The 115,343-nt window shown below is 64.7% G+C and carries 22 protein-coding genes and 2 pseudogenes (2 of these 24 running past the window's edge); 17 read left to right on the top strand and 7 right to left on the bottom strand.

Features of this window, described 5'->3' with window-relative positions; translation table 11 throughout:
• Nucleotides 1-212: the start of a hypothetical protein gene (locus OH799_RS00580; protein ID WP_406274141.1), read on the bottom strand. It extends 4,138 nt beyond the left edge of the window; the window shows 212 of its 4,350 coding nt (coding positions 1-212); its start codon is at nucleotides 210-212; the stop codon falls past the left edge of the window.
• A gap of 426 nt (nucleotides 213-638) precedes the next feature.
• Between OH799_RS00580 and OH799_RS00575 the strand changes: the two genes are divergently transcribed.
• The 4 genes from OH799_RS00575 to OH799_RS00560 all read left to right on the top strand — a co-directional run bounded on the left by OH799_RS00575 (nucleotide 639) and on the right by OH799_RS00560 (nucleotide 4,085).
• Nucleotides 639-1,085, top strand: a complete 447-nt coding sequence (locus tag OH799_RS00575) for a hypothetical protein (protein ID WP_406274138.1) — start codon at nucleotides 639-641, stop codon at nucleotides 1,083-1,085.
• A 507-nt stretch (nucleotides 1,086-1,592) separates the two neighbouring features.
• Nucleotides 1,593-2,126, top strand: a complete 534-nt coding sequence (locus tag OH799_RS00570; RefSeq protein ID WP_406274135.1) for an SMI1/KNR4 family protein — start codon at nucleotides 1,593-1,595, stop codon at nucleotides 2,124-2,126.
• 27 nt (nucleotides 2,127-2,153) lie between these two features.
• Nucleotides 2,154-2,291: a hypothetical protein gene (locus tag OH799_RS00565; RefSeq protein ID WP_406274133.1), complete on the top strand. Its 138-nt coding sequence runs from the start codon at nucleotides 2,154-2,156 to the stop codon at nucleotides 2,289-2,291.
• 177 nt (nucleotides 2,292-2,468) lie between these two features.
• Nucleotides 2,469-4,085 (top strand): hypothetical protein, encoded by a 1,617-nt coding sequence (locus OH799_RS00560; protein ID WP_406274130.1) that lies wholly within the window; start codon nucleotides 2,469-2,471, stop codon nucleotides 4,083-4,085.
• A gap of 89 nt (nucleotides 4,086-4,174) precedes the next feature.
• On the opposite strand, the gene OH799_RS00555 is transcribed toward OH799_RS00560, so the two are convergent.
• The 5 genes from OH799_RS00555 to OH799_RS00535 form a co-directional block, all read right to left on the bottom strand.
• Nucleotides 4,175-5,437, bottom strand: coding sequence for an MFS transporter (locus OH799_RS00555; RefSeq protein WP_406274127.1), 1,263 nt, complete (start codon nucleotides 5,435-5,437; stop codon nucleotides 4,175-4,177).
• A gap of 8 nt (nucleotides 5,438-5,445) precedes the next feature.
• Nucleotides 5,446-6,759, bottom strand: coding sequence for an MFS transporter (locus OH799_RS00550; RefSeq protein WP_406274124.1), 1,314 nt, complete (start codon nucleotides 6,757-6,759; stop codon nucleotides 5,446-5,448).
• A gap of 77 nt (nucleotides 6,760-6,836) precedes the next feature.
• A complete protein-coding gene (locus OH799_RS00545; RefSeq protein ID WP_406274121.1) occupies nucleotides 6,837-8,075 on the bottom strand; it encodes a YcaO-like family protein in 1,239 nt (412 codons plus the stop codon).
• Between the two features lie 113 nt (nucleotides 8,076-8,188).
• Complete coding sequence (locus tag OH799_RS00540) at nucleotides 8,189-8,317, bottom strand: hypothetical protein (RefSeq protein ID WP_406274119.1); 129 nt, start codon at nucleotides 8,315-8,317, stop codon at nucleotides 8,189-8,191.
• A gap of 312 nt (nucleotides 8,318-8,629) precedes the next feature.
• Entirely contained in the window at nucleotides 8,630-8,920 is a 291-nt protein-coding gene (locus OH799_RS00535; RefSeq protein ID WP_406274116.1) for a hypothetical protein, read from the bottom strand.
• 412 nt (nucleotides 8,921-9,332) lie between these two features.
• Between OH799_RS00535 and OH799_RS00530 the strand changes: the two genes are divergently transcribed.
• The 13 genes and pseudogenes from OH799_RS00530 to OH799_RS00470 all read left to right on the top strand — a co-directional run bounded on the left by OH799_RS00530 (nucleotide 9,333) and on the right by OH799_RS00470 (nucleotide 20,057).
• On the top strand, nucleotides 9,333-9,902 hold the full coding sequence (locus tag OH799_RS00530; RefSeq protein ID WP_406274113.1) for a hypothetical protein: 570 nt from the start codon (nucleotides 9,333-9,335) through the stop codon (nucleotides 9,900-9,902).
• Between the two features lie 102 nt (nucleotides 9,903-10,004).
• A pseudogene (locus tag OH799_RS00525) lies at nucleotides 10,005-10,581 on the top strand (helix-turn-helix domain-containing protein); the annotation flags it as partial.
• A 141-nt stretch (nucleotides 10,582-10,722) separates the two neighbouring features.
• A pseudogene (locus OH799_RS00520) lies at nucleotides 10,723-10,890 on the top strand (IS1380 family transposase); the annotation flags it as partial.
• A 344-nt stretch (nucleotides 10,891-11,234) separates the two neighbouring features.
• Nucleotides 11,235-12,266, top strand: coding sequence for a Rieske 2Fe-2S domain-containing protein (locus OH799_RS00515; protein WP_406274109.1), 1,032 nt, complete (start codon nucleotides 11,235-11,237; stop codon nucleotides 12,264-12,266).
• Complete coding sequence (locus OH799_RS00510; RefSeq protein ID WP_406274106.1) at nucleotides 12,263-13,672, top strand: cytochrome P450; 1,410 nt, start codon at nucleotides 12,263-12,265, stop codon at nucleotides 13,670-13,672. The genes OH799_RS00515 and OH799_RS00510 overlap by 4 nt, the downstream gene beginning before the upstream one ends.
• A 27-nt stretch (nucleotides 13,673-13,699) precedes the next feature.
• On the top strand, nucleotides 13,700-14,128 hold the full coding sequence (locus OH799_RS00505) for an SRPBCC family protein (protein WP_406274103.1): 429 nt from the start codon (nucleotides 13,700-13,702) through the stop codon (nucleotides 14,126-14,128).
• Nucleotides 14,129-14,212: 84 nt separating this feature from the next.
• Nucleotides 14,213-15,382, top strand: coding sequence for a cytochrome P450 (locus OH799_RS00500; protein WP_406274100.1), 1,170 nt, complete (start codon nucleotides 14,213-14,215; stop codon nucleotides 15,380-15,382).
• Nucleotides 15,370-16,671, top strand: a complete 1,302-nt coding sequence (locus OH799_RS00495) for a DUF4241 domain-containing protein (protein WP_406274097.1) — start codon at nucleotides 15,370-15,372, stop codon at nucleotides 16,669-16,671. Before OH799_RS00500 ends, OH799_RS00495 begins: the two co-directional genes overlap by 13 nt.
• 125 nt (nucleotides 16,672-16,796) lie before the next feature.
• Nucleotides 16,797-17,348, top strand: a complete 552-nt coding sequence (locus OH799_RS00490) for a hypothetical protein (RefSeq protein WP_406274094.1) — start codon at nucleotides 16,797-16,799, stop codon at nucleotides 17,346-17,348.
• A gap of 158 nt (nucleotides 17,349-17,506) precedes the next feature.
• Nucleotides 17,507-18,796: a hypothetical protein gene (locus OH799_RS00485; protein ID WP_406274091.1), complete on the top strand. Its 1,290-nt coding sequence runs from the start codon at nucleotides 17,507-17,509 to the stop codon at nucleotides 18,794-18,796.
• Nucleotides 18,797-19,034: 238 nt separating this feature from the next.
• Nucleotides 19,035-19,298, top strand: a complete 264-nt coding sequence (locus OH799_RS00480) for a type II toxin-antitoxin system Phd/YefM family antitoxin (protein ID WP_327115756.1) — start codon at nucleotides 19,035-19,037, stop codon at nucleotides 19,296-19,298.
• Nucleotides 19,298-19,567 (top strand): Txe/YoeB family addiction module toxin, encoded by a 270-nt coding sequence (locus tag OH799_RS00475; protein WP_406274087.1) that lies wholly within the window; start codon nucleotides 19,298-19,300, stop codon nucleotides 19,565-19,567. Before OH799_RS00480 ends, OH799_RS00475 begins: the two co-directional genes overlap by 1 nt.
• Nucleotides 19,568-19,814: 247 nt before the next feature.
• Nucleotides 19,815-20,057: a type II toxin-antitoxin system Phd/YefM family antitoxin gene (locus OH799_RS00470; protein WP_406274084.1), complete on the top strand. Its 243-nt coding sequence runs from the start codon at nucleotides 19,815-19,817 to the stop codon at nucleotides 20,055-20,057.
• Nucleotides 20,058-20,080: 23 nt separating this feature from the next.
• Here OH799_RS00470 and OH799_RS00465 read toward each other — a convergent pair whose 3' ends face one another.
• A protein-coding gene (locus OH799_RS00465) for an ElyC/SanA/YdcF family protein (protein WP_406274080.1) crosses the window boundary here: on the bottom strand, nucleotides 20,081-115,343 show its 3' portion. It continues 17,033 nt past the right edge of the window; 95,263 of the gene's 112,296 nt are visible here — the last part of the coding sequence; its start codon lies off the right edge, out of view; it ends in the stop codon at nucleotides 20,081-20,083.

The raw sequence follows: 115,343 nt of genomic DNA, 5'->3' as shown, positions 1-115,343 counted from the left end.
GGCTCGAATGCGGCGGTATCTATGACTATTGCCGCCGCTCGCGCCACCAGCAGATGGTCCGCCCAGAGATCCAGCGCGGCAACCAGATCCGAGACCACAGTGGTGTCCGCATCCCGCGACACCTCCCACACCGCATCAGCCACCAGCAGGCGCAGCTCGTCGGCGAATTCTTCGGGCGACTGGGGAAAGCCCGCCGCCGGGACAGCAACCACAGGTTGCCTCAACGTCTGGTCGAAGGCACGCCAGCGCCTCGATCCGCTCGGCGGCGCTCGTCGCAGCGGTGCTCAGTGCGCGGAGCCCGCCGACGCAACCCAGCCAAACCTGACCTCTTCACCCGATGCATTGTGCCAAGAGACGCACTCGACGGGTCGGTCGTGGACGGTGAAATATCGACTGCCACAGGAATTTACCTGTAGCTGACATTTGTCACCCTGATATTCGAGTACGGTGCGCTGCTGCAGATCCGGCGAGAATCGCGCCAGCCGCGCGGCATGCCGGCCCGCTCCGAGGTTGATCGCCGACGGCTCAACCGATCGTAAAATCGACCTTCGGTGAGTGCGTGGTCAGACCGGATCGGCAATGATCTCTTCGGATCTGATCAAAGCGATGAAGAATGAGGTAGTTTCGTGCGAAACACTGTGCGGCGCACCGCAGCCGCGACGGCCGCAGTGGCGGGAATGGTTCTGGCCGGAGGGATGCTCGCGATCACCACCCCAGCCGTGGCTCATGCCGAGGACTGTGTGGAGAAGGCGGAAAACAAGCCTGCGGGTCACCTGGTCTCGCCGATCAACGACGGCTGGTTCGAGACGACCGCCGCGTGCGGTGGCAGCATCAAGGTAAATTCTTTGTCGAAGAGCGCCGCGAATGCCAAGGTTCAGGTGTGTTATCGGGACGACAACTCCGGTGACAAGAAACTGCGCCCCGGCAGCAAGTGCGGGGAATTCACGACGCTCGAGAAGGACAAATGGCTCACGGTGGCGGAAGGCGTCAAACCGGGCACTAAGTACCGCTTCGAAGTCAGAAGTGTCAACAACAATGACGATTCCGTGCGTAACGCCGATGCCCCGTACTTGCGTAAGGGCTAACGACCAAGGGCCGCGGCTGACCGAGGTAGCACGCAACTACGCTTCCATGGCCGGGTGGCAACACCGGGCCATGGAAGCGTGATCCGCTCACGGGTTTTCAGGTTGAAGGCGGCGGGCCATTACGACGTATGGTGCAACTGGCCGCACGCCACCTACTCATCGACCTCGACCGACTATGACATCATCGATGAACCACCGCGTCAGCCGCGGTCTCGAAGACAGGCGGTCCGCTCCCGCTGTCATGACGTCACCCACGCCGATGATCTTCTGGTGGCGGACCGGCTTCCATCACGGAAATTGCGGATGGACACAGGGCAGTTCGGGGAACTTGCTCATCATCTCGGGAGCTGAGATCACCTCACTCACCCCGGACTCATGCGCGGCGCTGATCGGCACGGAACTCTACAGTGGCGAAACACGGTCTACCGCATACTATTTACAGAATGTTGAGTTTCGCGCACCGAATACACCGGCCGCGTCGACGTTCGCTGTGGAAGACTCACTCCCGTGAATTCCCAGCTTTCCTGGCCCGATCTACTCGGCCTGGCAATCAAAGCGAAACTCAGACTGCACACGTTGTCACCCGAGACCTGCTGGGACACCCTGCCCGAGCCCAAGAATTCCGAGGAGCATATTCAACAGTTCGAAGCCGAACGGCGGGAACCGATTCCCAAAGCCCACCGCAACTTCCTGTTGCATGCCGACGGGTGGCAGGGTTTCTACTTCACGATGGATCTGTTCGGGCTGTCGGAGCTACGTGGCGAAGGGAACGGGCGTGCCGCCGCCGAACTGCTCCGTCACCATGCCGACCAGCAGCGCTTCGAGCACTCCTCGATCACGGCGGACAACATCTATCCGGTCGCTGCGGGCCGCGGGGAAGAGCTCGTTGTCACGGTGCGAAGCGGAGCGCACGCGGGCCGGGTGATCTGGTTGGATGAAGGCATCGAGCGCACCTCGTACCCCAACTTCAAAGAGTTCTTCGCAGGCGTCCTCGCCCTGAACCAGAACCGCATAGAAGACCTCCAGCGCCGAGGCGCATGACCGACTGCTCCGCCAACGGGAAACCGGATGGTGGCCAAAGCTTTTCGCTTGGAGTCGCGCGAGGTGGTGGCCCGAGGCGTCACCGACCGGATCTCGGCCCTCGAATGCCCCCGCGACATCACCCCGGCTGCCCCCGCCGATACCGCCGGAACGGAGGTCGCCTGAAACTTTCCGATCCACAGGATTTGACAAGATCTCGAGCTTGCCTGATTCGAGCTTCTTCACGACGAATCCGGCATGATTCGATATTTGACTGTTCGTTGAGCTCTGCTGTGAGCCTGAAACGTACTTGTACCGGTAGCCTTTGCCGAGTTCGATCATCGCCTCGTAAGGAGACCAACCGTGCCCAGACCATTGTCGCGTCGTGATCTCCTCAAGATCGGCAGTGGCGCGATGGTCGCGGGCGCTGTGCTGCCCTTGGTTCGCAGTACGGTCGCACCTGATCTCGCTCACGCGGCCGGATGGCACTCGCAGCTTGTGTACCCGGATGCCAACGGTCGGCTCGTCTACAAAGAGGATCCGCGGGGCAAGACGATTCCCGACTTCAGCTGGGCCGGGTACCGCAATGCTGAAGTGCCGCTGCCTTCCGTGCCGGTCGTCAAGGAGATCGGCCCGATCAGCGGTGACAACACCGCTCACATTCAGGCCGCTCTCGACGATGTCGGCGCGATGCCGCTGGGCGCCAACGGTTTTCGGGGTGCGCTCCGCCTCGCGGCGGGCCATTACAAGGTCGCTGGCACAATCGTAATGCAGCACGACGGGGTCGTACTGCGTGGAGCCGGTCAATGGGACGACGACTCAACGAACACGGTGATCACCGGGACTGGTGGAGGCTCGGCCACCGAGGTCCTACGGGTGGGCGGCCCGGACGGCAACTGGAGGTCGAAGGTGCCCGGCACCGAAACCGGCATCACGTCCAGTCTCGTCAAGGCGGGGGAGAACCGGATGACCCTGGCATCGACGGCCAACCTGAAGGTCGGTGACAACATCATCATCGACCATCCCCACACTCAGGAGTGGACCGACGCGATCAAGGGTGGGGGCGTGATCAAGGATGCGCCTTGGAAACCGAATACCAAGCCCATTATGTACAACAGGTACGTCAAGGAGATCGTCGGCAATGACATTGTCATCTGCGCCCCCGTCTTCAATAACCTCCGGAGGTCTCAGTCGCAATGCTCCGTCTGGGTGTGGAACCGGAAGGGGTTGGTCCGCAATGTCGGAGTGGAGAATCTTCGTATCGACATGGGCGATCCATCGGAGTTCAGCGAGGACCATCCGCAGAACTGCGTCCACATCAACTGGACCGAGGACGCATGGGTCAAGGACGCCACACTGCTGCACTTCTCGAGGGCGGCGGTTGCAGTAACGCACAGTTCGCGAGTCACCGTCCAGGGCGTTCGGGCTCGCGAACCGCGCTCAGTGGTCGAAGGCAGGAAGCGATACAGTTTCAGCGCGAATATCTACGCCCAGCAGGTCCTTTTCCGCGACGTGGAGGCCAATAAGGCCCGGCATGCCTTCATTGCTGCCGGAATGAGTACGTGCTCGGGCAACGTGTGGCTCAATGGGACCAGCGAGGATGGCCTCAACGAGTCCGGCGGCCATAACGGATGGAGCCAGGGGCTGCTGTACGACAATGTGAAGGAACTGCGCAGCCGGAACAAGTGGGATTGGGTTCTATCTCTGCACAATCGAGGCGACAAGGGCAATGGCGAAGGCCATGGTTGGTCCTCGGTGCACAGTGTGGCGTGGAATTGCACGGTAGACAATGGCAAAAAGGTGTGTGTACAGGCTCCGCCGACCTCACAGAACTTCGCGATCGGCACAACGGGCGCAGTCACCGGCGAGAACTGGTACACCGGCTCTGAGGCCGGGTATGAGGAAGGGACCAATAGGCCCGGTCTGGTACCCGGCTCCCTATACGAGGCACAACTCGCCGATCGGCTTCGAAACACGTAGCCGAAGAATACGGTGTCGGCCACGCACGGCCGATGAACGCCACAATCCGCGTCGCCGGTCGCGCCGCAACCGGTGTATGTGGTGATTTGTCAGGCCGCGGCGGGAATGGTGCGCAGTGCGCGAATCGGTGACAGCAGGACGGGCACCACGGCCAGGGTGCCTCCCGCCGCCGCCAGCCACAGCACACCGCGCAGTCCGATCGGCCCGGCCAGTACCCCACCGAGAGCGGCGCCGAGCGCGATGGCACCATAATTCACGACACGAAAGGTCGCCGTCATCCGGCCGAGCACCTGGGGTTCGGTCACCGACTGACGGAGGCTGACCTGATTGATATTGGCCACGGCTACACCCGCTCCCACCAGCGCGAGACCGGTGGCTAGCACCGGTAAAGCCATCGGCCCGGCAGGTGCCACCGCCAGAATCGACAGAGCGGCACCGGCCAGGAGTACTCCACCCACTATGACCCGCCCGACCCCGGCGCGGTTCGTCACCCGGCGGTTGAGCAGCGAGCCGGCGAGCATCCCCGCGTTGCCGGCACCGAGCACAATGCCCAGAGCCACCGGCGACACATGCAGCTCACGAATGCAGTGCAGCACCAGCACCGCCTGGCACATGCCGAAGAACCCGAACGAATTCCCTACACCGGTCGCCAACAGCAGCGGCCGCAACAGCGGATCGGCGAAGACAGCCCGCAATCCGGTCACGATCTCGGCGATCATCCCGGAATCGGTGTTCCGCGGCGGTAGCGGATCCGGGTGGCGGATCAGTAGCAGTGCCAGTGCCGAGAATACGTAGCTCACCGCATCGGCCACTATCGCGAACGGTGCGGTGATCCACTGTACGAGTATGCCGCCGATACCGGGTCCAGTCAGATCACCCGCCGTGCGCGACAACTGCAGTTTCGTATTTCCCTCGATCAGGCGCCGGGCGCCGACCAGCGTCGGAAGATATGCCTGCGAGGCCAGGTCGAAGAATACGCTCATCATCCCGACGACAATGGCGGCGGGAAACAGCAACCACACGTGCAGCACACCGGTCGCCGCGGCGATCGGCACTGTCAGGAGGACACCGAAGCGCACCATATCGGCAACGATCATCACCCGCCTACGCCGGAGCCGGTCCACCCATACACCCGCCGGCAGGCCGATGATCAGGTACGGGGCATAGTGCGCGGCAGCGAGCAGACCCACCTGAAACGCCGATGTGCCGAGCAGCCCGATGGCGGTCAAAGGAAGCGCCAGTTCGGTGATTCGGGTGCCGACGACGCTGATCGTCTGGGCACCCCACAGTTTCCGGAAATCGGGATGCCGGCGCAGCACACCGGACGGCGAGGGGGCAGTAGCGGTACTCATCTGCTGGATCACAGGCCTGCCGCCCCCGGCACGGCCGGTGCCGGCACGACTGCCTGCGGTAGGTCGCGCTGTCCGACGAAGGCGCCGGTCAACAGGATGCTCCCGGCGGACGCGACCAGGCCGAGCATGACCCACAGCGCGGCTCTCGTACCCAGCCAAGTACCGAGCATCGCACCGGCCAGCGCGCCGGCCGGGGCTGTCCCGGTCAGCAGGACCCGGGTCGTCGCGGTTACCCTGCCGAGCATTCCAGCCGGGGCATACGACTGCCGGAAGCTAGCGACGACGACGTTGCTCATCGCGACGCCGGTTATGCACACCAGCATGCCGATGACATAGAACACCACTCCGACCCCGGGTGACGTGAGCGGCACCAGCAGAACGGGAGGGCTCAGGACCAATCCGCAAAGGAGAAGGCTACGGGCCGTTCCGAAACCGGCGGCAATACGCCTGGCCAGCAGTGCACCGAGAATGGCGCCGACTCCCCCGGTGGTGAGCAGGAGTCCGGCCAGACCGGGCCCCACACCCACCTCGCGAACGAGGAACAGCATGATCAGCGCGTCATATCCGGCCAGCCCGAAATTCGACACTGTGGTCCAACCGGTGATGGGTCGGAGATACGGATCCTTTGCGACGAACCCGATACCCTCGGCAATGCTCCGCCGCAGCGGCTGCCGGGGCTCACTCGGCGAAGGACGTACCCGGCTGTCCGATCGCCGACCACGTGCATCGCGAACGCGCACCAGGCAGGCGACCGATACCAGAAAGCTCGCCGCATTGGCCAGCAATGCGGTTGCCGCGCCGATGGCCTGGGCGAGTAGGCCGCCCAGGCCGATGCCGGCCAGGTGAGCAACACTCTCGCTGCCACGGAGCTTCGCATTTCCTTCCATCAGGTCGGCGGCGTCCACCACCGCCGGGACCATGACCTGATAGGCGGTATCGAAGAACACGGCGGCCGTTCCCGAGAGGAATGCGACCGCGAGAACATGCTCGATGGTCAGCAGGTCCAGCCAGGCCGCCACGGGGACGCTGGCAAAACATGCCGAAGCGACCAGGTCCGTGACAACCATGACCTTTCCGGAAGGCAGCCGGTCGATCCAGACCCCCACCGGAAGCCCGATGAGCAGCCACGGCAGGTATCTGAGTACCGCAAGCAGGCCCACCTGGAAGGGCGTCGCGTCCAACACCGTCACCGCCAGCAGTGACATGACCACAACAGCCAGTGAGTTTCCGATCTGGTTGACCGATTCGCCGAACCAGAACAGCCGGAAGTCGTGCTGACGCCATAGTGCTCCGAGGCGACTCCCGGACCCGCGCGACCACATATGCCACCGACCTCTCCACACCCATCAGCCGTCCTGCGCCGGATCCGCGCCGTTCGGCGCGAAGAATCGGCAGCGAGCTACCGGCCGTCGCCGGCGAGCGCGGGCAATGTGTGGATTCCCCTGCCGGTCGGCAACACCGGAACACCGGTACGGCTGAGAAAGAAGGTCTCCAAGCCCGGAACGAGTACGGTGACGACCGGGACTGCCGATTCCACGGAGTTCCACCGCAGGTAATAGCCTGACAGGCCAGCCTTGCCCAGAGCGTGAGTCACGGTCTCGAGCTGGGACTCCACCGACACTGGTGGCGGATCCCACCATCCCGACGGCCGATGCGGTACCGGTTGGCTCTTCCCCGAAAGATGGGTGCCATCGAGCGTCATGCAGCGCTCGAGCACAGGCCAGGATTCGAGACGGGCAAGTTTGCGGCGCAGCTGAGCCAGGCGTTCGGGCTGCTCGGAATGAGTCACATGAGTCTGGAGAAGTTCGCCCAGTGCACGTTCGACCGCGTAACCGGGTGTCGTGGATGCGCCCGCACCGCCGGACACCACGTAGGTGGAACGCGACGGCAGTGCGCAGTAGGACGGCACCCCGATATCCGTCGTGATCTCACAGATCAGTGGGGAGGATCCCATGGCGTGCTCGATCTGTTCGCACATCTGCCGAAGGTCGTGCGGAAGGTCGACCGGGTCGACGGTCCGGGCAACCGAATCCGCGGAGGTACACCAGTCCAGGAGGGACAGCGAAAAGGCGTCGCCTTCGATGACCTCCAGCAGCGCGTGCAGCAGCGCCTCCGGCTCCGACACACCCGCAGCCGTACCGAAATTCGTCGCATAGCGCAAATACGAGTGATAACCGACGTCTTCGCCGGGTACGGGATACTGCAAAAACCAGGGGAATCGTGCGAATGCCGGATACCACAGTGCATCGGTGCCCGTATGAATCGGATCGAACCGCAAACAAGCGATCCGCGCATCCGGGAATTCGGCGGCAAGCCGAGGAATGAGGGCGTCTCCACGTAGTGCGGGCTGATCCGCTATTTGCTTCGCCGGAATCAACCGCATCCTATCGGCATTACCCCGTAACGCGTCGAATCCGGACTTGTGGCAGAAGTTCTCCCAGGCCTCGAATAGTGCACTGGCGTGGGCCTGCGGTCCGGCTCCGCGCCCCGAAGCATCGGCCACCACGCTGCGCTCCCGGGTGCGGAGCAGGCATCGAACGACACTTGTCCGCGTTTCGGACCGGGTGATCAGCTGTACCGAAAGAGCTTCGCGATCCAACTCCTCGCGCAGTACACCGACTGCGCTTTCCGGCGCCATATGGCGAGTGTTCAATACCCGCAACGGTCCACTCCCTCCGTCGATCCCGACGAGAATCGGCCACCGGATGGTGCTCGGGCGGGTTACACCGCCCGAGCACCATGCGATGGATATCAGCGATCGGCTGTCACGAAACCGAAAGCGCGGTCAAGGCTTGCCGCCTCGTCTGCCGAAATTTGAAACTCTTCCAGCGGCAGACCTTCTTTGTCCTTGGGGCCGTGGTTCTCGGGACCGGATGCCATGTTCCACTCCTTATGCTTGTACCGACCAGAATCACCTGCTACTGATCACGAAAGTGACCGTAAATAGATTGTGATTTTATTCTTCAACCGTCAAGGGCCGAGCGGCACGGAACAGCCGATTTTACGAAGATTTGAGAGGGTGGATTCACGGTGCGTCCCAATAATCCCGAGTCAGAAAATACGCCGCAACCCCATCCGCATCCACGAAACGGCCTTGTCGCGCGGGGGAGGAACTGTACAGGTTAACCACAGCTACCGGCTCAGCGTAGGCCGGGCAGTTGCCACGGGCGCAGGGTCCCGGCAAAGTCGGTTTCAGCAGGTGAGCAGCAGTTCGGCGGGCCGGTGGAAGTCGCGGGCGTGGTGGCGGAGTGCGGCGGCGATGCTGGTGTGACCGGCGTCCGACAGCGCGCTTTTCGTCGCAGCGGACTCCGGATCCTGCGCCACGACCGTGCCACTCTGAAGGCGAGTACCGAGATACTCGCTGTCGGATTCGAATTCGTCGCGGTCGGTGACGCGTGTGCCGCCCCGGTGGTAGATCGGGAACAGATGGTAGGTGGAGGTGACACAGCGCTGCCGACCGTCCGCACCGGTCAGGTACAGCACACTGGTCTCGTCCCGATCGATATCGTCGGAGTCCGCCAGTCGGCGCCATTGTGTTCGGCCTGGCCAGGTGCCGGATTGTCGTTTATGGCCGGACGCGGCTCCCCGCCACCAGCGCCGGTGGCCTCACGAATAGATCGTGCAGCCTCCTGGTCGTCTGCTGGTCTGTCGGCTTGTGTCCGACCGGTGTCGCCCGCGGCGGGTGGTGTTCGGCGGCATTCTGAGTGATCACGTGGGGGTAGCGGTCCGGCGTTGGGGGTGAGGACGGGCGGGGTTGCGGCAGGGTGGGCATGGTGGTGCTGGTGGCGGGGCGGCGTGGTGATCACGATGGTGGCCAGGTTCGAGTAGACGGCCCTCCCGCTGTCTCTTTGGCGGGAGCGCTGCGGGAGGGCCGTGGTTCGCGCTCGGAGGCGCTGTGGTCACCGTAGAAGCTGATGCGGATCGAGTCGAGCGCCGGTTGGCGGCGCGGGAGCTGGCGTGCCCGGGGTGTGGTGGTGTGCTGGCCGGGTGGGGGCGGGCGCGCCCGCGCCGATTGCGGAGTCCGGTAGGGCCGGTGCTGGTGTCCCCACGCCGGTCGCGGTGTCGCGGTTGCGGGGCCACGCATGTGTTGTTGCCGGTCTTCGCGCTGGTCAGGCGGGCGGACACGGCGGCGGTGATCGTGGCGGCGTTGGCGGCGAAAGCTGCGCAGGTCAGCGGGTTCCGCGCGATCGCGGCAGGGCTGGGTCGGCCGGCGGAAACGGTGCGTGGCTGGCTGCGGTGTTTCGCCGGGCGGGCGGAGGCGGTGCGGGCGCAGTTCACGGTCTGGCTGGCGGCGTTGGATCCGGATCCGGTGCTGCCCGGCCCCGCCGGTTCGGGGTTCGCCGATGCGATGACCGTGATCGCGGCTGTCGCCGAGGCGATCCGGCGCCGGTTCGGGTTGTCGCAGGCGCCGCTGTCGGAGGTGGTGGTCACGGTCACCGGCGGCCGGCTGCTGGCACCGGGCTGACCGGAGGCGGGGGTGCAACACGAGCCGACCCTGCCGCGGTGAGTGCAACAGCCGGAATCGTTTGTCGCTGTCTGTGTTTGACGACAGCGAAGGAGATGACCGGTGGCAGTTGGTGACGACGAGGCGAGAGTGCGGGCCGAGCGAGCGCGGGCGATCGGGTTGTTCCGGTATCAGTTGATCCGCGAGGCCGCTGATACGGCGCATTCGCCGAAACAGCGGGGAAAGTTGGTGCGCGAGATCGCATCCGCCGAGCACACCGATCCGTTCGGGCGGCGGGTCCGTATCTCGCGGCAGACTCTGGATCGGTGGATCAGGGATTGGCGCACAGGTGGTTTCGACGCGCTGGTGCCCAGCCCGCGCCAGTCCACGCCGCGGACCCCGGCGCAGGTGCTGGAGCTGGCCGTCGCGCTGGGGCGGGAGAACCCGGCCCGCACCGCCGCAGGAATCCAACGAATCCTGCGCGCCCAGCTCGGTTGGGCGCCGGACGAGCGCACCCTGCAACGGTATTTCAACCGTCTCGGCCTCGGCGCCACCACTTCGCCGGCAGCAGCGACGGTGTTCGGGCGGTTCGAAGCCGAGCATCCGAACGACCTACGGACCGGGGATGCGTTGCACGGCATCAGAATTGACGGCCGCAAAACCTATCTGTTCGCTTTCCTCGACGACCACTCCCGCGCGCTGGTTCGACGATCGACGGGCACAGGCGCGAACTACGGCAGCGCTGATCGAGAACGACGATCGACCGTGATCGTTCGGGGATGGGAGTTGAAGGACAGAATTCGTGCCTTGACCCCCAGGTTGTCGGGGCAGCCGACTCAACCACCCCGGCGCCCGGCTGCGGGTTCACCGACCACGACAGGCAGCGGCTGACCGCGTTCGTCACCAACACCACTCGCGGCAACTGCCCGACCTGGAACTACGTCACCGCCGCCGCGCCCGCTGCGAGGACCGCATCAGAAACGCGAAAGACACTGGGCTGGCCGAGCTCAATAGAGTGTTAAATAATTCGGAATTACCCACCGCCCGGTATCGAACCGTGGCGTGCGGATTTAAGATTCACGCAATCGGCGATATCGGCTTCAAAGCGTTGGTCGACCACATGTATTCACAAATATCCCAGAATTCACAAAGGAGAGCCGGAACGGCGTCCCGAATCGAGCAACCCGCAAGGACGAGGATGCGACGGTTACCGTCCGCACCCAAAACTACCACATCCACAACTCGTCGGTCACGAGTCGAACATCATGCGGCCCAAGCAATTCCGAAACGCCGCGACAAATCACATTCACGTAGGACACGGTCTATTCAGCACGGCACGAGAGTGAGGTCGCAATGGTGTCCAGTCACGCCCTTGTCGGTGAACGAGATATTTTTGTGGCCAAAGGGATTGCGGGCCGGGAGATGCATGATACTCCACCGCCGTATCCATACGGCTGGTTCGCCGTGGCATTTTCCCGCGAACTGACCCCGGGTGGGCTGTTGACCCGGCGGTTCATGAATCGGGACATCGTCGTTTATCGCACCCGCTCCGGCACGGCGCGGGCCATCGAAGCCTATTGCCCACATCTCGGGGCACATTTCGGGCACGGTGGCAGTGTTCAGGACGAAGAGTTGCGTTGCCCCTTCCACGGATTTCGATACTCCGTCGCGGGCCGATGCACCTATTCGCCCTACGGAACTCCGCCGCCAGCGGCCCGACTGGGCATGCTCGAGCTCCGTGAGGTCTGTGGTGTGCTGATGGTCTGGCACGGTCCGCCGGATCAGCAGGTGTGGGAGATCGAGCCGCCGACAGAGGAGTTGGGCTGGCGGACCATGCGAACGAAGAAGCTTCGGTTTCACAGCCACCCGCAGGAGGTTACCGAAAACAGTGTCGACTCAGGGCATTTCGGCGTGCTGCACGGATTCGACGGCGTGCGGACCATCGACCCGATCATCGTGGACGGACCGCGGTTGCGGGCGCGGTATGCCTTCACTCGACCGCTCCCACTGACGGGAGGCATCAGCACGGAGATCTACGTCCGTGTCGACGGGTTGGGCTTCTCCATTGTGGAACTGGAAGCCGCAGGGTGGGCGATCCGCCAACTCGTGCTCTCCACACCGATCGGCGAACGCGAGGTAGCGGTGCACGTGGGCACGACAGTGCGATCCCGAGGCAGGACCGCCTCGAGTCGGGCCGCGTGGATGCCGGTGGAGGCAGTCCTCGAACGGATAGCGCTCCGGATCGTCGTCACTGAACTCCGTCGAGATCAGGAGATCTGGGATCACAAGATGTATCTGGACCGACCGGCCATTGCCGCAGGGGACGGCCCTATCGCCAAATATCGCGCGTGGACACGGCAGTTCTACCCGAGGAAAGAGTCATGATGAGTATTGGAAAACGGGTGGGAACGGCGGCGTTCGCGGCCACTGGCGCGGCAGCTGTGGGCTACTGGCGTTGGCATCGACGCCCCACGGTGACGCCGCCGGGAACGGTGGCTGCGCCGCTGGCGTGGGCAGGCGCCGACAATATTCCCATTGTCGGCGTAATAACACGGTTGAAGTCCGTGATCACCGATCCCATCGGTCTGGTGGTGCGCAACCGGGCGGAGTACGGTGACGTCTTCACCCTGCGCGTCCCCAGCATCTACGACTTCACGTTCCTCCTCGACGGTGAGCACTACCAGCGGGTGCTGAATCTGCCCACCGATCACGCGGGCGTCGGACAGGTGCTGCACAGAGTGCCGACCGTCGGTTACTGGTTCCCGCGCGAAGACTCGGGACCGGAATCGCTGCAGCAGCTCATTCTCGCCGGTCGGCGTCTGATGGCGGAAAACCTGCCCGCCGAACGGGTGAGCCGGATCGCGGCCGATGTTCCCGGCATTGTCAAACGGCATACCGTCGACTGGTCGACAACGGTCGATCTGGCCGACGTGGTTCACCCCATCGTGTACGAAGCGACGGGGCGATATTTCCTCGGAGACGAGATCTGGGACGCGCTAGGCACCCGCCTTACGACCTACTACCGCAATATCGCCGATGGTATCGACATCCCGCGCACTACGATGTCGATCACGCCGTACCACTATCTGATGCCGGAGTACCGTTCCACACGTAAGCTCTACCGAACGCTGCGCGACGAGCTGCCCGCGTTCGATAACGCCGACTCACCGCTGCTGCGTGCCATCGACGCAGCGCTTTTCGACGGCGCGCCGCTTTCGACGGCGGACAGGCTGTGGATGGTCATGTACGTGTTGTGGAACGCGACCGCCTACCCCGGCACCTACACATTCTGGACGCTGATCGATGTGCTGACGCAGCCGGGGACGCTCGCCCGGTTACAGTCGTTCGACGATCAACCGGCGAGACTCGATTTCCTGGGCCGCTGTCTGGTCGAATCGGTACGGATGCATCCCGTCTCGTCGTTGATCCGCTACCTGGACCGGCCATACGAATTCGAACGTGACGGCAAGACCTATCACATCCCCGCCGGCCAAGCGATCGGCGTATTTCCCGGCACGCTCAACCGAGATCCGGACCGGATTCCGGGCGACGCCGACCGATACGACCCCGATCGCTATCTGCGCGAGCCCACGCCCAAGACTGCCACGTTCGGGCGGGGACCGTTCGGATGTGTCGCGCAGCGGTTCAGCGAAACGGTCACTGCCACCGTCATCGACGAACTGCTCACGCAGTACCAGATCCAACTATCGGGCCCCGTGCCCACCCGCCGGGAGCGGGTGCATCAAACCTATCCGGGAAGTCCGATGCCCGCCCGGTGCACACCCCGCTGATACATCGTCGATGCGGAGAGGATTCCGATGCGAGAAGTGGAAACACATATCGACATAGCGGCACCGACGCAACGAGTATGGGATGTCCTGACCGACTTCGCCGCCTACCCGGAATGGAATCCGTTCTTCATCGCGGTGGACGGGCGGGCACACCCAGGCGAGAAGCTGGCACTGCATACGAAGTTCTCCCGGCGGTTCAGCCCTCGGGTATCCACCGTGACGGTCCGAACGGTCGATCCGCCGTGCCGCCTCCGGTGGGGCGGCGGTCTCGCGATACCCCGACTCGCGGACGGAGAACATGGCTTCCACCTCGACGCGACCGACGGCGGGACACGGATGCGGCACTACGGCCGGTTCAGCGGTCTGCTGATCCCGATGGCAGGGATGCTCATCAGTGCACTGGAACAGCGGTGCCACGAACTCAACTCGGCTCTCCGAACGAGAGTCGAGGGGTGAACGGCTCGGACCACTGCCCGATAGGTTGACATCGACCATCCCGATCACCGGAATCCGAGTGGCGAGGGACCACGACTCGAGCGATTGCGGGATGCCGTCGAGCATTTCGTCGAGGCAGCGTGGACCCCTGCGCTCTTCCTCGCATCCAGTGTCCTTGCACCACAACGAATCCGCCGCTACTTCGACCGCCGTAGCGCCGCCGATGACTCCGGACCGCTGACCGCCGTCGCGAATCGTGTTCTCCCGCAGCGTCGGCTCGCCAGGCATCGCACCGAGATAGGACGGGCGGTGTACGAGGAGATCGCGGTAAATCGGGGCAACTCCGAGACGCCCGGCGAGGACATACTGGCCATGCTGATGTCAGCCCGTGACGAGACCGGAGCCGGGCTGAGCGATCAGGCACTCCACGACGAAATCCTGACATTGCTGGTCGCCGGGCACGAGACCACGGCAACCACACTGGCCTGGGGATTGCATCACCTGATGGAGACACCGGCGGTAGGTCAACGGCTACACCGAGAACTGGAAGCCGCGTTTCCCGACGGCATGGTCGCACCCGAACGTGTCCGTGATCTCGAGTACCTGCAGGCGGTCGTGAACGAGATCCTGCGGATCACCCCCATCGCGGTGGCGGTGCCCCGGCGCTTGATCCGGCCCGCGCAGATCGCTGGATACGACCTACCGGCCGGCACCCTGGTCGCGGCAAGCATCTATCTGGCACACCGGAGCGAGCGAAACTGGGAATACCCCGATGACTTCGTTCCCGAGCGCTTCCTCACCGGCCGCACCTCTCCTTTCGCCTTCCTGCCGTTCGGTGGGGACCCCCGGCGCTGCGTAGGCGCGGCATTCGCGCACTATCAGATCGCCGTCATGTTGGCCCAGCTATGGCTGCACTGGCGCCTCGAGCCGGTAGCCGGATTCCGGGTGCGGCCCTACATGCGCGGTGTCACCGTGGCCCCATCTCCCCGCATGCCCGCACTCACCCACCGTCGTAGGGCTCCACTTTCACGCCACCGAGGGCAAAGTCGGCCTTCGTGTTTCGAAGATCGAAGCCGAGCAGACATAGGGATGTCGTCGGTATCCGGATCGAGTCCCCCAGATCAGGCGCAGCGGCTGGCTCGGCATCAGCGGGGCCCCTTCGAGTTGCAGAGCGCGGCAAAGCCAGTCCTGCTGGAGGGAGCGCTTCTCAGGGCTGGGAGTCGATCCGGCGCGACTACTGTGGTGGCGGGCACGATGTGGCGATGGCGGAACTGAGTGCCGATGCAGCCTGGAACTACGTGTACTGCCAGGGATGGAATCGAGATCTGCAAAGGTTCGTCGGTCTGTTGGATTCCGATACCGCGTGCGCGAGAAATGAAGCCGGCGAACAGTATTCGGTAACACTGCTGCGTGGTGGTGTGCCTCGTGTCGTGATCGATATCGCCTGGTCCGCCCATTATCTGGGGGTATGGACGCTCGATGAGGCACTGCGGCGGGATTCCCATGTCGATTACCGCCGGCTTCGCGCTGAGCAGCTTTTCCCTGTCCGCGAACGGGTCTGGCGTTACGCGGAGGGTCAGCGGGACGGGGATGATGATGTCTGGGAGCAGGAGGTGTCCCGAAAGGCGAATGGTTGGATGTCGACGTCGAAGAGGCCGCGTGGACGTCTAGGAGGGAGTAGCCGGACTGCCGGCCAGGAGGATGACACCGATATCTGGCGGGAGGTTCCCGTGTTCGGGGACTGGAGGTGGGCGTTGCCCGACAAGGAGGCTGGCCCGGTGGGCACTGCTGCCGAGCACACCGGAGAGTATGAAGCTGTGTCGGCGGGCAGCCCGTGGCGCCCGCCGACGCCGTACCGAAATCTCTATCTCGACGATTTGATGCTGGAGGGCGCGACCGTTCTGATGGAGGGGGCCCAGCCCAGGGTCGTGGCCCACCGGTTGCGGGGCATGGTCGACATGCCTACCGGGCAGGTGATTACGTGTGAACCCAGATGGTTGGATTACAGCGAACCATTCACCGACACAATCGAACCCGGCCGGTACGAGGTCCACGATGTCCTCCTGACCGATCCGGATAGCGAAAGCGACTGGTGGCCGCGGGCAGGATTTCTGCTACGGGTGTCCGAGGCCCCGGTGGTGTCCTGGGAGATGGCACTGCGCGCCGGCGAAGATCCCCGGACGCTGAGCGACGGTGATTTCTACGGATTCAGCGGAAGTCAGGGGTGCTTTGTCGATGCGGAACCCTTACGAACAGCAGACCATCAGATCAACGCCGACCGGGGCAGGGAGCAGTCATACGCTCTCCGGAAGTGGGCAAGGATGGCGAAACGCGGTGAGCTACACGAGCATCCACACTCTCAGTGGAGCGACGCCCTAGAACGCGGTCTGGACGATCGGGACGGTATCCGCCTACCCGGCACGAATTTCAATATGATCGCCTACAACTGCTACTACCCCGATGGCAGCTATCCGACCTGGATCGGTCGCGCCACCGACGGTGCGATCGTCTGCTTCCTGACCGACATGCGGACTACGCACCCGGTGATCGCAACTGACCATTGATGATCCGGAGGAGCGCTGCGTGCAAGCCGCCTCGGCGCGGATCGCCCCGCCCCGCACCGACACGTGATCACGCACCCGCCGATACGACACATCGGTTATACCGTGCTCGTAGGCGAAGGAGACGAATGAGCGACCTCGACGATATCCGCGATATCCTGGGAATCCAGCCATACCGCGGTGCGCCGACCGACTGGGAAGCTGCCAGCCAGGCCCTGGGAGCGAGCATCCCCGGCGATTTCCGGGCGTTGGTCAATGCGTTGGGTCCGGGCCTGATCGGCAATGACACGATCCTTTTGCAGCCGTACGCGACTGACGAGAACTACGATCAGGTGCTGATCCACCAGGAGCGCATGCGCGGACTGGAGACCATCTGGGAAGCGGAAACCCACAGTCCTGCCGTATTCCGGACCAAACCCACGGTATTCGACGAACCCGGCGTTCGCCCCGTCCTGTGGGCCTACTCCGGCCTGGGCTTCTATCTCTACTGGGTCGCCAGGCCCGATACCGACCCCGCGTCGTGGCAGATCGCGTTCGAATCCGCCAGCGGCGGAGACTGGGAATTCCACCCGGGTACGGCGACGAGCTTCCTGCTGCGTCTGCTGCGCGGCCAGGAGCCCAGCAGATACCTGGATTATCTGCAGCACCCCGAACAGCATTCCTTCACTCCTGCCAGGTGAAAGCGGTCCCGAGCGTCCGGGGCCGGAGCGCGCCTGCCGGTCTTCGGTGATGTCCGCTATGCCAGCTATGCAGAGAGCACCTAAGACGGTCAGCGCCTGATTCGGCTGTACAGCCGGATTTGGTGCCGTAGCCCGCCAGAGCCGAAGAAGAACCCCGAATGTGGGGATACTTCTTCGCGTCACGCCTCGAGTCGCTCCGCAAGGTGGGCATCCCACTGGACCACTCCGCTGATTCGCTACGCCGGTTCGAGGAGTTGCTGCTCGACGCCGGTCCAGATCCAGAGCTGGATGCAGCGGTGGCCGGCTATCTCGGCGAGACCCTGCGCCTTGTCGGTGGTGGTAAGTGGTCGGGCACAACGGTTGAGATGGTTGGCGGTCCGGGTCTGGTCAGCGTGGCGACGATCGACCTGGTGTTGCTGGCTCGCCGGATGCGGGACGGGGTGACATTCACCCGGGTGTATTCGGCGTGGGAGCGTCGCGCAGGCGAGCTGCGGACGAGAAGCCGAGACTGGCGTCCGGTGAGGTCACAGGCCCCCCGCCCGGTCCCCGCACCAGCGGTTGTGCAGACCTGGTGTGCCGAGCGCGAGCGCGAGTTCCCGGACTGGGTCGCGCGTTACGGCGCGGGCCGCACCTGGGACTTCTCCCGAGAATCACTGGAGGCACTGACGTCGGTCATCTTCGACGTCACCCCGACACGCGGGGAACTGTTCAGTCCGGACAATGCCACATTCCTCGCGGGTGCCTTGTGGTACTTCGGTGAAGTCCTGCGCCGCGTCAGACCGTCATACTGGCGCTACATCCAGTACCTCGAAAAACCTCAACCGGACGACCCGCTCCAGTGCATTGAGATCGCCATCCTCGACTCGTACGACAGCATGCAGAGCATCGTCTATCTCCGTCCCCGCGTGAAGCCCGCCTTCTTCTTCGATCTGATGCTCGGTCAGAACGACCGCGACCGACTGAACAGCATTTACCGCAGCTGGGTGAACGGCACCCGAGCGGACCGGGCGAAGAAGGCCATGGACCGGCGAGAACGCAAGAAGTCCCGGCGCAAGCAGTCCGATGCCGACTACCTTGCCTCCTGGTTGTCCGATCGCGAACGCGGCTTTCCCGATTGGATCGCCCGATTCGGCGTGGGTCACACCTGGGACTTCTCGCCCGAATCACTCGACACGCTGGAGGTTCTCATTCTCGAGGTGACCCCGTTGCCGGAGCAGTTGCTCGAGGACAAGGCCCATGCGGACTTCCTCGACGGCGCGGCCTGGTACTGCGGTGAGGTCTTCCGGCAGGTCCGTCCGTTGCAATGGCAGTACGCCCGGAAGGCAGGCATCGACTGCTACCTGGTATCGGCGTCCGGCGGTCCCGGCTACCGAGCACCGGTCGATACCCTCGCCGAGATCTATCTGCACTACGACCGTGGAGCGCTTCGTCGCATCCTCGGCCGATGAAGGCTTGGTAGCATCCTGATCCCGGCACTGTTCCACTTCCAGCTGAATGGGCCCGCCTGGCCCGAAAGCCAGCTTGGGAGAACTACGTGTTCGCCGACGCCGTGGTTGTCGTGCTGCTGAACCGAAAGACGATGCTCAGCCGCGACGAGGCGGTCACGGAGGTGCTGATGCCGGGCAAACGAGCAGCTCCTCGAAGTATTGTCGTACCATAACTTGTACGACTTGATAGGATGCGCTCATGGCCAAAGCCCTACCTATATCGAACGTGCGCCAGAACCTGTTCGGCTTGGTCCAGCAGGTCAATGATGACCACGACACCGTGACAGTCGTGTCCAAGACCGGTGAGAACGCGGTCCTGGTAGCGGAGAGCGACTGGAATTCGTTGATGGAAACTCTCTACGTGCTGCGCACCCATGGCGGTGTCACCTTGCTCCAATCCGCCGAGGACGCCCGATCCGGACGAACCGAAGCCCATGAGTTGATCGATCCAGACGCCGACTGATGACGGACCGCAAACTCACCTTCACCGCGCAAGGCGGGAAGTCCTACAAGGCATGGCTCACCACGAATCGCGACGTGCTCAAAGGCGCGAACAAGATGATCGACGCAGCACTTCATGATCCGTTCACGGGCATCGGCAAGCCCGAGCCGCTGAAGCACCAACTGGCCGGACACTGGTCACGCCGCATCAGCCAAGAGCATCGGTTGATCTATCTGGTCACCGACACCGAAATCGTTGTGGTGCAGGTGGGGTCACATTACGAGGATTGAGCCCGCACGTCGATCCGGGTCGGCACGGTGGACTGCCGAACCGAAGTCTGCGGCCAGGGCCAGGAGAATCCACCACCAAGGCTCCGAATGCGCGGGTCATTGGCCTGGCTCGATGACCAGACCGTCGAAACCCTGTACCTGTCGGCGGTCACCGTCGGCGAGATCCGCTACAGCATCGCGACCATGCCCGCTGGACGACGGCGCATCGCAGACGGCATGATCGCCGCCACGGCGGTCGCCGTGGGCTTTGCGGTCGCAACCCGCGTGGTACCTCGCCCGGTACGTAGACGAGGCCCACGGCGGCGAAGAAGCCATCATCCTCCGCGACGGGAAACCGATAGCAGCCTTGGTCCCGCTCGAAATGGTCGAGGCATTCGACAAAGCCGAAGACGAATTGCTCGCCCGCGAAGCAATTCGGCGACTCGACGAAAGAAGTGAACGCGTCACAATGGCCCGAGTGATAGCGGACATCTTCGGGGAAAAGCAGTAAATGAAGTATCCGGTTCGACTGCTCTACGGCCGACGCACTCCCGGCGCGAGCGCACCGATCGGCATGGCCATGACCTCCGGCGGCATATCACCGACAGCTATACCTTCGTCGGCCATCACCCCGGATACCGCCCACGCGCGTTCCTCACCCGGTATGAATCGGACAATCGGCACCCCGCCGGGCTCGTGGTCCTCCATGAGTCGCAATTTGAGCTCAAATCCCTTGGTGTCCTTCGGATCCCACTGGCGAAGCGCTCCATGCTCGATCGGAAGACCGTGCACCAGTCTCAGTCTCGTCAGTATCCGCTCGTAGGTGGATGGATCGTCGATGGGGGTCATGTCCGGGGGCAGCAGCAGCTCGTAGAGGTCGGTGTCGGGTCCGACGGGTTCGTTCTCCCCCTCCAGACGCACAACCTGGTGTTCGTCGATGGTCAGATCCGGTCTCGCGCATGCGGCACGCCACTCGCTCATGCGCCGTTCGTAACGCGTGAACAACCTGTTCCGAGCGGCCGGGTCGGTGGGGAGCGCCGACGGCAGCATCGGTTCACCAGCCAGGACGAGGCCGATCAAACTCGGCCGACGGCCGAGTGCGACATCCTCGTTCGAGGACGACTTGTCTTTGACACTCTGTGGTTTCGGCCGGGTGCGCCCGAATCGCAGCTGCCCGGTTGCCCACGGGTTCATCGGCCGAATGCCGATGACGACGCCCTCGAGGTCGGCGGCACGCTGGAGGTCCCGCGCCAATTCCCAGGTCACGCCGTAATAACATTCGAGCTCCGCCGCATTGAGCGCACCCAGGGGATAGTCGTAGTCCACCTGCGACCGCCAGTGCACCGCCATCGTCCGCAGGTCCGCCGCGGGGGGAAGGTCGGTCACCGCCGTAGGGATCAGTTGCTCGAGCTCCGGCCATGCGGTGCCCGTGACCATCCCATGGTCTTGGATTTCTTCCAAAAGACGCACGGCGTCGGCGATCTCATCCTCTGTAGGCGGCGTGAGATCTTCTGGAAGCCCCGTCTGACGCAGCGTTGCCGCGAACTCGTCAGGATCGATCTCCAGCAACGGTTCCAGCACCTCGGGCAGCAGCGGCTGCCGCAACCCCATCTGGACGAAATCGGCCCATTGCGCGTATCGAGGCTCCGCACCGTCGTCGGCCGGAATGAACGGCACATAGGGAAAGGTGGGCGTCCGCTGGTCAGCACCCATGTTCATCGACATCCCGCCGCAGACCCGTGTGAGACAGAACAGCACGAACATCTGCTGTCGATATACAGGATCGAGGAAGCGCGCCAGGGGCGCTGGATCGGTCATTTCGCCAGCCAACAGCTTGGGCGGAAGTGCACCGGCGGGCAGCTCGGTGAGCACTCCCCACGCCGCATACTCTGACAAATAGTACGGCGTCGCAACGGGTGTCACACCATAGCCGAGCAGATTGCAGTCCACTCGATGCATGCCGATATCCCGCATCGCCAGGGGCGCGAACCTCGGCGGCGGCTCCTCGCCGCGAGCGGCGAGCCGGGTGAACAGGTAGGGCTTGCCAGGATTGTGCGCGAACCACATGATCCGATGCGCGACCCTGCGGCCGGTATGGAGCCAGGCGAAGTCGATCGGCTCACCGCGGTGCAGGGCCCGTTCGCCCGTCGTCATCGGCTGAGCCGACAGCTCTTCGCCTCTGCGCTCCGACTCGGGCCGCCAATTCACAAACAGCCGGTCCATCTGAACCATGGCACGGTGATGCAGGTCCCGGATCTCCTCGGTCTCCAGTTCCCACTCCTGCGCTAATTCTCGAGGAAGACGGTTGGCGAACAGCCACTCGACCAGGAAATCGACTGCCTCCTGGTCGATTTCATCGAGTTCGAGCAGACCCTCTCGCCACTTTCCCGTGCGATCGTAGGCATTTCGGCAGACTTCGTCCCACGCAGTTCGTTCGTCCACCGACGGAGTGCTGCCGCCGGTGAGTTCGGTGAAAAGGTGGACGAACGGGTTGTTCCACACCGAGCCTTCCTCGATCGCGGACCGGATAGTCGCCTCCGACTCGGCGTCGCGGGCTGCCCCAAATACCAGCAATTCCAGCATCATTCGCAGATCCGCCGGATAGTCGCGCAGGACGACACGAATCGGGTCCGGGCCGACTTGATCGATCAGTGCCGCGACAACATGCTCCGCGAACCTCGCATTCACGGTCAGGGCGGCGCTCGACGGAAGGTAGGTAAACACGGTCGAGGCGAAGGACAGGGGGGACGTATCCGCGTCCCCGGCTAGGAATGCCTGGAATCGCTCCCGATCTTCCTCCGGCATCAACTCGGCGACCAGTAAGACTGCGTCGGGGTCTCGAGTATAGGCATCTCGCAGCGCGGCGTGGCCGGCACCACCGTTCGGGCCATAGAAGTCGATGATTACCCTCCGCATCGTCTCCAACGCGTTACGCAGCGGAACTGCGATCCGGACCAACGCAGTCCTGAGTGCCTCGACTGCCTGATCTCGTTCGGAGACACCGTCGTTCTGCTGCTCGCCGTCCGAACGAGTGCCTGTCTCGGAATCCCCTCGAGACGGAGGATGTCCGGAGAACAGCCGGGCAGGCCGACCGAAGGCCCGCGGCGGCGCGATCCCCAGTAGCGCATCCGGGCTCCTGCCGGTCGGCTGGTTTGTCGTATCCGTAGGGCTACTCCCCGCGAACAAGAGATAGGCGCGGCTGGTCAGGCCCGTATCGGTCAGTGTGGGAAGGTCACCGAGGGAGCGTGCTTCCTCGGGCCGGGGGCTGCGTTCGCGACGCGGCGGCTGGCCCGGACGGAAAACCGTCATCCGAGTCTGCTTGCTGAGCACTTGACGTTTGACTGCTGCCTCCGGCGGGGTCCGAGCCAGCCACCCTGCGGTCGCACCGTGCTGGAACAGACCCATTTCGTTCAGGATCAGCATCACCGCGTCGTAGTCGACAGGGTCGAGTTCGCGCCCGAGCCCGTCGAGGACCTTGAATTCAGCCCCGTCGATGTCCGAGCAGACCGGCAACCATTCCCCGTCGTCGTTGCACATATAAAGTACGTTGCCCGGGCCGATCACTACGTCGGCCGGTACCGGCGGCGGAGAGTCGAGCCACATGACGTATTCGCCGCGACGGACCTCGGCGCGTTTCTCCAACGCCGACCACTGCTCCGGTGTCACGTACGGCCGCAACCACATCGGTAGCCGCGGCAGGTATATGCCCAGCTTTCCGAGATGCTGTCTATCAGCGCCCAGTATCCAGTCCAGCCGATCCAGTGTTTTCATGTACAGCCCGGCCGGTTTCGGAATGCACTTCCCCTCGGCACGCAATCGCGCGGCATCCGGATTGGCATCCCAAACGGCCAGCTGATAGCTCCCGAGGCGGTCGAGCCAGTTCTGGATCTTTTCCTGTTCCTCGACCGCGATACCGTATTTGGTTTCGAGATCGGCGGGTGTCACCGGTCCCACGTAGTCGTGGTCGCGCGGGTCGAAGAATGCGTCCAGTACACGGCGAATCTCTTCGAATTCGCTGGGCGACCGCTCGGCGTTTTCGGTGGATTCGTCTCCGCCCGAGTCCGTTTCCGGATCGGGGCGGACCACCAGCACAGAACCCCGCACTGGGAACGGCCAGCGACGGGCGGTGACGTCGGGACCGATCAGAACCTCTGAACGCGGCATCGGTGCACATTCGGACACCGGATGGGTCAGTTCGCCCGCGTCGTCCGCCACGATCGCCGCCAGCCACTCGACCCGGGGCAACTGGTCCGGTCGATAAGAACGCATCCGCATCGCACTCTTGGCGGAGCTGATGCGGATATTGTCACCAGCAACGGTCATGCACACCAAATGGCCGACGCCGTGCGCATCTTGTCCGAGCAGCAAAGCAGACGGTGAGCCCCACGGATTTCTCCGACGATCCGAATGTGCCAGCTCCAGCAGGTGTTCGATCACGCTCTCGTAGGAATCGAACGGACGCAGGCGCCCGCCCACCACCTCCTCCAGTTCCTCCTCATCGGCGCCGGTCATTCCGATTTCTCGTTCGAATCGCAATTCGCGGCCGATCAACGCCCCGAACTGATACACGGCCATAGGCACCAGATAGTTGGGCGGAAAGACTTCCGCTACGCCGTCCGATCCAGGCAGCCGGGACACCTCGACAAACGAAACCTCTTCTGTACCTGTTGGTTCAACGCCGACCCCAGGGTAGCGGTCTCCGACGATGCGTGAGATGGTCGCCTGCGAGGGTTTGAGGATCCGCAAGTCGTCGTCAGAGAATCCGAAGGGATCTCTCGAACGGCCTACACCCGAAATGAGATATACGTCGTCGGATCTACGGAAGGCCAGCCGGGCCGCCGGCCCCGCGTCGATGAGGATCGCCTTCTCACACACCGCACTGTTCGCTGTGTCCAGGCGCCGCAGCGCCGCGTGCACGACCGCGGCACCGGCCCCCCAACCCAACCAGTAGTTCTTCGGCATTGTCGCCGGATCGGCACTGGTGGCGCGAATTGCCATGATTTCGTCGACATATCGAATCAATCCGGTGGCCAACCGACTACGCGGATTGATCGAACCGCGGTGGCGGTTGTCGACCAGTAGGACGGCAGCAGCGGTCGGGTCCGACTCGAGTGGAAGAAGTCTGCCAGTCGGCAGAGCGGTCAGCACAGTCGCCTCGATATGCCGTCGCATATCGTGCACACCCGAGGCCAAATGCAGGAAGGTGGCGGCGTTCGGCGGAAGGTACCACGTCAGCGATTGCGCAAAGAGACTTCCGACGAGCACCACCATTAGATCGCCGTGGTCATCAGAAAGGTACGAGACCAGACCTGCTGGCGCCGGCAGCCGCCCGGAATCACTGCTGGCATTCCAGCGCAGCGAATAGATCGCTGATTGCAGATCCGATTTACGCGCCAGCAGCTCCACTTGAATGATCGAGGAGCGCTCTTGTACCTCGAGATATTGCGCGTGCACCTCGGCATACTTTCGACACAGCTGCCTGAAATTCACGTCGTACCGTACAGAAATCGGAACACCCGGCAGATTGCCGATCAAGGTCGGATACCTCTCGATCATCACCGCCTGTCCGGCGTCTCCGAGTTGTTCCCACCACCGTTCCACGATCCGCACTGTCTCGGCGGAGGTCGGTACGGCTTCGAGAGCACCCGGAGCTGTTTCGATCAGGCCGTGTACCCAGTCACGGTCGGGAAGCAGAACCAGCAACTGCTCGAGCAATGGTTCGGGATCACGGGAGCTCGGCAGTGGGTTGCTCGGCGCACCGCCGGTACCAGGCCCACGCCGCGGAGGCCGATTATCTGGGCGCGGTACCGCGCCCATATTCCCCAAACGACTCAGATCCGGTGGGCCCTCCATACGATGATGGGGGTCCCGATACCGCGGGCCAGTGCCCTGCCCTTCACCACGGGCAATCAGGCCATCCACTACGCCGGTGTCGACCCCATCGATCTCGTCGGCGGCGGCCACCGTCGCATCCTCGTTGCCCAGTTCTCCGTCTACTGGACTAGAGGGGCCGATCAGCGAGATCGGACGGATCGGGCCGGGGCCGAACAACTCCGCCGGGAGCTCGGCCGAATCGTCCGGATTCCAGCACATTTCCCACCACATCGTCACTGCCCGCGGTTGCTGGACCCACACGTCGTACGGCATCGGCTCCGCCGCGCCTGGTTCAGTGATCGTGACTTCGGGACCGTTTCCTAGGTCCGCGACCGTCATAACGTACGGCTCGGTCGCGACCCCGTACCGATCGATCGGCCCGTTGTGCTGGCCGAGCAGCAGCGTCGTGGCACCGATCGCACTGTCTCGCAAGTTCTCGGCCGCAGCCCACGGACCGAGGACATGCCTCGCACGATTACGCCCACGCGTCTCCAACTCGCCCAGCGACATCACCGGACCGGCACCGGCAAGATCAATGGACGCCCCCGGGTGACGCTGTGCGACAAGAGAAAGCGCCGCGCCAACACCACCCGCACCCGATTTCGGCGCGGCGGCGACACCCGACACACCAGGAATCCGATAGGGCACCGGAGCCGCCGCCGGCAATTCCATAGCCCATCGGCTCATCTCCTCGCGCAACGACTGTGGATTCGCGGTGACCAATCCGATGAGTTGGCCGCCCGACCAGCATTCCCGGTCAGGATCGTCATCATTCGATTGCCGAAGGGTGACTAGCTGGCCGTTGGGCGAGAGAAGTTCCTTGATGCGCGCCGAGTATTCGCGGTCCGAACTGCCAAGTCGGTAGCGGTGCTCGAAACTCTCGAGGATGCCGACCGTCCTTTTCACCAGAAGCCTCATCTCCAACCGCGGTGGATTGTCAGTCCGCGGGATCGGTTTCTTCGCCTCTCGTCTGTAGTCCGTGCCCTCGGTCAAGACGAAGTGCCCTACGAATGCACCACCCCAACCGAAAGTCAGCGCCCACGCGCTCATCCGCGCCAATGCCTCGACGTCGTCGGCCGTACCGATTTCGACGGCGACACCGTCGACGCCGAGGCGCATCGCGGCGAGGAATTTGTCCTGGATGGCGCGGGTCCAGGGGCCCGGCCTTCCCAGGTCGACGATGATCTCGAGCCGAGACACCGGATCGCGGTCACGCTTGGCCAGATCATCGGCCCGATGGTGCATTCGGCCGCCAGGCCGGACCGGGATGGCCTCGATTACGCCGGGCCGAGCCCGGATCCTCGGTGGCACCACGGTGGCCGGAACGTCGGTGGTCGGGTGCATGACGATGCGGCCCTGATCATTCTCCAGCAGATAGTGGTCACCGACCTCGTCACCGGGCACACCCGTCGTCACCACCGCCGCCGCGGAATGCCCTTGACTTTCGAGCCAGCATGCGAGTTCGTCGAGCGACGAATAACTCCGGGCCCGCCCCGTCGTCCGCTTCTCCGATTCGGCGGTAACCAGCTCGAACTTGCCGCGCTCGCGTAGGTCCGACTGCAACGAAGAATCGCCCGTCAGATCGCCCAGCAGCCACAACGCTGATGACCCTGACTCAACCCAGGCGCGGATTGCCCGGCCGAAGCGCTGCTGCCTACGGCGCCACTCCGGCCGGCGTCCGGACGCTTCCACCCGCTCCGCAGTGGGGTTTCCGATCAGGACCCCATACATGCCGGCGACCGCGGCTCGATGTAGTTCTCGCACGGCGGTGGCGTCGAGCCCACGAGCACGGCCGATCTCGCACGGCAACTGGCCGTCGATCAGCCACTGCTGGAGGAACTCCGCCTGTCTGGGAGCGATCTCGGCGAGCCGAGCCAGCGCGTCATCCCATCGGGCACCGGACCAAGGCCCAGATCTCGAATTCCAGGCGCAAGAAACGACTTCGATCCAGGCTGAACGTTCCCGCGGCTCTGGATAAGCCCCACCGGACAATTCAGTGTATAGACGGTGAATACCGATATACGCCAACGACTTCACCGAAATGATGTCCTCTTTGACGATCCCCTTCGACCATGGCGGCTGGTCGTCGAAACGACGTCGCGCAATCGCCTTGCCCAAGGCTGATCGAATCCCCTGCGGGTAGTGTGCGTAGATTTCCTGGAAGGCGTCGGTACCGATCGCGCGCATGACGTGAGCAAGCGCGGCCGGCCACTTGCGCCACTGCACAGCGATCCGGCTACCGGGTTGCGCCCACAGCGCGGCGACCAACCCTGGCTTGATCTGCCCTGAACGGTCTGGCACCCATAGCGGCGCGAGTAGATCCTCGGTATGCAGGTCGAACAGCACAGGGTTAGCGGCACGCGCGGCCTGAAGCGCGGCATACAGTTCGTCCGGTGCTGAGCTTCCATCCACACCGAAGTCGGTAAGGAACCGACGCACCCATCGGGCCGCCGCACGCTGCCCGACGACGATCCGCTCGAGTGCGGACACGTTCGCCTCCCCGGGGATCGGATCTATAGCGAGAACGACCTCTGGATAGAGCGCCGCCACCGCATCTCGCTGCGCCTCGGGCAGTACCGCCCACCGCCGCGCCAAAGCCTCCGCGTCGACCAGCGCCGTGTGGGACTCGGATCGATGCCACAGCGCGGAGACGAGCGAATCCCAATCCTCGACGTGGTCCCGATCCGGATCGGCGATACCGGTCCCCAACATGGCCGTCAAGGCCATCGCGGCCTGCTCGTGCAACGCGAGCGCCTCGGGCAACCTGGCCGCCAGTTCAGGTTGGACGTCCGCCGCGAGCTCTTCCACCGCGGCCACCGAAATGCCCATGCCGAGGGCGATTTCAGCAAGCGACTCCCCATCGCCGAAGCGCAGGTGCGCATACCGCCTCAGGAAGTCGTTATCGATACCCGAGAACACGACCTGCAATGCTCGCCGATCGGCCCGTGCGATCCTCGCCTCATCACCCGCCAGTTGGCCGGTCGGCCACGGAGCCAGCAGCCTCACCAGTTCGAGCAGCACGGTGCGCCGCAGATCCGGGCTCGGGTCGAACGATTCCACGACCTCCTGATCCGCTCGCGGCCTCCAGCCGAATATTCGATCGACTACGCGGAGCTGGTCGGCATCCAATGCTCCGAGAGCGACTTTCACCACATCCGGGAAGGCATCCACGAGCACCTGTGCTTGTGGGAGGGATTCCGTGCCGCTGTCCTCGGACAGATACTGCGCCAGAATCAGATCCCGAAATCGCTCGGCACTGAACGTACCCGGTGCCGGGTGCGCGGCCTCTGCGCCGGCCCCAGCCTGCCGCTCAGAACTGTGCTGCTGCCATTGCGTCCACCGGTACGCGCATCGAAATCGCAGTTGGGACCACATGTTTGCCCACTGTGTCTCGGACATCCAAGATGGCTGGAATGGACGCTCCGGCAGGGACGGTTGGAAGATCCTCGCCAGGCCGAGGTCGGCTGGATCAGCCCCGAGCAGAACATCCAGCATGGTGACCGTATCGCGACGCTCCTCGTCGACGAACTCGGATTCGCGCTCGGTGGTGGTGAGCACATCGACCACGAATTGGTCCAACATCTCGACGTGACCGCCGCGACCTTCCGGCGGCGCGCTCTCCGGCACTACGGAGTCGGTGAAATGTTCGACAAAGAAACGGACAGCTTCGTTTTCGAGGCCGTCGACGAGCTGAATCGGCACCTCAAACCAGCTCGCGGTCTGCTCGATCGAGAATCGGTAGCGCATTCGCAGCAGCAGGATCTCTCGGAGAATCGGCTTGTCCGTGAAATTCTCGAGCACGTCTCGCAGTCGTTGCTCGCCGGCCTGGTAAACCGCACGCACCAGCGGGTGTTCGGATTCGACGCGAAGGGTGGTGGCGTATCGGACCGCGACCTGGCGCCGGAAGTTTCGCCAACCGAAATAATCTCGCAGTCGGCGGACGGCGTGACTGCTCAGCCATTGGCCGAATTCCCGCGGCTGCATGGCCGAGATTTCGCGACGGCAGTTCTCGCGGATCTCCGCGAGCAACTCACGCCGGATCTGCTCGCTGTCCGACTGCCCCGGACCGAATTCAGCATTGAGACGGCGATACACATATTCGTACACCTGCGTTTCGACGCCTGCCCACAATTGTTCGAACGCCCGTTCATCGCCCTGCGCCGCCGAGGCGGCCAGCTCCGTCTCCCGGGTGTCCCCGCTGCCGAACCGGGTAGCCCATTCGTCCGCCAGTACGGCGTCTTCCAGGCCGGGGTCCGGCGCCACATCCCTGGATACCGGATCGAGCCTTGTAGCTCCCTGATCAGCGGCTACGGCCATGACATGGTCGGCCAATTCCAGGACGGCCTCATACACGAGCCGTTCCGCCCGCGCATCGGGAATTCCCAGGTAATCAGCGATATTCGCGGATCGCGCCCTGGACAGCAGCAGATCCAGGGCACCGGGATACAGCGAGTTGAGAGCCAGGGACCGGGACCGGGTTGAGCAACGCCGTACCGCCGATTTCCACTGCGCCAAGGTCAGCCGCCGGGCCCAGCGCACCCGCGGATCGGCCGCGCCCAGGCGCACGAAGTCGGTGAGGAATTCGGCGAGCGCGGTACGGCACAGCCAGAAGTCCTGGTACTCGGCCAGCAGATCCTCGGTCAGGGTGTCCATCCAGACCGAATCGCCTAGCAGCGCCGAATTTTGAGCAACCTCGGCGTGTGCCCGCGCGGTGATCAGCCGAACAATGTCATCCACGGTGTCCCTGGCGCTCTCGCGGACTGGATCAGTGTCGGGCCACATATCGAGCCAATCCTCGACGACAGTGGTGACTCGACTGCGGACCATGCGCCCGAAGCGGATCCACGCATAGCGCAGGACTGGGTCCGTATCGGCCCTGGCGGAAACATCACCGTCGGCCTCAGTCGTCGACTCCTGCGGCGGGTGTTGCGCCGCTTCGAGTCCGCGCCGCCGGGCAAGTGCATCGGCCGCCGGCCCTTTCCGGCCCCGATTCGAAATGCCGGGGTGCACCGAGAACCTCGGTATACCGTCGTGGTCGGATTCCACAACCAGCGAACGCCACGTCCACGCTGACGGCGGCAGGCCACGCACCCCGCACAGTGGCTCACCCGACGCGATCCGCATGAGGTGCTCGCCCCCGTCGTGGCGGAACTTTTGCGCCAGTGCCCGTTGCTCATGACTGCGGGCGTCCCAGTCTCTGATGCCTCCATGCTGGATCAGGCCACGTTCGGCAAGGAAGTTCAGGCAGTGCGCCAACAGAGCCGGGTCCTCGATATCTGCACCCCCGCGGAAGAACAGCCCGTACAGGTCCGCGTCGAGACGCTGTTGTCTGAGCGTTCCGTCCTGGCCGATAACGAAGACCTCACCACGTTGCCCCAGCCGTAGGTCCGTGCGCGCCAAAGCATCCCGCCGGTCTCGCACCCGTTCTTCCCGACGGCGGCGCAGGATTTTGTAGTATTCCGATTCCGGCGCCAAACCCTCGGGTATCGGGCCGGCTTCGTAACAGAACACCTTGCCGAGGTCGGCACGTGTCAGGTCGGGGCACAGCAGCAGGTCGAGGTAGTCCAGGCTCTTGTATTTGACATCGCGTTGCTTGGGGTAGCCCGTTCCTTCCCGCAGCGCCGCGGATCCGGCCGCGTTCATCGGGCACAGCCAAGCTTCGATCGGCTGCCCGATGCTTCGCGACAGCTCCGCCAAGGCCAGTTTCCATTGCTGTCGCAATTCTCCTGGGATGCCGTAGCACTCGTCGGCGACGGTCTCGGTCAGCAGCCCGAGCGGGCGCACCGGGCGCACCACACGATCGATGATCCGCTCGAGCCTCGCGACATTCCCGCCGCCTGGCGCCAGCGGAAGGGGGAGCCTGCGGAGGAATTCCGGCCACGCCTCCGTAGTGATCATGCCGTCGCGAAGCACCGCGTCCAAACGCTCGACGGCGAGTTCGATGGCGGACCGTTCGACGGATTCGCCGTCATCGGTCCGGATCGCTGCCAATCGGGCCGCCAGTTCAGCCCGCATGGCACGCCCCGCCCGCAGCGTGCCGGCATCCATCGGTCGGCCGATCGCATCAGCGACGAAATCCGATCGCACCTGGGGAACGGAATCCAGCGGGAACTCCGCAGGCGGCAGGCACAAACCTCGACCGTCCGGGCCGATCAGCAGTCCGGCGACGAAATCACCCAGGGCTCTGGCATTGCAGTACTCGACCGGGAAGTCCGACACATCGCGGTCGTCGAGACGCTCTGGCATTTCGGTGAGCGCGCCCCATCCGTCCTCCGAAAACCACAGGGTGCTGATGGGAAGACCGGTGTATTGCTCGACGCGTTCAGCAAGATATTCGTGAATCCATGAGTAGCCGACGTCACGAACGGCCAGAAACAATTCGGGACCACCTTCATGCGACGGCCAGGTAGCCGCGGCCGAACGGAATACGCAGGTGGTCTCGTCGGCGAAATGATAGAGCTTCCCGTGGGGGTCCGGCCCAGCACCGCCTTCGGTCGATCGGTCCAGCATCGGGCCGAATTCCGGCAACCCTTTGTCGTGGATTTCTTGCTCCCTGCGGCTCAGCGCGTAACACGGCGCGAGCTGCTCGGATCGGGCCCGCACGACCGTGATCGAGGGCACCCCGTCGAATGGCACGCTGGACCAGCCTTCCGGCGGCCGTGGCGCGGTCGCGAGCTCGGGCTGCGCACCGGCGACGAAGTGAACCGTCCGCCGCGTGTCGCCACGGTTGTACGGATTGCATGCCGCACCCGTCGCACCGCTGGCCAGCACGCCCGCATGCGACAGATCCGCGAACACGCGCTGCATCTGCTTCTGGTCGCGAATCGGTGTTCCGTCCGGTCGCGTCAACCCGACCAGTTCCGGGCTTCGAGTGACGGGTCGTCGACGCCCCTGCGCGTCGATGCCGTGCAAGATGAAGTGCTCGTCGAAATCCAGGGATTGGTTGTGCTCATCCAGGTAGCCGTGTTGATAGCGCAACCACTCCCGCCTGCGGTACTCGAATCGCTCGTAGAGCAGGGGCAAGATCTGTGATCGCTGTTCCAGGTTCAATCCATCGGGAAGGGCGGGTTCCCGCGGTTCGAATATTCCGACCAGACCCAGCTTCCACCACGGTGCACCCAGCAGGCAGTCGAGGATACCGATTTCCTCGATATCGATGCCGGTGGACAGGGGATGGACTTGTTGAGAGCCGAACCATTCGCTGCTCCCGAGCGTCCATACACTCCCTATACCGTGGTTTTCCATGACCTGCTGGATGGTGCTCTGGTGTTCGGGCGGGAAGCCGAGCAGTTCCAGCCGCTCGGCGGTGGCCGTCGTCGGCTCGGCGGCGCTGTCGACCTGGCGCTGTTGCAGAAACATCAAGACCGCGTCGAGTTCATTGAGCTCGGCACCATCTAGAGCATCGCTGATCAGATCGGTCTCGACCGGCGGCGCGGAGCTCGCATCGGCCAGCAATGTGTGCATCCGCACTATGGCCTCGTCCAGGATCCGACGCACCTCGACCACGTCCAGCTCGGATCGCGCGGCGATCTCCCGATACAGCAGGTGACCGACCACCCATTGCTCGAGCAGACGCGCGTGCACCGGATGAGTGTCGGCGAGCTTTCTCGAGGCGACCGCCCACGGACCCGGCCACCACACCGGTCCCTGCAGGATGTCGACCCACATCTCGCGCCGCGGCGGCGACGGCATCGCCCCACCGGACAGCTCGAGGAACAGCCCGGTGATCGCGTCCCGCCGGGCCTCCCACAACTCTGTGTCGTGGAACATCTCGGTCGCCGACTCCGAGTCGGGAGCGTACGGGGATAGAACCCGATTCTCGATCCATTGTCGCGCCGACTCCGGATAATGCTCGTACGCCCGCCGGAACGTATCGAATCCCACCCGTTGCGCGACCCTGCGCAAAGCCAGCTCCTGTCCGGCCGGCTCGAGCATCGGCATCCATGAGGCCATCCGAAAGGCCAGCAGGTGCGCGCCCGCGCCCTCCGACCAGCCCGCCCGGTCCTGATCCACCAGCCGCATCACGCTCTCCCGGACATCGATGTCGAAATGCGCGATCGCCAGCTCGAACGCTTCCGGGTCCGCACGATGGGCCTCGACCAGGATGGCCGCCCGCACCGACGTGTCATCGGCCAAACCGAGTTCGCCGTTCTGCCACAGGCGGCTTTGCAGCCAGTGCACCGCGGCACGCTGCTGGGCGACCGCGCGTTCGAGTTCCGCTCCGAGTAGTTCGAGCACGCCGGCACGATCCGGGGCATCATCGGGACTCCCGGACACGGCTGCCCCCGACCCCATGCGCGTGATCGGAAAGTCCCTGCGCGGCTGGGCATTCGACATTTCACCGTCGACCACGGCCAGCTCAGGTGCGCCGTCGTCCAGGTACACCATCCCGCCGAGTCGCCCTACGTCGGGCCAGCGCGTCCGGCTGTCGTAGCGATATTCGTAGACGCCCCCGCCGAGATCCCGTGCGTCGTCGGGCAGTTCGTCGGGGTTGTCGGTCCACTCGTGAACCCACACCACGCGGTCGGGCCCCTCTCCTTCCGCGTAGAACGACCAACCGTGACCTTCCTGCTCGTCGGCCCGCACCGCCCCTGGCCGTCCGGCCACCACGTTCACGAGCCCGCCGTGCTTCATCACCCATTCGGCGACCGCGTCGAAATCATCGAATCCGTCCCGATGCCATTCCGCACCGAAAACATTCGGCAGCCAGCCGGAATAGTGCCCGTTCAGCCCGATCGGGGATTGGAACAGCAGCCATGGTTTCAGGCCGAGCCACTTGGTGCGATACGCGGTGAAGCGTGCCATTTCCTCGATGCAACCGGGGGGCAGACTCTCCAACGCCGCCTCGATCCGCCTTGCCCCGGGCCCGAGCGCCAGGTAGTCACGGGTCGTGAGCGCGGGTTCTTCCAGTGTCGGCAGGTCACCGACCGAGCGCGCTCGGTCGGGGCGCAGATGTTTCCGCAGCGGTGGCTGCTGCGGCCGGAATACGGTCACCCACGGGTTCTTGTAACGCAGTACGTGCTCTTTCAGCCCGGCTTCGGCGGCAGATCGGGTGCGCCACTGGGTGTCCATTCCGTGTTGGACGATGCCCCGGTCCGCGAGCACCATCAGGATGAAGTCGTAGCGGATCGGATATTCGATCGGGACGAACTCCAATTCGTCTGTCCCACTGGATATTTCGACCCTCTCGCCAATACCCGCCCCATCGATGTCGGCGACGATCACGCACAACTCGCCGTCGTCGTTCCCCATGTGGAACACACCATCCGGGCCGATCAGCACGTCCACCGGGACCGGCGGCGGCGCGGCCTGCCACATGACCCATTCCTCCAGCCGCTTCTCGGCGCGTTTGGTCAACTCCTGCCACTCACCCGGCGTGACCTCGCGTTCGAGCCACTCAGGCAGGCGCGGTTCGTAGATGCCGACCTTGCCGAGATGTTGTTTGTCAGCGCCGAGTATCCAGTCCAGCGCGTCGAGGCTGCTCACGTGCAGCCACGCTGGTTTCGGCAGCACGCCTCCGCCGTCGCGCAGCGGCCCCGCATAGGGATTGGCGTCCCGGAAGGCCAGTTCGACACCGAACGCATCGGCGACCTCCTGAATCGTCTGCTGCTCGGCGCGGGTGAACCCGAGCAGTGCTTCGATTTCGGCCGGGTGCAGCGGGCCGGGCATAGGCAGGTCGCGGCGTCTGGCGCGCATCCGCAATCTGTGTCGGATCTCGGCCGAGTCCGCCGGTGTGCGTTCGGAACCGAAGGACACGAGATCATCGGGTTCGCCCTCGCCGCGAGGAAGGAGCAGCGCCACGGTCCCGATCGCCGGTGGCAGGGGTTCCAATCCGGACGCCGGTCCGAGGAGGATGTCGCCCGCAAACCTCGAGGGATATTCCGCGGTAGGGCACAACTTCTTTCCGGTCGAGTCGGCGAGTATCGCGAAGACGGGCCCACTCTCGATGCCCTCGCTCCATACCAGAGGCCGGTTCGCGAACCCGGTCTCTGGTCGGCGGACCAGCACGTCGTTGCCCTGGACGGTCATGATCAACGGAAAGCGCCGCGCCGGCAGCGCCACCAGAGCCGTCGCCTTGTCGCCCAGATCCCGCAATTCCCAGGCCAGCTGGTTCAGGGAGCTGAACTGCTGGAATCGGGCGCCGACAGCTTTTTCCAGTTCCGCCCCCGGCATGGCGGTCAACCCGATTGTCCGGTCGAGCCGCAGATCCTCCCCGATGCTGATCCCGAATAGATGAACCGCCGTCGGCAACAAGTAGTTCGGCGGTATCAGCGACTGTCCGGACTTCAAATCCAGGATGGGAACACGACCGAGACTTTCCGACTGGCGGAACTGAGTCGACGCGGCGATTACCGGCAGCGTCCTACCAACCAATGCGGCATTGAACGATCCGGCAGGAAGTTCGTCCGAGACCACCTCCGCGTAGCGGCCCGCGGCGATTCGCGCGAAATTCACCTGCGCCGGTTTCAGCACGGAGCGCGCCGCGTCGAGGTAACCGAAGAACGGATCCGCCTCCTCCAGGATGGGATCACCGTACGGTGTCATGGCCAGATAGACATCATCGGAAGCGCACCGCGGCATCGGTGTGGGTTCTATGAAAACTGTCTTCTCGTAGTACCCGCCGCCGGCCTGATCGAGGTGCCGACGCGCGAACTCCACACTCAAAGCCCGGAATCTCCTGCCGAAAAGATAGTTCTTCGGTTCCGTGAACTCTTTGTCGAACTGCCTCGTGTGCCGCCGAGCTGCGGTCAAGGCAACGACATCACCGGCGAGAATCTCACCTGCGGTTGTGTGCCCACGCTTGCCGCCGAAACCGAGTGGGTCGCGGTTGTCGAGCGACACAATGGTGGCCGCGGTCAAATCCGAACTCAACGGGATCGGCCTACCATCAGGCAGCGCCATCCGTATGGTTGCTTCGGTGTGCTCGGCCGCGCCGACCAGAGAACTCACCAGCCCGCCGCTGCCCGCGATGTTGGGCAACATCCAGGTCAGCGAACGAGCGTTCGGATTACCGACAATGACAGCCACCTTGTCCCTGTCTTCGCCCGGAATGTAATTCAGCACATGTACCGGCATGGGCATTACCAGGCCGGCGCGTCGCGCCCATTGGGTGAACTCTTCGATGATGTAGAGTATTTCGTCGAGCTCACACAGCCTGCTCCACTGCCGCTTTCGCGCCCGACCGGAGCGTGGTCGTTTCCCGTCGGGGAACAGCCGCAGCAGCGCATCACGCTCGCGCCGCATCGCGGTCAGGTTGGTGTCGTGCCGGATCGGGATCGGCACACCGGGCAGATTGCCAATGATCTCCGGATGTTCCTCGGCCACCACCGCTTGCTCGGTCGCGGTCAGGCCGAACCACCATCGCACGACCACTGCCGCCACGGTTTCGGCATGTGACACGACACCATCGCCTGGCGCCTTCACCACATCGGACAGGTCAGTGCCCTCCGGCAACGCCGCGACCAACCGATCCAGCAGATCCGCTGGCGGTGTATCCGCCGGGTCCGGGCTACTGAACTCGGCAGCATTCGCCCCTTCCTCCGAATCATGTTCTTCTCGTTCATGATTTGGGTCTTCATCCGATCCACCGCTGGTGTTGAACAACATCGGAGGTGGCAGACGCAGTGCCATGCTGAGCGACTCGGCCTCCCGTGGTCCAATCGTCCCCGCCCGCAGTGCGGCCCCGATTCCCCGCTCCGGACCGACTTCGCTGGTTTCGCTGGCTACGGTCTCGGATCGGTGCACAGCCCCGGCACGCCGGATCACTTCCTCGAGAACCGTCTCCAGTTCCACCGCGGTCCGATCCCAAGTCCGGCCCGCGACAACTCCTGCCGCCTTCTCGTCCAGGGCGATTTCGTGCCGCTCACGCTCGAGCCCCGTGCGGTGATCACCCGCGACCATCTTCAGCGTCTCGTAGTCCTCGTGCTTGAAATGTACAAAGGGGCAGCCGAATGCGGCTGCGGCCGCGGCCGACGCCTCGCCGAGTTCGTTCGAATGACCGAGGACGACGTCGAACTCGTCGTCGGTCGACAAGGCGGCCTGTGCCGCTGACAACCGCGCCGCTACGGAACTGTCCGGCTCGTGGGATGGCAGACCCACCACTCGCACCCCGCTGGGATCGATCAACACACCACCAGGGACCTCCGCAGCCACGACAACGGTCACCTCGTGTCCCCGTTCTGCCAGGGTGCGGAGCAGGTTGGTGTTCAACGACCGGACGCCGCCGGAGGCGAAATCCAAGGCGATCGCGAACGCGAGGATCTTGCGTGAGTTCTCGGTGACACCGGTGCCAGCGCCTTGCACAAAAGAGGCCGGATTATCCGGCCCCTTTCCATCCTCGACGCGCTGAGCGTCGGGAGATGGATCGGGGGGCGGGTCTAACTGGTGATCTTGCGGGGCGGCGGGTGTTCTTCCGATCGCCACAGGGCCGTTATGTCGCGCGTCAGCGGCGCCATCCGATAACGAGTCGGCAGCGTCGGTGTTGCTACTGCTGCTGTCGACTTCGTCGTCGTCATTGTCGGTCGATGGATCGTCATCGAGCACGAAGAAGGGCGGATCCCACGGCGGTTCGGTGGCTGGGCGCGGTGTCAGCCCGGTGGCTGGTCCGCGATCCGTGGTGTTGGGTTCTCCGGCATCTGGACTCGGTGGTGGCGACGCACTGTCCGCTGGGTCGCCGCCGCCGCGCAGGAGATAGGCCATGCTGTCGACAGCTTTGGACAGATAGCGCTGGACCGACTCCTTCGTCCACGCGGGTTCAGCGCCGACGATCGTACTGACCGTTGCGCCTTCGAGATACCGCCGGCGGAACACCTGCTGTTCGTTGGGGAGAAGACGTTCGGTCAGCGTCTCCACCGCACCGCGCTGCTTGCGCAGATGCCAGTTGACGATCGCTTGTGTGGTTCGATCCTCCGATGGTTCACCGCAGACGAGAACTCGGGCCATGCGACGCAAGCCGCGCCAGAACACGGCCGCAGCCGTATACAAACTCAGCTCGGCATCGTTTGCGACTTCCGCGATGGAACCACGAGACCGGTATAACCACGCGGTGAAGGCGTCCGACTCGTCGGGCGTCAACTCGTCGAGGGCGAGGTGGAACGCTTCTGTATCCTGCATTCGCCGCATCAGAGCACGGGTATCGACCAGGTCATCCAGCGACCGAGCAGCAGACCGGACGTGATCTATCTCGGAGATCACATCGACCGTATCGTCCAGGGCAGCTGCCGGACCGGATTCCAGACCATCATTATTCGAGGGGCGCGGAGCGACGATAGGGAGGGCCTCGACAACTTTTCGCATCGTACGATACACCAATGCCAGCGCAATGCTGTGTTCGACCCCAAGGTTATGAACTAACGTTTCGATCGACCTTGCATTGGTATCCATCAGCCATTCCAGAACGTCACGTTCATACGCATGCAGGGATGTTTCCCACACTGTTCGGATCGCTGCGGAATGACTCAACCGCAACACGGCAACGAGGTCGTACGTGTCCGGTTCGAAGAGGTGCCCCTGGTCTATGAATCGCTTGACCATGGTGCGAGTAGCGCGTTCGATTGAGTTCCTGACCACTTTCTCGGTGGTGCCGTATTTTTCGGCAATTTTCGCCATCGACTTGTGTTTGAGAAAATGCTCCCCGAGGTAACGCCGGGGTTCAGGACGGATAGACAGGAGTACGCGTTCGAACAGCCCGCGTTCGCGATAATCACCCGCCACTCCACGTATGAGACGCATCCACCCGTCCGCCCGGAAGAAATTCTGAGATGTCAACAAATCGATCAGCTGACGCACAGACTGTAATGCGTCACCACCCGCAACGCGTATTGCGCTTTGTGAGCGGACGGTTCGCAAGATCGCGCGAGCATTTTCACGGTCGGATCTGTGACCTACTTGGCCGATTGCCCGATCCATAACAAGCGGAAGGCGGTCATGCACGGCCACCAGCAGCGCCCATGCCTCGACATCTGGGGAGAATTGCTCAGTATCAGCGGAGATCGGGTCCTCTACGTCGGAAATCGAAGCCGCGCGGGTAATTTCTTCGATAAATTGCGCCCTGGCAGCATCGAGCAGTCGTCCGATGCGAGTTCGGTCCGCTTTCGAAGCCTCCCCTTGATTGAGATCGCGGGCGATATCACCGATAGTCCGCTGGTGTATAACTTTCTGCCCCAAGGTATTTCGGTGCCGTTCCGGGAGGATTTGCAGGCTCGCCTCGAACACCGGTGCGCTGATCCTTTTCGCCACAGCGGTGAGCACGGCAAATTCGGCGTGACGCCTATGTGCCGTGTCGTTCCGGCTTGGCGGAAGACTGCGCAACTCATCGAGAATGTTCTCGACGCGGCGGATTATCGTCGCTTCGGAGACGTTCGTTTCAGCGACCAATGCGGCGATAGACAGATTCGGCCGCATCATAAGTTTGCGGTCATGGTCGCTCAGATGACCGAGGACGAGTTCGAAGCCCTCTGGGTCATCGTCACGTAACTTCCCCAATTCCAACAAATAGACATCATAGGACGCATCCTCGAGTTCAGGCAGGGCGAGGAGCGCCGCTACCCGCTCGCAAGCTCGTTGCTGGTGCGCCGTGACATCCACGAACGCGGCAGCCGCGATGCTCAATGCCTCCTCGAGCGGAGGAACCTCGGCCTCGACCAATACGGAATCGGGAGTCGCTATCTCGTCATCTGGAACCGGATAGAACATATCTGGGTCGTCCGCAACAGCTTCGGTGATCTCGGTAATCAGACCCGGCAAAGCGGTCTGGTCGATCCGGAACGCCTGTGCGAGGTTGATTCCGAGAGCAGACGCCGCCACTCGGCGTTCCATCCCCTCGACAAAACGAGCGCGTAGGTAGGACTGAGCCTTACGATCGGCAGCGATCATGCCGATCACACTCTGCAAGTGCTCCTCGGTAACGTCGAGCAACTGAGCCCGCAAGCCAGAGTGTGGATCGTCGTCATAGTCCAAGAAGGCCGTTGCCTCTTCACGGAATTGAACGAGGCCGAGGTAAGCCGATGTCCTTTCCTGGGCGATCTTGAACAACCACCGTCCCACCGGATCACCCGTTGGCCGTGTAGCGAACTCTTGGTCCGCGAGATCGAGGACTTCCGTCGTCAACCTATCCGCGGTGTCCTCGTCACCTACACGCGAACTCACAAACTCCAGCACTGCGCTTTCGAAACGCTCCCGTGGCAGGCACGGCGCAACGGCATCGCCAGGATCGGCCGTTCGCTCGGAGTCGCCGGTGCGTGACGGCATCGGCACGCCAGCGGGTGTGGGATCCTCCGGCTTACCCGCCAAGGTGAAATGTACGTTCGGCGGCACGATTCGACCGATGGGATGCGCTCCTGGATGCGCACGGATATTCGGTTCGTAGTCCTTCCATACCCGCTCGCGGCGCGCAGCCGAGCGGAGTACCGGCACGAGGCCATGGACTGGGTTGTACCAGTTCCGACCTCGAGCGACCATCACCGCCCGGAATGCCAGTGCACAAGATTGGTAGTAGTCGTATCTGTGGACGAGATCTACGAACTTGTCGAGCCATCCCTCGCTGTTCACCGGCCCGTCGAACTTCTGGTGTACCACGAACATTCGTGCGAGTTCGCTGACTGCCACAAAATCGACTCCGGCGCCGCTGCTGTCGACGACAAGCACCACCTTTCCGGCGTCGAGGGCTTCGATGGCGACGAGACCGTAGCCTTCAGCGGAGCCGACCAGCACCACGACATCCGCCTCGTCTTTGTCATCGGCGAGTTCCGCGGCCTCAACGGTGTGCTCGCGCGCCTCGACCTCGCAGTCCGGACCGGCTTTGTCGGCAAGAAGGTTCTGCATCTGCTCCTTCTCGTCCGCCGGAACACCACGGACGATGAGCTTGAACTTCCGGCCTGTCCCCCGGAATCGTTCGGCGAGCTCTCCGACGATCTCGGCCAGTTCCTCCGCGCCCTTCTGTTTGTCGCCGGTGCGACCGAACAGCAGAATCGTGAAGGGATGATCGTCGGCCCGCTCTGCGGGCGGCGGCGGTTCCGGTAGCACCAGGCCCGGATCCATCTGGTAGACAACGGCGTCGCTTCCGGCTTTGCCGCGCATCCGCACCGAATCTTCGAAGATAACCGGACCGATCGCGACCACCACATCCGCTACGCCGACCAAGTCCTGCACCATCCGATCGTTGAGGAGTCCCTCCTCGGGAGCCTCCCTGACCCGGCCCAACGGCTCGGGAACGAAATGCGTGAAGACCACCAGTTTCGCTGCGGCACAATGCCTGTCGCGGAAATCACGGGCCTGGAATCCGGTCAGACGGTCGTGTCCGATCACGATATCGGCATCGAGCGGCAGATCCTCTTTCCAGTCTGACCGCAGCTGCTTGTACTCTTTCAGGCTCGCATCCGGCTGCCGCGGGCCGATCAGGGTCACATTCTCTGGGAAGTCGAACCCGGACACCTCATGCCCGACCCGCACGATCACCTGATGCCCGTCCGCCGCGAGCTGCTCGGCCACAATCCTGTTGATCGAGGTGAGCCCGCCCTTGTTCGGATCCCACTCCGGGGCGAACATCACGATTTTCAAGGGTCTTTCGGGGTCGAGCACACCGGCCAGTCCGCCTGGGGCCTCGTTCGATCCGTTACTCAGTTCCGCCGCCCGGGCAAACTCTTCGTCGTATGAGTCGGCCGAATCGGCCTGGCCGGGCACGTTCAATCGCAGGGACGGCGCTTTTGGCACTGCCGTTTCGGTGGTCGGCGGCAGCGGGTTCGGCGTGTCGCCTGCCTCACGATCGTCATCGCTCGACTGGTCGCGACGTATGGGGGCAAACTGACCGAAATCGTCGTGAGCCCGGCTGCGCCCTGCTCTTCGATTCCGAACTTTGTTGAGCGCGTTGCGAATATCCTCAGGAACTCCCAGCGCCGAACTCAGTAGTTCGCTGTCCAGACTGGAGCCCGCAACGGCTTCCACCAGATCTTCCCGAGCTGCCGAACTGAGTCCGGCGAACCATTCGTCCAGTGTGACCGCCCGTTCGTGGGCCTGGACCGGGTCGTCTGAATGCATCAGTGTCCGCCGACCACCGGGAACGTCGTCCCAGAGCGACAGCCAGGCCGCGAGTATCTCGAACGATTCGACCATCCGGGAATTGAGAGTCGGCAGGGTATACCCGAGTTCTTCGGCAATTTCGACGACGGTTTTGCCGTCACCGCGGAATCGCAACCGCAGTATTGCGGCTTGGTGTGGCCCGATGTGATTGTCGATGTAATGCCATATCGTGTCGGATTCGTCTGTCAATGCCCGAAGCACCCGGGCCTCATCCGCCCTGGACGCGCGAACGTCGGCACCGGCGGCCAACCGGGCAACCTCGCGCATGCCCCGCTGCACCATGTCCGCGAGTCTGTTCTCGAAGGATTCCGACCCATCCGCAATCTCCGCCAAGGTTCGGCCATTACTTCCCAGCACGTCGATGAGAAGATCGCGCTGCCGGGGAGTCAACCCTGTCACCGGTCCTGTTCCTGTCTGCTGATACTCCTGTACAGCGGTGACCGAGGCTTCGTAATTCGCGAGTACGCCATCCATTTTGCGTACCGCTTTGTTCCACATGGTCGCGGCGGGGCGAGTCCTGTCGCCCAGCTGTGCCGCCACAGCGCTGATCGCCACAGCCCTGCCGATTGTCAATTCGAGATATTGCCGGTGCCGCGGCCGCAACAGCGCGAGGCATCTCTCGAACGGCTTCGCTGTATCGTCCCGAGCGTCGGTGACACGTTCCAGCACCTGCTCGAAAGGCTCGTCCGCACCGGTGTCGCGCTGCGGCGACGGGCCGCCACCCGAGCTCGACGACTTCCGAGAATGATGATCTTCAGTCTCGGCCTCGGCAGACCGGCGCGCAGCTATCACCTCGGAATTGCTCTGTGCACTGCTCGGCTTTCCAGGATGCTTCCCGCTCCTGCGCGGGATCTGCCGACGCGGACTCTTGCCAGCACCGCCGCCGAAAGTGACCGATGAACCCATGCCCATCTTGAGGGAACCGTGATCGGCATCCGGCGGGGCAGTGCCATACGCGCCCATGGGCGCCCACACCACCTTCCCTGTCCACCGCCCCGGCCCTGTCATCTGCTGAACCACCTGCTTGACCAGATTCGACAAGGCATCATCGGGCCCGGCGGCCCAGGAACTGTGCGGAGCGTCGGCCGGTTCCGGAGCGTCCGAGGCATCCACGACGTCGGGTGGTGCGGCCGCATCACCAGATTCCCAACCTGTCCAGGTCTCTTGGAGCAGGTATCGCCGACCGACGATGGCACCGCCGGAACGCAGCGGCCGCTGCTCGATACGCTCGGCAAGCGATGCCGGTGCGAGTCCGGCAATGACCTCCGAGCCGTCGCGAACCCGCGACGGTGCGTCGGCCCGTCCGTCGTCGATGATCAATGTGAAGCCGGATTCGTCGACGTCGAACCAGATCGTGCCGCTGCGATCTCCCGCACTGATCGTGGTCACCAGACGACGCATCACCTTGATGACGTCCTCGGTCCGTTCCGTCGGCCAGTCACGAGTGCGGGACCGGATTTCTTCCTCGGCCTCCGTCGTCGCGTCACCAGGTCCGAAGTTGATCTGGACCGGATACCCGAGCGTGGCATCCCAGCTCTGCATGCCATTGGACAGTGGGCCGCTACCACCATAGGACACAACAAGTTTCACCTCATTGCTGCCAGTAGCCGCGTCGATCGGATTGATTTTCAAGCGGAAACCGTCATCGAGCAGGCGGAGGAGGGTACGACTCTTTCGGCCGAGGAAGTGGTCGCCGTCCTGCGTGGTGGTGATCGCGGCGACCGACACAACGAGCGGGCGGGTGTCCTCGTCGGGCGCGACGGTCATCTGCACCTGTATATCGCGGTCCGAGAGATCTTCGACCAGCTGCCGGACCGCCCAGGCCGCTGGATTGCGCGATTCGATGTGCTCCCCGGCCTCCAAGAGCTGTAGGCCTCGCTCGACGAATTCGGCCCAATGCTGGCTCCCCACAGTGCTATCCGCGGTAACCGAGAGCTGGCCGTTGCCCTCGACGCGCACGGTCAGGACATTGCCGTCAGCATCTGCGATGTCCAGCTCGAGTACCGAATTGCCGACATCCACCGTGGACTTGAACGAGGGTAGGCGCGCGGACTGCAATGCATCCACGACCAGCGCCATCACGTCATCCGCCCGGCTGCCCAGCCGGAACTGCCGCATCTGATCGGACAGCAGCCCGGGAGCGGAGTCGATATCACCGCCCGCCTCGATGACAATGTGTGGTCCAGGAAGCACGGCAGCGGTAGTCGGCCGCACCGGGGCTGGGTAGGCCACTGTGCCTTCGGCGCGTCCACCGAGCATCTGCGCGAATTCGGTGCGCACGTGGTCGCGCACCGAATCCGGTGTGGCCCCCGCCGTCAGTTCCGCGGCCGAGAGCTTCACCCATCCGGCCGTGGCACTCCGGCCGCCATCAACGACACCCAAGCGCCTGGCAGTGCCGATCCAAATGCCCGCCACATCGATGTCGTGCTCCGATTCCAGCTCCTCGATCGCCTCGATCGCCCACCCGACCGCGCCGGAGTCGCAGCCGTCGAATCCGAGGATCCGCCGCTTCCGGCCGCCGCCCGCCCCATCGCCCGGCTGAGTCAGGGCGCTTCCCGACCCGACTCGCCACGGGCCACGCATGTACTGCCCCAAGCCATCGCCTGCCATCGGCGCGCCCGAGCCGGACCCATTCCAGTCGTCCCAGCCCGCATCACCCTTGCGCATAGCCTGATCAGCGGTAAATCGGGTGCCGCCAGGTGCCCACACCCACACCTCGCCGTCGACAATCCGTACCTCACCACGGCGAACCACTGGTTCGCCCGCGCTGTTGAGCATCCGGAACTCGACAGTCATTCCACGCTCGCCGATGAGTTCACGCCACTGCGGGCCGGACCGCACGATATTGATCAGGCGGCGACTGAGGTCCGCTTCCGAACTGGCATCACCACCGTCGAATGCCAACAGCCGCAAACCATTTCGCTCAGCCGTCGCGAGATTCACCCCTCGCCCGACGACAGTTTGCTGATCCGGCTGCCCCGTATCGCCTGCTTGTGCACTCGCCTCGATCCGCGAGTCCATGGCCCGCAGTTCACGAATCTGCCGGGCGCGCCGACCAGTGACAGGACCCTCGTGGGCTGCGTCCAGTTCCTCGGGCAGTACACCGAGACGGCGCGCATTCGCCGCCACTTGCGCCCGGATGGACTGTATTTCGCGAGCAGCGATTTCCCGCAGATCAGGTGTGGCGTCGTCCGCTTCGACTGCCCGGTTGATTCGATCGATCCTGCGCAGACCCGTAAGCACGGATTCCAGCCGCGCTGCGGTGCCCTGCGATTCCGCTGCTGTCGCGAGCCCCTGCGGGGTGCCGACGAGCGCTTCCCTGGCCCGTCCTACGCCATCGGACACCGTTGTGGCGGTAGCACTTCCCGCCGCGGATTCGGGCAGATCCAATCCGAACTCGAGAAGTACGGCGCGCAGGATATCCGGATGATCGGTGACAATGCCCGCCACACCGAGGATGATCAGCTCCCGCATCCGCTCGGGGTCGTCGACCGTCCACGTGGAAACCTTGATGCCCGCGGCCCGCGCTTGCGCCATGAAGGCTGCGTCGATCTGTGATTTGTGAGCCGAGATTACGTCCGCGCCAGCTTCTTTCGCGGCCAAGGGCAAGTTGTCGATGTCGGCTTGCGCATCGTCGATCCAGCGGCGCGTGTCTTCCGGTGTGCGCTGCTCGGTCAGGGCGACCAGGGCCTCGGGCAGGTTCCCGGTGCGTCCGGCGAGGAGTTCCTTGGCGATCCTTACTCCACGCCAGTCGAAGTCGAGGAGCCGGTACCGTCGATCACGCGGTGCGAACGTGTCCATGATCTTGCCGAGAAGATCGCGCACCTCGGCATCGGACCACGGCCGCTTCCGATCAGCGGCCTCGGGTCCTGATACGACGCGCGGATTGGTCTTCGCCTCGATCAGGAAAGTGCCCTGCCAGCCGAGCTGATCCGCGAGGTCGAGCAATTCGGTCAAGGTCGGGATGGGCGCCAAGCCCACCGGACGCTGGTCGGCATGCGCCGGATTCACCATGGCGGCGTTGATGTCACGGATTTCGGCCAGGGTCATCTCGCTGATCCGCCGGCCGACGTACTCCTCCGGCACCGTGCCGGTCTGCAGCACCTCATCGTGGTAGATCACCAGCTCACCATCGGCTGACACCTGGATATCCAGCTCGATCGAATGCACGCCCAGCAACATGGCCCGCGCGAACGCCGGCAGCACGCCTTCCCGCCACAGACCCCGAGCCGCCCGATGTCCCTGGGATTCCACCAGCAGCGGCGTTTCCGTGTTGCCCCACCACCCCGCCGGATTCGACAAAATGTAGTCGACCGCCTGGTTGCCGTAGTACACGGGCTGATACTCGTTCTCGACACCGCGCGCACCGATACCCTGCGCGGCCTCGGTGCCCACGGCACCGCGACCCTGCACGACATCGGTGCGCGCGGCGCGCACCAGCCCAACCAATCCCGCGGCGTGTGCGGCGACCTGGTGCACACGGGTAAGCAGGTGCGCGGCAGGCGAATCCGGCGGAACGAGATTCGCCAGTTCCGCGGCCCGGGACTGCCAGTCGACGTCGGCCGCCGAATCGCCTGCGACAGCGGCGATCTGCGCCGTCATTGCCCTGGCGTCGCGAATCTCCACAGCCAGTCGCCGCAGATTCGCCAACCACGCTGAAGCGCGATCTCTGTGGTCCCGGTGCGACTCCTGTGCCGCCAGTTCGTCCGCGACGTAGGCGTACAGCCTGGCCAGCTCCTCGGGCAGCCACGCAATGAACGGCGTCAGATCTTCGAGCAACCATTCGGTGAGCTTTCCGTCGCTGAGACCGAAGTGCCCCACCAGCGCATATCTCTCGGCCACCTTCGCCTGCGCCCGAGTGATGATGTCGTCGACGACCGCATCCGCCGCCGACCCGGTACCAGCAACCTCAGCGACGAGCTGACGTACCTCGTCCTCGAACACCCGCGGGAATATGGCGCCCAACCGGGCGAACGCCGTTCGGACATCTTGTGGCACACCATGTTCGAAGGCATTGTTCGAGGACTCGATCACCCCCCACACCGCACGCACGATCGCCAACACGTTGTCGATCGGATCAGGCGTCCGGTCGAAGTCCGCACGCAGCGCATCGGCCACCGGCACCTGCTCGTCGCGGAGGAACTCCCACAGACTCACCAGGTCGGCCACCACCAGGCCCCGGTCGACCCAGCCATCCATCGTCGGCAACCATTGCGCGAGATACGCCGCGGCGCCGAGCCCGCCGGTCGCCATATCTCTGGCCATCGACGGATCGCCCGGACCTGAACCACCCCGACCCGGTTCACCGTCTGTGGTGGGCAGGCTGTCGCCGCCGGAATCGGTCGGTTCGAAATTCCAATACCAGTAGCTCTCGGCCTCGGCGTGAAGTAGGGCCCGCTCGGGAGAGTCCGGATCGTCGAGAGCTTTCCGCGCAATCCATTCACTGGCCTCCTCTGGCGTCCAATCACCTTGGCGGACTTGTTGATAGGCCGCACGCTCCCCATACCTATCGGCCGGAGGTATGAAGCGACTCGGTTCGAAGTCGAAGATGTCGATGGCGTTCGACATACCGTTCCGGGTGCTCGCAGCGAGGATCTCGTCCTGTGTCTCAGCCGCGCCGAAACCAGGTGCGCCTACCATCTTCTCGAGCCGGAACAGCACCTCGTTCTCCACCCAGAGGTTCATGTTCGCCACCTCGTCGCCGTCCGGCGGCGCTGGTTCCGGATCCGGGTCGGAATCCTCAGCGAGACCAACCTGCAGGGCGAGCACGTAAACGAACTGCCGCACATCCACATCCATCAGCAACGGTTCGAAGATGTACATCCTCTTCTCGTCGTGATTAGGCAAGAACTGCCGTTCCGATCTGGCCTCGATCCGCCAGCCCTTCTTCAGGAGAACGAGTAACCGCTTCGACAGGCTTGGCGACATCGCGATCACCTCGTCGAAAACCTCGCCGAAACCCGTCTCCACCCGCTCTTCCGGCTCGCCGCCGATGAGGTCATCGGTCAGGTCCTCCACGGCATCGGATCGGGAAGCCAAATCGGCTGCACCGATACCCGCCGCGGCCAGACCGGTCCACAGAATCGTCCGACGCGGCAAACGCTTTTTCGAGGGCGGGAGTCCGTTCTGATCGTCGTCGAACGACTCGAGCGCCTTCCGCCGTTCGGTCGCCTTGAGCTTGTCGATCGTTTCGCCGAGCTCCGTCGACTCATCACCATTGCGCGCGTCCGCATCCCGATGCCCGGACACCGCGTGGGCTCTGTCAGGATCATCGGTGGTTTCGGGCGAATCGGCGGCAATCTGAGTAACGACCAGCTCAAAGGGAACCTGCGCCGGAGCCGAGGCCGCTTCACCACGAGCAAGGGTCTCCGCGACGCCGTTGACGATCGATTCGCGGCCGAAACCCTCCAGCCCATACCCGGAATTGAGCAACCAGCGCTCGTACCCGGCATCGAATACCTGCTCGGCTCCGTCACCGCGCTCGTCATTCCGCTGACTGGCGTTGCGCAGCACCGCCCCGTACAGATCCCGATAGCGGCCATAGAGTTCCTGCCGCACGTCCTCCAGGTCCGGTGCTGCACGATCAACCAGTTCAGCAGCGACCTTTTCCGCTACGAGAGTTTCCAACGGATGCCGCAGCGCCCATGCGCCTTTCGAGGATCGGCGCGCGAGATCCGCGACCTGGTTCCGCCATGTGACGGCATCAGCTGTGGCCCGCCGGTCCACGGTGATGACGATGGAGTCGTCCTGCCAGGAGACGTCCATGCAGGCACCGGGTGGCAGGTCGGCGACACCAACCTCACCAACCTCGATACCGGTGGCGGCAACACGTTCGGCAACGCACGACACCGAGGCGGTGATGTCCGCCGAAACACCGGCGGCGTCGAGGGCGGTCACATCGATCACGTCTCGTCGTTCCGTCGCGTGCTGACGAGCCTGAATCGTGTCCTCGAGGTGGCGGACATCGGCTACCGCGGCGAGATATCGATCGCCGATGGCATCCAGCGCGGCGACATATGCCTGATGCCGACCGACCAGGGCACCGGGTAGCTCATCGCCGTTTCGAACGTATCCGAGAAGTGCGAGACGGTCTTTGGTGAACCGATCACCGAAGTCGTGCGGAACCGGTTGGCCGACCAAGGTTTCCAGCGCGGACTCAACGGTCGAAGCGAACTCGTCCGGGTCTGTTGACTCGACGGGTGCTCCCAGCTCGTAGAGCAGATCGCGCAGGACGATCGCGAGACCGTCACGCCGGGCCAGGGCCTCCAGGTACGCACCCTCGATCCCCCAGGCAGCGGGCTTGCCGGTGTGCTTGCCGATACGGTCGACCGCCGCCCCGACAGCGTCGTAATGGCCCTGGATGTCACCGAGAACATGTAGTTGACCAATTTCTCGCTGAGTTGCCCCGCCGACCAGGGCAGGCAGCGTCGATGCCGCCGAGCCGCCGCCCGTCAAACCCACGAGAATGACTCCCAGTTCATTACGCCACGCGAGTGCGGCTACGTATGCCGTGACCGACTCGGCATCCTCCTGCGTTACTTCCTCCTGGTCCGGCGGAAGAGGGCTACCGGCATATGCCTCCGCAGCTGGGACTTCCTCTCGGCGGTGCCGCTGATTCAGCCGGTCCAGCTCCCATGCCACAACGGCACCAGCAGCGGCCGTGGGCAGGGACTTTATGAGCTGCCAGGCCCGAACCCGAGGCCACATCTTCTCCAGGCTACGAATTGTGTTCACACGATAGTGATTATCTGGGTTGGCTCGGAATTTGGCGACAATTCGCTGCCGAGCGCGCTCACGGTCACGGTGCTGAAGGAATTCCTCATAGGCTTCCTTTGCCCCCGCCAAGAATTCCGATGACGGAGGAACTGAACTGAACGCTTTGGACTCCACCAACTCGAACATAACCTGTAATGCAACTAGTTCTGCCTCTGCCTCGCGCTCGTATGCGGCAGTCAGCTCCCGCTCGATCCACTCCTCTTTCGACATTCTAAATTCAAGGTCCCGTAGTTCAAATTCGGGATCCCCCGCATGTCCGAGTTCATGGGCTAGGACATGAATCAAACTCTCCAGATTGCCCCTGAGGGCACGATCGATCAATATCCGTTTACCCATGAACAGGGGCCCGATACCTTGTGGAAGAATCGCAATTCCGCGAGGGTCAGTGCCCCCGAGAACCTTCAGCTCATCGGCCGATACGTACTCGAAGCTCCAGTTATTGTCCAGAGCGAACTGAACCTTATCAGCCAGAGTTATCGAGCGGTCAAGGAATTCCGCCACGTCGTCGAGGGGATTCGGCTCCGGTGTGTCATAGGCCGAACTACCGTCCACTGGCTTTCCATCCGCCCCGGTTGCCAGCCGTGCGGCGGCCAGGAGTCCCAGACGCAGGATCTGATTCCTCGTGAATCCAGGCTTCTGTGCGGTGCCTTCCTGCTGATCGAACAATTCCCGTCCGTGCTCGGCGAGAGCACCACTACGCCCAGCGCCCGCACCCAGATACGACAACCAGCCGAACAGCGAAACGGGAGCTTTCCCAGACGACGCCCTACTGTCACGTGGTCCGCTCGATCTCGGCTGCTCCGGTGTTTCGGTATCTCGACTTGGCTCGTGTTCCGCCGTGCCATCCGATCCACCTGGCCGCGACCGTCGATCGAAAGGTGCCCCGCCACCGCGGTGTGAATCGTTGGAACCGACCCCTGGTGCCGCCCTACGCCGCTGCTCCCACGGCTTACGGCGCCGCAGCGAATCATCGGACAACGGGTGGTTCATCCGCCCCGTGCCCTCGGCATCGCGCCACACCCCATCGGTATCGAGCAGCAACACCATTCCACCGAAAATCCTCGCCACACGCGACTCGACCAAGGTCTTCACGCCGTCCGCGTCGACTTCCCACAACCACACCGGTGACTCACGCTTGCCGACAGCTTCGACCACACTTGGCGACGACAAAGCCTCGAATGCCGCAGCGCGCCGGCTCTCCGCACTGCTGCCGGACGGCACCAGCACGACCAGTCCTTGCTGCTGAAGCAGCTCAGCAAGGTCCTTGACCGCAAGTTTGAGCCGGGATCTGAAGGTTCCTATCGTGCCTCCGACGGCCTTAAGGGATTTCTTGAGCGATTTGTCTTCCACATACCGCTTCTGGAACGCCGACTGCTCGACGTCGGGCAGTTGCCCCACAAGCTCTTCGACCAGTTTCGGTTTGCGACGCATCGCCCAGTTGACGATCCGCTGATCGATCCGGGTGGGCGGGCACTCACCACCGGACAAGTCGTCGACTACCAGATGGAATGCATTCCAGAACAGCGGCGATATCGCCTCTTCACTCAGATCGGTCGCCCGAGCGGTAGCGGCCTCCGAGTTGCCCGCTGGATCGAGATACCGCACTCTGAAAACATCTGCCTCATCCGGTGTGAGCAGATCCAGCGCACATTCGAACCGCTCCGTATCGTTGTGCCGAACTTCCTCGAAAAGACGCTCGGCATCGATCAATTCGACAATTTGCTTGGCACCTTTTCGCCGGTTCATCTCCACTGTCTTACGCAGCATCCCGGTCGACTGCGTTATTTCTGCGTCCGAGTTGCCCTCCACCGCCAGGAACGCCAATGCTGCGACCTTCGCGATGGACGGGCTGAGCAGCCTAATCGCTCTCTGCACGGCCGCTTTACCCTCGGGATCCTCCACCAGCGCAAGGACCCTGTCGCCGTCGCTGGCGGCCGTGACGTCGTTGGCCGAATCCAGGTGACCGGCCAATTCCGTCACTGTATCGACGCTGCGGTTTGGCGTTTCCTCGGGTCGATCCGACGTCGAATCTTCCTGGGGCTCTTCGTGCGCCGTAACGTTGTCCGCAGAGCCGTCGCCACCGCCCGGTAGGTCAAGCGGCGGGCCGGATGCGATGTCGTCCGCCTCGCTCACCTCAACGTTGCCGAGCAGTTTGACGACCACTCGTTCGACGGCGTCGAGTTCCATCTCCGCGACAGTCTCGTCCGGCAACCCCATCGCGTCGCCGACCGCGGTGGGCGACAACCCCTCCCAGCACCGCCGCCGCAAGCAATGCTCCAACTGGGGCTCGTCCTTGTACAACGTCCCGATCGCCGCATCCAGGTCCGCGTCGGAGGCGTTGATCAGCGAATCCCGCACCTCCGGCGACACCTCGCCGGCATTGCGCAGGGCGGCATTGCGCAGGATCTGCATCATCCCGCGGCGCAGGCGCACGTGAAGGGCCATCTGCACCAGACTCGCCTCGACCGCGGCGGCGTCGCCGTCAGGCAGCGCGGCCATGCCACGCTCCAGCCGCGTGAACACTTCCGCAGTGACGACACCCGCCGCCTCGTCACTCGCGACGGTTGGCCGCACCGCGCGGAACACCGCGTCGGCGTGCGCCTGCTGGAGCGGCATCTGACGGCCTGGGAGGTCTCCGGACGGGACCTGATCGGCGACCACCTCCCGCGGCATGGCCGGGTCGTCGGCGGACCGCCTGGACCAGTCGTAACGGGCGTCGACTTCGGCAATAACCTGCCGGAGTCGTTCCTCGCCGCCAACCCGATCCAACAGGTGCCCGAAGGTGGCGATGATGTCTTCCGGCGCGGTCCGGAAGTCAGTATTCCGTCCCTGATAGAAACCGTAACGCTCGATCAGGTGGCCACCGAGCTCCGAGAGCTCGATCGTCGCGCCGGTCTCCTGATTCGTCACCGTGTAATCGCTGGCGCCGAATACCCCGTCACGGAACGGCGATTCTTGTGCTACACCCATTGATCCACGGCCCTTGACCGTGTAGGCGTGCCCCCCGGGTCCGATATAACTGCGCACACCAAAAGTACCCGACAAGTCGATGTTCATCCGAATGGCCTCACCGATTTCCGCATGAGTGAGCCCGAGCGCGAGTACGAGATCGTTGTCCCGGCACAAGGTTTCGATCAACCCCTCGTCAGCTTTCAAAAAGCCGTACTGCGAGCCGATGAACTCGCCGGCGGACTCCCCGGCCGGTTCGATTTCGAGTAGCCGCATCCACCGCTCGAGATCCTCGATCGCAAACCCGTTGAGTTCGGTGAGACGCCGGATCAACTCGGTGGGGTTCTGGCCGGCGACAACGAATCCGGTCCGCTCCCTACAGATGGGAGCTGGCTCCACACCGATATCAGCGGGGGTTACCGCACGCACTCCCCGACCTTCAGTGGGTCTGCCCGAACCACGGAGTTTGTACTCCAGCCAGCCGTTGGTGAGCTGCAATACAGGCGTGGAGCCGTCTTGCAGAGTGCCGACACCAAGAATTCGCGACTGCGCGATCATTTCGTCCAGGCGGTCTTCGGCTACCGGACCGTAGAAATTGATCGTTTCATACGGTCCGATCACGGCGGTCACTTCGACATCGCCGGATGTCAGACGCAGGACATTGTCGGCGATGAGCTGGAATCCCGAGTCCAGGAGCTGCTGTTCGAGTGGGACCTCGGCGAACTCGAGCTGGTCGAGCCCCGCCGTGGATTCTGCGGAAAGCGGGCCCCCGGACACACGTCCCCGGCGCGACAAGTCAGTTTGCACATCAACATTCGCGCCGCTCTGGCCACTGAAGATACGGGACCGAACCCGCAGCTCGGGTCCGCGCACTTCGACAGCGACCGCTATGACAGGATCCTTGTCACAGCGGACCTCAGCAGAGCGATCGCGGTGCAGGACGAGCCGGCCGTCCCGTATTTCGATAAGGAAGCCGCCACCGCGATAGAGGTTGTCGCCCAACCTATTGATCCCGGGTAGATGGGGAAGGATAACCAACGGCACCACATCGTTGAGCAGCCACTCACCGGGCTGGCGGTCGCGCAGGCTGTCAATTTCTGCCTCTACCCGCGCGAAGACCTCGGCGATCGCCTCATCGGCTGCCGGGCCCTCGCCGAGTTCTGCCTGCACCAGACGCGTCACCTCGGCCTCGTACAGCTCACGGAAGGCGGCCAGCCGTTCCGCGCGGGACGGCGGGACGGGTGCGGGCTCCACAACGCTGTCGAGCTCATCGGTGATCTGCTCGGAGTTCTGGGGATCGCCGGGTTCATCAGTGGCAGAATCTGTTTCCGCAGCGATGGCGGCCGCGTCCGGAGCGATCTCATCGATGACTGCGGGTGTCAGATCGCGCAGCAGCCATTCGACGACAGTCCCATCACACAGGCTGTCGATGCCCGCCTGTCCATCCCGCGCGTAGACAGCAGCCAGCTCCGCTTCCGCACGCGTGATGACTTCTTCCACAACCCTTTCGGCTACCGGCCCCTGACCGTAGGCCGTCTCGGCGAGTTTGCGCACCTCGACGTGATACAGCCTCGGGAACACGGTGCGGAGCAAGTCGAACGCGGCCTGGATATCGGGCGGAATGTCTTGTTCGAGAAGGACTCCCGCAGCGGAGTAGTCGATCAGTCCCTTCAATTCGAGCAGGATCGCCACCATGGTCGAATCCAGATCGGCGGCGACGTCGCCGTCCGTGCGCATCCCGTAACGAAGGAAAACCTCTACCGGGACATCGACCGCGGCCACGCCGACCTGGACGGTGTGGTCGTTGTCGTGCGCCCATTTCTCCACTGTCTCCTTGGCACGCCGGAGATGCTGCGGCACGGTGGAGATGATGACTCTTCTGGGTTTGCGGCCGAGCTCGTTCTCCAGATATGTCATGGCGAACTCGATGTTCTCTCGGGTATTCGAGGCCTCCCGCTCGCGGATGATCCGGTTCGGATTCATACCCGTCTGTCGTGCGACCACACTGTTCCGGTCCGCCTCGGACACACTGTCACCCGGTCGCGCGAAACCGGTGAACACCTTGGGGACATCGTGCAATTCGCTCTTCTGCAGCTTCTCGCGAAGTTTGTTCGTGAACACGGCCGGTGTCGACTCGTCGGCATTTCCCAAATGCAGGACGGCATCGGGATGGAGAACGGGCGGCAATTCCCAATTCCCAGCGAAACGGAGGAAATCCCATATCTTCTGTAGCGCCTGCTTCGCTTGCTCGACATCAACCCGGCCCAATGCTGCCAGCCACGCGTCGAGCTCCGCCATCGCGAAATCCGGGCTCGGCTTCGTATCGTTGGGGCCTGTAGCGTTCTCGGTCGCAAGGAGCGGTTCCGCACTACTGTTGCCGAAACCCCGAATCGTATAGTGCGGTCCCAGTTCGCTGAGTGTGCCGTGATTTTCGTCGAGCCCCAGTTCACCCTCCAGAACGGCGATCGGCGTTTCCGGCGAACCATCAGGACGGTCGATGCGGTATGTGACGCGGGAAATATCCGATGTCCAGGCGGGCAACCCATCGCGGTCATAGTCGGTTTCGTAGCGGCGCAGGTCTACCGGCCGACCCACCATCATCCGCGCGATGTCGGTGTCGCTGATGTTGAGCGGCTCGAGCAGCTTGATCCTGCCACGGTTGGTCTTGCGGATTTCGATGATGTGGGTTCCGACAACCCACTCGCCCTTGTCGTTTCGCTCGACCAGGTCTACCGCGACCTCCATACGCGCGCCCGGCGGCTGTTCCCGACGGAACGCTTCAATGAGGTCAGCGAGCCCATCCCGGCCGTAATAGACCGTCGACGCCCAGTTCCCGCCGTCCTGATGGACATAGCTTTGGCCGTCGTAGCCCGCCAATGTCGGTGGAATCGCGCCGATCGCGAGGGGTAGAGGTGAGCGGGCTCGCCTGATCAGCAGCATCCGCCAGGCGCAATCGTCGCCGGTCGGCCTTTCCGCTGTGTGCGCCGGATCGGTCAACCAGGCCCGGATCCTATCGAGGACGCTGCGGAAGTTGTCTGTGCTGCCATCGATTTCGGTCGAACCGCGACTCCTGGTCGGCTTGCTGACCGAAGTGTCGGCGTGCGGCGAGCGCACCGTGCCCACCGCCCGCTCGGTCGCCCACGCCATCTTCCCGACCAGGAATCCAAGGCCCTCCACCGCCCTGGCGCCGAAATAGGGTGCGGCAGAATTATTCACGACTCCATCAACAGATATCGGCGGGTTCGGCGGGCGTTCCCCGAGTTCCGACTCGTGGGATGGAAGCACATCGATATACGGGATGCCGAGGACATCGATGTCCGGATGCGGTGCGTCGCCGCCGGACAATCCGCGGGGAACTTCGACACCTCCGACCACGATCTCGGCTCGGCACCGATCGGGTGCCTCGATTGACAGCTCGGAGTCGTTACGCAGCATGCGCGGGATGTACCGGGCTACGTACACTGGCGGCACCGGGACTCGGGTCATCCCGAGGTGCCGCAGTGACCGCTTATGGCCTTCGAACCAATTCTGGGCCGCCTCGTACACCGACCGCTGAGTGTCCATCAGCTGGATTTGCGCCCGCTTCAGGTTGTCCAGCGACCACAGGTCTTCCGCGCTGAGCCGTTCAGCGGGAATCGACTCCAGATCGGCCCGGTCCAAGGCCATGGCCCGCAGGTTGGCGCGGTGCCGTGCCTGCAAAGGGATGTCCGGATCCGGTGATACCGCAACGTATTCGGGGAATGCCTGCAGCATCGTGTGCTGGGTGTAGGACAGGCCGGTGGCGAGGATGTCTTCCCCGTCCGCCAGCTCCGACCACCAGCCATTGCGCTCATCTCGAATCAGATCCCTGGGCCGCAATTCCCTGCGTCGCAGCGCTCGGTGCGCATGATCGATGTCTCCCTTGTTGATCGGCAGCTGTTCGGCGCCGCCGAACAGCTTGCGGATCTCCTCGAGCAGTAGATCGTGGATTGCCCATGCCAGTGGCGATGCCTCCGAGCCACGCTTGCGGACCTCGGCATCTGCTTCTGCCACGACTTCGAAGAAGTCGAATCCATACCCTTCGCTAGGTTCGACTTCCTGTTCGAGTGCGGCGATTCCGTGCTCGTCGAGGACGCGTTGACCGAGCTGGCGGCGTACCCGGGCGAGCCGCTCGAGGCTCGACGGCGACCGGCCTTCCGTCTCGATATAGGTGCGGTCGATTGCGGCGACCAGTCCGACATTTACCTGCTCTGCCACCATCCAGTGCAGTGCATGCGCGAATTCGTGGGCAGCAGTCTGCCCCGCCGGCTGGATCAAGTGGGCGGCGTTCGAGTATCCCGTGTCGAATTCCCGCGCACGCCGATGCCGCCAGTCGGCGATGTCCGAGTCGAAGTCCTTCCCGATACCGATCCAGCGGGTGGAACCGCAACCATGCCTACCTCCCTTCGAAAGGTGGAAAGCATCGCCATATCCGTTGCGCAGATCGGGGGTGAACCGCAATTCCCAGAGCGTTATTTCGGGATGCAGCAGCAAGGCCGGATCACAGGTGGATGCCACCTCACGGATGACGGCCGGATCCGCCGCATCGCCGCCGACCACTTCCAGCCGGTGCGCATCCCGGAACCACGCGGCAATTTCCACTCCGGAACCGAAGACGAGTGCGTCACCAGTCACCGTCCCGGAATCGGTGCCGCGAGTTCCGATCACCACACGGCCACCGCCACTGCCGCCGCCGTCCAGCGAGTCGTAGTCGACGAGGTACACCGGAGGTATCGCGTCGGCGGGGGCGGACTGCGCCATCATCTCCGCAACAGCCAACTGCCGCAGCGTCTCCGTCAGCTCCGCGGGCCTTTCTCGCGAACCCAGCATCGCCAGATCCCACTCCGTGGCCCTGCGGTTGCGCGCGTCGACCGCGGTCAATGAGGGTTCGCCGCTGTCGTCCGGTTGTGGTGCGAGCGGGTCTTGGGTCTCTGTCTGCTGGTCCGGAACATCCACGGCCGCAGCGTCTTCCGTGGTTGCTACCGGTCCGGCCACGAACAGCGGCCCGGCGGAGGTAAAGCGGTGATCGAGGCCGGGTATCCGCACACCCGGCTCCGTCCCGGCTTCCACCACCGCGACCGCCTGCCCCGACGACGCACCGGGGTCGAAAGCAAGCACGTCCAAAGGCCCGTCCCCGAGGTCACCGTCACGGCGGTCGCGTTCGTGCTGTGCGAGCAGCTCCGCATAGAGCTCTCCTGGTGCGGCGGCGCCGGCGGCCTCGTCGAGTTCCGCTCCGTCGTGGATGTCGGCCGGGTCGAAGATCCGCACCGACCCACCCACATTGCGCAGCAGCACCACATGCTCGCCGACGTCCACGACCGCGAGCCGTCCTTCCCGTCCGCCGAGCCATTCGATGAGCGCGCTGCCGGATTCGAAACGCGCCCAGGAGGTTTCGAGCGATTTCGCCAGGTCGGTTCCGGCTAGGAATACTCTGAAGTCTTCAGGCAGGGGCGGCGAGACATTCCCGGCCAGAGTGGAGACGACACCCCACACCGCCAGACCACATCGCTGCGGCGCCCACATCACCTGGTCCAGCCATGCCTGGTCGGCATCGCTCAGCGGGGGCGGACGGTAGCGGGCGGGGGCGGACGCCGACGGCACCGCGGCGGTCACTCGACGCGCCAATCCTTCCCGGTCCCATTCGATCAGCGTGGCGTTGTCGTGCGTCATGAAGTCGGTGATCCGCGTGGCGCCGGCCGCCTGCTGTCCGGCCGCCTTTTGCAGCTTGACCTGGAACTTGCGGGTCGCGATTACGTCGAGGTGGCTGTTGTTCGCGATCCGGTGCGCAGCTGTATCGGAGCGCAGGATACCGGGACCGAGACGCATAATCGATACCCGCCGTGGCGATCCCGTCACGGACCGATCCATGTGCGAAGCGGCGACCGCGGCCAGTGCGGATGAGGCCCCGTTCAGGTCCCCATCGACCAGATAGCTGTCCAGCTCCTCGGCGTTCTCTCGGTAGCCGAGCTGGAATTCCGCGTAACCGGAGTCGACATCGACCTTCCCCAGATACACCGGAACGCCGTGCGCGCGACCCCACTGCTTGGCATCGGCCCAGGCCTGCAGTATCGCCGTCAGCTGACTCAGCCGCCGCTCGTCGAGCAGCGGCTCACTCTGCAATCGGCGGATCTCACGCAGGACCAGGTATCGGTTCGCCAGATCGCACCACTCACTGGTGACGCCCGGCAACCAGGCAACCAGTTCCGGCTTGAACCAGGTCCACAGCCATTTGTCGCGCCACTCGAGTTCATGCCACGCTTTCGCGAAACCGGCTGTCTCCCAGTGCTGTCGACGCAGCGCGTCCGCGATCCGGGTGGGATCCACCAGCTCATCAGGTGCGCGCCAGCCCGGTCTCGCCGAATCGAGGAAGCGGATGGCGATCTCATCCGCTCGCTCTGCCCCATGGCGGTTTTCGCGCAATGACCGGTGGATCCAGCGCGCGGCCCCGCCCTGCGGCTGCGTGACATCGACGCCGGTCAGCCGCTGCCACGTGTTCCCGGCGGTTTCCCGTTCGTCGGGTTCGGGGGGCAGCTCACGCTGGAATCCGATCCGCGCCCCGTCCGCAAGATCCTGGGAAAGTTCGCCGTCCTGGCCGTCGGTCACCGGCACCTCACCCGCACGCGGCCGGGAGGCGATCAATACGGTCGGACCCTCAGTGTCGTCTCGTCCAGCGAGCAGGTCCTCGAGATCGAACTGCCGCAGCGGCCCTTCGGCTGTGCGGATGATCGCCGATACTCGCTCGTCGAGGGCAGGGGCTTCGCGCGGCCACTGCTCCTGCGGGTAGGGACGCCCATACATCCGCAAGATCTCCTGGAACGCGAGATGCGGGTTGGGAGCGTTGAGCGCCCGGTAGAAGTCGAACGGGTGCACATCGGCTGGGTTCAACCGTGTCAGCACACCGCTTCCGTCGTTGTGTAGCAACACGGTTGATGCGGTCGTCGCGCCCGCCGGCTGGGTAGCCACCACCGCCGTCGAGCCGGGATTGTCGGTGAGCCACGCTGCGAGCTCGGCCACAGTAGCGAATTCGGGCTGCGCACCCGATTCCGTTCGCGCTCCGATGCGTTGCCAGGCGCCTCCGAGCATCGCGGCCAGATCCACGCTCTCGGTTCCGTCCGGAAGGTCACCGGACCGATCGTCGACCGACATCCCTGGTGTCCGGCCATCCACCACCAGGCCAGCAACTATCCCCTGGACGAGCGGACCGTCGATGCGCGGGAATCCGAGCAGCTCCTGTTCCCATCGCCTATCGGGCGGCGCCGGCTGCCGCTGTGGCAACGCCGCAGCCGTGACAGGCTCATCGAGATAGCGCACCAGATCGTTGACGTCATGGTGCAGCGGTGACAGTCCTGCGTCCGACGCTGTCTCATACGACGGCAGCTGGGCGCCGAGATCCAAACTGGCGTAATACTCACGCCCACTCTGTATATCGACGTCGCGGCTCCGGGCGACAGTCAGCGCCACGACGCCGGGGATGAAGCGCACCACTGCCGTCCGCCGCCGTGGTGATCCACCGTCGGCATCTGCGCATTGCCGACCGGCATGCTCCTGAACAGCTCGCATCACACCAACCGGCATCAATGTCGCCGGAGTCCCGGTAACCCTGTGGATGTCGATCAACTCGGCGGTGTCCAGATCGTGGCCGATCGCGAACTCCGCGAAACCACTCACCGGATCCCAGTGCAGCAGATACGCCATTTGCTCGCCCGGCTGGTCCGCCAGCCAGGCGTCGACCTCAGCGAGCGTCGCCGACAAGGAACGCAGCTGTAGCAACTCCTTGCCGACCGCTGCGAGATCGTGCGCGATCGATTCCCTGTCCCTGACGTGGTCGAGGTCGAGGTCGACATCAAGTGCCGCCGCAAGGTTCTGCGTGGACGGACGTGCGGATTCGTCCTCGAGTTTCAGGTCTCGCCACTTTCGGGCTAGTTCACGCATTCGGCTGTCGAGCGCTGCCCGGTCCATCTTGTTGCGCCAGGACGCCGGAATACCGTACAGATGGTCGCCCTGGGGCCGCGGGAACGTCATAGCCATCTGTGTGGAGCCGCTCAGGGTGCGCCACGCGTCGTGGAATCTTTGCACTCCGGGAAAGCGTGCCCGTACGTCGCGGGCAGCACCGTCGAATAGTGTCTGCGCACTTCGTGATTCCGCACGACTGGCCCACGGCTGAGCCATCGCGTCGAAGGGCTCGTCCTGCCAGCGTCCAAGTGCCGATTCCGCTATCTCGCAGGTGTTCCATTCACCAGCGGCATCGGTCACCACAATGCGGGTGACGAGACCTCTGTCGTCATGGATGGTATCCGCCGTCACCGTGACCGGACCGCGACCAAGTGCGCGCGCCACCATGACGCTCACCACCTGCTGCGCGGCAGGAACCTCGACCGGATCGTCGAACCCGTTGTCTCGCAGCCACTCACCCACCACGGCCGCCGCCTGCTCAACCGCCGACCGGACATCGTCGTCGGCGCCGAACGTACCGATGACCACGGCCGAAGCGACATCGCTCATTCGCACGGCGCAGTCGACAACCACCGCCTCCGCCTCGGCGGCCTCCTCCGATGCTGTGCGAGCGGCGGACATGATGTCCTCGTCCGCATCATCGCCCGCGGGCGCAACCTCGGCCGTCTCGGCATCAGAGACCCTTCGCCACGCCTGATCCCGTGCGGCGACGGCGTCGGCACGGTGGACAAGTGCGCTCGCGAACTCTGCAGCCGCTACCGATAGTGGCGTATCGACGGCACCTTCCCGCGCGGCATGCATATCGATGAGATGTGCCTCGGCCACAGCAACAGCGAGCTGGTCGAAGGTGTCGCTGTCCACATCGTTGGATGCGTTGCCATCACCAGAGGAATTCGCCTGGCGCAACTGCGCGGGCGAGTACACACATGCCCGCACCGCGCCACTGAAGTCGGAAGCCATACCGGACAACAGTTTCTCGACATACTCGACGCGTCCGACCGCAGTCAGATACTCCGACGCGCCGTGGATGAACTCGTCCAGTTCTCGCGCGCGCTGTTGGTCATCATCAGTCAGACTGGACTCGAATTGATCCTGGTCCTCCAGCACCGACAACTCCGCCTCGGCCGCTTCGCACAGGCTGCGCACCTCCTCGGCCGCCATCGACCCCGACCTCGACCGAACCTCGCGGTAGATCGCAACCCACGCGCTGTTACGCGCGGCAACTTCGGACGCATACAGCAGTGCCAGCTGTGGGCCGAGGTTGGCCGCCCACTCGCCGGCAGCCATTTCGGTTTCGGAATCGGATGCGGTACCGAGCATTTCGCGCGCACGCCCAGCGTGATATCCGGCCTGCCACGCCGCGACTCGCAACCGGGCCCCCAGAGTGACCAGCTCATCGCACAGGTCCGGCTCTTCCCGATGCGCAGTCGCGATCAACTCATGTATCCGCTCGGCGAACCACCCCGACTGCGTCGGCGTCGACGGTTGCGCGGCCACCGCACGAATCTGCCTCTCCAACTCACGACGCTCGGAGAGCGCTTGCGCGTAGGTACGCAGCGTCCCGTCATCCGAGAGCGGACCAGCTTCAGCGCACAGTTCGCCGAACAGCTCGGCCTCGGTAGCTGCAAATCGGTACCACAGTGCCGTCGTCGCCAGGTGGTCGAAGCCAGCCTGTTCTTCCGGCCTCAGATCACCCATGGTGGGGTCGATCGATAGCTCTCTGATCCGACCAATCGTCCGGTTGATCCGCTCGGGGGCCAGGTCAGCAGCCGACACCCACAGCCCCATCTCCGCCACGGCGTCCCTGACCTGATCGGCGTCCACAGCGCACCGCACATCCGCCGACCACATCACCGAAAGCACCTGCACCGGAACCGATCCCGCGGCCAGTGTGCGCACACGCTCGGACAGCGCGGCCAGCGCGGCGATGCGCTCCGCGTAGAAGGCGATGTCCATCGCCGCTGCCCGATCCTGACGAACCAGTTCCGACAGGTTCAAGTGCGCCAAGCTACCCAGTTCGATGGGCGTCGCCCGGGCTACGGCCGCATCGCACCGCACGTGGCGAAGGTTGTCGAAGAGCCCGGCATCCACTCCGCTCTCGAAGATCTGAGCGCGCACGGCGTTCCGCTTGTCCATGGCGGTGTCGCGACTACGGATCGCCTCGTCGTGTGCCTCCGCGATATCCGCAAGCAACGACTCAGGACCGTCCAGCCGCCTTCGAGCAGCATCGCCGGAAGTCGCCGGTCGATGATCGGGGTCGGCTCCCCTCTCCTCGCCAGCAGCCTCACGACGGCCATCCGGGCCGTGATGGCCGTTGCCGTCCGGCCCGCGCATCGGAGTGCCTCGACCGGCTTTACCCGCGCCGAACCACGTTCCCAGCCGCTGCCCTCGTGCCGCGCCAGCGACCGTGCGCTGATCCGTCAGCCCGGGGATCTCCTGGCCGTCGCGGTAACGCACCCCACCCGAGCCGAGCATCAGGATCGTGTCACCCTCGACGAGCACCTGGACGGTGGCCGTGCGGTAGCGAGGCTTGCCGGCCGCTACCCACTGCAACTCGACCGGCAGGCCATCTTCGACCGCCGCGAGCAACTCGGGATTCGCCCGCATCGCTGTCGTCAGCATCCCGACGAGATCCGCCTCGGAGTCCGCGGACATTCCGACGACCACCACACGCTGCTCGGACTCGATCCCGATCCGGGCGTCGGCAAATCGGATCTCGGTGTCGGACAACGCCATCAAGCCCGCGAGGCGTTCCTCGAGGCGGCGAAGTTCCAGCCGGGCGGCATGCAAGGCGATCGTCCGCTGCAGCGGGTCGAGCGATTCAGAACCGTTATGCCAATCCAGCAGCGCCTCAGTCGAATCCGCACCTATCGCCGCAGCGGCACGGCCCAGCGCGGCGATGTCACCATCGGCCATCGCCACCAAGGCGGCGAGCTGCCGCCGCAGTGCCACACGCTGTTCCGGTGCCCTCGGCCCAGACAAGGATTTGAACGAGGCGACCAAGTCGTGCAACTGCCGCGCAATCTCCGGCTCGATCGCGTCATCGAGATCACGCAGACCGTCACGAGTCTTGGCAACCGCTGCCGCCATCCGCTCTCGCAGCGCCGACAACTCCGCCGAATCGCGATCCACATCCTGGTGCGGCGCGACAGGGTCTCCCGCTTGCGCGGCCGCTACCAATTCCCACTCGTGTGGATCCACACGGGCATGGGCGATGCTGTCGGCCAATGCCTTGACCGCCTCGGACTCGATTTCGCGCACCCGCTCCACGGTCATGTCCAGCGCCGCCGACGTCCGCCACGCATTGCGCAGATTCCAGAACCGCTGCACCAGTACGCGCAGCATGTCCTGGCCGTTCGGAAGCTCGGCCAGCGCCTCCATCCCCGCCAGCACCTGCGCGTTGGTCGCCTTGGACAGCGCCGCGAGATACGGGCTGCCAACCTGCCGCAACGCGTGGACCATCAACACCCGAGCCTCGCCGGGAACCTCGGACAGCGCCGAACTCCCGTCCTCGATGTCGGGCCATGCGTAGTCCGGGGCGGTCCGCGCATAGTCCGGTATCCCCATGAGGGCGTACGGCTGGCTGTCGGGTGGTAGCGGCGCATGGGGAGGTCGGCCGGTCGAATCCGCATCGGTGCCCGCGTTGTGTACCGTGCCCTCGGCATCGCGCCACTGTCCATCTTCGTCGAGCAGTAATGCCATCGGACCGGACCTCAGCGCCGTGTGTCTCTCAACATACAAAGCCGTACGGTCGACTCCTTTGCCATGGATCTTCCACAACTCCACCGGCATCGGTTGTTCTCCGGCGGCCGCGGCCACCTCCGGCGACGACAGCACGTCGAAAACCGCCGCACGACGAGCTGCCTTGTCGTTGCTGTGAGCAACCAGCAGACAAATCTTGCGCTGCCCATCCTTAGTAGTAACGAATCCCGCTCGCGGGGAGAAGAACTCCACGTTTGCGAATTCCGCCCGGTTTGTGGCCCGCTTCAATTGGAACCCGAGGAACGGGTCCTCTTTCCAGGCGCTGGCCGAGTAGCAGAACCCGGCGACGCTGGCAGGAGCCAGCAAGCGCATCGCGGGTCCGATCGGATTCACGACGATCACCGACTCTTTGCTGTCTGTCCGGCTCCCATCGCCAACCTTGGCCAGGTCCTTGCCGACCGACTCCATGTCGGCCAACACCATGTCGACCCCCTCCTCGCGGCGGGCCTCGAGCTGATGCGACCGGCTCCCATCGCCGACCTCGGCCAGGTCCTTGCCGACCGACTCCATGTCAACCAACACCATGTTGACCCGCGCCTTCCTGCGGGCCGCGAGCTTGTGCAATTTGCTGTTGCGCAGGTCAGTAGCCAACCGCACGTCGGGGGCGAACTTGCGGGCCTGCTTTGCCGTGGCGGCGTCGGAGATCACCAAATGGGGGCGGCTGCCACTCCCTGACCGCCGCAAGACCGCGAGCACCATACGCAGCCCTGCCAGGTCGAGATTTCGAGGGACGGCGAGCAGCTCCATATCTTGCAGTTCGGCCATGCGTAGCGCGTGCGCCAAAGGTAATGCCGCGGTATCGACGAAGGCTGTTCCGACGCCGAAGGGTTCCATGCCCGCAAGCACCGGAATACCGTCCACCACTGAGACATCCACCACGATGGTGGATGCACCGGATTCCAGGCCACGGACAAATTCCGCAACCATGTCCTCAGCGGAACCCGAAGGCCAGGTCTCATACATCACCTCCTGAGGTGTCGCCGGCTCCACGGTGCGCGGCCCATGGACGGGAATCGGCCTGTCGGGCAACAGTTCCGGGTACCGCGTCTGCACATCCAGCCGCAACGCCATCATGCGGGCCGCGTCCTCAGGACGATCGGCGCGCACGCGCACGCGCCAGCCGTCATCGCGCACTAGGTCGGCGGTGACATCGGTGCTGTCCACCGACAAACTTGGCCAGACCTCGGACATCCCGAATTCTGGAATCGCGCCGCCGCGCGGCACCACCAGCACCGCGTCCAACCTGCCGTCCGACTCGAAGCGCATCCGCTTCAGTACATCCAAGTCTCCGCTCGCCCAACTGCACCTCACGTCCGTCATCCGACCGCGGAGATCCTTGGTGAATTTCTTCAGCTGATCTTCGGTCAGACCGTCAGTCACTACCTCCAGCATGATTTCTCCGCCCCAGCTGGAATCGCCGATCACAGAGAGTGCCTCGGTCAGCGTGAAGCAACCGACCATGCGCAGATCGGACAGGGTCTTGTTCGCTGTCGCGGTGAGAGATTCGGGAACGACAACGACCTCCCGGTCCGTCGTAGCAATGGACTCGCTGTCCCCGGGCCAGCCGACGCGCAGCTGCACTGTGGCGACGTCCTCGCGCAGCACTCGACGCAGACCTTCGATTCCAGCACTGTCGCCGACCGCGGTCACCGACACCGGGTGGGATTTCGGCTGTTGGTCCGCCGTAATCGGAGCCGGCTCGATCGCCGAAGGCTGCCAGTGTTCGTGTCCGGTAGTGAGCTGTTTCATCCGGTCCGGCGCGGACGTCGTAATACCACCAACACCTATGGCTTTCAACTCGAGTCCGGTGTCCAGGCTGTCGACGCGGTCGGCGATCACGGTGATCCCATATTTGCGGGCGCGACGAACGAAATCCGCGGTCACATCGCCGGCAGGAATCGTCCAGGTAGTGATTCCGTGCTTTCGCGCGAAACGCATCGAAGAGGCACCCCTGTCAATGGGTCCCATGCCGACCAAGGAGTGCACCTTATCGTCCTTGGACACCAGACGGGCGGCATCTCGGTCACGGTCCCATTCGAAGCGGGCGGCGATCCCGTTGCGGGCCAGAATCGCTTCGGCGGCCAGTACGCCGTTGCGTGCACTCGGTATCTCTCGATACGGCTCGTCACGGAACCGCAACGACACACCGACCGGCCAGCCGACGAGTCGGCGGGCGAACTCGTCGAGCGGCATCATCCCGCGCATTCGGGCCTGCTCATAGTCCGCCGGCTGGTCCCAGCTCCGACCGACCGGGAACACCATCGGCACACCGCGGAACCACATCAGCTCGGCGTGGATCACGTTCGCGCCGCTCCGCAGCGCGCGATCAACACCGTCCGGGCTCGCCTCGCCCAGTCGTGTCTGCACCTCGAAGTCCGGCCACGATGTCCGGACGGGGCGGCGGCGCCGCTCGAGGTGTGCGGTCGGATGGCTGTTCACCACTCGAACGGCCGCATCGGGCTCGGTCGAAACAATGCCATCGACACCGAGGTCCAAGGCACGCGCGATGTCCGTGGCCCCGCTGGCGCTGGCGATCACCGGGACGTCCTGTCGTCGCAGCGCATTCCACAGCAGTCGACCGTCGATTGTCTTTGTCTGATCCTCCGGGATCAGGAAAGCGTGCCGCGAATCCGGCGCGATCTGTCTGACGGCATCCAGCACCGTCCAGTCGTCGGCGACGAACTCGGCGATCGGCGCGATCCCATCCGTCGCCAGCACGCAAGCGCCGACCAGGCCCTGGGCGCGTTCGATATCGATCCCGGCCTCGGCGACAATGCGGACCGACAGTGCCACGCCGCAGTCAGCGGCATGCTGGGCGACCTCTGTCAGTGTGGTGTCGGTGCCGGCCAGACACATCTGGTCGCCGTCTTTGTCCAACGTCACGTCGACCTGCACTACTCGCGGCCCGCTGCGGGTTATCGCGTCCGTCCAAGGACCTGTGCCGACCAGCCCACGGACCGTCAGCGGCTCGGCAGCGGTGTCCAGGCCCTCGAGTTCGCCTTGCGCGATCGTCGACTCGATCACCGCCGGCGCCAGATCCCCGAGCAGCCACTGCTCGATCCCCAGCTCGAGCAGACTGTCGAGAGTGCCTTGCGCCCGGTAGGTTTCGGCCACCAGCTGTTCGGCCTTCGCGAGCACCTTCTCCACGACAGCCTCCGCGATCGGCCAAGGACCGAACGCGGCCTCGGCCAGCTCCCGCACCTCCACGTGGTAAAGCCGCGGGAACGCCGTGGCGAGCAGGTGGAAGGCCTCGCGCACCTCGTCAGGGACGTTCTGATCGGCGATGACCTGTTTGTTCGGGAGGTCGATCGCTCCCTTCATCTCGAACAGAATGGCGAGCAGGGTTTCGTTCAGAACGGGAGTGGTCTCGGTCGGATCATCGGTAACGGGGCCGTAATCCCGCATCCCGTAGGCGAGGTAGGTTTCGACGGGCACATCGATCGCGGCCACGGAGAGGTGAATCTCGTAGTCGATCTCACCATTCCGCCGCTTGTCCGCGACCCATTTCTCGGCCAATGCCTTGGTGCGACGCAGGTGGTGCGGGTTGGAGAGGAACCGGACGGAGGTGGGATACCTGCCGTCGACCTTCAATTTCTCCATGGAGAAGTCGATGTTCTCCCACGTGGTCGATGCTTCCGACTCCTCGATGATCCGCAGCTCGGACTGTGCGTCGTAGGCCGCCAGCTCCTCGCTGATGATGGTCGATTCGGCTGCAGCCGATTCCGGGCCTCGATGACCGGACACAACGACAGGCTTACCTCGGAGATCGGGATTGTCGACATAGTGATTCCAGAACACTGCTGCGATCGATCGCGCAGTAGCGGGGTTCCCGAGCACGATGGTCGCCTCGGGGGCGGGCTGGTTACTCAAGCCGGACGCCGAAACCCGGTCGGCGGAAAGGAATTCCCACACCTTCCGCAGACCGGTCAGCGCTGCGCCGCTGTCGAGCCGACGCAGGTCCGCGAACCAGGCTTCCAGTTCGGCCAGGACGGATGCCGGGACCGGCGCATCAGGGGCCGGGTCACCGGGTACGGCGACGGAGTTGGATTCCGCACCCTCGGCACTCGGCTCCGGCTTCGGATTCGGCCGCCGGATGGGGTGCCGTCTGCCTCGGAGTGGCTGCTTCCAGGATGGCCGCCTCGATGTTCCGAAACCCTCATCCCCCGGGAGATGATCCGCACCGAACGACCTGCCGCGTTCCGCCTGGGATGTCGCGTCATCCAGCTGCTCCTGCAACCGCTGCAAAGCGGCCCGCAGCTGCTCGGGTGTCCGGGTGTCCTGCTCCCACAGGCGCGGCGGATTCTTGAGGAACTTCTGCGCACCACCCATGTCGGTGCGGCCGGCGGACCGGCGGGTGCCGATCAATTCGACGAACTTCTCGGGATCGTTCATTGCCGTACGAATACGCACAAGGGCTTGCTGGACGACCGTCAGGAACATGTACTCCATGGCTGCGAGAACGAGTTCCGGCCTGGTCTCGGCCACACTCCCAGGGCGCAACTCGGGAGTGCTGCCCGGGTAGGTGAGTACACCGGACTTGTACAGATAGCCGAGTTCTTTGTTGATCGCTTCCACGGGAACCATCTGTTCCCGCAACACCTCAGCCAGATATACCGCGGAAGCGGCGTTGTTGTTCCGCACTCGGGCCAGTTTGTCGCGACTGTAGACGGCGAGATCCAGGCCCTCACAAGTGCCTTCGCCGAATTGATCGCGAATCATCACCTTGCCGCCGGGGTAGCCGGCCCAGAAACTTCCGTCCTCCTCGTCCCAGACCTCGAGCTGGTTGTCCGGGTAGGTGGCTACCTGACGGAGGTAGTCGACGAACGCGTTGATGTCGACTTCGCCCTCGTCGACGATCAGGATGTGCGGGGCTGCGATGCCGTGGCGGCGCGCCTCGAGTTCCCAGCGAACCACGCTCTCCATCGCGGCCCGGGTGTAGGTGCGCTTGTAGGTGCGGGTGCCGTCCTCGTTGTTGACCACCTCGACCTTCGCCACCAAGAAGGGCTTCTTGCCCAGCTTTTCGCGGATTTCCTTGATATGGGGGTTCTCGTCTTCGACACTTTCGTGAATCCGGTCCAGCAGCATGATCACGTGCGCCCGCCCACCGAGCACCTGGTACTTCAGCGCGTCCAGGACCATACCCAGCAGCTCGTCCAGCGTGGTGTCCTTGATGAACGCGGTAACGGTGGGCTGGCCGTCCGGGCCGACGGCCAGTCGGCCCGCCTTGGCGGTGTACGGGCCGAAGAACTCGATCTCGGGGAACGGACCACCGAGCACATGGTTGAGCAGAAGCTCGTAGATCGCCTCCTCGGAGACGTCGAATCCGTTCTCCCGCAACCAGGTGGCGAGGTCGGTGGACAGCATCGGGTTGGCACGGAACCAGTCGGCGAGGTCCGGAAGCATCGCCCGCAGCTCGGCCTCGGCCGCGGCCCGCAGTGCTGCGACGCGGTCCTCGGTGTCCGTGAGGGTCGACCAGGCATCAGCTTCGACCTCGGGCTTCTTGGCTGTCGCCCAGGCCCGCGTCCATTCCTTCAGGTCCGCGTTCGTCACCGCGGTCACCAACGCCATGTCGGCGGCGTCGACGGCGTCGGTGATCATTGCCTCGAGGTCGGCGTGCACGACGATCGGCTTGCGTCGTAGCAGACCGTCCAAGTGTTCCGCGGCCGAGTCCGCACCAACGAGGTGAATGTCCACGATCTCATCGGAAACCAGCTGATCACGCAGCTGTGTCGCGAAATATTCCACGAACCGGTCGTGGGCCGCCGTCTGTGCCGCGCTCATCAGGTCGGCGCGATTGGCCTTGGATCCGAAGAACAGTTGTGGATCGACCTCGGGCCCGCGCGGATTCTGCGTCGCCCGCTCGCGGATCTCGGCGACCAGTCGTGCCCGCTGCTCCGGATCGATCAGCTCGTCCAGCAGCGCCTTCTTCAGCGCCGTGCGGCCCTTCTTGTTCCCGAAGATTCCCGTGATCCGCTGACGGGCCTGGATCCGGTGGTCGTCCGGGCCGTCGGCATAGGGATTGGGCGTGTTCAGATTCTTGACCTGGGTGGGTCGCTCGGCCTGCGAACGCGTCAGGTAGCGGACGACCTTGTCCAGTTCGTTGTCGTTGTCGTTGTCGTTCAGGACCGTGAGATTCCATTCCTCGCCATCCGGGGTCGCCTCCTGCACCCGGGTCAGCAGGGCTTCCATGGCAGGGTCGAGCCCATCCGGGTCTGCCGCCTCAGCTTCCGGCTCGGGTCCCGCGTCGGTCGCGGGTTCGGTGTCCACCGCGGCCGCGGTCTGCTCGGCGAGCGCGTTGTTCACGGCGCGGACTAGGTCCTCATAGCGCTCGCGCATCTGCGCGACGCGCTTCTCGGCGACCAGCCGCGCCACGATCGCACGGCCCTGATCGTTGAGGACCGCCGCCGCGGGACCGGAGAGCAGCTGCTGCGGATCCTCGATGCCGGTTGCATCCACCAGCGCATCGATGTCGCTGTCATCGCGGAAGTCGTAGGTGACGGCCGCCTCGTCCATGAGGACGTTGATCCGACCCCACGCGACATTCATCCGGTCCTCGCGCTCGTCCGCAGCGGCACGCTGGACGAAAACCCAGATCCCTTCGGTGAATGCGTCGGCATCGCGGCCGTCTTCCATGGCACGATCACGAGCGTCTTCAGCGGCCTCGGCCCGCTGAACGGCGGCCGCGCGTTGTGCGTCGGCGCGGTCCCGTTCCGCACGCTCTTCGCGGATCGCCTCGGCGATCGCGATCAAACGATCCTCGTCCGCGGTGCGCGGACTCAGCTGCATCTCGGCAAGTTCCAGTTGGGCTTTCGTTGCCGCGAGGTCCTCGTGGAGATACTCGAGCAGGGAGTTCGCCGGCTCCTGGTAGGGCTCGTCACGCGCGGTGCTTCGTCCCGACCACGTCACATCGATCCGGCGCTGGTGGGTGTTCGGGTCGAGCGTCAGCTCGGCGGTGGCCGTTCCGCCGTCGCGCAGCAGCTTCGACAACTCCTCGAACCGCTTGACCGGGCTCAGCGGGTCGGCAAGATGCTGATCGTCGGGCCAGCCGGCCATCCACCCGTTCGCCAGCTGACCGCGCGCGGCCTCCCTCACGTCGTCGGCGTCCAGGTCAGCGGGCTTGGACCACTCGGCTTTCCACCCGTGGCCACCGCCCAGCGACGTCAGTGTGTGCCAGCTCTGCGCGCCGCCGAACTCGATGCGCAGCTGGGTACCCGGCTCGACCACCACACGAAGGTGCGGGTGCACCCGCAGCGCCTCGGTCACCCACTCCGACAACCAACCGGCCATCCGCGGCGGGATGCTGCCGTTCTCGGCGATCACGAGATTCTCCACCAGCGCGGCAAGATCACCGACGCCGTCGCCTGCACTGGCAGTGAACTCGATACGTGTCCCGGAACCTGGCTCGGCAACCACCCGAACGTGCGGGTGCACCCGCAGCGCCTCGGCCACCCAGCCCCCCACTTCGGGCGCTGCGCCGCGCTGATCGGCGCTCACAAGACTTTCCACCAGCGCGGCAAGATCACCGACGCCGTCCCCTGCCGAACCGTCGAAGTCGATACGCCCGTCCGCGTGGAACTCGAACCGCAGCGACTCTTCGCCCGCGACCTCGGTGTCACGAATCGTGGTCGATCCGGTTCGGCCGTCCACCTCCAGCCACATCGGCTTCGACCAACCGTTGGCCAGTGCCGTGCGCACCCAGCGCGAGGCGAACTTACTGCGCCTGCTGTCGGTCAGGCTCGCGATGACCGTCGCCCACAGATGTGCCTGTTCGGCGGGCGTGGCGGTGTCGCCCGACTCGACCCGCAACGATCCCGGCGCGTGCGTCTGCCACCGCATCCGCAACCGGAGGGTGCCGTCGCGGTCCCGTACCTCGACGTCGATCTCACCGCCGCCGACCGGCGTGACCTCGACCTGGGAGTCGAACCGCAACGCGGCATCGATCACCTTCAGCGGTGTGCCCAGCAACGGGTTGCCGTCCTGCGTGAACCGGCCGCCACCGGATTGCGCCCTGGTGATCCGGCGCATCTCTTCCTTGATCGCCTCGCGCAGTTGCCACCTGGCCGTCTTTTCCACCGTGTGGTCGAGCAGGGCTTCGTCTCTGGTCAATTTCGTGTACGACCACAAACCCTTTTCTGCCTCGAGGTGGGCCTTGCCGGCCTGGACGTAGTCCACAGACGCGGCGAGCAGTTCCGTGACCAGCTGGTGTCGGCGTGCCAGCTCCGCAGCGACCGTCGCGTCGGACTCGGGTTCCCCCGCCCTGCGCTCGTGGTACAGCAGTTCCTCGTCGAGCTGGGCCAGCAGTCGGCGCAGTTCACCAGTTGCCCAGGGACCGGGCTCCGCCGGAATGCGGTCGTAGCGACTTCCGCCGAGCAGCTCGTGGAGTAGCTCTGAGTATTCCGCACTCGCACTCGCCTCTGACGCGGCTGCCCCACGGAAGTCGGCATGCAGCCGTTGCACGTTCTCGCGCAACCTTTCAATCGCGCGCGCTCGCACGGAATCTCCGGCCGCCTCGGCGGCAGCCTGCGCGAGTTGCAGAGCATGATCGGCCAACGGGGTCGAATCGATTTCGCCGTCGGCGTCCGGCTGCGCCGGTGTGGGAGCCGCGCCACCCGGGCCCGTCGGTGCCGCTCCGTCGTCAGCCGGCCCACCGTCGCGCCCCCACGAACCCATGTCCGCATCACCAGGCACAGCCGGACCACGCATCGGACGGTATCGGCCCTTATTCGGCCGCCCGTACGGTGACAATCCGCCGCGGTGCGGACCGACACCCGGTACAAGCACATCACCGGGACCGCGCCACAGTCCCTGAGAATCCCTACGACTGGCCGTACCCGCAGGTTCGGCGGACAGTCCGGTTTTCGCGTCTTGCGTTTTCGCCAATTGGGACCCGGCAGCGACCGCCCCGGCCTGCCGGCGGACGAGTGCGAGCAATCCTTTTTGCTCGAACTCCTGCACCATCGCCGGGCTGTATTTGGTCTCCTTCGCCGTCTCACCGACGGTCATGCCTTCGAGGTGACGCAGGCGCACCACGTTCTGCTCCTCGGCGGGCAGCGTCCGGAGCAGTTTGCGGATCGTCGGCAGCCCCAGGCCACCGGCGGGGCCAGCCGGGCGAGTCAGCGTTCGGTTGTCGTTCTCCGACCGATCCGCTACCTCGGCAGGCGGCCGCCGCATTTCGAACCACGCCGTGTCTCCGTCCGGCCGCGACTCGACACCCCAAGTCGTGGTTGCCGGGTCGAGGGTCCCCGCCCAGGTCTGGTTCGTCATGATCTCCGCGGACAAGGCGCCAGGGCTCGCCAGTTCGATCCGAACACCATCGTCGAGCACGGTGACGGTGAACCGCCGGTCGGCGACCGTGCCCGGTTCCACCATTTCCAAGAGACGCTGGGTGGCGACGGAGGCGGCCTCGATCTGGGCTGCACTGAGTCCGGGGGCGGCACTCAGTCTTTCGGCAACGTTGGCCAGGACCGCCGCCCGCGCCCAGATAGGCCACCGCTGGCCCTGGACGAGCACCTCGTACGGCGCCGACGACGCCGGATCAGCGATCAGGCCTGAATCGATCACCTCTGCGATCGCCTTCGAGGTTTCCCGTTCGAGCGCGGCATAAGTCCGGTTTCCGATACCCAGCACCGAGGCGGTTTCCACCGCGGTCCGCCCCTTCAGGTAACGGTGAGTGGCAATGAGTTTCCGTACCGTCGACAGTTCGGGCAGGCGGTTGATGGCGGCGAGACTCAACCCCGCGATCGCAGTCATGTCATGGTTGTTGCGCACCAATCGTTTCCGTAGCTCGGCTCGTGCTTGGCCGACTTGACCCGCTTGGTGCGCGCGGACACCGTAGAGTCCCCGGATCTTCAGCAGATCCGCTATCTCGCCCCCTGCCCGATCCGCGATCGCGATCACCGGAAGATCCCCAGCCGCCCGCACGAGTGTGGCGACCGAATCCGTCGTCGCCCTATCGACGACCAGCAGCGTGGCACCAGACTCGCGCACTCGAGCCAGGATTTCGACCTCGCTCGCCCCTTCGCTGACGCGCACAACGAGACCGCGAGCAAGATTCGGCGCCAGTGCGGCGGCGGCCTCGATGACGCGAGGGTCGTCACTCTCAAACCGAATCTTCAACACATGCCGGTCCACCACGGCCAGCACCGATTTCACCATCTCGGTCGCGCCGCCGGGCTCGGCCGAGACACCCACGACCAGCGTGGCGCCACTGCCTGCCAATGCCCTCGCCGCACGCTCCAGCGACGACAGCGCGGACGGACCGGCCTCCACAACATATTCGGCGGGCTGCGACTCGCTCTCCAACGCCTCGGCATTCAGCCGAAGTGATTCGATCGGCCCGGCGACCGCGGCGGGAGCGGACGCGACCCGTGACGGCAGGAACGCCACCGCCGCTTCGACTACCCGCTCAGGATTCATGGTCTCGAAACCCGACACACCCATCGCCATCAACCGGCGGATCTCGGCCGCATCCGGTTCGGTCTCGAACCGCACCTGCACTGGAAGTCCCTCGGCCGCAAACAGTATCGACGGGGACGGCTCGTGGGTCACCGACAGCGCGGACACCCCGGCCGCGCTGGCAGTGGCCACAGCATCCTCGTCGGCCTCCGGCCCGAACATCGCGATCAGGTCGACTCCGTCCGGAGCGTTCCTCCATACCCGCGCATCGAGACTCGACACCTGATAGCGCACACCGGAATCCGACACCGCGTCCCCGACCGCGCCGAGGAACTCGGCGATCTCACCATCCGGCCAGGAGCCTTCGGTATCGAGACGCACATCCAGCACCACCGGATACGTTGCGCCCGCCACCTGTGCGGCCACCTCCGACAGCAGCGTCACCTCGACACCGTCGGCCCTCAGTTCGTCGAGCGATTTGCCACGCACCCACTCTGCGACGGACGTGGCATCAGGCACGCCAGCCGGCGCATACACCGAAACCACCTGCCCATCGGAGGTGATCACTACCGGCACACGCACTTTCGCCGCTCCCGAGGCGAGGGCACCCTGCAAACCTTCGGCACCGCGGTCCGCCAGCGCCATGACGTCGTAGCGACCCGCTCGAATCGAAATGTCCTGCGCGACAGGGCCGATGAGCTGGACGCTCGCACTAGGCGCATCAGCGGGGCCGCCTTCGATCGGCACATCAGAGTAGGAACGTGGCCCCCGGGTCTCATCCGCGCCACCGACACTGAAAGACCCACGCACCGGGATCAGTTCGTCGACGGCGAGCAAGGCGCGGATCTGACGGATCCGTGGATCCGTCACCGCGTCGATGTCAGAGTGCAGTTGCTCCGGCGCGGTCACTCCGAGGGCCGCCATGTCCGCGTCCAGCTGGTCGCGAACACCGGCGATCGCGGTCTCCCGTTCGGTATAGGCCAAATGGTAGGCACCGACGTAATCGTCCGGCAGGAACCGCTGATCGGTCACGTCATGCGCCTCGTGGTCGACAGCAGGCACGGGATCGGCTTGTCCGAGAAGAACTCCGGAGTCATCGATGACTCGCTGATCGGCACGTCCGGCCAACATATCTCGGTATGCCTCCGACAGGAGAATCTCGCCGCTCGGGAATTCCGCGAAATCATCGACCGTGGCGCGGGTGGTCTGTGTGTCGAATAATGCATCGATTTCGCGCTCGAGCCGGGCTATTTCTCGCAAGCCAGCGGACACGTAATCGAACACCTCGCTGTTCTCGGCCACCAGTGCCGCACGGAACCTGTGCAGCCGAGTCACCGAACCACCGGAAGTGCCGGTGCCGTCGGCGGATTCGACGAGGGCGTCACCGAGCAGGTCGAGGAACTCGGTGCTCACGCCGGTCCGCTCCAGCGCGGTTCGCAGTGTCTGTGCGGCGGTGCCGGAATCCGGCAATTCCAGGGCGAGCCGGCACAGCTCAAGGGCGCACAGGCGGATCGCTCCGAGGAACGGGCCGGGTTCAGCCAGGCGGTCGAGCATGGCACCGAACGTCTCGATGGTGGCCTGGACGGGGTAGGCGAACAGGCTGTCCGTCGTGTTGACTCCGCCCAGCAATCGCCGCACGGCGAATATCTCTGCGGCGGTGGGGGTCAGGACCCCGAACCTCATATCCTCCAGCAGGCCCTGAGCGCGGTAGATCGCTGCCAGGTGGTCGCGGAGAATCTTCTGCTCCGCTTCCGGACGAGCATCGATCTTCTCGAGCGCCTCATCGTGGAACCTGGCGGCCGGTCCCAGCCGAACCGTCTCCGAACCGACTTCCCAGTATCGGACAGCTCCCGCATAACGAGGGACGGTCTGTGCATCGTCCCCGGCCGCAAGAGCGACAGCTTCCGGGGAGCCGCTGAGCCGCACCGGCGCATGCGGACGGAATTTCGCGCTGAGGCGGTCATGGATCTCAAGAATCTCGGGCGGTATCGGTCGGCCGGCAATATGTCCCTTGCTCGGGCTTTCGACCAGCAGCCGTACTTCGTTCAGCAGCACCACATCGATATCGCGAGGATCCGGATTGTCGGATGGGCCGCTCGGCAATCCGTGGTGCAGGAATTCCTCGACTGAAACGTCTTCGGACACCACGGCGATCTGCCCGAGCTGCGGATACCGCATCTTCAGCGTCGCCGCCACGCGAGGGCCGTGCGGTGGCCGCGTGAACAGCAGGAAATTCATGCCCGCCAGGTCGTCGACACCGTTCAGCTCGGGATGCCGCTCGATGAGCATCTGCATGGCGTTGTCGACATTCTGGAGGGTGTTCTCGGCGCTCGGCTCCACAAGAATCAGGTGTGCGGGATGGCCCTGTGCCTTCACGAAGAACTCGGCCGTGGCGGCTTCGCCATCCCGGCCGGAGACAACCAACCAAGTATCGGAAAGTCCTTGTTCGACAAGGAACTTCCCGGCATTGGTCGACAGACGCTTCGGCCGCCGGTGTCCGGCCAACAGTCCAAACTTGTACTCGCGCTGCGGATCGTATGCTCGATCCGGATCGAACCACGGCGAGGTCCGATCGTTTCGCAGATAAGCCCACAGCGTCTTGAAATCGGCCATCGCCTGGTCCACCTCGGATGGCGGGTACTGCGCCACCAGCCAATTCACAAACCAGCCCGCATCGGATGTCACCCCTCGCTGACCACGACGATCGGGCCGGTGGCCTGGGTCATCGGGGCCTCGGCGCGGAGGCTCGCCGTCCGGGGGCCACACGCTCCCGAGGCCAGGGGCGCCGGATGGCCCCGGCGGCGCCTCGTCCACGACCGGCTGTTCGATCGCACCAGCAACATTCGGATGCCCGGCCGGATTCTCTCGCAACATCCGCCCGTGCCGTGCGACCAACTCTCGAGTAGCGGCGTAACGGAGGGCCATGAACTCGTCACTGTCTACCCGTAGTCCGATCGCAGTCGCGACCGCCTTCAAGGACTTGGTGGTCAACAGCGCGTTCAGGTAGTCGCCTGTCGCCTTGTCGAGCTGGGGCTCCTCGACCAGCAATTCCGAGGCATCGCCGCTGCGGAGTATCGCAAGAATCGCACTCGGCGGCTCAGGAATCCCGTCGCGATCGAGCAGGTTCTCCGCGTCGAGCAGCTTGTGCACCATGAATTCGATGGCTTCCGACGCATGCCGCAGCGGCTTCTTCAGGACGAACGTAGCTTGCCCAGCTGGCGTTCCTTCGGATATCAGTCGCAGCACCCCCTGGTACTCCGGCGGGACCTTCGCGAAGGCGGCACTGTAGCTACCATCGTCGCGCGCAAACGCCCGTGCGACCGCCTCCTGCCGGTACTTCCCGGACTTGGGCACCCCCTTACTGGACAGGAGATTGGCCAGTTCGCGAGCAACCTGCTTGGGTAACCGACTGCTGGGTTGACTCAGCCCCTTGCGCTCGCCCAGCCACGCCAGCACCAACGTCCGATCCGCGTCCGAAACCCAGAACAGCGCCGGCCGCAGTACCTCGGGCAGCACGTCGGCCACCATCGCGACGAGATCGGCTGCCGCATCGTCCACCGATTCCGGACCGGATGCCGGATCATGTCCCGCGCCAGCTGCCAGTATCCCAAGACCGGTCCCGGGCAACGGATTCGAAGGATCGAAGACGGTGTCAGAGGTGGGGGCGAGGTAGTCGCCGCCGTAATGGTCCGCCTCCGTCCCGCTGTACCGGTCCTCCCAGAGTTGTTCGAGGAACTCGCGGAGGCGAGAAACCAACTGGCTGTCGGCAAGCATGTTCGCCTTGATCTGCTCGACGGCCTGCTCCCAGGCGATCACACCGTCCTGGACCTTGACGATGAGGTCGCGTTCGCCGAAGTCATCGGCGGTGCAGTCGTAGACCTCCTGGGTATAGCTGCCGATGTCGGTACCGTCGTGCTGGTCGATCTCCCACCACACATGCGCGGCCGACAGCAGCGGCTCGGCATGCGGATCCAGTGTCCGATCGATTTCTCGGTCGATCCAGTCGTCTGCCGCCATTCCCGGACTGGGCTCCAACGGCGCGACCTGTATGTCGGTTCCGGTGCGTGCCTGGATGACCAGGCGCGCGAGTTCCCACACCACGCGGCCGGGGTCGTCCAGGAGGTCGGCACCGACGGTGATGTGCTTGCTTTCATGGACGACGCTTGTCTGGGTCCCGTAGCCGACCAGTACTTCCCAGCCGTCCAGGTTCATCAGACCGTCGCGGAATGCGGGAGCCTTGCAGATCAGGTCGAAAACGACATCACCCAAGGCGTGCAGCCGATCCCACATTGCCTCGTAGCGAGGAACATTCTCGTGGTAGCCGCTGTATTTCGCGGGATTGTGGTGCATGTACGCAGCGATCTCAGCGCGTCCTTGCTCCCACGTGATCTTGCCCTGGCGGACGCGGTCATAGGTGTGCTGTTCGAATGCGTAGATGCGCCGCGCGGTTCCGGTGACTGCCCCGTCGGGATCGACGTCGGCGCCAGTGGCATGCGGGTCGGCGCCGATATCGGTGCCGCCGTTGCTTTGAACCTCGTACTGGCCCTGTGCAGCACCAAGATTCGCCTCGGCCTCGTGCGCGAAGACTTTACGCTGCACCCATTCGTCACGGGTTTCGCCCGGCAACACATGGTCCGGTCCGATGGGCTTCTCGACCGTATGCATGATCTCGTGGAAGAGTGTCCAGGCACTGCGACCGTCCAGTCCGCGCAGGACGGTATTGAGCGCAACTCGTTTGTCGCCGAAGCTACAGTATCCCCACTTGCCCTCCATGTCGGCCTCGTAGTGGAACTCGTAGCCGTCCGCCAACGCTTGCTCGTAGCGCGCTTTCATGCTCTGGGACAGCTCCAGCAGCGCCCGCACATCGTCGGGGAGTCGGAAGGCGGCCTGCTCCGCGGTGACCATTCCGGGTGCCGCCGAATCCGCAGAGAGCAGTGGGGCCGCAACAGTTCCCACCACGGACGCAATCCCGGCCGCCGTCAGGAACTGTTTGCGGGTCAACGGAGTGGCGAATCCTCGAGGCATCGCCGATTGAGCAACAGACAGCTCACCGACCCGACGAGCAAGTTCGGACAGAACTCGCAATTCGCGTTCGAGGTAAGGCTCGGGTTCAACTCCACCGTCGGTTGGGTGTCCGGCGTACATGGCCGCCACCACTTCACGGTCTACATTGTCCGGCCCGAACTGCACATGCAGGAATTGCTGGTCGGGCTGCGTCAACTGACCACTTGCGGCTTCGATCAGCTCGGCATCGGTCCCCGACAGGATCCGATAAGTCTCATCGGACGCATCGATCCCGTGGTCATCACGCAATACATCGAGCATCTGCCGCAGATCGAAGAGGCCGACAGGCCGGTTGATTTCGGGGTCGTCGAGATTTGCGCCGATCTCTGGATCAGGCGGCAACTCCGGGCCGATCCCCTGGCCCGCGATCAGCAGTTCGTCGGTCAGCGGCAAACCATCGTTGGTACCGGGAACCCGGTCCCTGTCGATCCGCGTGACGGCCGCGCCGTCCCGGACAACCGTCGCCCACGTCCGCTTCGGCGCCCCGCGCGAACCGTCACCGAACCACCCGCCGGGAATATGCTCGATCGGCTCCCAGCGCCCATTGATCCGTTCCCACGCCACGACAACCCCGCCGAGCTTCGCGACCGCGTAGGCGTGACAATCCGCCCCGGGCATCCCGGAGTGGAGGTCGACGACAATCGCCACATCACCCTCGTCGAGAGCGTTCGCGATCCTGTCGTGCGCGTTCAAGCCATCGTGCGACACGAATTCTTCGAGTTCTGCCGCAGGGTTGTTCTTTTGCAATCGGGCAAGGGTCTGCGATACCGATTCCGCCGCCAACGCCGACTGCGGGTTCCGAGAGGCATCGACCGCGCCGGGATGTATTGCGTTGGCGACCGCACAGGTGTTCTGGACGCAGGATCCCGGCAAATCGTCTGTCGACTCGTCCAATGCCTGCCACTGCCCGGTGCCGTCGCCCGGTGCGGAGACATCATGGTCGTCGGGGGTCGCTTCGAGATGTTCCAACGCCCAGCGGTATTGCCGTGCGGCGATCTCGTGGTCGGCGATCCTCGCATCACTCTTGGCAGCCGCGATCTTCGCCGCAACGTCCGCGGGTACCTCAGCGCCGAATACCGAAAGCGCCGGTGGCGCAACCGCGCTCGGATGATTTTCGTTCAGCCAATCGACTATTCGCTTCTCGGGGATGGTGCTCGTGCGCTGGGCAAGTGACATCGTGCGGCGCTGGCCCGGAGTGAGTGTGGCGTAGGCCTGAACGAAGAGGGTGTCGGAACGGCGGCGCACCTTCTCTGTGACCTGCTGCGCGGTCGGCTGATACATCGCGTAACCCGACAGCAGATCTGCCACCCGCAGAATTACGTCGCGCCCAACTTGATACTTACCGTTTTTTTGTTTTGCCAGCTCGTCCAGATCGAATTCACCAATCAACCACCGTTCGAATGCACTGGACTGCTCGCCGCCTAGCACCTCGGCGATGTCCGTCAACCGCTGCAGACCGAGCCCATGCGCCTCGGCGAGCAACTCCTTCGCCGCTTCCATTCTCACCTGAGCCTTCGCTGGTCCGCTGACCTTCGGCGCCGGCTCTACAGGACCACGGGTCGGGCGGTCGGGCGGCTGCAGGTGGGGGCCACCCATCGTCCTCGGTGGATCGTGCCGCGGATCATTGGCACGCAAACCACTGGGCGGATTGCCAACCCGGCCTTCGTCGACCTGCTGAGAGAACGGGCGAGGACCCGGATCCGACGGTGCTGCAACAGATGCTTCCGAGCGCCCCTCTGTTTTCGAGTCCTTCGCGGGGTCCCGACCGAACCAGCCGTTGCCCAACCTCCCCATGATCGAATACGAGTTGCGCCGGTCTGGCCCACCGGCAATGCGCGCCAGCGAATGCCGAACCTCCCGGACCGCGGCCTCGTCGTCTATCTGCGCGCCATCGCCCTTATACCAGGTGTCATCGATTCTGACCAGCACCGTACCGCCGTCGGTCAACAGCTCACCGATCCGAACCGCCGCGCCGGAATCCGCACCGGCCGCACGGAACTCTATCGGCACACCGGGCACCTGAGTGTTGGCACCGGTCATCCGCGCGTTGTGCACCTTGCGCAGCAGTGCATCCTGCACGCTGCCCAGCCCCGACTGCTTGCCCGGCAATCTCTCCCGCAACGCCGCCACCATGGTCCGTACCAGTTCGGCGGCGTCCACCGAACCCGGATCCACACCAAGGGGGTCGAGCACGATCACCCGGGTACCGGCGTCACCGGTATCCACCTGCACACCCAGATCGTCGGGCAGGTTCCGTCGCGATGTCGGCCGAGCCTCGAACACCGTCCAGGGGTGCCGGATCGAGCCGTCGGCGTTGAGTTCGACCTTGGTAGCGATGTCGGCGACAGGACTCAAATGCAGCTCCGAGTATTGGCGCAGCGTACGGACGCTGGACCTCGGTGCGATCGCGTCGACAACTAATCCAGCAGCATGCAGCACGGCGACGGCCCTCCGGGCCGCTGACCCCCGAGCCGAATTACCGGACAAGAACATCAGTGCCATTGTTGGATCGGCATGGACGGCGGCGCGGAAGTGATCGTTCGCTGCGAGCAGCAATCCGTATGTCCACCCGTCGACCAGCAATTGCCGCGTCCGGCCCGGCGCGTACTCGACGGTTATCACGAACCGGCCCGCCATCATCTTGGCCCTGGCATAGAAGAACCGCCGACCGGCCAACGGTGCCCGCAGCGGAACACCATAGGACGGACCCTCTCGGGCCGCCCACCTGTTGAACCGAGACTGCCAATCCTCCGGGTAGATGGGCAGGTAAGCGATGCGGTCCTGCCGTATGTGCTCCGCGGCCCACCGCTCGTATTCCTTGGTACTTTCGTTGAAGACGGAATCCACCCCGGTGATCTGCCCGTCGGCGTCCATCGTGGGACGGCTGACGACCTGGCCGGGCTCGAAGTGGTACGGACCCCCGAGCGTGGCCGGATCAATCCCCATGGGCACCGGATCAGTCCCCATGAGCAGGGGAGGATTGCCGGTGAGGTACCAGTCCTCGATGATCGCGCGAATCTCGGTGGGGACGTCGGGGACGCTGACAAAGGTCGCGGCCGGCGCGGCAGGTTCCGACAGTTGACAGTCGAACCACACCCGCCTGGCGTCGCGGTGGAGGTCGGCATCGGCATGGTAGGCGCCGCGACGCAGCAACTCACCGATCGCCGGGTCGAACCGCTCACGGGAGGGGTGGATGGTGGTGACGACCCGCACGGTCGGCGCCCCGTGGACTTCGTGCAGCCACACTTCGATGGTGCCCGGGTGCGGTGTCAGCAGATCCGATATGTACAAACGGTCCAGCAGTTTCGCGAGCAGATCGGCAGCGTCGTCGACGCGGCTGTCGTCGACCCTGTCCGGAAGCAGGCTGCCGAGACCGGCGCGGAACCAGGCCCGGGCTTCCTCCACACTCGCCCATCCCTTGAACCCGGCGGGTATGTCGATTCGGCGTGCCTGAACAACTCGATCCTCGTCATCGAGCGGCTCGATGACGGGGTGGGCGGTCGACGTATCGCCCGCAGCGCGGGAATCGGCCTCGTCCCGGAATTCGCCTATCAGATCGAGGAATTCGTCCGCGGCCGTGCGGTTTCGATTCAGCCGCGAGGGCTCCTCGGTCCCGGTCGCATGGTCACGGATCTGATTGAACCCCTCCATAATCTGGTCGAACCACATGGCGCGGCCCCGCCGGGCGAAGGCGGGCCGCAACGATGACTCGAGCCTGTCCGCGAGGGCATCCCTGGGTACACCGTATCGTTGACGTCGGCCGGGTCGAGGATGACGAGCTGTCCGCCTTCGTTTCGCACCACCACCGCCTTCCCTGAACGCCTCCGTATCCTCCATCAACGCATCGACCAGCCGATCCAACAATTTGGAAGGCGCGTGGACCGGGCGATCAGATTCGCGCGGCAGCAGACGCCAGGCCTCCAGTAACTCACGCAGCAGTCCGGAATACCTCTCCCCCGACTCGATATAGACGACGAGGGAACCGCCCCGCACCACACGCGGCACCGACAACCCGATCGTCCGGCCCAGCAGTGATGCGAGTTCAATCGCGTCGGCACTATCGATACTGTCGCAAACCTCGCGCACCACCATCGAACGATCGGCGAAGGCGAACACACCGCTGCGATAATCGTTCAACAATCTCGGCTTTACGCCGGCCTGCTTCTTCAACGTCGCAATACGCTCCAACCGCTTTGTGGCAGTGGAGGATTCACCGTCGTCGCTGATCGGATTTCGGTCGACTTGGATACCCCCGGATGATCCGAACGCGGTGCCGAATTCCATACGCCGCGCGCCACCTGGCACCGCCACCGCCTCACCATCCATGGTGAGTGCGACGATCCCAGTCAGCGTCGGGGCAACACCCGGTACGGATTCCGGCTGATCATCCTTCCGGTACGGCTGCCATTCATCCGACACGTTCGGATCGAAAATGAATACCTTGTCGGAGGTTTCACCATCCGCCAGCCCCAATACGCTGGGATCGTTGGTAAGCCACACAATGTGCCCACCCACCAGGCCATCGTGGTACTTCTTTCCCACCGCCACGAGCGCCCGCTCCGTCACACCCTCCAGACCCGCAGCCACCGTCTGCAGCGACTGCACCGGCTGCAGCGGATGGCCGGCGATCTCCTCGAACCTTTCCTGCGACACGGCCCACCCCGCCAAGCCGTTCCCACCGACATCCTCCGGGGCATCCTGCATCACCTCGAACCGAGGGTTACCAGTAACACGGAAAGCCTCCGCGAATCCCCGTACCGCACAATCATTCTGATGCGCGGACGAATGGGTCGGCGACGGAAGCCGGTCAGATGTGCCATCCCCCGCATTCGGGACCGGCCCCGTCGGCAACCGCACCGGCAGACCAGTCCGCCCGTAGAGCTGGGCAATCTCAGGGTTGTACACGCCCAAACCGGATGCCACATCCTGAGGGGTCGACGGCCCAGCATGGACAGTCCCCTCCGGGATGAGCTGCCGTTCGATGGCTGCGTGGCGTCCAAGCGCATCCCCCCACGGACCCGCATCAGGCCACTGCCTAATTCCCACCACCCCTAGGTCCACCCCGACACCACCGTCGATCGGGGGCACGGGGAGACCCTCGCTGTCGTAGGCCAATATCGCTGTCTGTTGCGCCGTGTCCCGCTGCCCCGGCTGATACCGCCGCCATTCCGAACCGGAGTCGGCCAAGTCGACCATCCACACCTCGCCAGGGGTGTTGCGGAGGCCGTCTTGCCAGAGGTGCTGGATACGCCGGAGCCACGTAGTCAGGTCAGCGCGCTGGGTTCGGTCCATCGCGACAACGGCCATAGCCCTGCGGATGTCGTTGGTCATCAACCACATTCGGGTGCCGGACGGATACTTCTCGACGCCGACCGCGAAGGTGGTCTCGTCCAAATGCGCCAACCGGGCGGCGACCACATCGAGTGAGCCGACGGGCTCGAAGGGTCCGCCGGCGGCGGTCTCGAGCTCCTGCTGCGAGCACTCCGCCACTCCGAGAGGCAGACCGGCGCCTATCGCAGGGTTGCCGGTGACCGCGCGCAGCATCGCGAACCCGCGTCCGATCTGGCCTGCTCCGATCTGGCCTGCTCCGGGCTTCGGAACGACACCGTCACCAGCCTCGGGTCGACGGTCGGCGGCCAGCACCTTGCGCCATAGGCGCGAGAGCTTTTTGCGTCGCCTCAGCCAGACTGGCTGCGCGTCATAGAGATCGGCTGCGGAGTAGTTCCGATGCCAGTGGTACCAATGGAACCACGGATCCTCCCACGCCGAATCCCCCGGCTCACCAGGACGGCCGACGGAATCATGAGGCAACGGGAATTCCCAGGTATAGGACTGCCCGCGGCCGGTTACGGATACTTTCACCAGATCGCCGTCCGGCAGCCCGCGCACCGTCGCCTCGACCGTAGCGTCACCGTCCTGCAACACGCTTGCCAGCGCCAACAGCAGACGGCATCCGGCGTCGACAACCTGGTTGTCCGGGAGGCGCCGCAGCAGCCGATCCGCCAGCTGGCGAAGCGAGAAGTTCACCGCCTCGTCGTCGCCTCGTCGCACGTCCCACATCACGCTCAAGTCGGTGCCTGATACACGCAGCTTCAACCATCGGTCGCCGTCGGCGACCACATCAACCTGCAAATGGGGGCGACCGACGACCTTGTCCACCCACCCCTTTGCCACGGCTTTTCCGATAAGACGCCGGTTGTACAGTCCGTCGCCGATGATCGGCGTCAGCATCGGATCTGCACGGTCGAATCCCTTGTCCTTCAGCCACGCGCTGAGGTCCCCATCCGGCTCTACGGAGTCGAAATGCCGCACGCTGGGATTGGGGGGCGGCGGCTCGAGCCCGGCCACGATCTGCGCGCCCTCTGTCGCCTTCTCCCGCTTGCGATGCACCGCGCTATACGACTCGGGGAACACCTCGTCCCAGTCGATGGTTCCGTCGTCGTTGTAACAGTAGCCCGGGAACTGGACGCTCTCCCACGCGTCGTACCCGTCATCGGTGCCGTGAATCTGACGGTAGCGACCGCGCAACATCTGCTTCGCAAGTTTGAAGGCCTCCCGCCTACTGCGCTTGGTGGGCCATTTCCGAAAGAACTGTAAATGGCCGAACTCGTGAAAATTGACCGCGTCATATGGCAGTTCCGCCGGGCCCTCGATGTTCCCGAGGGCCACCGCCATCGCAATTGTGCGCCGAAACAGTCCCGGCTTGGTCACACACCACTTGTTCCACACGATGATGTACCGGCGTGCGGAACGCAGCTCGAGTTCGATCGCATTGGCAAACGACCAAGTCGGGACAGCTTCTTTGTAACGCCCGACGTGGAGGGACTCGCCGGCGACGAAACCTGTGTCGAAATCCGCGACGAGGATCTCATCCACCTCGCGCTGTGGTCCGCTGTCAACGTTCTCACCGGATGTCCTGAGTATCTCGCCGACAGTCTCGGCGGAAATATGCCGATCGCCGAGTCCGGACACTCGGATTCCCCGCGCGGCCCTGAATTCCCCGATCGCCGACATCTTGGCCTCGTGCTCGGAGTCCCCGATGAAAGCCTCGGCGCGTCCGCCTCCGACGTGGGCCTCACGCTCCACTGTCGCGCACAGCCGCAGCTTGTCGGACGTCGCGATCACGCCATCTGTCTTCGCGGCGGCAAACGACTCCGCGACGGCTTGACGAGTCTTAAGGCGCTGCTGTGGGTCGTAGCCGTGCGGGCTGAATCGGCTTGCCAACCAGGTGTACCACTGGTCTCGGTCCACAGGCCCGTCAGACCCGATCACACCGCAGTAGTGTTCGAACAGCTCAACTTCCACCGCCTCGCTGGCGCGCATTCCACCGGTGACGTCCAGCGCAAAGCTGAACAGATAGGCCGCGACATAGTGCGCCGACCGGCTGGCGCCTGCTCCCCGTTCCGAGACCGCACTGTCGAGAAAATCGCGGTCCATAAGAAGCCGTTCGTTCACTACCAGACATTCCATGCGCGCGGCGTCGTCGCCGACCTGGTCCTCCGACTCGGCGAGGTGGTTCCCTTCGAAAGGCGCTGCGCGCAGTGCCGGCACCGTGACATGCGGGTTTTCGACAAGCAGCTGGTCCAGCCGGACGGCGAACGGCCGGACCAGGTCGACATCGAACCGGGCGTCGTCGAAGTAGGACTCGTCCACCTGCAGCCCGCGTCGTTGCGCCAACGCCGCCATGACATCCCGCGCTGTCTCACACTGTGCAGCCCAGTGGGGGTTGCTATCTTGGCCTGTCGAGGACACCTCGGCGGGATCCCCTGCCAACTGCCGCACGCGCTCGTCCGCCTGCGCGAGCAGCTGAGCGAAACGACCGGAAGCGATGGCGTCCAACGCCTTCGGCTCGGCACTGGAAGGTTCCGGATCGCTGGTCTCTGGTGTCGCTGCCTTCGCTTCGATCGTGGGCAGCACCGCCTTCAGCAGCAACCGCCACCACCGCTGGCCCCGGGGCAGCGTCCGCACGGGTTCGGACACCGGAATTCCGTCCCGGTCATACCAGTTCGCTCCAACGCGCACCCGCACGACATCGCCGTCCATCTCCACCGTCATCGCAACGACCGTGCCGTCGCGGAGCCGGCCGGTGATCGACTCACCGGTCCGCACCGCGGCGCGCGCGGCGTTCCCGGCCGGCGGCTGCGACGCCAGGGCCTGGCACAATGCCACCGCCAGGCCCGGCTCGGATTTGGCCGCGACCTCCACTTCGCCGGCCTCGTTCTGGCTCACTGCCGGAGCGGTGAGCTGTCGCCGGTATTCGGCGACCACGTCCAGGAATTCGCTCGCCATCGTCGGTTCGCCGGGAGCGGACTCGTCGTCCACATGCGACAGCAAGTTCTCCGTGCCGGTGGCGCCGACGCGCAGCCGGTCGAGCTGGGCCATCATCTGGTTGAACCAGGGCAGTCGGTCGCGGCGTTCGAACTCCGGCTTCAGCGCCTCCAGCCGGGTCGCGAGGAAGGCGATGTCGGCTGCGGTCAGCCCGTTGTTGTCGACGAAGACGCCCGATTCCAGGGTGTAACTGCGCTCGAACAGGCCGATCTTGCGGTGTTTGGCGAAGCTGTGGTCGAGATCGATTCTGGTGAGGGGATCGACCAACCAGTTGCCGCTGTTCTGGTCGCCATTGTCGACGAGCACATCCAGCAGTCCCAGCAACCTTCCCGCTCGAGAGTGCAGAATTTCGGCAAGTTCCGCTTCGGTCAAATCCGGCAACGCGATGCGGGCCGTCACCCCTTCGACGTACTCGAAGTACATCGTGTCGCCGACGCGCAGTCCCTTCGGCACCGGCGCGCCGAACGCCGATCCGACCATTCTGGCCAATTCCTCGGCGTCGGCCTCCTTCCGCAGGAAATAGCGTTTCTCAACAACTTTCGAGCCGTCCGCTAAGGTCAGGGCCTTAACACCGCTCGACAGCTGCTCCTGATAGGTGTCGGCCCGCAGCCCTGCGATCCGTTCCGCGATGGACGGCTCGGAGCCGTTCTCGCCGCGGTTCACGTCCGGGTCTGCGGGACGCTCAGCCGTGTTCGGGTTACCCAGTCCAGGGGGGCTATCGGGCACATCGGGTTCGGCGTCCGGGCCAGTCGCCCCATCGAACGAACCAGTGTCCTCCGGGTCGGCGGGGTCGGCGGCCCAGCCTATGCGGTTGGTCGGGCGCACGACGAGGTCCGCGGAGCCGTGCCAAGGAGTGATGTCGTCGGCGTCGAAGGTTGTCTCGACTTCGGCCTCGGTGTCGCTGGCGGTGCGCAGCGGCGCGGCCTGGCTGTAGGTGGCGGGTTCCGATTCCGTGAACGACGACGGACTTGCGGTGGGTTCGGTCGACTCGAGTGCCCGAAGAAGGTAGTTGTCCTCGTCCGCAATGGGATCTTCCTCGGCGCCACCCGCCTTCGCAGGTTGTCGCTGAGCGAACCACAACACTCCAGCTGTGTTGTCAGGGGTGTGGCCGACACGCCTGAAGTCGTCGATAGCCTGGTCCACAAGCTTGTCGGCAACGACAACGAGGTCATCGGAGTTACCCCGCACGATGGCCTCTCGGATGCGCATCGCCGTCCGGTCGCTCAGCCCGTCACTGCCCACCAGCACATACCCGGATACGGTAAGCACCTCGTCGAACATATGGCTACGGTCGCCGGCAACCGGGATCTCTCCGTCCCCGATCCATCGCTCGAGTTTCCCGTTGCCTCCGCGGTGGTCCTTGGTGAGCCGCTCAGCAGGACCGGTCTCGGGCACGAATTCCACAAAGCTGTCGCCGATCCCACCTCCTACCAGGCGCTTGCCGTCGGATATGGCCAGGACGAGCGTCGTCGCAGGCTGACTCTCTTCGGAGCGGTCGTCATACAGCAGCTCGTTGAATGTCATGATGGCCCGCTGCGCATCCGCGATGCCGTCTTCTGCCGCTGAGTACGGCGAGGTTTCGTTGGTCAACGCCGCGACCACACTTTCGCGGGTAATCCCGGCGGCGAGCTGGGCGACGACATGGGTGCCCTCCGAGGCACCGAGCCCGTCACACACGATGCCGACAGTCATCACTGTGCCCCCGATTGTCGGCTGGGCGGCTGCCAGTGCGTCGTGGTTGTAGTAGCGGCCACTGGGATCGGTGACGGTGGTTATCGATCCCACCCGGCCGATCTGACGGCCCGCCGAAATATCCGGCGCGAGTGCCACATTCAGGTAGTCGCGCATCGCGCGCTTCAGTCGCGGCAGCGGATCGGGCGCACCCTCCGTGTCGGTCGGCTCAGCGGAGCGCCCTGCTGCGATCTGCGGGCTCCGCATTACTCCTGCCAGGTATGACAGTGTCTCGGCGGGCATGCCGAGCCAGTGCTGTATCAGGAGTCGTTCCGGATCCACGCCCTCCACCAGAGCGGTCGCGGCCCGCAGCTCGGCTTCCGCAAGGCTCAGCGGGTCGGTGTCGTCACCGCTGGAGGCATCCAGCCTCGCAGTCGTGTCGACCTCGTACTCTCCCAACGGCCGGATGACATCGCCGACAGGTATCAACGTGACGGTTGCCTGGCTACCGGCGCGCCGCACCACCAGTTTCGACCCGTAAAGCACACCGGTCGGGCTTTCCTCCAGCCCAAACAACGTCATCCGCAGCTTCCCGCGGTCGTACTCGCTCAGGCCCACCACCGCGGGATCACCGAGTAGCCGGTCCGCCAGTGAGATCGCATCAGGATTGTCATCCAAGTCCAGCGACACAGTCATCTGTGTAATCCGCTGTCCCGATTCGGTGGTGACATCAATGTGAGGCTGGCCGCCGAACGCGCCCGTCGCCCCCTCCACCGCGATCTCCACTCTCGCGGCCTCGTCTGCGGAGAGCAGTTCTCGTCCGGTGAACCACGAGGCGGCAGAATCGCTCGCCACCTCGTCACCCGATATGCGCTCGGCACTGTCATCTCCGCCCGGAAGCGCATTATCCGCGTGGCCAGCGGCGGGCGGCTGGAACGCACGTCCACCGTCCTCCGGGCGATGCCCGCGTCCATCGTGGCTGCGCCGATAGGGGTACGGGCCGTACAGGTCACCCGCCCGCGGTCGACGTGGGGTATCGGCGGAGCCGATGTCCGACAACGGGATTCGCTTCGTGTAGCGCCAACCGCCGTCGACTTCGCTGACATCCGCGCCGTCGCGCAGCACCCGTGGCCGTGGTTCGGCCGTACCGGCCTCGTCGACCTGTATCACCAACGCCGGCTCGTCAGTGGTTTCGTCCACCGACAGCACGACAGTCAGCTCATCACGGGCATCGAAAGAGTCGAGCATGCGAAGCACTCGCCGAGCGGCACCTTGGATTTCGGCCTGCTCGGTTCCACGTGGCAATGCCTTGGCAAGGTAGTCGCGCATACGCTTCGCCGTGGGCATCGTGCCGGCATCGCGTACGAACTCGACACTCTGGGCCCGACGCTTGACGAGCGCTGCAATCGCGGCCATCTTGTCATCCAGTTCCGCGTCTGCGTCAACCACCTGGATGGCCTCAGTGACCTCTTCGCACTTCTGCTCGCACTCGAGGTCAAGGCGCTCAAAGGATTCCGCCGCGGCAAGTAGCTCCGTGGGCGCTGCGTCCTGCTCGGACAGCGCCCGCACATCTGGCCGCGACTGCGGGGCGGCACTCCAATTTCCATCCGATGTTTCGAGATGTTCGTCGTACCTGGCGCGAGCCTGGTCGCGACGGGTACGCGCATCGGTCAGGTCGGCCTCGAGGCGGCGGAGGGCGTACACGCGCTTCAGCAGACGACGGGACTCCTGCTCACCTTGGTACAGCACGTCGTACCACGCCACGCCTTCGTTTTTCGCGGCAGAGGCATCGATAATTTTTGCGAGCCCGTCACGAAACTCCACCGACTTGCGCTCGGCTTCCTCACACATTGCCGCCAGCTCGGCGGCTAGTCGGTCTTCAGCGCGGATGGCATCGGCCCTCGGCTGAGGGGCTGGCTCCGGCGCCTTGTCTTCCTCCGGCGCTTGTCCCGATGCGGCGTTGGCCGGGGACTCATCGTGGGTGGCGAGGGGGACAAGTGCGGGGGTGTCGCTCAACGGAACATATTTGTCAGGCTTGAACAGCCCACTGAGGAGGTCGTAGGCCTGGCGCACCTCGGCTGGTATCTCTTGCCCGAGACCACCGAAGCCCGCATCGGCAGGCTGTGCCAGCAGTCGTATTTCGTTCATCAGGACCGTGACGATGTCTTCGGCGCTCGGCTTCGCACGCGGTCCACCCGGCAACCCGTAGCGCAGGAATTCCGCCGCGGAAAGGTCGACCGACGTCACAGCGATATGGGCAAACTCTGGGCAGAACATCTTCGCCAGCAGTGCCACGCGGCGCGCATGCGGTGGGCGACAGAAAAGGAGAAGGTTCTTACCCGCGAGGTCCTCGACACTATCCAGACCGAGATGCTCTGCCAGCATCATCATCGAAATCGTGAAGTTCTCGGGAGTGTTCATCGCATCCGGTTCCAGAAGGATCCGATTTGCGGGATAGCCGCCCTGTACCGCGAGAGACTTGGATTCGCCGGCCTCGCCGTGCCAGCCGGAGACAATTTTCAGAAGATGGCCGAGTCCCTGCTCGATAAGGAACCTCGCAGCAAAAAGCGCGTGGACAGGCTTCTTGTGCCCCAACAAGAGCGCGAAGTCGTACTCGCGCGCAGGGTCGAATGCCTGTTCCGCATTGAACCATTCCGAATTGCGATCATTTCGCAGGTAAGCCCACATCGTCTCGAGGGCGGCCCCCGCCTGGGACGCTTCGGACGGACCGTACAGTCCGGCCAACCATCTCTCGAACCATGTTTTGACATCTCCACTGGGATCACCTGGCAACGCCAACTGATCCATGAAGCGGCGGCGCACGGCTTCGCACAGCTCGTCCGGCGGCAGCGATCCGTCAATCAGGTCCCGGTCGAGAATGAACCAGTTCTCCTGGTAGTCATCGACAGTGCCCTCATCGCCGGGAATCCGTACCCCGTCCAACGGACCGTAAGCGGTCGAGAGGTCGGCCAGCGTCTGCGCCGCCACCTGCAGCGACGCCGGATCCAGGCGCTCATCGCCGAATATACCGGCCGCATAGCCGAATCCGTCGGCGCGGATTCCATAGTGCCGCAACAACTCATCGGCGTTGATCGTCGCCCGCTCCGAGGACACGACACTGATCGTGGTAGCTGTGGACGCGCCTTGGCAGTAGTGGACATCGATGCCGGCCAAGACCAGCTCGCGCAGGTCCGGGTCCGAAGCCAGCAGGACCTGCAGGCGGCTCGGGGGGCCGACCAAGACCAGGCTGTCGCCGTCGGCGGTGTGCACTGTGCCGAGTTCAACCGATCCGGGCCAAGGAGTGATGTCGCTAGCGTTGAAGGTGGCGGGTTCCGAGGCGGTAGCACCGGCCGACCACGCATCCGCCTCGCCGACCGATTCAGACTGTCCAGCGGCTGCGAGGTCGAACTCGAACGGTGCCGGTCCTTCGGCCAGCGCATCGTCGTTGTCACTGTGCTCCTGAGCGGCCGGTCCGTCGCCCCCGACGCCGTCAGTACTCGACGACCGCAGAAAGTTCTCGACATCGTCAGTCCACGAGCTCAGGAGCTCCTCGAAGTCCGCCTGCGGAAGGACATCGATCGAGACTTCCTCGATGTCGCCACTCAGCCGCAGCGAGACCCGGTTGCCGGCCAGCACGACTGTGACCTGGACACGCACCGCGGGAGACCGCTGGCTGAGCAGCTCCAACGCCCTTTGCAGGTTAGCTGTGAGAATTTCGACCTCCGACCGGTCACCGGCCCATCCCGCCAGCGCGATATCGCCGAGCAGACGGACCGACAGCTCGATCGGAACGTCGCGGTCCCACAGCACCGGCCATCTCATGCGCAGATCGGAGCCTTCGATATGCGGTGAGAACAGGGTCAGCTGGTTAGTGCCGCCGGTATCGCTGGTAAAGATGCTTACGCCGATTCCATCGGCCGTATCGGTGCATCCGACAACAGCTCGTCCACCATTGCGCATGAGCCAGTAGCGAACCGTCGCCGCCGCCATCGCACACCGGTCCTCGGGCACTCCCCATTCCCGCAGTGTCGAATACAGCTTGCCGCGCGGATTGGCATCGTCGATCAGCTTGATGGACGCGGTCCGGGTGGCATCGCTCGGAGTCATCGCCAAATCCCCTCCGGTGGGATCAGGGCGGTCGCCGCGAGCGATCAGTATCGCCTCGTGGTAGCCGAGAGCCGCGCTCAAACGCTCTGCGGCCGGGAGACCAGCTGCCAACGCCGCCAATGCGGTGGCCCACTCCCGTATCTCTTGATCGAGTGACGGTGCGCCAGCGACAATGCCGTCGGACCGCACTCGGACCAGCAGTCGCACGTAAGAGTCGATCACTTGGCCGACCGCATCGGCGACCTCGCGGCCGGACTGTCCGGTCGGCAGCAGTCGACGGGGTTCTTCCAGTAGCGACACAATTCCGGGGGCCCGACCGTCGACGATTTCGTCGAGCGCCAGCGCCACCGTCAACAGCTGGGCCTCCGCGGTCAGTGCCGACGAATCCGAATCGGCGGCGCCAGGGGCCACCGGGTTCTCGCCGTCGAGGTGAGCGTGACAACGCCATGGTGTCTCCTCCCCTCCGTCGACGGTGAGTTCGATGGCGACGTGATCGGGCAGGTTGTCGGATGGGCTGGACGCATCGAGGTCGGAGTGCGAAAGACGTACCACCGCTTGGCCGTTGCGCAGCGCGGTAGCCAATTGTGCCCTGAGGTAAATCAGGGCGTCTTGGATGTCCACGTCGGCGAGAATTCCGCGCAACTGTTGCTCCACGAGCGCCATAGGGCGGGTGTAGGCGTCCTCGTCGCCCGCGTACACCTTCAGTTCGAAATCCGGGTGCCGCCCGTAGACACCTCCACCGGCCGCGACCAGCTCGTCGCGCAGAACCTGCTTACCGCTATTGACGGCGGGCTCGAAGTCCAACGGCAGCGAGGAGTATTCGACCGTCATCATCTCGTACGAGGCAAATGCTTCTGCGAATGCCGACGGCAGATCGACGTTGCCTTCGGCGTCTACCGCGTCGCGGCCGAACTGGTCGCGCAGCCAGTTCGTCAAACCTTGTTCGGTACCACCGTCGCTCAAATTTCGCGCCGCCAGTGCCGCCCTCGCCCGCACTATGGCGCGCTCCCCGGCCGCGCTGTACGCGACGGCCCCGAGAATTCTGCACATCCAGAAGTCACCGATACCGCCGGTAGCCAGATACGGCAACTGGTCGCGGTTCCAAATCAGGCTGATACTGCCGTCCGCCTTCCGAACCGGCCAGACGAATGCGGCTGGGTCCAGATCGGGACGGTGACGCCGCCGGAACCGGCGCATCAGATCGTTGTATGTGGTGGCCTCGAGCTCCGTGATGTTGATCCACGGATACTTTTGTTTCGTATTCGTCAACCGACGAACGAGTGCCGCGCGAAGAGCCTGCTCGGCGGGATCGTCGTCGCGGAATCCCCACGCCGGCAGCTCACCAACGTCATCCGGGTCGCCCGGACCCCTGTCCTCATTGTCGCCGGCATTATCCGGGTTGGGATTACGTGCGTAGGGCCCCGGACCGAAGGAAGCGGCTCTGCCCGAGCCCAATCCGTAGGGCAGGGCCTGGCGGCGGCGGAATTCGAGACTGTCGGTGGCTGCTTCGGGGTCGGCGGTCGCTGCGCTCTGGTGGGGAGCCGAGCCGCGGTCGGTTTCGTGGTATTCCCAGGAGCGGACCGGTTGACCGTTCTCGAACAGCTGGATACGGGTTATCCGGTTGCTTTCGCCGATCCGCACTCGCACGTCCGGTGCGGCGTCGTCGGTGTCGGTGCCCAACTGAGTCAGGGCGTGCAGCAAACGTTCGCGGAGGTCGGCGCGCTGGTTCTCGCGTAGCCCTCGCACGTTCTGCATCAGTACATGGTCGGCAAACTCTTCGACGTCACCATCGTCCCACGGGAATTCCAGCCATGGTTGGTCTGGGCCAGCGCCGTCCGGTGCGTCAGTCCACACCAATCGCTGTGCCAGACGGTCGAGTGCGGGCCCGGCTTCGGCGATCGCGGCCGAATCGCTCGCGGCGGCCCCCTGCTGCACGTGCATCCAGAACAGTGGCTGGAGCAGGGCGCGGTCGGCAGGGTCGAGTGCGCGCAATGCGCGGGCCCACTCGCGGGCGGTCAAGTCGCCCAGGCGAAGTGCCGGGAGGTCGTGGGTGGCTGCCAACCACGTCCCGAATGCGACGGCACGGGTATTGGCGTCGATGACAAATTCGGCTACGTCGTCCAGGAGCCACTTGTCGGGGCTTCCGCCCGGGGTCAGACCGCCGAGTCCCCGTGCGGCGCGGTCGGAGATCTCCGCCACGGTGGCTTCGGCGGCGCGGGTCTCGCCCATCGCGGCCCGTGCGCAACGCGTCAGATCCGCGCTGTACCGCTCGCGCAGAGCAGCGACCACACCCTCCCTGTCGTCGGGTTCCACAGACAGGGGTGGTGGGGTTATCTCACCGACAAACACTGCGGAAGAGGGTATTTCGGTGGCGGGGTCAACGATCCGCACCGCCGGGCCGTCCACGACCTCTATCCGGAAGTCGATGCCGTTGCTCTCCGAATCGACGGCGTGCACGTCGGCCGTGGTGCCGGCGCCGAACCTCAGGATCCTGGACTGGAGCTCACGCATCGATGCGAAGTCCTCGACGCCATCGGTGTTCAACAGTGTTCGGAGAGTATGGAGTTCGTCGTCCAGGTGCCGGTAATCGGCCGCGAGCTGCTCGAGTTCCGCCATTTCTTGCGGCGAAAGATCGTGGCTCAGCTGCTGTATTGCTGCGGCGAGGGCATCGGGAGTCGTCCCTGGATCCACCCAGAACGAGAAGGACGCGACCTGTTCGTATACGCGGTAGACCACCGCGTCGAGCTTTTCGCGCAGCCTCCAGAACTGTTGCAAGCCTGGACTATTGCCATCGGCGTCCGGCTGGGGCAGTCCCGCGCCTGCCCGCAGTGCGAAGACCTGCGCGGCGTGGTAACGCACGCGCATTTCGTGTTCCTTGAGCGCCTTCGCGAACCCGGGAATGTAGCGCTCGTCGTCGTGAAGTTCCCCGTACCCCGACACCGTCGCGTCGATCTGCTCGGCCGTCAGGTTTCCGGGTTGCTGCGCGGAGCGGCCGGCGTCGAACCGGTACAGCATCTGGGTCACATTGCGGCGAGCCCGAATTCCCTCGGCGAGAGCTTCCGCCGCGCGGGACTGCTCGGTGGGCTGGGTTCGCTGCCGGGCATCGAGCAGGTCGGCCAGGTGCGCGGCGTATACCCGCGCCTCCAACTCCTGCTCGGCCGCAACCGCTTCCAGGTGCAGGTGCACCGTGTCGGCCAGCGCGGTCGGGGACGACTTCGGCAGGTCTACGGCGAGAGTTTCGACCAGGTCGATCTCGGTCTCCAGGATCGCCCGCTGCCACCACAGGTCCTCGATTTCGAGGGGATCGGTCGCGTATGCCTCGTTGTCCACCAGCCGCTTGCGCTGTTCCAGCAGGTCCGCGTACAGCGCCGAAACTTCCTGCCCCAGTGCCGGCCTGCTGTCCGGGCGCTCCTCATGCGTCGCGTCCGGCTGCGGCATCCTTGCGGCAAGGTAGGCGGCCTTCCACGCCGTGATCCGCAAATGCGGCGCCAGCCACAGCAGATCCCCCACAACCTGCTCGGCACCATCGCCCGGGGTATCCCCACTTCGGTGTTGCGCCGCCGAGTGCGCAACCTCCGCCACCGTCCCCGGTATGAGCTCAGGATCCAGCGGCATCTCCCCTTCGAAATACCCCAGCAGAGCATGCATCCGGCCTTCGCCACGGTAGGTATCCGCGACGGCCGCGGCATACCCTTCGATGAGGGCAACCGTTTCTCCGGGGTTCGGCATGAGCCAGTCATGCGCTACCCGGTCGACCGCCAGCGCCGCGAAGCCCTCGGTCTCCGCGTCGGCGAGCCGATACGTCAGCGCCTTCTGGGCCAGTACATCGATCCCGGATTCGACCGCTCCCGATGGCGACCCCAGTTCACTGGAATCCGCAACGCGCGCACGGGTATCCGGCAGCACGGCAATGATTCGAACCGGCGCCAGCTCCGCCGGATCGATCCACACCGGCAGGTCTGCGACCAACTGTCGCAGACCCTTGGCTTCAGACTCGCGCACGGAGTCCGCCACCACGAAGGCTCGGACCAGCTCCTCGGGGATCGGATCCGAATCCATCTCACGGATCCGATCGGCGAATTCGGTCAGCTGGGTCAACCGCCGCGCGAAATGGGCGGCTTCGTGCGCTGCGACCTTGTAGCGGCGGACCAAGTCGACATAGCGCTCGGCGCTTGCCGGGTCGTGGAGGAAGACATCGTCGACCAGGGAGTCGAGCCGCGAAGGCAGCGAATCACTATCGGCCACGCCGATCTGAGTCAGGGTCGCGACGATTTCGGCACGCAGTTTGACGGTTTCCGCTGTCGCGATCGCACCGTAGACGGCGGCATCGGCGCGCAGCTCTGCAACCTCCGACAACAACCCGGCGGCCGCACGATCCTCTGCAAGGCCGGGTACTTCGGCGGCCAGGTCCGCCAGCCGCGCCGCGTAGATCTCAGTGTCCAAGCCAGCGGTCATGTATTCGTCGGCCACACCGAGGATCTGTGTCAGGACCTGCAACTGCTCGTCGGTCAAATCGGAGCGGCTCGACAGTTCGGCGAGGGTTTCACCGATCTGGCTCTGGCCCCATCCTGGTCCGTCCGTCGGCAGGGATGCGGCCCACTGCCGGATCCGCGCGCCCAGCTCGGCACGTTGTGTGGCCGCGCTGGAGTGAGCGGCCGTCGCCTCCTCGAGTTCGGCGGCAGCCGAAAGTCCGCTATCCGCGCGGATATACAGCTCATCAAGGTATTCGCTCAGGCGACGCGCATGGCGTACCGCGCGTTCGAGAGCGTGGGCGGTCTCCATCAGGCGCGCGACGTCGACATGCTCCGAGTCGAAGGACGCGAGCGCGGTGGCCGCCGCCAGGGCCTGGCCGGTTTGCAGCTGGTTTCCCGTGTCCCCAGGCACTACCCCCATGTACAGGAGGTCCGCTTCGAGAGCGTCGCGGCGCGCGACGGCCACCGCATGCATCTGTTCCACGATTCCTGCGCCGACCGCACTGTCCGGCGTGACATCCCGCTCGGGCGCGAATGCCTGCAGCCAGGCCGGATCAGGTGGCGATGGTTGCCGCCGCGTCGGTGCGGAAACCTCAGGTGCTTGCCGTCGATCGCGGAAGAAGTCGCAAAGATCATGGAAGTTGAAGCGATCCACGGGAATCGGGTACAACGGCATGGTGGCGCGGACATTCTGCCCGACGTAATAGCGCCGGGTCTCGAGCAGATCCTCGGCGCGGTTCCGCGACAGCCGGTCGGCCTGCTTCTGGTCGGTGGCGAAACGCAGGATCGTCGTCTTGCGGGTCGGGCGGCCGGTGGTGTTGCGGTGCCACTGCTCATGCAGGTGGGTGGTGAAGGCCGCGGCGACGGGCGATACCCGTAGCGGCACGCCCACCACCTCGTGTACTGCGATCTCCTCGGCAGTATCGAGTCCAGCGCCGTACGCGAGCTCGAAAGTGCCGGTGCGCGGGTCGAACCACGCGAGCTGTGGCCGGGATTCATCGTCTCCAGCGGCCAGCACCTGCTCCAGCGCGCGGTATCCGGCCAATTGCCGGGTGTGGACGTCATCGAGCCTGCCCGTGGCCTCCCACGCCTGCAGCTCATCGATCGCGCGCCGCAGCATCGCCTCATACCCCTGACGCCGCCAAACATGCGGAACCCCATACAGTCTGTGCACGACGTACGGATCTCCGTGTATCCACGCAGCCTTGTCCTCATCGGACAGTTCCTGCCATGCCGACGCGTAGGCGCCAACAATCCACGACGATGAGATCCGCGGTTCGGGCCCCTGATACGCGGCGACCCGCGCGAAGAAGTCATCCGATATCTCTCGCACCCGCTCCTGAGCGACATCGTTCGCAATGGGCGCCTCTTCCCGGCCACCATCAGGTTCCGGATCGAAGCCGGCCGGCCATGACCCGCGCTGAGCTTCCCGCAGTGTGAACCCGCGCGGCGGGTCCTCGGAGTCGCCGAGTAGCTCGTCTGCCAATATCGCGGCAGTCCACCAGGTTTCGGTCGGCTCCTTCTCGTCGCCGGAGATTTCGCCGTCGAGTGACATGTCGTCGGGCTGGTTGTCGAAGTCCGCGACGAGCCGCACCGTCATGGTCCGCTCCGGGTGCGCACCCGCCAGCTCCGCTCGCACCACGACCGGGCCGCCGCTGCTGTCCTCGTAGGCGAAAAGCGCCAGCTCCCAGATGATCTCAGCGGCATCCGCGCACTGACCGGCGTCTTCCCAGCCGTGTGCCCGCATCCAGACGTTCAGGACGGCGGCGGCCTCGTCCGACCGGTCGAGGAAGTCGTTGACCCCGGTTGGGCCGAGCGGGATGTCGATGAAGTCGGGTGGATTCATGGTGACCGACCCGTCGGCCATCGCCGCCGCCGCGTCGTCCGACCCGAGACCGGAAACCTCCTCGTCCGGGTCCAGACCGGCCACCAAACGAGCAGCGGCGGTGGAGCCGAGTCGTGTTGCGCCATAGCCGGGGTCGCTCGGGGTGACCCCGAATTCGGAGGGACCGGGGGTACCCGTCACGTACACCGGCATGCCGTGCGCGGCGGCGGAGTCGGCGGGCGTCATACCCGGATCGATCAGCAGCAGCGCGTCGACATCCGCGGACAACTGACCGTCGAGGGCGGCAGCGCTGGCGGTCGAGGCACCCATGCCGTGGCCGGCGAGCAGGATCCGGGGACGCGGCTCGTCTCCCTCCGATGGATCGGGCGTGAATTGGCGGACGAGGGACCGCAGCCCCGTACCGACGTCACTGTCGGCATCCGAGGTTCGGTAGCCGAACGCGACCAGCACTTCGATGTGGCCGCCGTGGTCTTCGGTGGCCCGGCGGTAGAGGTCGGCCGCGCCGCGCAATGCCGCCGCGAGGTCGTCGGGTTCATTGAGCGAGCCCTCCGCCGCATACACCAGGATGGTCTCCGGCTCGGTTCCCCCGGGTTCCTTCATCAGGATGAGCGAACGCTCACCTGGATCGATGGACAAAGGTCGGATCGACGGTGGATCGGCCATGTCCGAGAGGCCCTCTCGGACATGGTTGATCACGTTCAGCACCATGGTCATCGAATCCGCCGCGGACAGCCCCGGCGCCGGTGGATCCGAGATTGGTGCTGCCGCATCGTCTTCCGGCACACGCGGGCGGGCAGCCATAGTCCGGTTGGCGAGTTCCTCCGGCGCGGCGACGTCGGTGATCAGCGACGCGACCTGGTCGGTCATCATGTCCATCCAGGGCCGGAAGCCCACCCCGCCGCGGACCGAGTGCAAGACCAAATGGTCGACGTAGGAATTCGGAGCATCCTGTGCCGCACGGGATTTCCATGCCCCACTACGCCGCCACAGGTCATCGAGCACCCGTTGAATGTTGAGTTCGGTGATACTGCGGTCGTCGCGGTCGGACGGATGCCCGCCCTCGTATTGCAGGGTCACCGATACCGGCGCGCCACCTGCCAAGGTCGACAACCACCGGTAATGCGCGACTACCGTCGCCAGGGCGGCGTTGATGTCGGACCAGCTCGCATCCCAGGGCAGCACGTGCACGGCCCGATACACGGCCGCGTCCTCGTCACCGATGGTGAGCCGCAGCGACTGGGGCTGCGTTTCGGTCCGTCCCGTCGGTGAGTAGGTGGCCGGGCCAGCATCGACCGCCGACAGGTGCACGGGAGTGCTGGACGCCAGGTGCTCGACCAACCGCCGGGCTTCGCGTTTCAGATCCAAAATTTGTCGCGTCGACTCGGGATCGACCGACCGGTCGCCGGAAGTCAGCAGGATCTGATTCGCGGCGTCACGGTCGGCGTTGCGGAAACTGGCTGTGCCGGCAACGACCTCGAGGATCAAGGGGGACGCAAGCGCAGCCGCCCATTGTTCGGGGTCGAGTGCGTCAGCCCACGCGGCGAGCCGCGCGATGTATTCCTGCTCCGCCTCGATGTCGTCGTCCCGCAACCGGTCCAACAGCTCTTGCGGGAGCTCGAAGTGGAACATCTCCAATCCGGCTTCCACGGCGCGCTGCTGCTGCTCCGTGGGTTCGAGGGCACGCGTGTCGAGGTCGATGAGGCCGCCAACCGGCAACATCTCCGGCGTCATGTCCGAATCCGGACCGGATTCATCGATCCGAATCCCCAGCACCGCAGCCTGTTCGGTATCGAACGTGCCCACCCACACCTGGCGATCACCGGACCCGCCACGCACCGTCAGCACCACATCGACATCACCCGCCTGCATGGCCGCGTCGGTTACCCAGTCAGCTACCGCGGCGGCCTGCAGGCTGTTCCCCCAACCCCGCACCTCGTCGAGCACCCGCAGCGCACCACGCGACACCCACCGCGTGTCTCCGCCCTCCTTGACCCGCGCCCCAATCTGCACCTCCCGTGCCCCGTACGGTCCCGGCACCTTCAAAGCCGTTCGCGCCAAACGGGATCGGTCGACCATGTCGATACGCAGCACCCCGCCGTCAAGGCGAGCCGTCATCAATCCCGGACCCAGGCGCGCGGCGAGCTCGGCGCATCGACCGACCAGGTCTTTCACATCGGCGAAAGCGGTGCCCAGCCATTCGCTCAGACCATCGGAGTCGGACAGCGCACCGGTCCACACCGGATCCGGCCGTGGTGGACCCTGCTGATGTCCACCGAAACTGCGCGTGGGTCGCCCGCCGGGAGGGTCCGGATGGAAGTCCGAACGCGCTGGTGGGCCGGCCTCCGGTGTACCCCCAGCCAAGTCGGTGGAGTCCTCCGAGAAGTCGGACAGGCGTGCCTCGAAGTAGCGGGCCTGAATGTGCGCCGTGCGGAAACCGGAGGCGTAATTCGACAGCGATTCCACAGCGTCCACGTGCGGCATCCGGACCAGCAATGCCGTTGCTGTCGTGGTGATCTGGCCAGGCACCAGACTCGCGGGAGCTAGCGGATTCGGCAGGAGTTCCGCCGCTTTTCGTACCATCGCGGCGTTCGTATCGCGTTCCGCGGCGGCTTGGCTGGCCGCCAGCGCAACGATTTCCGGATCATGGCTGGTAGTACCTGCAGCCTGTGCACTCAGTCGCTCTTCCAAGTAGCGGGTCGCCAGGTCGGTGTCGCGGTAGTGGACCGCGGCCCGAAGCAAGGCGTCGAGGTGCCGGCGTTGTTCGGTGGTGTAGGTCGAGGCCCACAGGTCGGCGAGCGTGCGCTGGATCTGGCCGTGATCCATCGACAGCGAAAGCAGCGGTATCCCCTCGATGAGCGCTGCGAATTCCGTTCGCGCGCGGTCGCGCTCGCCCCTGGATTCGAGGTACGCACGGCCCACGTTCGACCTCAACAGGTCGTCCGGCAACCCTGGCGGGCCTTCGGCCTGGTGGTCGCCCGCCGACTCGGCGATGCCGACAGACGCGTCCTGCGCGTCGGTGAATGGCCCACCCAGATCATCGAGACGAGCATCCAAATATTGTGCTGCCAAGTCGATTCCGGCGTAGCGCGCCATTAGGGGACTCAGCGCTGCCAGCTGTCGTGTCTGGTCGTCCGACCACTGCCCGCCGCGCAGACTCGCCGCCAATTCCCGGAGGTGCTGGACAGTCAGTGTTCCGGACGGGAGCACGAAGTTCGCCGCCGCGGCGAGGACCCCCACCAATTCCCGAATCTCGGCATCGATTGCCTGCCGCGCATCGAAAGCCGACGCCCGCGCCCAAGACGTCAGACGTCGTTCATAATCCGGCGACATCACCTGGTCGGACGGAGCTCGATCCCGCAATCTGTCCAAGTGCTGCTTCAAATTCGCGGCCGTGCGGTGAGCATCGTCGAGTTGTTCGGCGAGGCTGAGGAGATGTGTGTTTGTGCCGCGGATCCGGCCTTGGACCGTCTTCAGCGCTCGCGCGGGCTCCAGCCCCGCGGTGATCCTGTGCTTGGCTGCCTCCGCGCGAACGGCCACCGCCAGGTCCGCTTCCAGCGCCAAAGCCTGATCGTATGCCGCTTGCACTCGCGGGCTCGAAAATGCCTGTGCCCGACCGGAATCAACCGATGACCCCGAACCTGCATGGTCTCGCCAATCGATAACACGCCAATCGCCGCCCACTTTCAGGCCCAATGACACGATCGGGTCACCGTCCGGCGCGTACCGCACCGCCGCCCGAAGTGTGATCGGATCCGCCGCGACCGCATCATCATCCGGTGCCGCCTCCGCGAACGCCTGACGCAGCGCCGCGACCGCGGCGTCCTGCTCCGCGCTGGACGCACCGCTCAGCAGCCGGCGAACCTGCTTTTCGGAAAACCGGCGATCCACGGCATCGGGTGCGGCCCGTCCGGCCACATCCCATGTGACGCTCAGGAATTCGTCCCGGCCCTCGGTAGACAGGCGGGTCAGTTGGCCACTCAGCGGAAACAGCACCCGAAGCTCCGGCCCGGCCGCACCAGCGTGCTTCGACACGACCGCCGCACCGAGAAGGTGTTCGTCATCGAGCAGCCGCGCAACGAACGGCATCGCAATCCTGAACCGCCACTCGTCCAAGACCTGGCTCAGCTCACCGTCACGCAGTCTGGTGATCGTGGAAACAGGCAGCTGCTGCGAACCGTCGGTGGCCAGCCGCACCCCGTCGGCGCGGGGCTCGTTCGGCTGTTCGGCGCTTTCCAGCAGCTCGATCATCAGCGAGTACAGTGCCCGCTCGCCGTCGGTGGCCTCGTCCGCGCCGCCTCGCATCCTCGAGTGCGACTCAGCGAATGCCTCACCCAGCCGCAATCTCCAGCGGGTCCCCTCGGAATCCGTCAGCTCGATAACGGGTTCATCGACATCACCGCTGTCTTCGTCGGCCAACTCGAAGCAGTACCAGCTGAATTGATCCAACACCCATGGGCCGAACGACGCCTCGTCGCCCTGGTGGGTATCGCGGAGTGTGGATTCGGCCCGTTCAACGAGTGCTTCCCGGCTCAGGCCGATGGTGTTGAGGACGACATGACCGTATTCGTGATCAGAGACCGCTTTGCTGGCTGAGCGAACCGGTCCGACGTTGTAACCCGACGCCACGCTCGTCACGACGAAACGGTCCGCCAATTCCGGATCCGTCGTGCAGAGCTTATCCAGAACGACGTGGCTACCACCGTCCATCATTTTTGTCAGCCCCGGATTCCCCCGCCCCTGGTCGTCCAGACCGGCGCTGACAACCGAACGCAAATTAGTGCGGTTACGGAGCAGCACAGCGAAGTGACCCGCGACTTCACGGAGGGTGTCGATGCCGACATTCGGATCCTTATCGAATCCGACCAACCGCACACCGAATTCTTTCGCGAAATCCGCCGCGATCTTCGCCTTCGCAAGCTGCAGTGCGGGATCCGGTTCAGGCACCGGCCTATCCCCGGCCACGAGGGCCTGAATTTCGCGCAGCAGTCCGTTCCGCACCACCAGCGATTCCGGCCCCGGGACATCCAGCGCAGCCATCGCGAACGAACGTCGGTGACCGCGGCGGAAGTCTGATATGCCAGGGCGGCCAGCGGAACGCTGCGCCATCAACTGCGCTTTGAACTGCCGCCAATCCATGGGATGGCGACCGGCGGCACGATGATCGCTCAGATCGAGATTGACCCTCAGAATCGCCCGGTCATCCAGTGCCTCGGTGATCGCGAGCCCGATCAGATAGGAGCCTGCGAACCTACCGGGCCGCTCCGCGGGACCACCGTGCGCCGCAACAACATTCGCACCGAATTCCGGATCTGTGAGGAACCGCTCGTTGATGACGACATCCACCACGAACGCCCCATCCCGCACCTCTGCCGATACGGAACCGAACACCTCACCCTCGACCGCACCGACGCCGATGCTCAGACGCATCCACGGGAATTCATCCCGCAACGCATCGAGCATCGTTGCGATCTCGCCGGCCAATTCGGCGGCGCTGCTGGGATCGCCTACGGTGGCAATCGAACCCAGATCCCGCAGCACCCGACCAACCGGCTCCGACACGGATTCCGTCGGTCCGGTCTCGGTTGAGTAGTCCTCCGCCGCGGCCTCGTCGACCCGCTCCGGCGAATCCGCACCGCGCGACGGCTCGGTTGAACCCGCGCTATCGCCGTTGTCCCTCCATCCATACGACGCAGGGGGATCCGCCGACGGGGCGCCACGCATCGACCGAGACTCTCCGAACTTCCCCGGTCCCCCACCCCCGTGCCGCAGCGCGGACTCACCGCGGCCACGTCCGGTGATGCTCGAGTCCCGAAGATGACTGTTCCCTTGCGCGGGGGGTTCCGACAACTGGTACTCGCCCAGGCCCTCCAGACCGGGCATATAGATGGTGTCTTGCACGCCGTTGCCCAGCTGCACGCGCGGCTGTCCGGACAGTTTCAGGGTGGCGATCATCGCGGAGTTGCCCTGGTCCTGTGACGCACGGACTTTCTCTGCGATCCAGTCCTTCGCACCGTTCGCGCCGGGATGATCGAAGCACGCCGCAAGCTGTGAGCACACGTACGGCGCCCAATCCTCGTCCAGCGTCGGTTGGAAGATGTTCGCCGACGTGGAGACGCTCACCTGGCGGTCGTCAGGTCCACCGGATACCCGCAGGTAGGTGATCGCCGAACCTGCGAAGTCGCGGAATTGCAGTTGCAACCAACCGTCGTACGCCTCCAGATCGACCTGCGGGCATCGATTCTCGAGCCCCTCGAGATAGCGCAACACCAGTGCACGTTCACGGTCATCGAATTCCGGATGTCTGTCGAACCAGGCGATGAGTGCCTTGGTATCGGTGGGGGATCCGACGAAATGGGCCGGTGCAGGCGCACTCTGAGCCGGATCTGCACCCACCAGCTCCGCAGCAGCCCGCAACGCCGCGGCCAACTCCTGATCGGCGTCAGCGATTACGCGCTGTTCCGGCTCAGCCGGCACATCGGGATAGCTGTTATCGGAATCGTGACCCGCCCCCGCGGGGAACCCGAACGGCTCCTCAATGTCGTCGAGCGGCAATTCGAGTGTGCCGTACGACGTCTGAACGGTGAGCGTGGTCTCGGTGACCTCGATGCGGCCGGTCACGTCCCAGTTGCCTCGGTCCAGCCGCAACAACCCCCGCACCCGCTCCACCTGCGGCTCGGTCAACCGGCCACCAGCGGCCAGCACGACGGTGTCGAGCAGGAAATCGGCCTTGCAAAGCCGAAGTTCGACGAGACGCCGACTACCGTCGGCGTGGGCGTCCACGGTCAGCCAAGGACCGAAGTCTTCCGCCTCGATCCACAGCGACTCGGTCCCGGACTCGGTCCGGCGCAATCGTATCGCCGCAGGTTGGCCGGCATGCGCGATGCCGTCTGCGCGGCGCAGCAGTTCCACCGCCCACGCCGCCTCGGCCCCGAACTCGGTGAGCTCCGCGACGTGCTCGGCCGCCTCGGCGAGCGACCGCTCGACATCACCGTCGACAGGCGCTTCACCCCACCGGGCGAATACCTCCCGCACCTCGGCCACCGCAGTAGCGAGCGCACGGATCTCGGATGGGGCTTCCGGCCCGGATCGGAGCAGAAGCCGGTGCAGTTCGGCGCCGAATTCATCGACAGCTCGGAGTGTTTCGAGCGCCGGTGGTGTCGCGGCGCGCGTGGGCAGGGCAGCCACCAGCGCCTGGTAGGACCCCGCCATGGACTCGACCAGCGCGGCCTGCCCGGCATCGGGATGGTCGATCGGCAGCAGCGCGTCCAGCCCGTGCCGCAGCGTCGCACCGACCGAACGAGTCGCATCGGACACCAAATCCGCGACATTCGCGGCGACATTCGCGAGCCTCGGATCTGCGGCGGCAACATCCGACGGGCGCAGCGTGTAATCGCGCCAGTTCTCTGGATGCGGACCGTGGATGCGGAGCTCCGCCGCACCCTCCGGCGATTCGGTCACCGTCAGCTCCACGCCGGCCGAACCGTGGTCGGCCGTCATCCGCGAACGGACCTCGCCTCGCACAATGGCCGCATCGCCCGGACGCACCCGGCCCGCGGTCAACAACCCGATCACTTCGTGCGCGAATGCCGTTCGCGCATCGTCACCGCCACCGACGTACACTGACCGGGACCGTTCCCCACCTCGGTGCTCGACGTCGACCGACAGCCACATCTGCCCTGCGGCGTCGTACAGAGTCACCCGCAGCCCGTTCGAGTTGTCAGGGTTGCCCACCCAGAACCGGCCGCCACCGCAGGCCTGCGCCGCCTGATCCAGCACCGCCGCCACCCACGCAGCTTCTGTGACGAAACCGGCCGAGGCTACGGATTCGCGCGCGTCCGCGATGGACTGGGGGTCGCCGGGGGTGATCTGGCCGCCGCCGCTCTGGCCGTCCTCCACGTTTGACTGCGGCTCTGCGGGCGACCCGAGTTCGACATCACCGCCTTGGTCGAGTGCGCTGCGCAAGCGCTGACCCGCGGTCGTTTCCGCTCCTGCCAGCCGGAGGAATTCGTCACCACATTCGCTGAGGACAGTAATGATGTCGGGATCGATCTCCTGCATAGCCCGCACCCGGTCGAGCAGTGCCACGAACCAGCCGACAGCATCTTCGAGCGCGCTCGCCGCACTACTGTCGACGGTTTCCACCGAGGCGAGCCCATCACGCGCCCGACGCAGGCCAGCCACGTTCAGGTCGTCGTGGCCCTCCGCCATCCAGTGCAGCGGAGCCTGCGCGCCTCGGAGCGCCGGCACCACCGAAAGCTCCTCGGCGCGAGCGGGTTCCACGACGATGTCCGGCTGGTCCGCATCGTCTGCGTCGGTGGCCGGGCCCAGCCACTCCGGGGGGTCGTCGCCGAGATCCTCCTCCATCGCGGGATTGAAATTCAGATCCCACATTCCGGTCGATGGCCGGAATCCGCCGTCGCGGTATCGGGTGAAGTCACGACGCTCGCCGCCGCTTGTCGTAGTTGATGCCGGCGCTCGACCAGCAGACGACCGTCCGAGATCGTCCTCCGGTCCCTCCGCCAACACCTGGAACCGGAATCCTCGTTCATCCACCGACGCGCCGATCCGCAGTGGGCCCTGCCCGATTCGGCCCCGTCTACCGGCCATCCGGCGATCGACGGTCGCCTTCTCAGCAGGTGCCAGGTGCAGTGTCAGCTGGTTGTAGGCGAGTTCGAGATCTTCCAGACGGTCCGGCGGAATCGACCAAGTGGCCGCCCACTCTTGCGGCCCATGGATTGTGAGTGTCAGGCCGGTGCCGTCCGTGTCGGTAATCGCCACCTGGAGCGCGCCATCGTCCAACAGTCGGACCCGCACGCGCATATCTCCGACATTGATGGCCGCGAGATTCGCTCCCAACACCATGTTCGCGACCTCGGGGGGGACCCGTCCGCTCAACCACCGGGCCAACTCCGCATCGACTTGGAGCGGCCGTTCCCCGTAGCGGCGTTCGCTTCCCGCCGACTGGATCGTTGCCTCACCGCCGGACACGACCGCCGCGAATCCGCCTGCGTCCACGGCGGAGTCCATCCACGCGGAAACCTCGTCGACGTCCTCCTCCACGACCAGCTCATGGGTTTGATGGAATGCTGCTTCCTCGGCGACGCGGATGTTCGACGAATCCGTGACGAGCCACGCCCCCTCCGGGACCGGGATGTACTCGCCAGTCTCCGATTTCAGCGCGACCAGCGATCGGAAGGGAGCCCGCATCGCATTTACCTGGCGCGCCACTTCCGTTCCGTCGGTGGCGTTGTCGCCGCGCAGCTGGTAGGCGGCGCTCCGGCGCACGCTCTCCGCGATATTGCTCAACTGCTCAGCGCTGAGCACCCGATGCGGCTGTCCATCGATCAGCACTACCGGCCAGGCACCACGTTCCTCCGCCAATCGACGACGAGTGGACTCTGGATCGCCGGTGAGAACGCCGGTGGCTCCCAAGCGAATAGCCCGCCGCACATCCCCTGCGTCAGCACCGGAGATATCGAGGAAGACCTGGACGCTGTCCGCACCGATATAGGACCGGAACAGCGGATCCTCGTTGAACAGTGTGTCGATCGGCTCTCCGCCCGCGAGCACCAGAACCGCCGACCCGATGCCACGCCGGAGGAACGCGTTGAGCCGATCGAACGCGTCGAACATGGCATCGCGGTCGAGCACATCGCTGTCCGCCGGGACGCGAACGTCCACCCACAGCACCCGTTGCCCCTCGGGCAGATATCCGGCGTCGGTAAGTTCGGCGGCTGCCGCCAGCACCTCCGGATCAGCGCTCTCGATTCGAACGCTGTCCACACCGTCGAGGTCGCGAGCCACCGCATCAAGAATCTCCCGGCTGTCCACCGACAGCGACAGGTGCTCACCAGCTGATTGCGCTACCTCGGCCACCGGGACGACCTGCCCCTGGTCTGTCACGACCACGGTCGCGCCGTCGACGATGGAAACCGGTACCCGGGTGGTGGTCCCGGCCTGCGGTGGTGCCCCGGCAGCCCACCCGCAGAACACCTGGAATTCGTCAGCCGGCACGTGGCCACCCGGCTTGGCCAGTGGGCCGTCGAGATCGCGCACGTAGCCGAACTCACGCGCCCATGGGCCGTCCTGCTCGAGCCCCGTGCTCGGAGCCCACGTCACTGTGGTGTCGTCCGAAGAGTTCGGATCAAGGTCGAGCTCGAGCCGTACTTGTCCCTGCAACTCGATCAGAGCAGCCGACCTGGGTCGCCGGAACAGCAACTGCCGCAACCGTTCCGCACTCAGTGGAGGTACCGCGGGTCGCGGATCGCCGCGCCGGCCGTGCGAGGCCAACCGCGCCCACTGTTCGGCCGCGGTGTCGCGCCATTGCGGATCGTTCGGATATCCCTCCCACGACACGCGCACCGCATCGGCGGTCACATCCACCGTGATCCGTCCGGGATGACCGTCGAGATCGATCTCGACCCGCCGGCCCCCCGACGACCCCAGCGCACGGACCACCACATACCCGCCGAACTTTTGGATCGGCTCGAAGATCAAATCCACTGCGTCCGCGGCGAACCGACCACCGAGCAGCTCCTGGAGTTCAGTCCGTAGCTGATAGAGCAGCTCATTGAACTGGTTGCCCCGGACAGACACCTCGTACAGGGGCTCGCCACCAGACACCAGGCGGGCTTCACCTTCACCAGGCTCCGGCGAATCGCCAGAATTGGAGTGACGCGCATACGGTTCCGAACCAAAGGAACCCGCTGAGCGCCCTTGTCCCGCCCCAACTCGATGCGGGCCCCACTGCGACGCTTGCACCCCGTCGGGCATAGCAGCGCCTGACGCGGCATCGGCATCCGACCAGCCCGGATCGCCGAGACGCAGCACCGCGTCGAAGGAATGCCGGGCACCGTCGGGGGTCCACACCCACACCCGGCCGCCGACCGAACGGACCGCACCGCGCCTTGCCTTCGTCGACCCGTCACCGAGCGTCAGCTGGAATTCGACTGGAACCCAAGGCCCCTCGGCCAGGACCGCACCCAGTTCGGATTGCGCGTGCACTGCGTCCAGGACGCCGCGGGCGAGATCCGATTCGGACGCACCGACAGGACCGGAGGCCGCCAGCACTCGGAGGCCGTTGATCTTGGTGGCCCGGACACGTATTGCGGAACCTGCACCGGGCGGGTCCCAGTAGCCTTCGGCGTCGGTGACCTCTCCCTCTTGCGCGGTGGTCACGGTCCACTGGTGCCAGGTTTCGGCCGCGATATGGCCGCTGACCATTCGCACATCACCCGTGACACTCCAGCGGTGGCGACCGCGCTCATCGCGGTCGACTATCACACCGACTTCGCCATCTGGGCCGTCGATATCGACGCACAACCCGCCATCCGACATCAACCCCGCCCGCACCCGGCCGTCGCCGGAACGCATTGCGTGGTAGGTCACCTCGGCCAGTACCTGACCGATACCGTCGTCGATCCCGTTGGCACGGAACCACGCACGCAAATCTCCGACCACCTCTGCGAGCAGGGCTCCGGCGAATCGCGATCCGTGCTCGCGCCTGCCGTGCGCGAGCCCCCTCGATGTGTCGGCGAAGAACCCGTCGATCGCGAATTCGAACGTATAGCTCAAAGCTGATCGGCCGACGTTCGCCGAGAAGAAAACGTCCGCACGATTCAACAGCGCGCGCACGTCCGAGTGCTCTTGGAGGGCATCCACATCCGAAGCGACAATGCCGGGGACATCTGCCACGGATGCGTTGATGTACAGGCTCGGGTCCTCGCTGGGGCCCATGGCCAGCTTCGCCCAGGTCCTAGCACCGCCGACAACCAACACGTCGGCCAGCTGGTCGAGCGCCCGCGCCCGCGCGCGGAGTTCATCCGGCTGCTGCTGAAGCGGATCCACCGACACCGCGAGATCATTCGCCCGTTTCTCGAGCACTCCGCGCGAAGCGGGTGCGCTCGCGAGTTCGACGAGCACCTCCGCGAGCTCCCTCAGTCGCCCGGCACGCGCCTTGGCCGCATCCCCGAGTGCTGGTGCCAGCTCCGCGAGCAGAGCCGCTGCCGCGTGGACATCGGGATTATCCTTCCCGCCGGGAAGCAGCTCCCCGAGCCACTCGCGCAATTGACGCACATCCGGTCGGGTTCGACCATGCGTCCAGAAAACAGTGCTCGCCACTCCCTTTGATGAGGACTGCATCGAGTATTGGTATTCGAAGCGAGGCGGCAGGGCCGATTCTTCGCCCGCAGTCGTGTCAACTCTGTTCCGCTCGCCGGTATTCGAGACTGTGAGTTGACGGTGTCCATCGGTCCACCCGACGTGCACCCTGGCTGGCAGACCCGCTTGTATCAACGCCCCCAACCGGCCGAAGGCCGCCGCAACCTCGGCTTCGTTGCCCCAGTCCCCGGTGAGGGCCTCCCAGTCCGCAACCAACCGGCGCTGCGCCGCAGCGGTTTCCGCTTCCCGCTGCGCCTCGGTCAGCGCATTCCAGTCCTGTACGGGTCCATTGCGCCAAGCCTGCGTCCCCAACCAACTCGACCAGTCGACGCTGAACCATCCACGCCCGATATACATCACCGTGCGGACCACATCACCGTGCTGGATGGTGATCTCCAGTTGCGGCACAGCGCTATCCGACCGCTTCATCGGGGTCAGGTCCTGCAGCTTGATGCCGATCCGGCCGTCGTCGCCCTCCGCAGCGGCGGACACGAACCGCATGACCGAATGCACCGCATCGGGCAGCAACAGCAGATCGTTCAGCTTCGCCCGCAGGACCTGCTGCTCGTTTGTGTCGGCGCCCTGATCCGCCGATTTCACCCCGCCCGCACCAACAGCCGCCACAGCCGCATCAGATTCGAGTGCCCCAGTGCTGGGCACGCCGATATCGCCGTCGGCGCTGTGGGTTTCGTCAACTGTGGACGAGCCATCCTCGTCGAACCCTGCGGCGAGTGCGGCGATCGGGACTCCAACGTCCCGCGGGCCGAGGCGGTCTCCGGGACTAACGTCACGATTCGACTCGGCCACAGAGTTTCCGCCGGGTCCCTCGCTCTTGCCGGCATATTTCCTTGCCCAGATGAACCGGAGATCCTGAGCCGCGGCGCGATACGGTCCCGACGTCGTATCGGCGACCAGGTTCGCCACGATGCCTGCCCACGCCTCATCCCATGAGATGGCCCCGTTTCTGGCGGCTTCCACCAGATCGCGTTCGCCGAAGTCCTCCGCCGTCGATCCCAGGTGTTCCTGGGTGTAGTAGTCGATCTCGCGTCCAGTGTCGCTGACCTCCAACCATGCCAGGCCGGACATGAGCAGCTGCTCCCCGACCGGTGCGAGCCGGTCGGGGATCTCCCTTTCGATCCACTCCTGCTCTGTCATTCCCGGCACCGGATCCGACGGGTCCGACGGCTCGGGCTCGGCTTCCTCGGGGGTGTGCGATGCCACCACGGCCTGCTGCGCGAGAACGTAGAGGATTTCGGTCGCGTTGCCCTCGAGACTCGCGCGGACCAGGATTTCTTTGGTTTCGGGATCGACGACGCCGAACTGTCCGTTTTCCAGCGACACGTAGCGGAATGTCCAGCCGTGTGATTTGAGCGTCTTCACGACCTCCACCAGCGAAGGCGAATACGAGACCAATTCATCGACATCGAATCCGAGACCGGTCACCACCCCGCGGTATTCGAACCACATCTCGGTGATGTGGTTGAAGTGCTCCTGGTACAGGGATCCGTCGGGATCGGCGAGTATCCACTTGGCAATGCGCGTGCGCGCCTCCTCCGGAGATAGGGCCCCGATGCGAAGGCGCTCATAGGTCGCTTCCAGGAAGGGATCCGCGGACCCGATGTCCTCCTCGCCGCCGCGCAGAATCTCCCGCCGTGCCCGGATCGCCACCAGCTCCCCGGCGGCCCAGCTCTCGAGGCTCTTGCGCATATGGCGGTCGACCCACTCGCCCCTGGTGTCGGTGTCGGTCGGCGGTTCGACGGAGGTATCGACCGTGTCGTCGGTGAATCGTCCGATCGCGCGCGCGAGCCACGCCGTGACCGCGGTGGGGTCTTCCTCGATATCGACGCCGAAGGCGATCAGCTTCGTCCCGAAATAGACCCAGTACGCCGAGCCTTCGCCGCCGTACGCGAAGGTCCAGCCCGCCTGCAGCGCTATCTTCAGTTTCGACACGAGGAACGGAGACTTATCGACCAGCGCGTAGACATCCGGGCCGAGCATGCGTGTTATCGCTTCCTCGACATCGACTTCCGGCACGTCGGCGTCACTCGGGACGTCGTCATCGATGGTCACCTCGGCGACCCCCGCCACAGCCGCTGCGCCCGCGACGCCAGCGGCGAATTTCAGCACTCCGCGCCGCAACCAGCCGCGCTTGCCCGCATCGGATTCACCGGGCTCTTGTTCGAGGACGTCGGGAGTCTCGCCGGCGAACGGATCCGGGCTTTCCAGCGCGGTCTCAACACTCGGCACCGGAGGGTTCGCATCCCCGGGGTCCGTTAGGCGCCGCCGGGCGAATTCACTTTCGATCATGGCCTGATGGACAACCGCGTCACGGGGATCGGACTCCGAC

The sequence above is a fragment of the Nocardia sp. NBC_00881 genome (assembly GCF_045207455.1).
Lineage (GTDB): Bacteria > Actinomycetota > Actinomycetes > Mycobacteriales > Mycobacteriaceae > Nocardia.
This window is presented reverse-complemented; position numbering and strand designations above follow the sequence as displayed.

Coding starts and splice junctions, on each gene's coding strand:
- OH799_RS00565 (WP_406274133.1), top strand. CDS start 2,154: ATGGTGGCCAAAGCTTTTCGCTTGGAGTCGCGCGAGGTGGTGGCCCGA.
- OH799_RS00555 (WP_406274127.1), bottom strand. CDS start 5,437: ATGAGTACCGCTACTGCCCCCTCGCCGTCCGGTGTGCTGCGCCGGCAT.
- OH799_RS00550 (WP_406274124.1), bottom strand. CDS start 6,759: ATGTGGTCGCGCGGGTCCGGGAGTCGCCTCGGAGCACTATGGCGTCAG.
- OH799_RS00545 (WP_406274121.1), bottom strand. CDS start 8,075: ATGGCGCCGGAAAGCGCAGTCGGTGTACTGCGCGAGGAGTTGGATCGC.
- OH799_RS00540 (WP_406274119.1), bottom strand. CDS start 8,317: ATGGCATCCGGTCCCGAGAACCACGGCCCCAAGGACAAAGAAGGTCTG.
- OH799_RS00515 (WP_406274109.1), top strand. CDS start 11,235: ATGGTGTCCAGTCACGCCCTTGTCGGTGAACGAGATATTTTTGTGGCC.
- OH799_RS00510 (WP_406274106.1), top strand. CDS start 12,263: ATGATGAGTATTGGAAAACGGGTGGGAACGGCGGCGTTCGCGGCCACT.
- OH799_RS00505 (WP_406274103.1), top strand. CDS start 13,700: ATGCGAGAAGTGGAAACACATATCGACATAGCGGCACCGACGCAACGA.
- OH799_RS00495 (WP_406274097.1), top strand. CDS start 15,370: ATGGCGGAACTGAGTGCCGATGCAGCCTGGAACTACGTGTACTGCCAG.
- OH799_RS00490 (WP_406274094.1), top strand. CDS start 16,797: ATGAGCGACCTCGACGATATCCGCGATATCCTGGGAATCCAGCCATAC.
- OH799_RS00485 (WP_406274091.1), top strand. CDS start 17,507: ATGTGGGGATACTTCTTCGCGTCACGCCTCGAGTCGCTCCGCAAGGTG.
- OH799_RS00480 (WP_327115756.1), top strand. CDS start 19,035: ATGGCCAAAGCCCTACCTATATCGAACGTGCGCCAGAACCTGTTCGGC.
- OH799_RS00475 (WP_406274087.1), top strand. CDS start 19,298: ATGACGGACCGCAAACTCACCTTCACCGCGCAAGGCGGGAAGTCCTAC.